The 99507-nt window shown below is 70.2% G+C and carries 100 protein-coding genes and 4 tRNA genes (1 of these 104 only partly in view); 93 read left to right on the top strand and 11 right to left on the bottom strand.

What is annotated here, in order from left to right; all coding sequences use genetic code 11:
• The 9 genes from VFR64_11595 to VFR64_11635 all read left to right on the top strand — a co-directional run.
• Window positions 1-719, top strand: the 3' portion of a protein-coding gene (locus VFR64_11595; GenBank protein HET9490386.1) for an XdhC/CoxI family protein. Its footprint begins 337 nt before the window's first position; only the last 719 of its 1056 coding nucleotides appear in the window; its start codon lies beyond the left edge, outside the window; its stop codon occupies window positions 717-719.
• Window positions 716-1756, top strand: a complete 1041-nt coding sequence (locus VFR64_11600) for a hypothetical protein (protein ID HET9490387.1) — start codon at window positions 716-718, stop codon at window positions 1754-1756. Before VFR64_11595 ends, VFR64_11600 begins: the two co-directional genes overlap by 4 nt.
• Before the next feature lie 107 nt (window positions 1757-1863).
• Complete coding sequence (locus VFR64_11605; protein ID HET9490388.1) at window positions 1864-2241, top strand: iron-sulfur cluster assembly scaffold protein; 378 nt, start codon at window positions 1864-1866, stop codon at window positions 2239-2241.
• Between the two features lie 5 nt (window positions 2242-2246).
• Window positions 2247-3182, top strand: coding sequence for an agmatinase (gene speB, locus VFR64_11610; GenBank protein HET9490389.1), 936 nt, complete (start codon window positions 2247-2249; stop codon window positions 3180-3182).
• Window positions 3179-4489 carry a nodulation protein NfeD gene (locus VFR64_11615; protein HET9490390.1) on the top strand — a complete coding sequence of 437 codons (1311 nt, stop codon included), beginning with the start codon at window positions 3179-3181 and terminating at the stop codon, window positions 4487-4489. Before speB ends, VFR64_11615 begins: the two co-directional genes overlap by 4 nt.
• Window positions 4486-5292, top strand: a complete 807-nt coding sequence (locus tag VFR64_11620; protein ID HET9490391.1) for a slipin family protein — start codon at window positions 4486-4488, stop codon at window positions 5290-5292. Before VFR64_11615 ends, VFR64_11620 begins: the two co-directional genes overlap by 4 nt.
• Before the next feature lie 49 nt (window positions 5293-5341).
• Window positions 5342-5417 (top strand) — tRNA-Ala (locus VFR64_11625).
• 25 nt (window positions 5418-5442) lie between these two features.
• Window positions 5443-6615: a cobalamin-independent methionine synthase II family protein gene (locus VFR64_11630; GenBank protein HET9490392.1), complete on the top strand. Its 1173-nt coding sequence runs from the start codon at window positions 5443-5445 to the stop codon at window positions 6613-6615.
• Between the two features lie 314 nt (window positions 6616-6929).
• Window positions 6930-7277: a histidine triad nucleotide-binding protein gene (locus VFR64_11635; protein ID HET9490393.1), complete on the top strand. Its 348-nt coding sequence runs from the start codon at window positions 6930-6932 to the stop codon at window positions 7275-7277.
• 66 nt (window positions 7278-7343) lie between these two features.
• Here the strand turns inward: VFR64_11635 and VFR64_11640 are convergent, their stop codons facing one another.
• Window positions 7344-7952 carry a hypothetical protein gene (locus VFR64_11640; GenBank protein ID HET9490394.1) on the bottom strand — a complete coding sequence of 203 codons (609 nt, stop codon included), beginning with the start codon at window positions 7950-7952 and terminating at the stop codon, window positions 7344-7346.
• Window positions 7953-8231: 279 nt separating this feature from the next.
• On the opposite strand from VFR64_11640, the gene VFR64_11645 reads away from it, so the two are divergent.
• From VFR64_11645 to VFR64_12025, 77 genes are all read left to right on the top strand, one after another.
• Window positions 8232-9560 (top strand): pitrilysin family protein, encoded by a 1329-nt coding sequence (locus tag VFR64_11645; GenBank protein ID HET9490395.1) that lies wholly within the window; start codon window positions 8232-8234, stop codon window positions 9558-9560.
• A 29-nt stretch (window positions 9561-9589) separates the two neighbouring features.
• Window positions 9590-10855: a pitrilysin family protein gene (locus tag VFR64_11650; GenBank protein ID HET9490396.1), complete on the top strand. Its 1266-nt coding sequence runs from the start codon at window positions 9590-9592 to the stop codon at window positions 10853-10855.
• Window positions 10855-11568, top strand: coding sequence for a rhomboid family intramembrane serine protease (locus VFR64_11655; GenBank protein ID HET9490397.1), 714 nt, complete (start codon window positions 10855-10857; stop codon window positions 11566-11568). The genes VFR64_11650 and VFR64_11655 overlap by 1 nt, the downstream gene beginning before the upstream one ends.
• Window positions 11569-11578: 10 nt before the next feature.
• Window positions 11579-12370, top strand: a complete 792-nt coding sequence (locus tag VFR64_11660; GenBank protein HET9490398.1) for a TlyA family RNA methyltransferase — start codon at window positions 11579-11581, stop codon at window positions 12368-12370.
• Window positions 12371-12481: 111 nt separating this feature from the next.
• Complete coding sequence (locus VFR64_11665) at window positions 12482-13339, top strand: NAD(+)/NADH kinase (GenBank protein HET9490399.1); 858 nt, start codon at window positions 12482-12484, stop codon at window positions 13337-13339.
• A gap of 52 nt (window positions 13340-13391) precedes the next feature.
• A complete protein-coding gene (recN, locus tag VFR64_11670; protein HET9490400.1) occupies window positions 13392-15065 on the top strand; it encodes a DNA repair protein RecN in 1674 nt (557 codons plus the stop codon).
• A 13-nt stretch (window positions 15066-15078) separates the two neighbouring features.
• Window positions 15079-17865, top strand: a complete 2787-nt coding sequence (gene secA / locus VFR64_11675) for a preprotein translocase subunit SecA (protein HET9490401.1) — start codon at window positions 15079-15081, stop codon at window positions 17863-17865.
• 72 nt (window positions 17866-17937) lie between these two features.
• On the top strand, window positions 17938-18333 hold the full coding sequence (locus tag VFR64_11680; GenBank protein ID HET9490402.1) for a hypothetical protein: 396 nt from the start codon (window positions 17938-17940) through the stop codon (window positions 18331-18333).
• 128 nt (window positions 18334-18461) lie between these two features.
• On the top strand, window positions 18462-22007 hold the full coding sequence (gene smc / locus VFR64_11685; protein HET9490403.1) for a chromosome segregation protein SMC: 3546 nt from the start codon (window positions 18462-18464) through the stop codon (window positions 22005-22007).
• A gap of 38 nt (window positions 22008-22045) precedes the next feature.
• Window positions 22046-22858, top strand: a complete 813-nt coding sequence (locus VFR64_11690; protein ID HET9490404.1) for a RodZ domain-containing protein — start codon at window positions 22046-22048, stop codon at window positions 22856-22858.
• Window positions 22855-23781 (top strand): signal recognition particle-docking protein FtsY, encoded by a 927-nt coding sequence (gene ftsY / locus VFR64_11695; protein ID HET9490405.1) that lies wholly within the window; start codon window positions 22855-22857, stop codon window positions 23779-23781. The genes VFR64_11690 and ftsY overlap by 4 nt, the downstream gene beginning before the upstream one ends.
• Entirely contained in the window at window positions 23778-24893 is a 1116-nt protein-coding gene (gene ribD / locus VFR64_11700) for a bifunctional diaminohydroxyphosphoribosylaminopyrimidine deaminase/5-amino-6-(5-phosphoribosylamino)uracil reductase RibD (GenBank protein HET9490406.1), read from the top strand. Before ftsY ends, ribD begins: the two co-directional genes overlap by 4 nt.
• Entirely contained in the window at window positions 24893-25495 is a 603-nt protein-coding gene (locus VFR64_11705) for a riboflavin synthase (GenBank protein HET9490407.1), read from the top strand. The genes ribD and VFR64_11705 overlap by 1 nt, the downstream gene beginning before the upstream one ends.
• Entirely contained in the window at window positions 25492-26706 is a 1215-nt protein-coding gene (locus tag VFR64_11710) for a bifunctional 3,4-dihydroxy-2-butanone-4-phosphate synthase/GTP cyclohydrolase II (GenBank protein ID HET9490408.1), read from the top strand. Before VFR64_11705 ends, VFR64_11710 begins: the two co-directional genes overlap by 4 nt.
• Before the next feature lies 1 nt (window position 26707).
• Window positions 26708-27223, top strand: a complete 516-nt coding sequence (ribH, locus tag VFR64_11715) for a 6,7-dimethyl-8-ribityllumazine synthase (protein HET9490409.1) — start codon at window positions 26708-26710, stop codon at window positions 27221-27223.
• Between the two features lie 27 nt (window positions 27224-27250).
• Window positions 27251-27667, top strand: coding sequence for a transcription antitermination factor NusB (gene nusB / locus VFR64_11720; GenBank protein HET9490410.1), 417 nt, complete (start codon window positions 27251-27253; stop codon window positions 27665-27667).
• Window positions 27668-27674: 7 nt separating this feature from the next.
• On the top strand, window positions 27675-28400 hold the full coding sequence (locus VFR64_11725; GenBank protein ID HET9490411.1) for a metallophosphoesterase family protein: 726 nt from the start codon (window positions 27675-27677) through the stop codon (window positions 28398-28400).
• Between the two features lie 26 nt (window positions 28401-28426).
• Window positions 28427-29905, top strand: a complete 1479-nt coding sequence (gene lnt / locus VFR64_11730; GenBank protein ID HET9490412.1) for an apolipoprotein N-acyltransferase — start codon at window positions 28427-28429, stop codon at window positions 29903-29905.
• A protein-coding gene (gene prfB / locus VFR64_11735; GenBank protein HET9490413.1) for a peptide chain release factor 2 occupies window positions 29902-31012 on the top strand; the annotation gives its coding sequence in 2 pieces (ribosomal slippage) (window positions 29902-29964 and window positions 29966-31012; 1110 coding nt in all). The genes lnt and prfB overlap by 4 nt, the downstream gene beginning before the upstream one ends.
• Entirely contained in the window at window positions 31009-32490 is a 1482-nt protein-coding gene (gene lysS / locus VFR64_11740; protein ID HET9490414.1) for a lysine--tRNA ligase, read from the top strand. The genes prfB and lysS overlap by 4 nt, the downstream gene beginning before the upstream one ends.
• Window positions 32487-33722 (top strand): ABC transporter permease, encoded by a 1236-nt coding sequence (locus tag VFR64_11745; protein ID HET9490415.1) that lies wholly within the window; start codon window positions 32487-32489, stop codon window positions 33720-33722. The genes lysS and VFR64_11745 overlap by 4 nt, the downstream gene beginning before the upstream one ends.
• Window positions 33723-33848: 126 nt before the next feature.
• Window positions 33849-34550, top strand: a complete 702-nt coding sequence (locus tag VFR64_11750) for an ABC transporter ATP-binding protein (protein ID HET9490416.1) — start codon at window positions 33849-33851, stop codon at window positions 34548-34550.
• Between the two features lie 168 nt (window positions 34551-34718).
• Window positions 34719-37166 (top strand): ATP-dependent Clp protease ATP-binding subunit, encoded by a 2448-nt coding sequence (locus VFR64_11755; protein ID HET9490417.1) that lies wholly within the window; start codon window positions 34719-34721, stop codon window positions 37164-37166.
• A gap of 126 nt (window positions 37167-37292) precedes the next feature.
• Window positions 37293-39452 carry an outer membrane protein assembly factor BamA gene (bamA, locus tag VFR64_11760; protein ID HET9490418.1) on the top strand — a complete coding sequence of 720 codons (2160 nt, stop codon included), beginning with the start codon at window positions 37293-37295 and terminating at the stop codon, window positions 39450-39452.
• Window positions 39453-39461: 9 nt separating this feature from the next.
• Window positions 39462-40010 carry an OmpH family outer membrane protein gene (locus VFR64_11765; protein ID HET9490419.1) on the top strand — a complete coding sequence of 183 codons (549 nt, stop codon included), beginning with the start codon at window positions 39462-39464 and terminating at the stop codon, window positions 40008-40010.
• A gap of 4 nt (window positions 40011-40014) precedes the next feature.
• Window positions 40015-41094, top strand: a complete 1080-nt coding sequence (lpxD, locus tag VFR64_11770) for a UDP-3-O-(3-hydroxymyristoyl)glucosamine N-acyltransferase (GenBank protein HET9490420.1) — start codon at window positions 40015-40017, stop codon at window positions 41092-41094.
• A complete protein-coding gene (gene lpxA, locus VFR64_11775; protein HET9490421.1) occupies window positions 41087-41944 on the top strand; it encodes an acyl-ACP--UDP-N-acetylglucosamine O-acyltransferase in 858 nt (285 codons plus the stop codon). Before lpxD ends, lpxA begins: the two co-directional genes overlap by 8 nt.
• Window positions 41941-42969, top strand: coding sequence for a Gfo/Idh/MocA family oxidoreductase (locus VFR64_11780; GenBank protein ID HET9490422.1), 1029 nt, complete (start codon window positions 41941-41943; stop codon window positions 42967-42969). The genes lpxA and VFR64_11780 overlap by 4 nt, the downstream gene beginning before the upstream one ends.
• On the top strand, window positions 42969-43757 hold the full coding sequence (locus VFR64_11785) for an LpxI family protein (GenBank protein ID HET9490423.1): 789 nt from the start codon (window positions 42969-42971) through the stop codon (window positions 43755-43757). Before VFR64_11780 ends, VFR64_11785 begins: the two co-directional genes overlap by 1 nt.
• Window positions 43744-44925 (top strand): lipid-A-disaccharide synthase, encoded by a 1182-nt coding sequence (lpxB, locus tag VFR64_11790; protein ID HET9490424.1) that lies wholly within the window; start codon window positions 43744-43746, stop codon window positions 44923-44925. The genes VFR64_11785 and lpxB overlap by 14 nt, the downstream gene beginning before the upstream one ends.
• Complete coding sequence (locus tag VFR64_11795) at window positions 44925-46202, top strand: 3-deoxy-D-manno-octulosonic acid transferase (protein HET9490425.1); 1278 nt, start codon at window positions 44925-44927, stop codon at window positions 46200-46202. Before lpxB ends, VFR64_11795 begins: the two co-directional genes overlap by 1 nt.
• The gene (gene lpxK / locus VFR64_11800) at window positions 46199-47296 is read left to right on the top strand and encodes a tetraacyldisaccharide 4'-kinase (GenBank protein ID HET9490426.1); all 1098 of its coding nucleotides are present in this window, start codon (window positions 46199-46201) and stop codon (window positions 47294-47296) included. Before VFR64_11795 ends, lpxK begins: the two co-directional genes overlap by 4 nt.
• A complete protein-coding gene (locus VFR64_11805; GenBank protein HET9490427.1) occupies window positions 47293-48279 on the top strand; it encodes a glycosyltransferase family 9 protein in 987 nt (328 codons plus the stop codon). Before lpxK ends, VFR64_11805 begins: the two co-directional genes overlap by 4 nt.
• A complete protein-coding gene (locus VFR64_11810; GenBank protein ID HET9490428.1) occupies window positions 48270-49385 on the top strand; it encodes a glycosyltransferase family 4 protein in 1116 nt (371 codons plus the stop codon). The genes VFR64_11805 and VFR64_11810 overlap by 10 nt, the downstream gene beginning before the upstream one ends.
• Window positions 49386-49389: 4 nt before the next feature.
• Window positions 49390-50496 (top strand): glycosyltransferase family 4 protein, encoded by a 1107-nt coding sequence (locus VFR64_11815; GenBank protein HET9490429.1) that lies wholly within the window; start codon window positions 49390-49392, stop codon window positions 50494-50496.
• On the top strand, window positions 50493-51641 hold the full coding sequence (locus tag VFR64_11820; GenBank protein HET9490430.1) for a glycosyltransferase: 1149 nt from the start codon (window positions 50493-50495) through the stop codon (window positions 51639-51641). The genes VFR64_11815 and VFR64_11820 overlap by 4 nt, the downstream gene beginning before the upstream one ends.
• 231 nt (window positions 51642-51872) lie before the next feature.
• Window positions 51873-52988 carry a glycosyltransferase family 4 protein gene (locus VFR64_11825; protein ID HET9490431.1) on the top strand — a complete coding sequence of 372 codons (1116 nt, stop codon included), beginning with the start codon at window positions 51873-51875 and terminating at the stop codon, window positions 52986-52988.
• Window positions 52989-53023: 35 nt separating this feature from the next.
• Window positions 53024-53602 carry an HAD family hydrolase gene (locus tag VFR64_11830; GenBank protein HET9490432.1) on the top strand — a complete coding sequence of 193 codons (579 nt, stop codon included), beginning with the start codon at window positions 53024-53026 and terminating at the stop codon, window positions 53600-53602.
• Complete coding sequence (locus tag VFR64_11835) at window positions 53602-54606, top strand: bifunctional ADP-heptose synthase (GenBank protein HET9490433.1); 1005 nt, start codon at window positions 53602-53604, stop codon at window positions 54604-54606. The genes VFR64_11830 and VFR64_11835 overlap by 1 nt, the downstream gene beginning before the upstream one ends.
• 4 nt (window positions 54607-54610) lie before the next feature.
• On the top strand, window positions 54611-55078 hold the full coding sequence (locus VFR64_11840; protein HET9490434.1) for an adenylyltransferase/cytidyltransferase family protein: 468 nt from the start codon (window positions 54611-54613) through the stop codon (window positions 55076-55078).
• A gap of 12 nt (window positions 55079-55090) precedes the next feature.
• Window positions 55091-56089, top strand: coding sequence for a lipopolysaccharide heptosyltransferase I (gene waaC / locus VFR64_11845; protein ID HET9490435.1), 999 nt, complete (start codon window positions 55091-55093; stop codon window positions 56087-56089).
• A gap of 130 nt (window positions 56090-56219) precedes the next feature.
• Window positions 56220-56975, top strand: a complete 756-nt coding sequence (locus VFR64_11850) for a glycosyltransferase family 2 protein (GenBank protein ID HET9490436.1) — start codon at window positions 56220-56222, stop codon at window positions 56973-56975.
• Window positions 56976-56977: 2 nt separating this feature from the next.
• Window positions 56978-57961 carry a tryptophan--tRNA ligase gene (trpS, locus tag VFR64_11855; protein ID HET9490437.1) on the top strand — a complete coding sequence of 328 codons (984 nt, stop codon included), beginning with the start codon at window positions 56978-56980 and terminating at the stop codon, window positions 57959-57961.
• Window positions 57962-57971: 10 nt separating this feature from the next.
• Complete coding sequence (locus VFR64_11860) at window positions 57972-58784, top strand: segregation/condensation protein A (GenBank protein ID HET9490438.1); 813 nt, start codon at window positions 57972-57974, stop codon at window positions 58782-58784.
• Window positions 58768-59373, top strand: a complete 606-nt coding sequence (gene scpB, locus VFR64_11865; GenBank protein HET9490439.1) for an SMC-Scp complex subunit ScpB — start codon at window positions 58768-58770, stop codon at window positions 59371-59373. Before VFR64_11860 ends, scpB begins: the two co-directional genes overlap by 17 nt.
• Window positions 59309-60037: a pseudouridine synthase gene (locus VFR64_11870; protein HET9490440.1), complete on the top strand. Its 729-nt coding sequence runs from the start codon at window positions 59309-59311 to the stop codon at window positions 60035-60037. Before scpB ends, VFR64_11870 begins: the two co-directional genes overlap by 65 nt.
• 84 nt (window positions 60038-60121) lie before the next feature.
• Window positions 60122-61183, top strand: coding sequence for a prephenate dehydratase (gene pheA / locus VFR64_11875; protein HET9490441.1), 1062 nt, complete (start codon window positions 60122-60124; stop codon window positions 61181-61183).
• A 10-nt stretch (window positions 61184-61193) separates the two neighbouring features.
• Complete coding sequence (gene hisC, locus VFR64_11880; GenBank protein HET9490442.1) at window positions 61194-62306, top strand: histidinol-phosphate transaminase; 1113 nt, start codon at window positions 61194-61196, stop codon at window positions 62304-62306.
• Window positions 62303-63154: a prephenate dehydrogenase/arogenate dehydrogenase family protein gene (locus tag VFR64_11885; protein HET9490443.1), complete on the top strand. Its 852-nt coding sequence runs from the start codon at window positions 62303-62305 to the stop codon at window positions 63152-63154. Before hisC ends, VFR64_11885 begins: the two co-directional genes overlap by 4 nt.
• Window positions 63151-64461 carry a 3-phosphoshikimate 1-carboxyvinyltransferase gene (aroA, locus tag VFR64_11890; GenBank protein HET9490444.1) on the top strand — a complete coding sequence of 437 codons (1311 nt, stop codon included), beginning with the start codon at window positions 63151-63153 and terminating at the stop codon, window positions 64459-64461. Before VFR64_11885 ends, aroA begins: the two co-directional genes overlap by 4 nt.
• The gene (gene cmk / locus VFR64_11895; GenBank protein HET9490445.1) at window positions 64458-65138 is read left to right on the top strand and encodes a (d)CMP kinase; all 681 of its coding nucleotides are present in this window, start codon (window positions 64458-64460) and stop codon (window positions 65136-65138) included. Before aroA ends, cmk begins: the two co-directional genes overlap by 4 nt.
• A complete protein-coding gene (locus VFR64_11900) occupies window positions 65120-65851 on the top strand; it encodes a lysophospholipid acyltransferase family protein (protein HET9490446.1) in 732 nt (243 codons plus the stop codon). Before cmk ends, VFR64_11900 begins: the two co-directional genes overlap by 19 nt.
• A complete protein-coding gene (locus VFR64_11905) occupies window positions 65838-67559 on the top strand; it encodes a 30S ribosomal protein S1 (protein ID HET9490447.1) in 1722 nt (573 codons plus the stop codon). Before VFR64_11900 ends, VFR64_11905 begins: the two co-directional genes overlap by 14 nt.
• A gap of 9 nt (window positions 67560-67568) precedes the next feature.
• Window positions 67569-68456, top strand: a complete 888-nt coding sequence (sppA, locus tag VFR64_11910) for a signal peptide peptidase SppA (GenBank protein ID HET9490448.1) — start codon at window positions 67569-67571, stop codon at window positions 68454-68456.
• Window positions 68457-68662: 206 nt separating this feature from the next.
• Window positions 68663-68938 carry an integration host factor subunit beta gene (locus tag VFR64_11915; GenBank protein HET9490449.1) on the top strand — a complete coding sequence of 92 codons (276 nt, stop codon included), beginning with the start codon at window positions 68663-68665 and terminating at the stop codon, window positions 68936-68938.
• Between the two features lie 9 nt (window positions 68939-68947).
• Entirely contained in the window at window positions 68948-69430 is a 483-nt protein-coding gene (locus VFR64_11920) for an HIT domain-containing protein (protein ID HET9490450.1), read from the top strand.
• Complete coding sequence (gene mutS / locus VFR64_11925) at window positions 69423-71984, top strand: DNA mismatch repair protein MutS (GenBank protein ID HET9490451.1); 2562 nt, start codon at window positions 69423-69425, stop codon at window positions 71982-71984. The genes VFR64_11920 and mutS overlap by 8 nt, the downstream gene beginning before the upstream one ends.
• 106 nt (window positions 71985-72090) lie before the next feature.
• Entirely contained in the window at window positions 72091-73764 is a 1674-nt protein-coding gene (mutL, locus tag VFR64_11930) for a DNA mismatch repair endonuclease MutL (GenBank protein ID HET9490452.1), read from the top strand.
• A gap of 15 nt (window positions 73765-73779) precedes the next feature.
• On the top strand, window positions 73780-74718 hold the full coding sequence (miaA, locus tag VFR64_11935; GenBank protein ID HET9490453.1) for a tRNA (adenosine(37)-N6)-dimethylallyltransferase MiaA: 939 nt from the start codon (window positions 73780-73782) through the stop codon (window positions 74716-74718).
• On the top strand, window positions 74715-76004 hold the full coding sequence (gene hflX / locus VFR64_11940) for a GTPase HflX (GenBank protein ID HET9490454.1): 1290 nt from the start codon (window positions 74715-74717) through the stop codon (window positions 76002-76004). The genes miaA and hflX overlap by 4 nt, the downstream gene beginning before the upstream one ends.
• Before the next feature lie 9 nt (window positions 76005-76013).
• Window positions 76014-76574, top strand: a complete 561-nt coding sequence (gene pgsA / locus VFR64_11945) for a CDP-diacylglycerol--glycerol-3-phosphate 3-phosphatidyltransferase (protein ID HET9490455.1) — start codon at window positions 76014-76016, stop codon at window positions 76572-76574.
• Window positions 76552-77874, top strand: coding sequence for a DUF512 domain-containing protein (locus VFR64_11950; GenBank protein ID HET9490456.1), 1323 nt, complete (start codon window positions 76552-76554; stop codon window positions 77872-77874). The genes pgsA and VFR64_11950 overlap by 23 nt, the downstream gene beginning before the upstream one ends.
• The gene (gene der / locus VFR64_11955; GenBank protein ID HET9490457.1) at window positions 77871-79289 is read left to right on the top strand and encodes a ribosome biogenesis GTPase Der; all 1419 of its coding nucleotides are present in this window, start codon (window positions 77871-77873) and stop codon (window positions 79287-79289) included. Before VFR64_11950 ends, der begins: the two co-directional genes overlap by 4 nt.
• A gap of 49 nt (window positions 79290-79338) precedes the next feature.
• Entirely contained in the window at window positions 79339-80229 is an 891-nt protein-coding gene (locus tag VFR64_11960; protein HET9490458.1) for an SPOR domain-containing protein, read from the top strand.
• A 25-nt stretch (window positions 80230-80254) separates the two neighbouring features.
• On the top strand, window positions 80255-80536 hold the full coding sequence (locus tag VFR64_11965) for an integration host factor subunit alpha (protein ID HET9490459.1): 282 nt from the start codon (window positions 80255-80257) through the stop codon (window positions 80534-80536).
• Window positions 80533-80886, top strand: coding sequence for a MerR family transcriptional regulator (locus VFR64_11970; GenBank protein ID HET9490460.1), 354 nt, complete (start codon window positions 80533-80535; stop codon window positions 80884-80886). The genes VFR64_11965 and VFR64_11970 overlap by 4 nt, the downstream gene beginning before the upstream one ends.
• Before the next feature lie 39 nt (window positions 80887-80925).
• Window positions 80926-81002 (top strand) — tRNA-Pro (locus tag VFR64_11975).
• 16 nt (window positions 81003-81018) lie between these two features.
• On the top strand, window positions 81019-81786 hold the full coding sequence (surE, locus tag VFR64_11980; protein ID HET9490461.1) for a 5'/3'-nucleotidase SurE: 768 nt from the start codon (window positions 81019-81021) through the stop codon (window positions 81784-81786).
• Window positions 81787-81793: 7 nt separating this feature from the next.
• Window positions 81794-82459: a protein-L-isoaspartate(D-aspartate) O-methyltransferase gene (locus VFR64_11985; GenBank protein ID HET9490462.1), complete on the top strand. Its 666-nt coding sequence runs from the start codon at window positions 81794-81796 to the stop codon at window positions 82457-82459.
• Window positions 82460-82484: 25 nt separating this feature from the next.
• Window positions 82485-82561: transfer RNA gene (locus tag VFR64_11990), tRNA-Pro, on the top strand.
• Window positions 82562-82633: 72 nt separating this feature from the next.
• Window positions 82634-82936, top strand: a complete 303-nt coding sequence (locus VFR64_11995; protein ID HET9490463.1) for an acylphosphatase — start codon at window positions 82634-82636, stop codon at window positions 82934-82936.
• Window positions 82933-83721: a LysM peptidoglycan-binding domain-containing M23 family metallopeptidase gene (locus VFR64_12000; GenBank protein HET9490464.1), complete on the top strand. Its 789-nt coding sequence runs from the start codon at window positions 82933-82935 to the stop codon at window positions 83719-83721. The genes VFR64_11995 and VFR64_12000 overlap by 4 nt, the downstream gene beginning before the upstream one ends.
• Entirely contained in the window at window positions 83718-84632 is a 915-nt protein-coding gene (locus tag VFR64_12005) for a sigma-70 family RNA polymerase sigma factor (GenBank protein HET9490465.1), read from the top strand. The genes VFR64_12000 and VFR64_12005 overlap by 4 nt, the downstream gene beginning before the upstream one ends.
• A gap of 44 nt (window positions 84633-84676) precedes the next feature.
• Entirely contained in the window at window positions 84677-85219 is a 543-nt protein-coding gene (locus tag VFR64_12010; protein HET9490466.1) for a class I SAM-dependent methyltransferase, read from the top strand.
• A 143-nt stretch (window positions 85220-85362) separates the two neighbouring features.
• Window positions 85363-85545 (top strand): hypothetical protein, encoded by a 183-nt coding sequence (locus VFR64_12015; GenBank protein ID HET9490467.1) that lies wholly within the window; start codon window positions 85363-85365, stop codon window positions 85543-85545.
• Between the two features lie 110 nt (window positions 85546-85655).
• Window positions 85656-85835, top strand: coding sequence for a helix-turn-helix transcriptional regulator (locus tag VFR64_12020; protein ID HET9490468.1), 180 nt, complete (start codon window positions 85656-85658; stop codon window positions 85833-85835).
• Between the two features lie 81 nt (window positions 85836-85916).
• Window positions 85917-85993: transfer RNA gene (locus VFR64_12025), tRNA-Arg, on the top strand.
• A 38-nt stretch (window positions 85994-86031) separates the two neighbouring features.
• On the opposite strand, the gene VFR64_12030 is transcribed toward VFR64_12025, so the two are convergent.
• Window positions 86032-87051 (bottom strand): TIGR03557 family F420-dependent LLM class oxidoreductase, encoded by a 1020-nt coding sequence (locus tag VFR64_12030; protein HET9490469.1) that lies wholly within the window; start codon window positions 87049-87051, stop codon window positions 86032-86034.
• A gap of 7 nt (window positions 87052-87058) precedes the next feature.
• Window positions 87059-87514, bottom strand: coding sequence for a hemerythrin domain-containing protein (locus VFR64_12035; protein ID HET9490470.1), 456 nt, complete (start codon window positions 87512-87514; stop codon window positions 87059-87061).
• 131 nt (window positions 87515-87645) lie between these two features.
• On the opposite strand from VFR64_12035, the gene VFR64_12040 reads away from it, so the two are divergent.
• Window positions 87646-88695 (top strand): LLM class flavin-dependent oxidoreductase, encoded by a 1050-nt coding sequence (locus VFR64_12040; protein ID HET9490471.1) that lies wholly within the window; start codon window positions 87646-87648, stop codon window positions 88693-88695.
• Window positions 88696-88704: 9 nt separating this feature from the next.
• Here VFR64_12040 and VFR64_12045 read toward each other — a convergent pair whose 3' ends face one another.
• Window positions 88705-89067, bottom strand: coding sequence for a hypothetical protein (locus tag VFR64_12045; protein ID HET9490472.1), 363 nt, complete (start codon window positions 89065-89067; stop codon window positions 88705-88707).
• 143 nt (window positions 89068-89210) lie between these two features.
• Here VFR64_12045 and VFR64_12050 point away from each other — a divergent pair, with 143 nt between their 5' ends.
• Window positions 89211-89564: an OsmC family protein gene (locus VFR64_12050; protein HET9490473.1), complete on the top strand. Its 354-nt coding sequence runs from the start codon at window positions 89211-89213 to the stop codon at window positions 89562-89564.
• A 254-nt stretch (window positions 89565-89818) separates the two neighbouring features.
• Window positions 89819-89953: a hypothetical protein gene (locus VFR64_12055; protein HET9490474.1), complete on the top strand. Its 135-nt coding sequence runs from the start codon at window positions 89819-89821 to the stop codon at window positions 89951-89953.
• Here the strand turns inward: VFR64_12055 and VFR64_12060 are convergent.
• The 3 genes from VFR64_12060 to VFR64_12070 form a co-directional block, all read right to left on the bottom strand.
• On the bottom strand, window positions 89931-91043 hold the full coding sequence (locus VFR64_12060; GenBank protein ID HET9490475.1) for a M48 family metallopeptidase: 1113 nt from the start codon (window positions 91041-91043) through the stop codon (window positions 89931-89933). The genes VFR64_12055 and VFR64_12060 overlap by 23 nt on opposite strands.
• 14 nt (window positions 91044-91057) lie before the next feature.
• On the bottom strand, window positions 91058-91903 hold the full coding sequence (locus tag VFR64_12065) for a DUF2071 domain-containing protein (GenBank protein ID HET9490476.1): 846 nt from the start codon (window positions 91901-91903) through the stop codon (window positions 91058-91060).
• Window positions 91904-92127: 224 nt separating this feature from the next.
• On the bottom strand, window positions 92128-93483 hold the full coding sequence (locus tag VFR64_12070; GenBank protein ID HET9490477.1) for an MFS transporter: 1356 nt from the start codon (window positions 93481-93483) through the stop codon (window positions 92128-92130).
• Window positions 93484-93776: 293 nt separating this feature from the next.
• Here VFR64_12070 and VFR64_12075 point away from each other — a divergent pair, with 293 nt between their 5' ends.
• Window positions 93777-94568, top strand: coding sequence for a DnaJ domain-containing protein (locus tag VFR64_12075; GenBank protein HET9490478.1), 792 nt, complete (start codon window positions 93777-93779; stop codon window positions 94566-94568).
• Here VFR64_12075 and VFR64_12080 read toward each other — a convergent pair.
• Complete coding sequence (locus tag VFR64_12080) at window positions 94558-95928, bottom strand: rhodanese-like domain-containing protein (GenBank protein ID HET9490479.1); 1371 nt, start codon at window positions 95926-95928, stop codon at window positions 94558-94560. The genes VFR64_12075 and VFR64_12080 overlap by 11 nt on opposite strands.
• A gap of 52 nt (window positions 95929-95980) precedes the next feature.
• Between VFR64_12080 and VFR64_12085 the strand changes: the two genes are divergently transcribed.
• From VFR64_12085 to VFR64_12095, 3 genes are read left to right on the top strand one after another with little or no spacing between them, the layout of a single operon-like run.
• Window positions 95981-96298 carry a Rieske 2Fe-2S domain-containing protein gene (locus VFR64_12085; protein HET9490480.1) on the top strand — a complete coding sequence of 106 codons (318 nt, stop codon included), beginning with the start codon at window positions 95981-95983 and terminating at the stop codon, window positions 96296-96298.
• A 52-nt stretch (window positions 96299-96350) separates the two neighbouring features.
• On the top strand, window positions 96351-96542 hold the full coding sequence (locus tag VFR64_12090) for a hypothetical protein (protein ID HET9490481.1): 192 nt from the start codon (window positions 96351-96353) through the stop codon (window positions 96540-96542).
• An 8-nt stretch (window positions 96543-96550) separates the two neighbouring features.
• Window positions 96551-97162 (top strand): tetratricopeptide repeat protein, encoded by a 612-nt coding sequence (locus VFR64_12095; protein ID HET9490482.1) that lies wholly within the window; start codon window positions 96551-96553, stop codon window positions 97160-97162.
• 81 nt (window positions 97163-97243) lie between these two features.
• Here the strand turns inward: VFR64_12095 and VFR64_12100 are convergent, their stop codons facing one another.
• From VFR64_12100 to VFR64_12110, 3 genes are all read right to left on the bottom strand, one after another.
• Window positions 97244-97717: a peroxiredoxin family protein gene (locus VFR64_12100; protein HET9490483.1), complete on the bottom strand. Its 474-nt coding sequence runs from the start codon at window positions 97715-97717 to the stop codon at window positions 97244-97246.
• Window positions 97718-97721: 4 nt separating this feature from the next.
• Window positions 97722-98543 carry a Phenylacetic acid catabolic protein gene (locus VFR64_12105; protein HET9490484.1) on the bottom strand — a complete coding sequence of 274 codons (822 nt, stop codon included), beginning with the start codon at window positions 98541-98543 and terminating at the stop codon, window positions 97722-97724.
• Window positions 98540-99507, bottom strand: a 968-nt coding sequence (locus tag VFR64_12110) for an AMP-binding protein (protein HET9490485.1), incomplete at its 5' end; no start/stop codon positions are given. The genes VFR64_12105 and VFR64_12110, both read right to left, overlap by 4 nt.

Genomic DNA, 99507 nt, shown 5'->3' on the forward strand with positions numbered 1-99507 from the left:
CTCATGCGGCGGGGGGCGGCCGCGGCGCCATCGTCACGCGGCTGGATCAGGACGGAGCCGGCAAGCTGCTGATCCTGGACGACGGGACGGTCGAGGGGAGTCTGGGCGATCGCTTTCTCGACGAACGGTTCACCGCCGAAGCTCGTGAGGCCATCGCGGGCGGGGCTCCGCGAACGGCGTTCCTGGAGGGCGTGCGGGCTTTCGTCGAGGTCGTGGCGCCGGCGGCGCTGCTGCTGGTGGTGGGCGCGAGCCACGTCGCCATGCCGCTCACCGAGCTGGCCAGGATCCTCGGCTATCGTACGGTCGTCCTGGACGGGCGGCCGCGCTTCGCGACCCGGGAGCGCTTCCCTCACGTCGACGAGCTCCGGATCGGCATTCCCTCGGAGCTGATTCGCGACTATCCGCTCAGCGCGTCGGCCGCTCTCGTCCTGGTCGCCCACGATTACAAGTACGACCTGCCCGTGCTTCGCCACGCGCTGGACACGCCGGTCGGCTACATCGGCATGCTGGGCTCGCGGCGCCGCGGGGCCACGATCCTCAAGTTCCTGGCCGAGGACGGGCTGAGCCAGGCCCAGCTCGACCGCATCCGCGTGCCCATCGGCCTCGACGTGGGCGCCCGCACCGCGCCCGAGATCGCGCTGGCGGTCCTCGCCGAGATCCAGCTCGCCCGCGCCGGCGGCACCGGCCAGCCGCTCAGCGCGGCGAAGTCTCGGAAATGAAGGTCATCGCCCAGCGGCGGGAGACAGCGACGCCGGAGGGCCTGCACGGCCTGGTCCTCTGTCACGACGTCCGGGACGCCGGTGGCAAGATTGTTGGCGCCAAAGGCGCCCGCATCGACGCCACCCTGGCCCGGGCCCTGCTCGGGGTGCCCTGGGACGAACTCCACGTCTTGGAGGTCGAGGCGGGCGACCTGCACGAAGAGGATGCCGGCGCCCGTCTGGCCCGGGCCGTGGTAGGCGAAGGCGTCGAGGTCAAGGGGTACACGGGAGGGCAGTGGACCTTGGGGGCCACCCGGCGTGGGCTGCTCGGCATCACCCGTTCCGCGCTGGCCGAGGCAAATGCCCACGAGGGGATCTCGGTGTTCACGCTCTTCGACGGTCAGCCCGTCGAGCCCGGAGAAGCCGTGGCCAAGGCCAAGGTCACACCGCTCGTGATCTGCGAGGCGATCCTGCAGGCCGTGGAGCGCATCGCCCGCCAGGCCGGCGGTCTGCTGGCCGTGAAGGCCTTCCGGGCGACGACGATTGGCGCGGTCGCCCGGGAAAATCTCGAGGCCAGGCAGCGGGCGCGCTTCGAGGCGGCGCTGAGGCAGAAGATCGACTGGTTCGGGAGCCGTTTGCTTGCCATCCGGTTCGCGGGGCCGTCGCCGCAGGCGGTGGCCGACGAGCTCAGCGCGCTGCGTCGTGAGGGAGCCGAACTGCTGATCGTCGCCGGCGCGAGCGCGCTGGATCCCCTCGATCCGGTCTTCGGCGGCCTGGAGCGCCTGGGCGCCCGCCTGATACGTCATGGCGCGCCGGCTCATCCGGGCAGCCTGCTGTGGCTCGCTCGCTGGGAGGGAATCGCCGTGCTGGGCATGCCGACCTGCGGGATGTTCTCGCAGGCGACCACCTTCGACCTCGTCCTGCCCCGTCTCCTCACCGGCGAGACGATCGGCAACCGGGAGATGGCCGAGCTCGGCCACGGTGGGCTGCTCTCTCGCGACATGGCGTACCGCTTTCCCCCCTACCGCGCCTCCGCCGCCCGCGGCGAGCTCGAATGACCGCCCTGCCCCGCTCGACGGGCGCCGATTCGAGCGCCGGCTCCGCCGGCGCAACCGATCCTGGGGGAGGTCCGGGAGGGGGCCGTCGCGCCCCTCAGGGCGCGCCTGTGAGTCGCCCCCTCCCGTACAGCGACGTCATCCGCCAGCGCTGGCGCCGACCCCTGCGGCGGGGCGAGCTGGCCGACGCCAATGCGGTGGCCGAGGACGTCAATCCCCTTTGCGGCGACCGTGTCCGCATGATGCTCCGGATCGACGATGGCACCATCCGGGCCGCGCGCTTCCTCGGCGACTCGTGCGCGATCTGCACGGCGTCGGCCGACGTGCTGGCGGAGCATATCGAAGGCCGGCCTCGGGCCGCGCCGGGGATGGAGACGGCCGACCTGCTCGAGGCGCTCGGGGCCGACATCCGGCCCAGCCGCATGCGCTGCGTGACGCTGCCGCTGTCCGTGCTGCACAAGGCGCTCGGCCTGCCGGCCCGGCTCTGAGCGTCATGGACAGTCGCCCCCGAGATCCGTTCGTCTCCCCGCGGTTCGGGCAGATCGCCACCTTCATGCTGCTGCCCGCCGCACAATCGGCGGCCGGGCTGGACGTCGCGCTGCTCGGCATTCCCTACGACGGCGGCGTCTCCTACCGTCCCGGCGCCCGCTTCGGCCCCCGCGCCATCCGGGAGCAGTCGTCGTTGATCCGTCCCTGGAACCCGGTCCTGAAGGTCCACCCCTTCCAGCGGCTGCGGGTCGCCGACTGCGGTGACGTCGACGTCATCCCGCCGTCGATCGAGCGCACGTTCGAGCGGGTTCAGCACGCCGTCGACGGCGTCCTCGCCGCGGGCGCCCTGCCGCTGGCGGTGGGGGGCGATCACTCGATCACGCTGCCCATCCTCCGCTCCCTGGCCCGCCGCCATGGCCGGCTGGGCCTCGTCCACTTCGACGCGCATCCGGACACCTGGGACGAATACTTCGGCAGCAAGTATTTCCATGGGACGTCCTTCCGGCGTGCCCTGGAAGAGGAGCTGATCGATCCACGCCGGATGATCCAGGTCGGCATCCGCGGGCCGCTCTACGGCCCGGAGGACTTCGCCCTGCACGACCAGCACGGCATGGAGGTGATCCGGATCGAGGCCGTCAAGGATCAGGGAACCGCCTGGGTCGCCGGCCGCCTCGGCCGACTGCGCGGCGGGCCCGTCTACTGCTCGTTCGACATCGACGCCGTGGATCCGGCCTATGCCCCGGCCACCGGCACGCCCGAGGTGGGGGGCCTGACCTCGTACGAGGCGGTGACGCTGGTGCGCGCCCTGGCCGGCCTGGGGCTGGTGGGAGCCGACGTCGTGGAGGTTTCACCGCCCTACGACGGTCCCGGGCAAGTGACCGCTCTGCTGGCGGCCAACCTGCTCTTCGAGCTCACCAGCGTCATGGCGCTGGACCGATGACGGCCGCGCTCACCGCGGTTCTGCTCGGCCTCGTGATCGGGCTCGGCGCGGCGCCGGCGGTGGCGGCGCCGACCGTCTCGCGGCTCGACCTCGAGGGCGTCATCAGCCCGGTGACGCTGCGGCTGGTGGAGACGGCGATCGACCGGGCCCAGGCCCAGGGCAGCCAGGCCCTCATCATCCAGCTCGACACTCCAGGGGGCCTCGAGCGCTCGATGCGGGCGATCGTTCAGCGGATGCTCCAGTCTCAGGTGCCGATCGTCGTCTACGTCGCTCCCACGGGAGCCCGAGCCGCGTCGGCCGGGGTCTTCATCACGATGGCAGCCCACGTGGCGGCCATGGCCCCGGCCACGAACATCGGGGCCGCCCACCCCGTGGCCCTGGGTGGGGGCGCCGACAAGGAGAGCTTGAAGAAGATCGAGAACGATGCAGCCGCGTTCATCCGCACCGTCGCCCTCGAGCGGGGGCGCAACGCAGACTGGGCCGAGAAGGCCGTGCGGCAGTCGGTCTCCATCACCGAGCGGGAAGCCGTGCGGCTCAAGGTCGTGGACTTCATCGCCGACTCCATCCCCGACCTGCTCCAGAAGATCGACGGGCGGACGGTGAAGACGGCGAAGGGGACGCTCACGCTGGACACGCGAACCGCTACGGTGAAGTCGATCGAGATCGGGTTCCGCGACCGGGTGCTCAACATCATCAGCGATCCGAACGTGGCGTACCTCCTCATGATGGTGGGCATGATCGGCGTGGTCGCCGAGCTCTACAATCCCGGCGCCATCTTCCCGGGGGTCATCGGCGGCATCTCGCTGATCCTGGCCTTCTTCGCCTTCCAGAGCCTGCCCATCAACTATGCCGGCCTGCTTCTGATCATTCTGGGGGTGGGCCTGATGCTGGCCGAGATCAAGATCGTGAGCCACGGCATCCTGGGTGTCGGAGGCGTGGCCGCGCTGCTGCTGGGCTCCCTCATGCTGTTCGAGGCGCCCGAGGTCGGCTTCAGGGTCTCCTGGTGGGTGCTGCTGCCCACCGTGAGCGCGACCGCCGGTACCTTCCTGGTCGTCGTGGCGGCCGGCGTGCGGGCGCTCGGGCGCCGGCCCATGCTGGGCGCCTCCGGCCTCGTCGGGCAGGTGGGTGTCGCCCGGACCCGGCTGGCGCCCGAAGGGCAGGTGAGCATCCAGGGTGAAATCTGGCGCGCCATCGCCGACGGCGCGCCGATCGAGGAAGGGGCTCCGGCGCGCATCGTGGGCGTGCAGGGGCTCACGCTGAAAGTCGTCAAGGCCGGCAATCCCGGCGACCCCGGAGGGGCACCATGATCACAGCGGACTCGTTGCTCCTGCTCGTTCTCGTGGCTGCCGTCGTCTTCCTGATCAGCTCCTGCGTGAGGATCTTGCGGGAGTACGAGCGGGCGGTGATCTTTCGACTGGGGCGAACCACTCGGGCCATTCTCAATCCCGGCGGCGACGGCCGGGGGCCGGGCCTGCTGCTCCTGCTGCCGTTCATCGACAAGATGGTGAAGGTGAGCCTGCGCACGATCGCCATGGACGTACCGCCCCAGGACGTCATCACCCGCGACAACGTCTCGATCAAAGTGAACGCGGTCATCTACTTCCGCGTGGTGGACCCGGAGCGCGCCGTGATCTCGGTCGAGGACTTCCTGTACGCGACGTCACAGATCGCCCAGACGACGCTCCGCAGCGTGCTGGGGCAGGTGGAGCTGGACGACCTGCTTTCGGCCCGCGACAAGATCAACCAGCAGCTGCAGCGGATCATCGACGAGCACACCGATCCCTGGGGCGTCAAGGTCACGACCGTCGAGGTCAAGCACATCGACCTGCCCCAGGACATGCAGCGGGCCATGGCCAAGCAGGCCGAGGCCGAGCGCGAGCGGCGGGCCAAGGTCATCAACGCCGACGGCGAGTTCCAGGCGGCGGCCAAGCTGGCCGAGGCGGCCCAGGTGCTGATGCAGTATCCCGTGTCGATCCAGCTGCGCTATCTGCAGACCATGCGGGAGATCTCCTCCGAGCGCAACACGACGACCTTCTTCCCGCTGCCCATCGACCTGCTCGGGCCCATGTTCGCCAACTTCGGCAAGGACGGCAGCGGCGAGGGCCGCTGAGTTGGCGGCGCCCGAGGCCGGCGTGTAGAATACGGGCGGTCGACCGCTCGGGGGGTTAGCTCAGTTGGGAGAGCGCGGCGTTCGCAACGCCGAGGTCGAGGGTTCGAATCCCTTACCCTCCACCATCACTTCCTTTTCCCCGCCGTCCCAATGAAGCGTAGCACCGAGCGTATCCTCACCACCCACGCCGGCAGCCTGCCGCGTCCCGACGACGTGCTGACCATGGTGCAGGCCAGGGCGGCCGGCGGCCGTTTCGACGAGTCCGCCTATCGGGCGCGCCTCCGGCAGGCCGTCGCCGACGTCGTGCGTCAGCAGGTGCGGCTCGGCATCGACGTCGTCGACGACGGTGAGATGAGCAAGCCCGGATTCATCCACTACGTCAACGAGCGGCTCGGCGGGTTCGCGCCGAGCCCGGACGCCCCGAGCCGCAGCACCTGGGCCGACTCGCGCGAGGTCCGGGCGTTCCCCGAGTTCTACGCGTGGTTCGCGCAGGCGCTGCCGAGCCCGGCCGCCCGGGCCCCGCACCTGGCATGCGTGGGCCCGGTCAGCTACAAAGGGCACGCGCTGCTGCAGGCCGACCTGGACAACCTCAAGGCGGCCCTGGCCGGCGTGAGCCCGGCCGAGGTCTTCGTGCCTGCCGTCTCGCCGTCGAACGTGGAGGAGTGGAACCCGAACCGGCACTACCGGAGCGACGAGGAATACCTGTTCGCGATCGCCGAGGCCATGCGCGAGGAGTACCGCGCCATCGTCGACGCCGGCTTTCTGCTGCAGATCGACGACCCGCGGCTGGTGACCTACTACATCCTGCACCCGGAGGCGAGCGTCGCCGATTGCCGCCGGTGGGGTCGCGCGCGCGTGGAGGTGCTCAACCACGCCCTGCGCGGCATTCCCGAGGACCGCGTCCGGTTCCACACCTGCTACGGCATCAACATGGGGCCGCGCGTGCACGACATGGAGCTCAAGGACGTCGTCGACCTGATCCTCGAGGTCCGGGCGGGCGCCTACTCGCTGGAAGCCGCCAACCCGCGGCACGAGCACGAGTGGCGGGTGTGGGAAGAGGTCAAGCTACCGGACGGCAAGGTGCTGATCCCGGGCGTGATCACCCAGTCCAGCGTCCTGGTCGAGCATCCCGAGGCGGTGGCCGAGCGCGTCGTGCGCTTCGCGTCCGTGGTCGGCCGCGAGAACGTCATCGCCGGCAGCGACTGCGGCTTCGCCACGTTCGCGGGCTCCCTCGAGATCCATTCCTCGATCGTGTGGGCCAAGCTGGCCGCCCTGGCCGAGGGCGCGCGCCGGGCATCCAGGCGCCTCTGGGGGCGTTCGTGAAGGCGCGTCCGGTCCGTCGGGCGTCATCCAGTGTGGGCCAGCAGGATGGCCAGAGCCAGGACGAGGATGAGCGCGAGGAGGAACAGCGTGACCAGCCGGGCCTTCACCGGTGGTCGGGCTGATCAGGGAGCAGGACGGGCGCTAGAACCGGGCCGCGGCTTGGCCGGGCGGGGCGGACAGGCCTTGTGGTACCAGGTCGTCCCCAGCTTGATGTGATTGCCGTTCCGGCGGATGCGCTGCCGGCACTTGGGGCACGTTCCCATTCTCCAAGTCTCCTCGTCGTCGACTGTGGACGGCGTATTATACAGGACCGGATGGGCCAGACCGACGAAGCCTGCCTGTTCTGTCGCATCGTGGCCCGGACCAGTCCCGCCGACATCGAGTACGAGGACGACTCGGTCCTGGCCTTCCGCGACATCTATCCCAAGGCTCCCGTTCACCTGCTCATCGTCCCCAAACGTCACGTAGCATCGATCATGGCGATGCAGCCTGGCGATGCGGAGATTCTCGGCCGCTGCCTGCTGGCCGCGCGCGAGATCGGTGAGCGCAGGGGATTGAGCGAGCGCGGATACCGGCTCACGATCAACTGCGGTCCGGAGGGTGGTCAGCAGGTGTACCACGTCCACGTCCACTTCCAGGCCGGCCGGCGGTCCAAAGCCTAGCGACGAACGCAAAAGGGCCCCGGAGGGCAATGCCCTGCCGGGGCCCGCACTACGACGACGACTCGCCTATCGAAGAATCGTGAGCGCGGACTGAGCCTTCGACTTGGCGGTCTTCATGTCACCAGCCTTGCACGCCGCCTCAGCCTCTTTGATCAGGGTCGAGGCCTTGGAGACGTCCGAGCCAGTGACCTTCGCACCTGCGAGCGACCGCGGAGCCTGAGCGTCCTGACCGCGCGGCGCCTGGGCATCCTGACCACGCGGAGCTTGGGCATCCTGACCACGCGGAGCCTGAGCGTCCTGACCACGCGGCGCCTGGGCATCCTGACCGCGCGGGGCCTGAGCGTCCTGACCACGCGGTGCCTGGGCATCCTGACCGCGCGGGGCCTGAGAGTCGAAGCCACGAGCGCCGGCGAGCGAGCGCGGAGCCTGGATGTCCTTAGCTTGCCCCCGTGGAGCCTGGGCATCTTGACCGCGCGGAGCTTGCGCGTCCTGACCGCGTGCGCCGGCCAGCGAGCGCGGGGCCTGGATGTCCTGTTGCGTCTTGGCCATCCCGGCCTTCTGCGACAACACTTGCTTGGCCTTCGCGACCTCCGGCGGGCAATTCTGCGCCTCGGACACCGCCGCGAGGCTCGCGAAGAACATGACACTCACGAATCCGGCCAGTACCTTCTTCATCGTCTCCCCATTTCCGTTGATGGCGTTCGCTGATCGGATGGTGTCTTGGTTGGCTCCCTCGCTCCCCCGACCTACCACCCCCCCAGTCGTTCGAGTTCCCATACCTGTCATCGGTCTCCCTATAACGCAAGCTCGGTGCCAGGCAAGCGCACCTGAGAAGCCTCATATTTTCAAGTGCTTACCATGACGACGGCGATCGGTGCCGGGCGTTGTGCCCGGTGGCGCCCGGCGGGGGTCGCCGGCATTCTGCCCGGCCGCTGTGGTAGTCTTGGAGCCCCGATGTCTCGGCTCGCGCGCTTCGCGCTCGCGCTGCTCGTGATCACCGGCGTGGTGGCGTGCGCGAGGGCTCCGGCGCCCACACCGCAGGCCGCAGCCGTACCCAGCCGTCATGTGCTTCCCAACGGCGTCCGCGTCGTGATCGAGGAACACCGGAGAAGCGACGTGGTGGCCCTGCAGCTATGGGTACAGGCGGGGGCTCGTGACGAGATACCCTCCGAGCTCGGGTTGGCGCATTACCTCGAGCATTTGCTGTTCAAGGGCACGCCTATCCGACCCCCTGGCTTCATCGACCGTGAGGTGGAGGGTGTCGGCGGCCGGATGAACGCGGCGACGTCATTCGATTACACCTATTACAGCATGCTCTTGCCGGCCAGCCGGGTCGTGTCCGGGATCGAGACTCTCGCCGACATCAGCGTCAACGCCAGCCTCGACCCGGACCTCCTCGAGCGCGAGAAGCATATCGTGCTCGAGGAATTGCGCCTTTCCCAGGACAATCCGAGGCGGTTTCTCGGGCGGCAGCTCTACCGGGTCGCCTTCGACGGGCATGCCTACGGGCGGCCGATCATCGGCACCACAGAGCTCATCCGGGGACTCACGCGCGATCAGCTCCTGCGCTTCTATCGGCGGCATTACGTCCCCGAGGCGTTCACGCTGGTGGTTGTCGGGGCCGTCGATCCGAAGCAGGTACTGGTTGCCGCCACCCGGACATTCGGATCGCTGACCCGGACCGGGGGCGGCCGCCTGCCGCCGCGGTCGACCGGGGAGCGCCGGCCGCGACACCTCGAGCTGAACCGTCCGGGCTCTCACGCCTACCTCGGTCTGTCCTGGCCGGCACCGAAGATCGATCACGCCGACACGCCCGCCGTGGACCTCCTGGTGGGCATCCTGGGCCAGGGCCGCAGCTCCCGGCTGACTCGCTCGCTGCGTGAGCGACTGGGGCTCGTCAACACGATCGGCATGGCGTACTCGGCGCTGGAGGGCGCCGGCATCGTCAGCCTCACCGCTCAGCTCGAGCCGGAGCATCTGGCCCGGGCGGAGGCTCAGATCTGGGACGAGATCCAACGGGTGCATGAGACGGGGGTCACCCCGGCGGAGCTCGAGCGCGCCCTGACCGCCGAGGAGGCCCGGCGCGAGTTCCAGAAGGAGACGGCGGAGGGCAGGGCCGCCGCGCTGGGGCACGCCATTACGATATGGAAGCTCGAGGAAGAGGAGGCCTATCTTCATCGGCTGCGGGCGGTGACTCGCGAGCACGTCCGCACCGCTGCCCGCCACTACCTGGACTCCGCTCGGTTCGCCCGCGTGGTGTTCCGGCCGCAGGAGCGACCCTGATCAGGCGCGCCGCGCTGGCGTCCGTATTGATGGCGGCGCTGGCCATACCGGCCAGCGCGTCCGCCCCGCCCGCGCCGGTGGCACGCTACGTCTCGCCGAACGGCATGCGCCTCCTGGTCCGCGAGGACCCTACCGTCGGCGTGGTCGCCGCCTCGCTCCAGGTGCGGGCCGGATCTCGCTTCGAAGGGCCGGAGACGGCCGGCGTCACGAACCTGCTGCATCGCGCCATGCTGAGGGGGGCGGCCGGCCGGACGGCCGAGCAGATCGTGGAGGCGGCGGAGCTCATCGGCGGTTCGATCGATGCCGGCGGTGAGGTGGAGTATGCGGAGGTGAGGGGAACGGCGTTGGCCCGCCACTGGAAGAGGCTCCTGGAGCTGATCGCCGACGTGGCCCTCACACCGACCCTGGATCCGAACGAGATCGCCAAGGAGCGCCGGCTCGTCCTGAGCCAGCTCCGAACGCGGGCCGACACGCCGTTCCCCTTCACCTACGATGCGCTGCTGGCCGATCTCTATGGCGGGCATCCCTACGCGCGCCCGGCTCTCGGCCGAAGCGAGGTCGTGGCGAGGATCGGCGCGGGCGAGCTGAGAGCGCACCATCGTGCGATCTATCGCCCGGACACGCTCGTGCTGGCCGTGAGTGGCCAGGTCCAGCGCGACGAGGTCCGTCAACTGGTCGAGCGTCTGTTCGCCAGCCTCGCCCCGGGTGCCCCGGCCGCGACGTCCGCGCCTCCGCCGCCGATGGCCCAGGGGGCGCGTCGGCTCGTCGAGCGGCCGGCGGAGCAGGCGCAGATCATGGTCGGCTTTCTGGCCCCCGGGCTGGGCGACCAGGATTATGCAGCGAGCAAGGTGCTCGCGGCGCTGCTGGGCGGCGGCATGTCCGGGCGCCTGTTCGTGGAGCTCCGGGAGGCGCAGGGCCTGGCCTACTCGGTGGGCGTGCTCGGACCGGCCCGGACCGGCGCGGCGCCTCTGGTGGCGTACCTGGGCACCGCGCGCGAGAATATCGCGGCCGCGGAGGCAGCTGTTCTGCGCGAGCTCGACCGTGTGCGGGCCGGCGGGTTCACCGCGGCCGAGGTCGAGCGCGCCAAGGCCTACGTGCTGGGAGCGCAGGCCATCGATCGCCGCACGAACGTCCGCCACGCCTGGTATCTGGCGTTCTTCGAGGTCGTCGGCTCCGGGTGGGACTTTCCCGAGCGCTACGCACGGGCGGTGGAGTCGGTCACCCCGGACGATGTCCGCGCCGTGTGCCGGCGCGTGCTGAGCCGGCCGACGGTCGTCGTGCTCCAGCCTCGCTGATGCTGCCCCTGCGGGACGACATCCCCAGCCGCACCGTTCCGCTCGTCACGATGGGCTTCATCGGGGCGAACGTCGTCGCCTTCCTCTATCAGGTCTCCCTGCAGCTCGGCTCCGATCCTGAAGCCCTGCGGGCGGCCCGGGAGTTCGTCTTCGAGTTCGGGGTGATCCCGTGCCGGCTGACCGGTGCCTGCGAGGCCCCCGCGGCGTTCCCGCATCCGGTGGTGACGATGTTCACCTCCATGTTCTTGCACGGCGGCCTGTTCCACATCGGCGGCAACATGCTCTACCTGTGGATCTTCGGCAACAACGTCGAGGACGTCCTGGGGCACGGGCGCTTCTTCTCCTTCTACTTGCTCTGTGGGCTGGCGGCGGCAGCCGCGCAAACTTTCGTGGTCCCCGACTCGGCCGTGCCCATGATCGGGGCCAGCGGCGCGGTCTCCGGAGTCCTCGGGGCCTATCTGCTGGCCTTCCCCCACGCGCGCGTGCTGACCCTCATCACGTTCGGATTTTTCATCCGCTTCATTTACATTCCCGCGGTGGTGGTTCTGGGATTCTGGGTCGTGGTGCAATTCCTCAACGGATTCCTCACGTGGAGCGCGGCGGCGGGCCGCGGCTCGGGTGGCGGCGTGGCCTGGTTCGCCCACCTCGGGGGCTTCGGTGCCGGGCTCGTCCTCCTGTTTGTTCTGCGGCGGCGGCGGCGGGCTCGCCTATAATAAGAGCCCGATGGCGGCGCGAATGCGGATCGATCGGCTGCTCGTGGAGCGGGGGCTCGCCGAGACTCGGGAGAAGGCCCTCAGGCTGGTCCTGGCCGGGGATGTGTTCGTCGACGGCGAGCGCGTGGACAAGGGCGGCGCCCTCGTGGCCGCCGACGCCGAGGTCGAGCTCCAGGACCGCTCACGGTTCGTCAGCCGCGGCGGCGAGAAGCTGGCCCACGCGCTGGACTACTTCAACGTGACCGTTACCGATCGGATCTGCATCGACGTGGGCGCCTCCACGGGGGGCTTCACGGACTGTCTGCTCCAGCGGGGGGCGGCACGGGTCTACGCCGTGGACGTCGGCATCGGGCAGCTGGACGCCCGGCTGCGGCGCGATCCGCGGGTCGTCCTCATGGAAAAAACGAACGCCCGGGCTCTGGACCCGCGGATCTTCCCCGAGCAGCCGTCGCTGGGAGTCATCGACGTGGCCTTCATCTCGCTGGAAAAGGTCCTGCCCGCCGTCTTCGGCGTGCTGGCCACCCGGGCCGACATCATCATGCTCATCAAGCCGCAGTTCGAGGTCGGCCGCCAGCAGGTGGGCAAGGGAGGGGTGGTGAGGGACCCCGTCTTGCACCGGGCGGTGGTGGCCCGACTGGCCCGGTATTCGGTGCTGAGGGGGTGGCACGTGCTGGGCGTGTCGGCGTCGCCCCTGCGCGGCCCCAAGGGCAATCGCGAGTTCTTCCTGCACATCTCCTCCCAGGGCCGGACGGCCGCCAACATCGAGACGCTGATCAATCGCACCGTCGAGGCGCTTGCGTGAACGCGGCAGTGACGGGGGCCGAGGCCCTCGCGTGTCAGGCAGCCTCATGAATGTGGCAGTGCGAGCCGCAAGACGGACCGGGGCTGGGGCCCCGGCGTCTGAGGCGAGCCGATGAAAAAGGTCGGAGTCGTCGTCAAGCCGGATGCCCGCGCCGCGCACGAGGTCGTTCGGCGTCTGGTCCAGTGGTCGAGCGGGCGCGGCCTCGCTGCCCTCCTCGACAAGGAGACTGCCGACCTCGTTCCCGACCTCGCGGTCGCCCAGACCAGCCGAGCCGAGCTTCCGGCGCAGGTCGACGTCATCGTGGTCCTCGGGGGCGATGGCACCCTCCTGTCGGTGGCCCGGGCCGTCGGCGACCTCGGCATCCCGATTCTGGGCGTCAACCTCGGTGGGCTCGGGTTCCTCACGGCCACGACGCTGGACGAGATGATCCCGGCTCTGGAAGCTTTCCTTGCCGGCCGTATGACGGTCGAGGACCGCATGATGCTGTCCGCCCGGCTGCACCGGGAGGGCGGCTCGGCCGGCAGCTTCCTTGCCCTCAACGACGTCGTCATCGTGAAGGGGGCCATGAGCCGGATCATCGACCTGAGCGTGTCCGTCGATGGCCAGTCGGCCATCGACTACCGGGCTGACGGCCTCATCATCGCCACGCCCACGGGGTCGACCGCCTACTCGCTATCGGCAGGCGGGCCGATCCTGTTTCCCACCATGGACGCCGTCGTCCTCACCCCGATCTGCTCGCACACGCTGACGAACCGCCCCATCGTCCTGCCGGGACGCCAGCGGATCGAGGTGGCCGTGCTCACGAGCCAGGAGGTGGTGCTCACCGTCGACGGGCAGGTGGGGACGCCGCTCCGCGAGCGCGATCGCGTCGAAGTGGCCCAGGCGGCGTCGCGGATCCGGCTGGTGCGCTTCCCGCACAAGCATTTCTTCTCGGTCTTGCGCACCAAGCTGAAGTGGGGCGAGCGCTGAGCACTTAACGATACCTCTTGAGCCCTCGCCGCGGCTCAACTAGCATCGACCAGTGCTGCGAGCCCTCCGCATCAAGAACTTCGCCGTCATCGAAACGGTGACGGTGGGTTTCCAGCCCGGCCTCAACGTCCTCACCGGCGAGACGGGCGCCGGCAAGTCGATCGTGGTGGACGCCATTTTGTTGATCTGCGGCGGCCGCGCCCAGAGCGACGTGATCCGCGCCGACGCCGATGTTGCGACCGTCGAGGCGGTGTTCGACACGGCGGGCGACCCCGGGCTGGGGGCGACGCTGGAGGCCGCCGGCCTGCGGCTGGACGACGAGCAGCTCGTCGTCCGGCGCGAGCTGAGCCGCAGCGGTCGGCACCGGGCCTTCGTCAACGATTCGCCGGTCACCGTGGGGCTGCTGGAGCGGCTCGGCCAAGAGCTGGTGCAGGTTCATGGGCAGCACGAGCACCAGCGACTGCTGGAACCGGCGGCCCAGCTGGACCTGCTCGATCGCTACGCCGGCGCCGAGCCGGCCAGGGCCGAGGTGGCCGGGCTCTTCGAAGCGTACCGCGCGGCCCTGGGCGAGGTTCAGGAGCTCAGCACCGCCGAGCGGGATCGGGCCCAGCGGCAGGATCTCTTGCGTTTCCAGCTCTCCGAGCTCGACGGCGCTCGCCTACGGGCGGGCGAGGAAGACGAGCTGCGGGCGGAGCGGCGTCGCCTCCAGCACGCCGAGCGATTGGTCAAGGGTCTTGCCGAGACGGTTGCCCTGATCGTCGAGGATCACGACGCGGCCACCGGGCGAGTGGTGCGGGCCGCCCGCCTGCTCCGAGACCTCGGCCGCGTCGATCCGGCGCTGAGCTCGCCGGCGGACCTGCTCGAGGCGGCCGTGGTGCAGCTGGAGGACGCCATGCTGGCCGTGCGGGCCCTGCGCCAGCGCGCGGAGGCCGAGCCGGGCCGCCTCGAGGCCATCGAGGATCGCCTCGACGCCCTGGCTCGGCTCAAGCGCAAGTACGGCGATACGGAAGAAGCGCTCCTGGCCGTTCGCGACGGGGTGGCCGGCGAGCTGGAGGGGCTGGAGCGGTACGAAGAGGTGCTGGCCGCGGCGGAGGGGCGGCTGGCCGAGGCGCGGGCGAGGCTCGTCGCCGCGGCCGGCACACTGTCGCAGGTCCGGACGTCCGCGGGTACCCGCCTGGGCGGCCTGGTTCAGCGCGAGCTGCGCGCCCTGGGCATGGACCGGGCGCGCTTCGCGATCGCGGTAGTGCGCGGCCGTGAGGATCAGGTGACGGCCCGGGGGCTGGACCGGGTCGAGTTCGAGTTCTCGGCGAACCCCGGCGAGGATCCCCGGCCGCTGGCCCGCATCGCCTCGGGCGGCGAGCTCTCGCGGACGATGCTCGCCCTGCACGCCGTGATCGCCGGGGCCGAGCGGGTCCCCACCATGATCTTCGACGAGATCGACGCGGGGATCGGCGGCCAGATGGCGGCGGTGGTCGCTGACAAGCTGGCTGTGGCGGCGAGGGGCCGACAGGTGCTGTGCGTGACTCACTTGCCCCAGATCGCCGCCCGGGCCGCCCACCACCTGGGGGTCGTCAAGGCCGTCCGGGCCGGCCGCAGCCGGGCCGCCGTCCACGTGCTGACCGGGTCCGACCGCGTCGAGGAGATCGCCCGCATGCTCGGGGGCACGGCCCCGTCGGGGACGGTGCGGCGCCACGCTCGCGAGTTGCTCGGGGCCCGGCCTGTATAATGGTTGTGGACTCATGCTGAACGCCGTCCTCCGCTCCATCTTCGGAACCAAGCACGATCGGGACATCAAACGGATGATGCCGATCGTGCAGGCCATCACCGCACGGGAGCCCGACCTGCAGGCGCTCGATGACGGCGCGCTCCGGGCCAAGACCGACGAGCTGCGGCGGCGCCTCCCGTCGGCGAGCCTCGACGAGCTGCTGCCCGAGGCGTTTGCGGTGTGCCGGGAGGCGGCCCGTCGCACGCTCGGGATGCGACACTTCGACGTCCAGCACATCGGCGGCATGGTGCTGCACAGCGGCAAGATCGCCGAGATGGCCACCGGCGAGGGCAAGACGCTGGTGGCCACGCTCCCCGCGTACCTCAACGCGCTCACCGGGCGGGGCGTGCACATCGTGACCGTCAACGATTACCTGGCCAAGCGCGACGCCCAGTGGATGGGCCCGGTCTACCACGCTCTCGGCCTCACCATCGGCGTGATCCAGCACGAGGCGTCCTTCCGCTACGACCCCGCCTACGTGACGCCGGACATCCGCCTGACCGCGTTGCGCCCCTGCAGCCGCCACGAGGCCTATCTGGCCGACGTGACCTACGGCACCAACAACGAGTTCGGCTTCGACTACCTCCGCGACAATATGCGCTTCACGCAGGAGGAACTGGTGCAGCGGGAGCTGCACTACGCCATCGTGGACGAAGTCGACTCCATCCTCATCGACGAGGCCCGGACGCCCCTGATCATCTCGGGGCCGTCCGACGAGTCCACCGAGCTCTACTACAAGCTGGACCGCATCATTCCCAAGCTGAAGCGGGCCGCCACCATCGTGGAGGGCAAGCTCTCCGAGATCGAAGAGCAGAAGAGCGGCGACTACATCGTCGACGAGAAGTCCAAGGCGGTGGCGCTGACCGAGCAGGGGATCGCCTCCTGCGAGCGCCTGCTCGGCATCGATAACCTCTACGATCCCAAGAACATCGACGTCCTCCACCACATCCATCAGGGGCTGCGGGCCCACGCCCTCTACCGACGCGACGTCGACTACGTGGTCAAAGACGGCCAGGTCATCATCGTGGACGAGTTCACTGGCCGGCTCATGCCCGGCCGCCGGTGGTCGGACGGCCTGCACCAGGCCGTGGAGGCCAAGGAAGGGGTGCGCATCGAGCGCGAGAACCAGACGCTGGCCACCATCACCTTCCAGAACTACTTCCGCATGTACGACAAGCTAGCCGGCATGACGGGCACCGCCGAGACGGAGGCCGAGGAGTTCGCCAAGATCTACAAGCTCGACGTGGTGGTCGTCCCCACCAATCGCCGCCTCATCCGGCACAACCACCCCGACGTGGTCTACAAGACGGAGCGGGAGAAATTCAACGCGGTGGTGGAGGATATCGTGCGCTGCCACGAGAATGGGCAGCCCGCGCTGGTGGGCACGGTGTCGATCGAGAAGTCCGAGCAGTTGTCGAAGCTCCTGAAGAAACGGGGCGTCAAGCACGAGGTGCTCAACGCCAAGTACCACGAGCGCGAGGCGGAGATCGTCGCCCAGGCCGGCCGCCTGGGCGCGGTGACCATCGCCACGAACATGGCCGGGCGCGGCACCGACATCCTCCTCGGCGGCAATCCCGACTTCCTGAGCAAGGAGACCTTGCGGCGCAAAGGGCTCGACCCGGCCACGGCGTCCCCCGAGGTCCGCGAGGCGGCCCTGGCCGAGGCCCGGCGTATCACCGAGCCGGAGCACGAGAAAGTAGTGACGCTGGGCGGATTACACATCGTGGGCACCGAGCGGCACGAGTCGCGCCGCATCGACAACCAGCTCCGGGGCCGCTCGGGCCGGCAAGGGGATCCGGGCTCCTCACGGTTCTACCTCTCGCTGGAAGACGACCTGCTGCGGATCTTCGGCTCCCAGCGCATCCAGCGCATCATGGATCGCCTGGGAATGGAGGAAGGCGAGCCCATCGAGCACAAGCTCGTCACCCGGGCCATCGCCACCGCCCAGAAGCGGGTCGAGAACCACAACTTCGAGATCCGCAAGCACCTGCTCGAGTACGACGACGTGATGAACAAGCAACGTGAGATCGTCTACGGCATGCGGCGCCAGATCCTGGACGGCGAGAGCCAGGCTGAGACGATCGCCGAGTGGATCGACGACCTGGTCGGCACGACGCTGGACGCCTACGCTCCCGGCAAGAGCCATCCCGAGGACTGGGACCTGGCCGGCCTCAACGAGGCGCTCTATCGCCAGTTCGACGTGCGCGTCGCGGCTCCGCGCTTCGCCGAGGTCGTGTCCCGGGACGGGCTCCAGGAGCTCGTGAGCAATGCGGTGCGAGAGCGCTACAGCGAGCGGGAGCAGGAGCTCTCCCGCGACTTGCTGCGAGCCCTCGAGCGCCACGAGATGCTGATCGTGATGGACCAGCAGTGGAAAGACCACTTGCTGTCCATCGACCATCTCAAGGAAGGGATCGGTCTGCGCGGGTACGGGCAGCGCGACCCCCTGACCGAGTACAAGCGCGAGGCGTTCGAGCTCTTCCAGGACATGGCGTCCCGGGTCAAGGCCACCGTCGTGGAGCGGCTGTTCAAGGTCCAGATCGTGCGCGACACCCCCGTGGAGCTGCCGACGATGACGGCGTGGGCCGATGTGCAAGAGTCTCGCGGCGCCCTGCCCGACGAGATGTCGCGCAACGCGGCCCCCACGGCGCCACGCTCGGCCCCCCGGACCGCCAGCGGCGAAAAGGTCGGACGCAACGACCCCTGCCCCTGCGGGTCGGGCAAGAAGTACAAGAAGTGCTGCTACCTGAAGCAGAGCACCTGATCTTCCGCGTTTTCGAGGTTCGCGAGGTCGTGGATCAAGGAGAAGGCCCCGGTCTGGAGCAGACGGGCTGAGATGGACGACCGACGGTATCGTCAGGCCGGCTACCGGAACAATCAGAACGAACGGCGGGAGGCGCCGCCGCCCTCCGCTCGGCCGTCAAGCATCCTCAAGAGCCGGGCCGTCTCGCGCTGCGCCGAATGCGGCACGGTGTTACCCATCACGGCCGACTCGCTCAGCCAATGTCCCAACTGCCGGGCGGACCTGCACGCCTGCCGGCAGTGCGCCCATTTCGATCCGGCCCGGCGATTCGAGTGCGTCCAGCCCGTTGTCGCGAGGGTGGCCGACAAACGGCGCCGCAACGAGTGCACCGCGTTCGCGCTGACGGTGACGGTCGAGCGCGACACCTCGGCGGGATCGATGCGCCCTGACGACGCCCGGCGGGCCTTCGGCAACCTCTTCAAGAAGTAGACGAGGCCGCCTGCCGGGACTCGGTCCACGGCCGGTTCCGCGACATCTGGGGCCGCTGGGGCCGCAACGGCCCAACCGCTGGTGCCTTTTTTCTTGGGACCACGCAACCCCTCGTGATAGAAGGGCGCATGCGTCTCGAGACCATCACGCTCAACGGCTTCAAGTCGTTCGGCGAGCGCACCGAGATCAAGGTGCTTCCGGGCATCACTGCCGTCGTGGGTCCAAACGGGTGCGGCAAATCCAATCTCTCCGACGCAGTGCGCTGGGCGCTGGGCGAGCAGAGCGCGAAATCGCTGCGGGGCCAGCGCATGGAGGACCTCATCTTCCACGGCTCGGCGTCCCGCCGCGCCGTGGGCATGGGGGAAGTGGAGCTCAGGTTCAGCAACGACGGCACCCTCAACGTACCGTGGAGCGAGGTCGCGGTCGCCCGCCGGCTCTACCGCACGGGTGAGAGCGAGTATCTGCTGAACAAGTCGGTGACCCGCCTGCGTGACATCCTCGATCTCTTCGCCGGGACGGGCGCCAATCCGCGCGCCTACTCCGTGATGGATCAGGACAAGCTCAACCATGTCCTCACCGCGAAGCCCCACGAGCGGCGCGTCTTCATCGAGGAAGCGGCCGGCATCGCCCGCTACAAGCACCAGCGCAACGAGACCGAGGGCAAGCTGGAGGGCGCGCGCCAGAACCTCCTGCGCGTCCGGGACGTCATGGAGGAGGTTCGTCGCCAGCTGGGCTCGCTGGAGCGTCAGGCCAAAAAGGCGCAACAGTACAAGGCGCTCGAGCAGGAACGCCAGGCCCTGCGCCTGATCCTCACGGCCGCCGATTATGCCGTACTCGTGGCCGAGGGCGAGCGCCTGGACGTCGAGGTGGCCGCGCGGCGCGACCGCGAGCAGACGCTGCGGGTTCGCCTGGCCCACCTGGCGGCGCGGGAGGCGACCGAGCGGGAGAGCCTGCTGGCCAGCGATCACCGGCTGGCCGACCTGCGCCAGTCGCTTCAGAAGGTGCAGGCCGAGCTGGAACGCCTGCTGGAGCGGCGCGAGCAGATGGGCGTGCAGCTGCACGAGACGACCGAGGAGGGCAGCCGGCTCGCCGAGGACATCCGATCCAGCACCGAGCGGCTGGCCAGCATCGTCGGCGAGCGCGAGACGATGCGGGTGGCCCTCGCCGAGGCCGAGCGACTGCGCGCCGAGCGGCAGCAGACGGCCGACGAGCTGGCCGGGCAGGTCGAGCGCCATCGCCTCCAGCTGAGCGACGAGCGTGGCCGCCTGGAGGCGATGCGACTGGAGCAGGTCCGCCTGGCCGCCGAGCGAGCCGATCTCACCCGCTCGGCCGGCGAGTTGCGCGAGCGCCAGAGTCAGCTCGGGCGCCGCGCCGAACGGCTGGCCGCCGAGCTCCAGGGCGTCGAGGCCGAGGCCCTGCAGCTTACGGCAAGCCGACACCAGCTGGAGACCGCGCGTGACCGTGCCCTGACCGAGGTGGCCTCCCTGACTGAGCAGCGAGACCGCCTGGCGACCGAGCTGGCCACCTTCGAGCGGCAGCTGGGCGAGGCGGAGGCCCGCCTGGGCGAGCTCCGAGTCTCCCTGGCCGCGCGGGGGTCCAGCCTCGATGCGCTGCGTGGGCTCGATCGCGCCCGCGAAGGCTACGGCTCGGGCGTGCGCGCGATCTTCGGCGAGGAAGGCAGCCCGCGCGTGGCCGGCGTCGTCGGCACCGTCGCCGAGCTCCTCGACGTCCCGCCGGAGCTCGAGCGGGCGGTGGAGGCGGTGCTCGGGGAGCGCCTGGAGTGGGTGGTGGTGGAGCGGTTCGAGCAGGCCCGCGAGGCGGTGGCATACCTGGATGCCAGCAACGCCGGGGCCGCCACCTTCCTGCCCCTGGAGCATCTGCCGGCACCGAACGGGCTGCCACCGGAGGACAACGGCATCCGCTGGGTCGAGCGCCAGGTAGGCGGGTTCGCGCCGAATCTCCTGCACTACCTGCTCCGGCGGGTGGCGGTCGTCGAGCATCTCGATCACGCCGAGGCGTTGTGGCGGCGCAACGGCATCGTGGCCACCTACGTCACGCGCGATGGACAGGTGCTCACACCCACCGGTCGCCTGCGGGGTGGCTCGGAGCGGGAAGGGAGCGAGCACTCGCTGCTCGCGCGCCGGCGCCAGCTCCGGGAGCTCGAGGACGAGACCGCGCGCCTCACCGAGGCCGTGCAGACGACGCAGGCGGCGGTCACCCGGCTGGCCGGGGAGGTCGCGGCCCTGCGGGAGCGCCTCAACGCCTGCGAAGGGGGACTGAGGGAGCGTCAGGCGGAATACCTGTCCGGTGAGAAGGATCTGGAGCAGGCCATCCGCGAGCACGACCGCGTGCAGCGTCACGTCCAGACGGTGCGCCTGGAGGACCGGCAGATCGCCGCGGAGGCGGACGAGACGGCGGCCATGCTGGGGCGGCTCGAGCAGCGAATCGCCGCTGCCGGCGAGGCCGAGGCCGCTCAGGAGAACGCGATGGGCGTCCTCCGGGAGACCATCGCCGCCGCCCAGGAGCGCGAGACGCGCCTGGGGGCCGATCTCACCGCCCTCCGCGTCGAGGTCGGCTCGGTGACGGAGCGCGTCGAGGCGCTCGGACGCGAGCTGGCCCGCATCGACGAGATCGAGGCCGACCTCAAGGAGCGCCTGGCCTCGGCTCAGTCCCGCCAGAGTCAGCTCGCCGAGCGCCAGGCGTGGCTCCGGGAAGAGCGCCAGCGCACGGACGACGCTGCCCGGGACGTCGCCGAGGAGCGCGACCGCGGGGAGGGCGAAGTCCAGGCGGCGGCCGAAGCCCATGAGGGCTTGCTCGGCGAGCTTCGAGGGCTGGAGCAGGAGGTTCGAGCGCTCGAGGGGGAGCTGGCTCGCCTGGTCGCCGGCATCCACGAGCTGGAGCTCCAGGCGACAGAGCGTCGCGTGCGGCGCGAGGAGCTGGCCCAGGAGGCCTATCGCGCCTGGAGCATCGACGAGGCCGCTCTGCGCGCCCGGCACGACCCCTCCCAGGATCCGGCGGAGGTCAAGCAGCGGGTCGGCGAGCTGGAGGAGCGGCTGGCGGGGATCGGGGCCGTCAACCTGGTGGCCGACGAGGAATACCGGGAGCTCGACGAACGCCTGAGCTTCCTCCGGACCCAGCACGATGACCTGGTCGCCTCCATCAAGGATCTCGAGAAAGCGTTGCGGGGGATGACCCGGACCGCCCAGGAGCGGTTCAACCAGGCGTTCGCGGAAATCAACCGTGAGTTCTCGCGCCTGTTCGAGCGCCTGTTCGAAGGCGGCCGCGCCGAGCTGCGCCTGGTCGAGGCCGAGGAGGGAGGCGATCCGCTGGACACCGGCGTGGAGCTCATGGCCCAGCCCCGCGGCAAGCGCCTGCAGTCAGTGACGCTGCTGTCGGGCGGCGAGCGTGCCCTAACCGGACTGGCCTTGCTTTTCGCGATCTTCTACTACCGGCCCAGTCCGTTCTGCGTGCTGGACGAGGTCGATGCGCCCCTCGACGACGCCAACATCCACCGCTTCCTCAGGGTGTTGCGCGAGCTGACGAGCCAAACCCAGTTCCTCGTGATCACCCACAACCGCCGGACGATGGAGGCGGCCGACCTCCTGTACGGCGTGACCATGGAAGAGCCGGGGCTGTCCAGGCTGGTGTCCGTGAAGCTCAACGCGGAGGTGTGAAAAGACGCCCCGGATAGGCTAGACTCGCAGTGTCGGACATGGCCTCGCTCGGTTCATACCTTCGTGAGCTTCGTGAGGGACGAGGCCTCTCGCTCGAAGAGCTCTCCCGCGCTACTCGTGTGGCCCCCCGGTACCTGGAGGCGCTGGAGGCGGACGACCTCGCCGCCCTGCCCGGACATGTCTTCGCCCGCGGCTTCCTGCGCGCGTACTGCCAGATCCTGGAGACACCTCCCGACGAGGCCATCGCCCTCTACCATCGCCAGACGGGGACGCCGCTCCCCGCGCCGGCGAGCGCGGGCCGGCGGGTGGAGTCGGGCGCCCGCAACCGAAGCACGGTGTTGATCAGCTTCGTCCTCCTGGTCGTCTTCGGGGTCGCTCTGCTGGCAGTCGCCAATGTTCTGCAGTCCGCGCGCGAGCGGGCCAGCGCGCGCGAAGGGGTAGCGGCGCCCGGCGATGTTGCCACTTCCGTGACGGCTCCCGTCCCCGCCGAGGACAGGCCGAAGGCGCCCGAGGCCCAGCCTCCGAAGGTCGCCGCGGCGCCCCAGCCGCCTCCCAGCCCGCCTCCGTCGCCGCAGCCCGCGGTGGCCACCCCTGGCTCCGGCGGTCAGTACCGGCTGGTGGCCCGGGTATCGGAGGCGACCTGGGTCCGCGTCCGGACGGACGATGGACGCTCCACCGAGGAGACGATCCCCGCAGGCGCCGTCCGGGAATGGGTCTCCAGCACCCCGTTCGTCCTCACCGTCGGCAATGCGGGCGGGATCGCGCTGGAGCTGAACGGCCAGCCTCTTCCGCCCCTGGGACCGCGAGGAGCGGTCATCTCCCGGCTCGTGATTCCTTCCACGCAGCAGTGAAGTTCATCCGTGGGCTGGGCGACCGCCTGAGCGCTGGGCTCAGGAGGTCGCGGGAGTACCTTGGCGAGCAGCTGGCGGCCGTCCTGGAGCCGGACAGGCCGATCGACGAGGCCCTGTACACCGAGCTGGAGGATCTGCTGGTTGCGGCCGACCTGGGGGCCAGTCTGGCGGCCGACTTCGTCAACCGCGCCCGCGAGGAAGTGATGTTCGGCACGGTGACCCGTGCCGAGCAGCTCCGACCGCTCTTCCGCCGCTTCCTGACGGAGATCCTCAGCCCGGCCGCCCAACCGCTGAACCTCGAGGCGCGACCAGCCGTCGTCCTCATGCTGGGCGTCAACGGCTCGGGCAAAACGACGACTTGCGCGAAGCTGGCGGCCGCCCTCAGCCGGGAGGGGCAGCAGGTGTTGTTGGCTGCGGCAGACACGTTCCGGGCGGCCGCCATCGAGCAGCTCGAGGCGTGGGGCCAGCGCATCGGCGTGGAGGTGATCCGCCAGGCGGCCGGGTCCGACCCTGCGGCCGTCGTGTTCGACGCTCTCAAGGCCGCCACCGCCCGTCAGATCGACGTGCTCATCGTCGACACCGCCGGTCGGCTCCACACCAAGTCGAACCTGATGCTCGAGCTCGCCAAGCTCAAGCGCGTGATCGAGCGGCAATTGCCGGGGGCGCCCCACGAGCGGTTGATCGTTATCGACGCGCCGACCGGCCAGAATGGCCTGGCCCAGGCGCGGATGTTCCACGAGGCCGTGGGGCTGACCGGCGCCGTCCTCACCAAGCTTGACGGAACGGCGAAGGGGGGCATCGTCGTCCGTATCGTTCGGGAGTTGGGCCTGCCCATCAAGCTGGTCGGTGTCGGTGAGAAGCTGGAGGACCTGGGCCCCTTCGACGTCGATCGCTTCGTGGAGGCGCTGGTCCCCACCTCATGAGCGCCACCAGCGCGGACGAGGAATTCATGAGCCGGGCCCTGGCGCTCGCCGAGCGGGCCCGGGGGTTGACCTCGCCCAACCCCATGGTCGGCGCGGTCGTGGTACTTGGGGATCGCGTGGTGGGTGAGGGCTTCCACGCAGCGGCGGGAAGTGCGCATGCCGAGATCCAGGCGCTGGCCGCGGCCGGCGATCGCGCCCGAGGCGCCACGCTTTACGTCACCCTGGAGCCCTGCACGCACTGGGGGCGGACTCCGCCCTGCGCCCCGGCCGTGGTGGCGGCGGGAGTGCGCCGCGTGGTCGCGGCGCTCCAGGACCCCAACCCGATGATCGCCGGCCGGGGCCTCGAGGTCCTGCGGCGGGCGGGGATCGAGGTGGCGGTGGGAGTCTTACAAGCGCGGGCGGCGGAGCAGAACCGGATCTTTCTCACGGTGATGCGGCAGGGACGGCCGCACGTCCTCCTGAAAGCCGCCATGACCCTCGATGGCAAGATCGCCGATCTCCACGGCGAATCGCGATGGATCACGGGGGAGGCGGCCCGCCGCGAGACCCATCGCCTGCGCAGCGAGGCCGACGCGATCGTCGCCGGGATTCGCACCGTGCTTCGCGACGATCCCCAGCTCACCGTCCGCCTGGAACCGCCCTGGCCGCGGGAGCCGCTGCGTGTCGTGCTCGATACCGGCGCGCGAACCCCGCCGGCCGCTCGGGTCATCACGTCGGGTACCGCCGCCCGCACCCTCATCGCCGTGGGTGAGACCGCGCCGGCCGAGCGGGTTCGCCGGTTGCTCGACGCGGGCGTGACGCTCGTGCGCCTGCCCGTGCGCGACGGCCGTGTCGGGCTGGCCGAGCTCCTCGCCGAGCTCCATGCGGGCGAGATCCGCGGGGTGCTGGTCGAAGGGGGTGCCGAGGTCCACGGGGCGTTTCTGGACACCGGGCTGGTGGACCGGGTCGCGGTCTTCGTGGCGCCGCGGCTGATGGGCGGGCGCGAGGCGACACCGATGATCGCCGGCAGCGGCCTGGCCCTGAAGCACGCCCTGAGACTCGGTGCGCTGTCGATCCGGCCCGTGGGCGAGGACGTCCTCATCGAAGCGGATGTCTGCCGCGAGCCCGCCTGATGTTCACGGGGATCGTGGAAGAGGTGGGCGTGGTCCGGGCGGCCGCGCCGGCGAGCGACACGGTGCGGCTCCAGGTGCAGGCCACCGTAACGCTCGAGGGCAGTGAGCGTGGCGCCAGCGTAGCCGTCAATGGCGTCTGCCTCACCGTCGTCGAGCGCCTGGCCGACGCTTTCGTCTTCGACGTCGGCCCCGAGACGCTGGCCCGCACGACCCTGGGCTCGCTGACCCCGGGACGTACGGTCAACCTGGAACGTCCCCTCCGTCTGGGCGCTCCCGTGGGAGGTCACCTGGTCCTGGGGCACGTCGATGGCGTGGCCACCATTGCGGACGTAACGCGTGTAGAATCGACGGCGCGGGTCCGCCTCGCCCTGCCCTGTGCGGATCTGGAGCGATACCTGGTCATCAAGGGGTCGGTGGCGGTGGAGGGGGTCAGCCTGACGGTGGCAGCGTTGGGAGCGGGGTGGTTCGAGGTGATGCTGATCCCGCACACGCTGGAGGCGACGACGCTGGGCGGGCTGCAGGTGAGCCAGGCGGTGAACGTGGAGACCGACGTGATCGGCAAGTACGTGGTGCGCGCGCTGTCGCTGCGGGGGGCCCGATGACAGTCTTTGCGCCGATCGAAGAGGCCATCGAGGAGATCCGGCAGGGCCGCATCCTCGTCGTCGTCGACGACGAGGACCGTGAGAATGAAGGCGATCTGCTGATGGCGGCCGACAAGGCCACGCCGGACGCGATCAATTTCATGGCACGGTACGGCCGCGGGCTCATCTGCGTGCCGATGACCGGGGAGCGGTTGGACGAGCTGAAGATCAGCATGATGGTCTCCGACAACACGGCGCCGCTCAGCACCGCCTTCACCATCACGGTGGACGCCCGCCGGGGGGTGACGACCGGGACCTCGGCCTACGACCGGGCCGTGACCATCCGCACCCTGGTCGACCCGAGCACGCGGCCGGAGGACCTCACGCGACCCGGCCACATCCTGCCGCTGCGAGCCATGCCCGGCGGGGTGCTGCGCCGGGCCGGCCACACCGAGGCCGCGGTGGACCTGGCCCGGATGGCCGACTGCTCGCCCGCGGGAGTCATCTGCGAGGTGCTCGACGAGACGGGGGCCATGGCCCGCGTGCCGCACCTCGTCGAGCTGGCCGCGCGGCACGGCCTCAAGATGGCCACCATCAAGGACCTGATCGCCTACCGGACCCGGACCGAGAAGCTCGTGCGCCGCGTCGCCCAGACCCGCCTGCCCACGGAGTTCGGGGAGTGGACGGCGATCGCCTACGAGACGTCCGTGGAGAGCCGAACGCCCATCGCCCTGATGATGGGCGAAGTGGCCGGCGACGAGCCTGTGATGGTTCGGATGCACTCCGAGTGCCTGTTCGGCGACGTCTTTCAATGCCGACGCTGCGACTGCGGCGTGCAGCTGCGCACGGCGCTGGCGATGATCGAGCGCGAGGGGCGGGGCGTCATCGTGTACCTGCGCCAGGAAGGGCGGGGCATCGGGCTGCTCAACAAGTTCAAGGCCTACGAGCTCCAGGATGCCGGCAAGGACACGGTCGAGGCCAACGAGGCTCTGGGGTTCAAGCCCGACCAGCGCGACTACGGCATCGGCGCCCAGGTGCTCGTCGACCTCGGCGTGAAGAACCTCCGCCTGCTCACCAACAACCCCCGGAAGCGTGTGGGGCTGGAGGCCTACGGGCTGCACTTCGTCGAACGGCTGCCGCTCGAGGTGCCCCCGACCCCCGAGAACCACCGCTACCTCAGCACGAAGCGGGACAAGCTCGGGCACCTCCTCTCGTCCGCCTTCGAGGATTGACGTGTCCGGCCGCGCCCCCCGCCCGCGCCGCGCGGGGCTCACCAGCAGCCTGACCCGGGCTGGCGGTGGCGCCCGGTTCGGCGTCGTGGCCGCGCGCTTCCACGAGCCCATCAGCAAGAAGCTGGTCGACAGCGCTTTGCACGCCTTCGCCGCCGCGCGCGTGGCCTCCGGCGACGTGGAGGTCCACTGGGTCCCCGGGTCGTTCGAGCTCCCTCAGGCCGCCGCGCACCTGGCCCGGACGGGACGCTATGCGGCGATCGTCTGCCTGGGGGTGATCATCCGTGGTGAGACGCCGCATTTCGAGCACATCGCCCGGGAAGCCGCCGCCGGGATCCGTGAGGTGGGTCTCAGCACCGGCGTGCCGACGACCTTCGGCGTGATCACGGCCTTGAGCGAGGAGCAAGCCTGGGCACGGGCGGGCGGTGCGGTGGGCAATCGCGGTCAGGAGGCCGCCGAGGCAGCCATCGAGATGGCGGCGTTCGTGCGCCGCCGGCAGCCCGGACCGAGCCGCAAATGAGCAAGGGCTAGGCACTCGGGGCCCGCCGTGGGACGACGCCGCAAAGCGCGCGAGGTGGCCCTGCAGTTCCTCTACCAGCTCGATCTGCGCGGGGATGACGATGCCCACCCGCACGCCGCGGAGTTCTGGTTCCATCACCCGGTGGACGACGACACCCGGGCCTTCGCCGAGGCCCTCGTCCACGGCGCCAAGCGGCATCAAGCGAAGAGCGACGAGCTGCTCCGCCAGTACGTCGAGCACTGGGATCTCGAGCGCATGGCCGTGGTGGACCGCAACATCCTGCGGCTGGCCATCTACGAGATGGTCTGGAGCGCGGAGGTGCCCTCCAAGGTCGCCATCAACGAGGCCATCGAGATCGCCAAGAAGTTCGGCACCGCCGAGTCGAGCCGGTTCATCAACGGGGTGCTGGATCGGATCCGCAAAGAGCTTCGGCCGGCCTCCTGAGTCTCCCGTGCGGTACGCGATCCTCTCCGACATCCACGCCAACCTGGAGGCCCTGCGCGCCGTCCTGGACGACGCCCGCGACCGCGCGGACGTCATTCTCTGTCTGGGCGACGTCGTCGGTTATGGCGCCGAGCCCGAAGGGTGCATCGAGCTCGTCGCCGAACGCTGTCAGGCCGTGGTGGCCGGCAACCATGAGCACGCCACCGCGGGCCTCATGGCCCTGGAGTGGTTCAATCCCTACGCCCGGGTCGCCGCCGAGTGGACACGGCAGCGGCTCGATGACGAGCATCGGGCCTGGCTCGGAGCGCTGCCGCTGGTCTGCGAATGGGAGGACGCCACCCTGGTGCACGCCAGCCCGCATCAGCCCGAGGACTGGGAATACGTGATCTCCGCGGAAGACGGCTATCGCGCCTTCGCGTCGTTCACGACGCGGCTGTGCTTCGTCGGCCACTCGCATCTGCCCGGGGTCTGGGTCCAGGGCTCCTGGGGCCGACGCCACGAGGCCCGGCCGATGGACGTGCTCCTGGAGCCTGGGTGCCGGTACCTGGTCAACGTCGGCAGCGTGGGGCAGCCGCGGGACCGGGACCCGAGGGCGGCGTGGGCGCTCTGGGACACCGAGGCCAGGCGCGTGAGCATCCGCCGCGTGCCCTACGACGTCATGGCCACGCGCAAGCGGATCGTGGCCGCCGGCTTGCCCGCCTTCCTGGCGGACCGCCTAGGCGAAGGACGCTGAGCCGCGAGACCCTGGGCGCGGCGCTCGTGGCGCTCGCCTCCGGTACGGCGCTGGCCCTGGCCTTTCCCCGTCCCGACTGGTCAGGGGCCGCCTGGGTGGCCCTGGCCCCGGTGCTGGTCCTGGCTCTCACTCGCAGCCCGGGGCCAGCGTTCGGATGGGGCTGGCTGGCCGGGTTCACCTTCTTCCTGTTGTTGCTTCGCTGGCTGAACTTCACCTTTCGCGTCTATAGCGAGATCCCGTGGCCCTTGACCTGGATGCCGACGGCCCTGCTGTCCGGGTACTGTGCGGTGTGGACCGGGCTCGTCGCGGGCGCCGTGTCCTGGCTGGCGCGCGGCCGCGGCTCGGCGGTGGCGCTGCTGGCGGCCCCCTGGCTGTGGGTGAGCGCGGAGTGGGCGCGGGGGTGGCTCATGGGCGGCTTTCCCTGGGGCAGCCTGGGCTATTCGCAGTATCGGCAGCTGCCGGTCATCCAGATCGCCGAGTTGGGTGGCGTCTGGGCCGTCTCGTTCGTCGTCTTCGCCGTGAACGCGGCGCTGGCCGGGGCCGTCGTGTTGTCACGCGGGCGAGCGGCGATCGGCCTGGCCCTCGGCGTGACCCTCGCGGCAGCCACCCTGGCCTTCGGCGCCTGGCGCCTGAAGGAGGCGCCGGCCCCCGGCGAGGTGACCGTTGCGGTGATGCAGCCGTCGATCGAGCAGCCGTTGAAGTGGAAGCCGGAGCACACCGAGTCGACGTTGGCCATCTACGGCGAGCTGACCCGCGCCGCGGCGAGCCAGCGGCCGGATCTGATCGTGTGGCCGGAGACCGCTTCGCCCACCATCCTGCGCCGGGACGCGACGCTCCTGGGCTCGCTCACGGAGCTCTCCGGCGCCTGGCAGGTCCCGCTGCTCGTCGGGTCGATCGACATCGTGGACAGCTCGGAGCAGGACCTGCGCAACACCGCATTTTTGTTGACCGAACGGGGGATCGTGAGCAGGTATGATAAGATCCACTTGGTTCCGTTCGGAGAGTATGTGCCGCTGTCCAGTGTGATCGGGTTCGTGAGGGGCTGGGCCGAGTTCATCTCCGAACTGACGCCCGGCGCCCATGCCGTCGTCTTCGCCGGTCCACCAGCCCCGTTCGGCGTCGTGATCTGTTACGAGGGGATCTTCCCGGCACTGGTCCGCCGTTTCGTCACGGGCGGAGCCCGCCTCTTGGTGAACATGACGAACGACGCGTGGTTCGGCCGTACCAGCGGGCCGCTGCAGCACCTGGCGATGTATCCGCTGCGAGCGGTCGAGCATCGGACGGCCGTGGTCCGGGCCGCCAATACCGGCGTGTCGGCGTTCATCGCGCCCAGCGGACGGATCGTGCAGGCCCTGGACCTCTACGTCCGGGGCAACCTGCTCGCGCGGGTGCCGCTACGCAGCGGGGAGACGTTGTACACGCGGTGGGGAGATTGGCTGCCGTACCTGTCTGTCGTGGTTTCTGCGGCCGCGCTCGTGGCGGCCGCCCTGAGGAGGGCACAGTGATCGCCGGGGAGGTCAAGCGGGAGGCGGCGGAGCTGGCTCGCCGCGTCGACGAGCTCAGGAGGCATCTTTGACCTGCCCGCCAAAGAGCAGCGGCTGGCCGGCCTCGACGCCGAGATGTCGGCTCCGGCGTTCTGGGAGGACAACCGGCGCGCTCAGGAGCTGATCCGGGAGCGCTCGCAGATTCAGCGGCTCGTCGCCCGGCTCGGCGACCTGGCCCGCCAGGCCGACGATCTCGGCGTCCTGCTGGAGCTGGCTGCCGAGGCCGACGACGGCAGCCTCGACACCGAGATCACCGCGAGCATCGGCCGCTTGCGGCGGGACCTGGACGAGTTCGAGCTCAAGATCATGCTCTCCGGTCCTCACGACGAAAAAGCCGCCATCGTCTACATCCACCCGGGCGCCGGCGGGACGGAGTCCCAGGATTGGGCCCAGATGCTCATGCGGATGTACCTGAGGTGGTGTGAGCGCAACGGCTTCAAGGCCGAAGTGGTGGATCTGCTGCCGGGGGAGGAAGCCGGGATCAAGTCGGCGACCATCGAAGTCACCGGCGAGTACGCCTACGGGTTGCTAAAGGGCGAGGCCGGCGTCCACCGGCTCGTGCGCATCTCGCCGTTCGACGCCTCCCGTCGCCGTCAGACCAGCTTCGCCTCGGTCGGGGTGGTCCCCGAAGTGGACGACGTCGAGGTGGTGGTACGCGACGACGAGCTGCGCATCGATGTCTTTCGCTCGTCGGGCCCCGGCGGGCAGGGCGTGAACACGGCCGACTCGGCGGTCCGGATCACCCACCTGCCCACCGGAATCGTGGTGCAGTGCCAGAACGAGCGGTCGCAGCTGCGGAACCGGGACACGGCTCTGCGCATCCTCAAGGCGCGGTTGTTCGAGCTGGCCGAGCGGAAGCAACGGGAAGAGCTGGCCGAGCTGACCGGGGAGAAGAAGGGCATCGCCTTCGGCAGCCAGATCCGCTCGTATACCTTCCATCCCTACCAGCTGGTAAAGGACCACCGGACCGGCGTGGAGATCGGCAACGTCGAGGCCGTCATGGACGGAGACCTCGAGCCCTTCATCAAGGCCTATCTGCTGGGCAGCGTGCGGGCCGCCCAGCTATGAGCCAGCGCCACGAGAAGCTCGAGAGCTTGCGCAAGCGAGGGATCGACCCCTTCGGGGAGCGGTTCGTCGTGACGCATCAGGCCCAGCAACTGCACGAGCAGTTCGCCTCGGCCAAGGACGAAGAGCTGAAAGCCGCCGGTTCGGTCAGCGTGGCCGGACGCGTCATGGCCCTGCGCCACCATGGCAAGACCTGCTTCGCGCATCTTCAAGACTCCAGCGGGCGCATCCAGCTCTACGCGCGGGCCGATCAGCTCGGCGAGGCCTACTCGCTGTTCACGGATCTCGACCTGGGCGACTTCATCGGCGTCACCGGCGAGCCCTTCCGCACCCGTACGGGCGAGCTCACGGTCGCCGTCGGACGCCTGCAGTTCCTGACCAAGGCCTTGCGCCCGCTGCCCGAGAAATGGCATGGCCTGCGCGACGTCGAGACACGCTACCGGCGTCGCTACGTCGACCTCATCGTCAACCGCGACGTCCGCCGGATCTTCGTGCTCCGCTCGCGCATCATCAAGGCGTTGCGCGACTTTTTCGACGCCCGGGGGTTCATCGAGGTCGAGACGCCGATGATGCAACCCATTCCGGGTGGTGCCATCGCGCGACCGTTCAAGACGCACCACAACGCCCTGGACATGGATCTCTACCTCCGCATCGCTCCCGAGCTCTACCTCAAGCGGCTCATCGTGGCCGGGTTCGAGCGCGTGTACGAGATCAACCGAAACTTTCGGAACGAGGGTGTCTCCACCCAGCACAACCCCGAGTTCACGATGCTGGAGTTCTATCAGGCCTATGCCGATTACCAGGATCTGATGCGGCTCACCGAGGAGATGTTCGTGGCTCTCACCCAGGCCGTAGGGGAAGGACCGACGCTCCGGTGGGGAGAGCACGAGATCGACCTCCGGCCGCCGTGGCGGCGCCTGGGGTTCTTCGCGGGGCTGTCCCAGGCGCTGGGAATGGACGTGAGCACCGAGACGGACCCGGCCCGGGTGGCCCAAGCGGCGGCGGCCCGCGGCATCACCGTCGACGCTGCGCCGGCGCCCTGGCGGCTGTGGAAAGAGGTCTTCGAGACGCTCGTGGAGCCTTCCCTCGTCCAGCCGACCTTCGTCATGGACTTTCCTGTCGAGCTCTCGCCCCTGGCCAAGAAAAAGCGGGACAACTCCCGCCTGGTGGATCGCTTCGAGCTTTTCATCGGCCAGCGGGAGATGGCCAACGCCTACAGCGAGTTGAACGATCCCATCGACCAGATGTCGCGGTTCCGCGAGCAGGCCTCGCTCCTGGCCCGCGGCGACGAGGAGGCCCACTGGCTGGACGAGGACTACGTTCGCGCCCTCGAGTACGGCATGCCGCCCACGGCCGGCGAGGGCATCGGTATCGACCGGCTGGTGATGCTCTTCGCCAACCAGCCCTCCATCCGCGAGGTGGTCCTGTTCCCGCATCTGCGCCCCGAGGCCGGGCGACCCGCCGATGAGGACGAGGCGTGAGCCGCGGCCTGCCCTTCGAGCTGTTCCTCGGCCTGCGTTATCTCCGCTCGGCCGGACAACGCGCCAACCTCTCACTGTTCGTGTGGATCGGGGTCGGTGGTGTCTTCCTGGGTGTCGCCGCCCTCATCCTGGTGCTGGCCGTGATGACCGGCTTCCAGGACTCGATTCGCGACAAGATCATCGAGGCCAATCCCCACCTGCTCATCTTTCAGGCCGGCACTCCGGGCCTGGAGGACGCCGCCGCCGTCGCCGAGCGGGTGCGCACCGTCCCGGGAGTACGCGCGGCGACGCCCTTCGTCCTGCAGCAAGCCCTCTTCACCACCAGCGGTGGGAGCGCCCATGGCGGCCTGATCCGCGGCGTGGACCTCACGAATCCCGTCGCCCTCGCCGACCTGCGCACCCACCTGCGCAGCGGGAGCGTCGAGCCGTTGCAGGCGGGGGAGGGCGCGCTGGTGCTGGGCGGTGAGATGGCCCGGGTGCTCGGGGTGATCACCGGCGATCCCGTCACCGTGATCTCCCCCAAGGGCGCGCTGACCGCGGTCGGCCTCGTGCCGAAGATGCGGCGCTATACGGTGGCCGGCATCGTGGAACTGGGGATGCACGAGTACGATGCGACGCTGGCCTTCATGAGCCTGCCCCGGGCCCAGGAGTTTGCCGGCCTGGGCACGGCGGTCAGCGGGATCGACGTGAAGCTCCACGATCCCTTCGACGCCAAGCGGGTGGGCGCGCTGATCGCCGCCCGGCTCGGGTTGCCCTACTGGATCCGCGACTGGATGGACATGAACCGCAACCTGTTCGCGGCCCTGCAGCTGGAGAAGCTCGCCCTGTTCGTCATCGTGACGATCATCGTCCTGGTGGCCGCCTTCGCCATCATCGGCCACCTCGTGCTGCTGGTCGCCGACAAGCGCAAGGAGATCGGCATCCTCAAGGCCATCGGGGCCTCGGGGTCCATGATCACGGCGGTGTTCCTGGCCGTGGGGATGAGCATCGGCCTGGTGGGAACGGTGGCCGGGGCCGCGGTGGGACTGGCGCTCATCTGGGTGCAGAACACGTACAAGATCATCCGGTTGGCCGGCGACGTGTACCAGATCGACTATCTGCTCATGAAGCTGACCTGGCCGGACTTCCTCCTGGTAGTGGGAGCCACGCTGATCCTCTCGTTCCTGGCCACCATCCTGCCGGCGCGGCGCGCCGGCGCCCTGGCCCCCGTCGATGTGCTGCGCTACGAGTAGGCGCGGGCCCCGGGACGCCGCACCACTTCGAGTTCAACAAATCCGGAATACGAACGCAACCACGCCGCACCTGAAGCAGGCCACCCTCGGCCTGAGCCGGCCACGCGGCCCCCGCCACAACAAATCATGAGTGACGCGGGCGCGGCTCTGCTGGTGGGTGAAGACCTGGAGAAGGATTACCGCACCGGCCCCGAGCTGGTGCGGGTGCTGCGCGGCGCCAGCCTGCAGGTCGCTCGGGGCGAAGTGGTGGCGCTGGTCGGCGCGTCGGGCGTGGGCAAATCGACGCTCCTGCACCTGCTGGGCGGCTTGGATCGGCCGTCGGCTGGCCGTGTCCTCTTCGACGGAGCGGACGTCTTCGCTCAGGGCGAAGTCGGCTTGGTCCGCTTCCGACGCCACCAGGTGGGCTTCGTCTTTCAGTTCTACAACCTGCTCGGCGACATGACGGCCCTGGAGAACGCCATGGTGCCGGCTCTGCTGGCCCGCCGCTCCTGGAGCGAGGCCCGGCAACGAGCCGCCGATGCCCTGGCCGAGGTCGGGCTCACCGACCGCCTGCGCCACCGGCCGGGCGAGCTCAGTGGCGGTGAGCAGCAGCGTGTGGCCATCGCGCGCGCGCTCGTGCCGGAGCCGAGGATCATCCTGGCCGACGAGCCGACCGGCAACCTGGATCCCAAGACGAGCGAGGTCATCTTCGACCTGTTCCTCAGGCTACAGGCCGAGCGTGGAATCGCCTTCCTGATCGCCACGCACAACCCCGAGCTCGCGCGCCGAGCCGACCGGGCTTATCGTCTGGTGGAGGGGCGCGCCCGCGAGGTGCGCCCGGGGGAGTGAGCCGGGACGCGGGTGCGCCGACTTTGACGCACACTTTCACAGGCTTAGACGGATTTTGGAGAAAAACCGTGGCGGCCCTTGCCAGCGTGAGCTATACTGAGGTCAACTAGGCGTCGACGCAGGCAAATTTGGGCGACCACCGGCCATAGAAAGGGGTAAAGGACTCCAGTGTTCGAACGATTCACCGAACGGGCGCGGCGGGTCATCATCTTGGCGCGGGAAGAGGCGGGTCGCTTCCGCCACGACTTTGTCGGGACCGAACACGTTCTGCTCGGGCTGATCCGCGACGGCGAAGGCATCGCCACCGCCGTCTTGCAGCGGCTCGGCCTGCGACTGGAAACCGTGAAGGCCGAGGTAGAACGGGCCCTGGCCGGCTTCCCGAAGACGCTGACGTTCGGTGAGGTGCCCTTCACACCGCAGGCCAAGCGCGTCCTCGAGCTCTCCATCGAGGAGGCGCGCCAGCTCGGGCACAACTACATCGGCACCGAGCACCTGCTGCTCGGGCTGATGAAGGAAGGGCAGTCCATCGCCGCCAAGATTCTCGAATCCCTGGGTGCTCGTCTCGACGAGGTGCGCCAGGAGACGCTGGCGCTGCTCGGTGATCAGTACTACCCGCGGCCGAAGAAGCGATCCCAGACGCCCGTGCTCGACGAGTTCGCCCGCGACCTCACGCAGCTCGCGCGCGAGAGCAAGCTCGACCCCGTCATCGGCCGGGAACAGGAGATCGAGCGCGTCATCCAGATCCTGGCCCGCCGCACCAAGAACAATCCCGTGCTCATCGGCGAGCCGGGGGTGGGGAAGACGGCCATCGTCGAGGGATTGGCCCAGAAGATCGTCAGCCACGACGTCCCGGATGTCCTGCTCAACAAGCGGCTGCTGCAGCTCGATCTGGGAGCGCTCGTCGCCGGCACCAAGTACCGCGGGCAGTTCGAGGAGCGGCTCAAGGCGGTGATGAAGGAGATCAAGCAGTCGGAGAACGTCATCCTGTTCCTCGACGAGCTCCACACCCTGATCGGGGCCGGCGCCGCCGAAGGCGCCATCGACGCCTCGAACATGCTCAAGCCGGCGTTGAGCCGCGGGGAGATCCAGACCATCGGCGCCACCACCCTGGACGAGTACCGAAAGTACATCGAAAAGGACGGTGCGCTGGAGCGCCGGTTCCAGCCGGTGCTGGTGAAAGCTCCCTCCGTGCCCGAGGCCATCGAGATCATCCGAGGGCTGCGCCACAAGTACGAGGCTCATCACCGCGTGAAGATCACCGAACAGGCGATCACCGCCGCGGTGAACCTCGCCGACCGGTACATCACCGATCGCCAGCTTCCCGACAAGGCCATCGACGTCATCGACGAAGCGTCCTCGCGGACCCGGCTCATGGCCCTGACTCCGCCCCCGGAAGTAAAGGAGATCGAGAAGGAGCTGGAGCGGGTCATCCGCGAGAAGGACATGTACCTGGAGGCCCAGGAGTTCGAGAAGGCTGCGGCCCTGCGCGAGAAGGAGAAGCTGCTCCGGCACCGCGAGGAAGAGCTCAAGCGGGAGTGGGAGAAGAACAAGGGCAAGGGCAAGCAGCTCGTCGAGGAAGAGGACATCGAGTACATCGTCTCCCGCTGGACTGGCATCCCCCTGGCCAAGCTCGAGGAGAAGGAGTCGGAGAAGCTGGCCCGGATGGAGGAGGCCCTGCACGATCGGATCATCGGGCAGAACGACGCCGTGGCCGCGGTCGCCCGGGCCATCCGCCGTTCGCGGGCGGGGCTCAAGGACGCCAAGCGGCCGGTAGGCTCGTTCGTGTTCCTCGGTCCCACCGGGGTGGGCAAGACGGAGCTGGCCCGAGCGCTGGCCGAGTACCTGTTCGGGGACGAGAACGCCCTGATCCGGGTCGACATGTCGGAGTACATGGAGAAATTCTCGGTGTCGCGCCTGCTGGGCGCGCCGCCCGGTTATGTCGGCTACGAGGAGGGCGGGTTTCTCACCGAGAAAGTGCGGCGGCGCCCGTACTCGGTGGTCCTCTTCGACGAAATCGAGAAGGCCCATCCCGACGTCTTCAACATGCTGCTCCAGGTGCTCGATGACGGGCGGCTCACCGATTCCCTCGGCCACGTGGTGGACTTCAAGAACACCATCCTGATCATGACGTCGAACCTGGGGACGAGCCTCATCGGCAAGCGCGTCTCTCCGGGCTTCCTGCAGGAGTCGGACGAGCAGTCCTACGAGAAGATGAAGGAGCGGGTGCTGGAGGAGTTGAAGCGCACGTTCCGACCCGAGTTCCTGAACCGCGTCGATGAGATCGTGGTCTTCCACTCGCTCACGGCCGGTCACATCAAGGCGATCATCCGCCTCATGGCGCGGCGCATCAACAAGCAGCTCAGCGAGCGGGGGATCGAGCTGGTGCTGACGCCGGCCGCGGAGGATCTGCTCGTCGAGAAAGGCTACGACTCCACCTACGGCGCGCGGCAACTCCGGCGGACGATTCAGAAGCATGTCGAGGATCCCCTGGCTGAGGCCATCATCCGGGGCCAGATCCCCGAGCACGCCCGCATCGAGGTGGACGTCGATGCCGGCACCTTCGTCTTCCGGGAGGCGGAGACGGTCGACGCGCCGCTCGCACTTGCCGAGCACTAGCCGAGCCTCGACGCGAGCCTGAGCGACCCGGTGAAGGTCAGGGGGAGAGTACGTCTCTCCGTCTGTTTTGTTGTGTGTCTCGTTGTGCTGGTCCGGAGCCCCGGGGCCGCCGGACAACAGCGACCGGTGCTGGTCAAAGAGCTACTGGTGGAAGGTAACCGCCGGGTCCAGGAGGCGGTCATCCTGAACCGTGTCCAGACCCGCATCGGCGCCCCGTTCAACCCCTCGACCCTCAGTGAAGACCTGCGGACGATCTTCGGCCTCGGCTTCTTCGACGACGTCCAGGCCAAAGTGGAGGATTTCGAGGGTGGCGTCAAAGTGACGCTGGTGGTGATCGAGCGCCCGTTCGTGCGGGACGTCGAGTTCATCGGCAACAAGAAGATCGAGACGAGCGCCCTGCAAGACCAGATCGACATCAAGCTGGGCAGCGTCTATAACCCGGTGGAGGTCCGAAAAGCCCAGGAAAAGCTCCAGGACTACTATGAGCAGTCCGGGTACTTCGAGGTCCAGGTGACGCCCGAGGTCGAGCGGCTGGCCGGTGGCGACGTCAAGGTGATGTTCAAGATCAACGAGGGCCGGCGCATCACGATCGAGCGCATCGTCATCGAGGGCAACCAGCAGCTCAGCGACCGTGAGATCAAGAAAGTGTTGGCCACGCAGGAGCGGGAGTATTTCATCCTGCGCGGCAAGCTCCAGCGCCAGAAGCTCGACGAGGACGTGGAGCGCATCCTGAGCTTCTACAACGATCACGGCCACATCCAGGCCCGGGTGGACGGGTACGACATCGCCGTCGACCGGGAGAAGGCCCGGGTGACGGTCACGTTCTCGGTGGTGGAGGGCCCTCAATACCGGGTGGATCAAGTCCTCATCCAGGGAGTGACGCTCTTCCCCGAAGAGGAAGTACGGCGGGTGATTCAGGTCAAGGCCGGAGACGTCTATTCCCGATCCAAGATCCGCCAGTCAGTGGGGGCCGTCGTCGACCTCTACAGCTCGATCGGGCGCGCGGCGGCCGATGTCGTCCCCCGCTCGGAGACCTTCCCGGGCACGGCTCGGGTCAACCTCACCTTCGCCATCGCCGAAGGGCCCGAGGTCTACGTGGAGCGGATCAACATCAGCGGCAACGTCCGCTCCCAGGACAAGATCCTGCGCCGCGAGATCCCCATGGCCGAAGGCGACCTGTTCACGCTGCAGAAGCTGCAACGGGCCCGCCGACGCCTGATCAACCTGGGCTACTTCGAAACGGTCGAAGTCAGCACGGCACCTGGCTCGGATCGCAATCGGATCATCGTCGACATCAGAGTCACGGAACGCCCCACCGGGATCTTCAGCATCGGCGGCGGCTTCTCCTCGGTCGACAATCTCATCGGGACCATCGACCTGGCCCAGCGCAACTTCCTGGGCCGCGGCTGGGAGGCCACGCTGCGCATCCGGGTGGGGGGCAGCACCCAACAGGGGATCCTCAGCTTCACGGAGCCCTGGCTGTTCGACCGCCCTCTGTCGGCCGGCTTCGACCTCTTCAATCTCCGACGGATCTTCGACGACTACGACTACGATTCTCTGGGCGGGAACCTGCGCATGAGCCATCCGTTCGCCGAGTACTGGCGCTGGCACACGGGATACCGCCTGACCCGCGACGAGATCAGCGACTTGGCCGAGGGTGTCAGCGCGACCCTGCAGGAGGAGGAGGGGGTGCGCGTGACGTCGCTGGTGTCGGGGGCGCTCACCCGCGATAGCCGGGACAACATCCTTGCTCCCACCCGGGGCGGCCACACCTCCCTGGGCCTGGAGTTCGCCGGGCTGGGCGGCGATTCCCAGTTCGTCAAGACGGTGGGCACCACCAGCTACTTCCAGCCGATCTGGCTCGGACACGTCCTGTCGGGCCGCCTGGAAGTGGGCGCGGGATGGGGCTGGGGCGACGAGGAGTTTCCGTTGTTCGAGCGCTTCTACCTGGGCGGGCCCAACAGCTTCCGAGGCGTCAAGTTCCGGGAAATCTCCCCGGTGGATGAGACCGGCACCCGTATCGGAGGCACGTCCGAGCTGCTCGGGACCGTCGAGTACATCATCCCGTTGCCCTTCGGCTTCCGGCTCGCCGCCTTCTTCGACATCGGCAACGTCTACGGCTTCGGCACCTCGTTCGACCCGACCGATACCCGGGAGGCGGCGGGAGGCGGAGTCCGGTGGATCTCCCCGTTCGGCCCCATCCGGATCGACTACGGCGTTCTGCTGGACCGGAAGAGTGGGGAGGACTTTGGCGCAGTACACTTCTCTGTCGGGTCACCCTTCTAGGAGGGGAGCATGAGAGCAAGCCTGGCCGCCACCTCGATCCTCGCGGCGCTGCTGACAGGCGGCGCCGCCCTGGCCCAGGCCCCGACGGCGCCGCCGCCCCGCATCGGCTACGTGGATCTTCAGCGGGTGCTGGTGCGATCGCAGCCCGGCGTCGCGGCCCGGGCGCAACTGGAACGTGAGAAGGCCCAGATGCAGCGGGAGATGGACAGCAAGAAGCAGGAGGTCGACAAGCTTCGCGAGGATCTGGAAAAGAAGGGCTCGCTGCTGACGGCCGACACCCGTCGCGAGCGCGAGGAGACGCTGGAGCGCAAGCGCCGGGACACCGCGCGACTCGCCGACGACTTCCAGCGCGACCTCGCCCGCAAGGAGCAGCAAGCGCTGTTCCGCCTGCAGCAGGATCTGGTGGGCGTGATCGAGCGGCTGGGCAAGCAGCGAGGCTACTACATGATCCTGGAACGCCGGGGGGCCGTGGTGCTCTACGCCGCGCCCGACGCCGATCTCACCGACGAGGTCATTCGCGCCTACGATCAAGAGGCGGCGACGAAGGGGAAGAAGTAGCGCGATGGCGGGGCCGGCCGGTCTGCCGCTGGGCCACATTGCCGCCAGGCTGGGCGCCACGCTCGAGGGCGACCCGGCCCGCGTCGTCCACGGGGTGGCGCCGCTCGACATGGCGGGCCCCGGCGACATCTCCTTCCTCATCGACGCCCGGTATCGCGCGGCGGCCCTCAGCTCCCGGGCCGGCGCCTTTCTGGCGCCGCCGGGCGTGACCGGGCTGCCGGCGCCCACGCTGGTGACGGCGGCACCCCGGCTCGCCCTCGTCGACCTCATCGCCCTGTTCCACCCGCCGGCGGTCGTGAGCCCCGGGATCCATCCCTCGGCCATCGTGGCGCCCGATGCCCGTGTCGCGGCCAGCGCCTGCATCGGCGCCCTCACCGTCGTGGAAACGGGCGCGGTGATCGGCGCGGGAACCCGTCTCTATCCACTCGTCTACGTGGGCGCCGGCGCCCGGATCGGCGACGAGTGCGTCCTGTACCCGCACGTGGTGGTACGTGAGGGCGTGCGGCTGGGCCGGCGCGTCATCCTCCACGCCGGTGCCGTCATCGGCGCCGACGGCTTCGGCTACGTGTTCGACGGCAGCCGTCACCGCAAAATCCCGCAGCTGGGAGGTGTCAGCATCGAGGACGACGTCGAGGTCGGCGCCAACACCACGGTGGACCGCGGGGGCTTCGGCGACACGGTCATCGGCCAGGGCACGAAAGTCGATAATCTGGTGCAGATCGGCCACAACGTGGAGGTTGGCGAGCACTCGGTGCTGGTCGCTCAGGTAGGCGTCGCCGGCTCGTGCCGGATCGGCCGCGGCGTGATGCTCGCCGGGCAGGTCGGGATCGCCGACCATGTGACCGTGGGTGACGGTGCCGTCGTGGCCGCTCAGTCCGGCGTCCATGCCGACATCCAGCCCGGGGAGAAAGTTCTGGGCAGCCCGGCGCGGCCGCTCACTCACAGCAAGCGTATCCTGCTGGCGGAGGGCCAGCTCCCCGAGATGGCCCGGCGCCTGCGCCGGCTCGAGCGGCGAGTCGAGGCTCTGGCCGCTCGCGTGGGCGACGTCAGCGCCTCGGACGAGGAGGCCAGTGCCGATGCCTGAGGCCATTCACCCCAGTACAGTGGTGGATCCCCGCGCCGTGATCGGCCGCGACGTTCGCATCGGCGCCTACTCCATCGTCGGGCCCGAGGTCACCCTGGGGGACGGCGTCGAGGTGGGCCATCATGTCATCCTGGAGGGACAGATCGACGTGGGGCCCGGGGTCCAGATCGGTCACGGCTCGGCCCTGGGAGGGCGGCCTCAGGATCTCAAGTTCAAGGAAGGCACTCCTTCGGGGATCCGGATCGGCGCGGAAACGGTCATCCGGGAGTACGTGGTCATTCACCGCGCTACCCGCCCGGAAAGCGTTACCGAGATCGGCCCCAGGTGTCTCATCATGTCGATGAGCCACGTCGCCCACGATTGCCGATTGGGCCAGGGGGTCATCGTGATCAACTATGCCGGCATCACCGGGCACTGCGACATCGGCGACTACGTCACCGTCGGCGGCCAGACCGGAATAGCTCCGTTCGTGCGGGTTGGTCCCTACGCCTACCTCGGGGGAGGCAGCAAGGTCATCGCCGATGTGCCGCCCTTCATGATGGCCGACGGCGTGCCGGCCACGGTGCGTGCCGTCAACGTGGTCGGCCTCCGGCGCGCCGGCATCCCCCCGGCGGACCGCCGCGCCGTGCAGGAAGCCCACCGCGTCCTCTACCGCAGCGGCCTGACTCCCGCCCATGCCCTCGAACGGCTGCGGCGCGAGCTGCCTCCGCATCCGATGGTCGACGCCATCGCCCGGTTCGTCGCCACCGCTTCGCGACGAGGCATGTGCGGGCCGCCCGGCGGCTGGGGCCACGCCCACGGCAACGCGGAGGAGCTCGAGGCCGGCGCCGACCACGAGAGCGTGCTGTGACATCGCCCCACAGCCGGATCCGGGCTGCCGTGGTGGGTGTCGGCCACATGGGGCAATACCATGCACGCGTTTACGCCGAGCTGTGGGATGTCGACTTCGTGGGCGTCGTCGACATCGATGCTGACCGCGCCGCCGAGGTGGCCCAGCACTACGACACCCGCAGCTTCAGCGACCACCGTGACCTCATCGGCAAGGTAGACGTCGTCTCGGTGGCCGTGCCCACCGAACAGCACTTCCACGTTGCCCGCGACCTGTTGGCGACCGGCATCGGCGTCCTCATCGAGAAGCCCATGACGCCTAGCCTGGAGGAGGCGCGAGAGCTGTTCGCCATCGCCCGCCGCTCGGGGGCGGCCCTGCAGGTCGGTCACGTGGAGCGCTTCAACGGAGCGGTCCAGGAGCTCCGCAAGATCGTGGAGCGGCCGATCCTCATCGAATCGCGCCGCCTGGGGCCCTTCGCCCCTCGCGTCCAGAAGGACACGGTGGTCATGGACCTCATGATCCACGACATCGACATCGTCCTGGCGCTGGTGCCGTCGGCGCCGCGGCGGCTCGCCGCCTTCGGGGCCAGTGTCCATTCGGACGTGACCGACGTGGCCAACGTCCAGATCTGGTTCGAGTCGGGGACGATCGCCACCATCACGGCCAGCCGGGCCACCGAAGAGAAGATCCGCACGCTGGCGATCACCCAACCCGACGCCTACATCGTCCTGGACTATCTCGTGCAGGACATCGAGATCCACCGCCGCGCCGCCCAGGAGGCTCGCTCCAACCGGGACGCCATCCGCTACCGGCAGGCCTCCTTCGTGGAGCACCTGTTCGTCCACAAGGACAATCCGCTCAAGCTGGAGATCGCCAACCTCATCCGCACGGTGCTGCGCCTGCGCAGCGGCGAGGTGATCGAGCCGGCCGAGCTCGACGACCTTCGCTCGCTCGCCATGGCGCTCGAGATCGAGCAGATGATCCGCGACGGGCGCCGGGAGACCGCCCTGCCGCCCGACTGGCCGTGGAGCGGACGCTCGGTCTGATGGCGGGCGCCGGCGTCCTGCCGGCCCTCATCGCCGAGCGGGCGCAGCGCCAGGGCTGGCAGATCGTGGGCTTCGCCTTTTCCGGCGCTGCCGAGCTGGGGAGCGCCGTCGCCCGCGTCATCCCCAGCCGCCTCACCGAGGCCGCCGCCGTGCTGGCCGCGCTGAGCGCCGAGCGGGTCACGGCTGCCGTGCTGTGCGGCCGCTTCTCCATGGGCGAGGTGCTCCGGGCCGAGCCCGGCGATCACATGGCCCACGACCTCGCCGCGCGGGCCGGCGGCCGGGTGGACGTGAAACTGGTGGAGGCCGTGATCGCTACGCTGGCCTCCGTCGGCGTCGAGGTGCTCGATCAACGGGAGTTCCTCGGCGATCTGCTTCTGGCTGGCGGCTGCTGGTCCCGCCGCTCACCCACCGAACCGGAGTGGAGTGAGATTCGCCGCGGCCTGGCCGTGGCCCGTCAGATGGCCGATCAGCGGATCGGCCAGACGGTCGTCCTGCGCCGCGGGGCGGTGACCGCGGTGGAGGCCGTCGAGGGCACGACGGAAGCCGTCCGACGGGGCACCGCCCTGGCCGGGCCCGGGGCTATCGTGGTGAAGGCGGTGGCCGGCGATCACGACTACCGCATCGACACGCCGGCGATCGGTCACGAGACCATCGCGGCGGCGGTGGCGGGGGGCGCCAGCGCGCTGGCCGTCGAGGCCGGACGCGTGCTCCTGCTGGATCGCGCTGCCGTTCTCGGCGCGGTCGACGAGGCCGGGATGGCCCTGGTGAGCGTGGATGGCGCGGCCTGAGCGGCGGCCACCGCCGCCGCGGATCATGCTGGCCGCGGGGGAGGTGTCGGGCGACATTCACGGTGCGGCGCTGTGTCGCGCCCTGCGCGCCGACGCGCCCGGCGCGCGTCTGTTCGGGATGGGAGGCGGACGGATGGCGGCGGCGGGACTCGACGTGATGGCCGACATCCAGGACACCGCCGTCGTGGGGTTCAGCGAGGTCGTGCGCCGCCTGCCCCTGTTGCGCCGCACGTACGGACACCTCGTAGCGGCCCTGGCCAGCGAGCAGCCTGACGTGCTGGTGCTCATCGACTATCCGGGCTTCAACCTGCGCCTGGCCCGCGCGGCGCGCGAGCGGGGCGTTCCCGTGGTCTATTTCATCCCGCCCCAGGTCTGGGCCTGGCGTCCGGGCCGGCTACAGACGATCCGGCAGCGAGTCTCCCTTGTGCTCGCGGTGTTCCCGTTCGAGCGTGCCCTCTACGCCAGCGCCGGCGTGCCCGTTCAGTTTGTGGGCCATCCCGTCCTGGACACCCTGCCGGCGGCGCCGACTCGCGTGGCGGCGCGGCGCCAGCTCGGTCTGCACGAGGCCAGCGTGGTGATCGGCCTCTTACCCGGCAGCCGTTCCCAGGAGATCGAGCGTCTGTTGCCGCTGATGGCCGACGCGGCCCGCCGCATCGTGGCCGTCCGGCCGGAGGTCCGCTTCGTGCTCGCGCTCGCCCCTTCGGTGTCCCGGACCCTCGTCGATCGATACCTCGCCGGCGGGCCGCCGGTGGGCGTGGTGGAGAACCAGACGTACGCCGTCATGCGCTCCAGCGACCTGCTGCTGGCGACGTCGGGGACCGCCACCCTGGAGGCTGCGCTGCTGGGAACGCCGATGGTGGTCTGCTACCGTCTCTCGGCGGTGAGCGAGCGCATCGCCTCCGTGCTCGTGCGGGTGCCCTGGGTGAGCCTCGTCAACCTGGTGCTCGGGCGCCAGGTAGTGCCCGAGCTCTGCCGCCGGCGCGACGCCACGGGGAAACGACTGGCCGGGGAAGCCGTGCGGCTGCTGGAGACGCCCGGCGCCCTGCAGGCCCAGCGTCAGGCGTTCTACGAGCTCGAGGCCGAGCTTGGCGCGGCCGGGGTCGGCGCTCGTGCGGCCCGGCTCGTCCTGGATGTCGCCGCCAACGGACTGCAGGTTCGAGCGTCCTGATGTACCGTTTCTATACCGCGATCCTGACCACGTTGCTCGCCGGCTACCTGCCTGCCCTGCTGTGGCGCCGTGTCGCCCGAGGCGTACCTCTGCGCCTGCGGGCCCGACTCGGCTACGATGCCGTGCCGACCGGCAACGGCCCCGTCGCCTGGGTGCACGCGGTGTCGGTGGGTGAGGCCATCGCCGCCGCCCCGCTCGTGGAGGGGCTGCGCCGCGCCTACCCGGAGCTTCCGGTCGTGGTCACGACCGTCACCGAGACGGGTGCCCGCGTCGTTCGCGAACGATTCGCCGACGCCGCCGTCCATCGCTTCTTTCCTCTCGACCTGCCGGGGGCCGCCCGGCGCGTGATCGGCGCCATCAACCCGGCCTTCCTGGTGTGCATGGAAACCGAGCTGTGGCCCAACACGCTCAGGATCCTGGCCCAGCGCGGTGTGCCCGTCATGGTGGCCAACGGCCGCCTGTCCGATCGGTCGTTCCACCGCTACGCGCTGGTGCGCCGCTTGCTTCGCACGGTCCTCGATGACGTCCGCGTCTTCGCCATGCAATCGCAGGAGGATGCCCGCCGGATCATCGCGCTCGGCGCGTCAGCCGAGCGGGTATTCGTCACCGGCAACCTGAAGAACGAGGCGATGCCCGATCCGGCCGGCTCGGTCGAGCTCTGGTCCCGCATGCTGGGCCTGGGGCCGGGGCAGCGGGTGTGGATCGCCGGCAGCACACACCGGGGCGAGGAAGAGGCGGTGCTCGCCGCCCATGCGCGGGCTCGTGAGAGCTGCCCGGATCTCGTCCTGGTGGTCGCCCCGCGCCACCCCGAGCGCGTGCCCGAGGTGCTCGGGCTCGTCGCCGCCCGCGGGTGGCCGGCCGTCCGCCGCAGCGAGCTGCCCCGCCAGCGCCCCGGGGATGCCGTCATCGTCGTCGACACGGTCGGGGAGCTGGCCCCGATCTACGCGGTCGCCGACGTCGTTTTCCTTGGAGGCAGCCTGGTGCCCGTCGGCGGCCACAACATGCTCGAGGCCGCGCTGCGGCGAAAGCCGGTGCTGTTCGGCCCTCACACGACCAATTTCAGGGACGCCGCGGCGACGCTGACCCGGGAGGGTGGCGGTCTCGTCGTCGCCGACGCCGAGGCCCTCGCCGACGAGCTGATTCGGCTGCTGAAGGACGACGACCTGCGCGCGCGCCTGGGGACCCGGGCCTACGAGGCGGTGGCCTCCCGCCAGGGCGCCGTGCAGGCGACCCTCGACCTGGTGGCGCAGTTCCTCCGGCCCCGAGAGACGCCGTGACCCGCTCCAGCGCCAGCGTGCGGCTCGCCCGGCGTTGGGACGAGGGGTTCTCTCCCGGCCCGGCCCTGGTGCTGGGCGCGCTAGCCGGCGGGTACCGCGGCCTGCTCGGGGCGCGCCAGTGGCTCTACGACCGGGGCGTCTTGCGCTCGCGCGCGCTGCCGTGCGCTGTGGTCTCGGTCGGCAACCTCACGGTCGGCGGCACCGGCAAGACGCCGGCGGTGGAGCTGGCCGTGAGGACGCTGGTCGACCTCGGGCATCGCCCGGCCGTGGTAAGTCGGGGCTACCGCCGGCAGAGCCGGGGAGTGCAGGTCGTCGCGGACACGGCGTCGATCCGGCTCGATCCCGAGGATGCCGGCGACGAGCCGTTCCTGCTGGCCCGGCGGCTGCCGCGGGTGCCGGTCATCGTCGGAGCCAACCGCTATGAAGCCGCCCGCCTGGCCGTGCAGCGGTTCCGTGCGACGGCGGTCGTTCTCGACGACGGGTTCCAGCACCGGACGCTCGCCAAAGATCTCGAAGTCGTGATGACTCGGGCCCGCAATCCCTGGGGTAACGGGCAGCTGCTCCCCGGCGGCCCTCTGCGCGAGCCGCTCGCCGCGCTCGCGCGCGCGCACCTGATCGTGGCTACCGAGGCACGCAGCGCCGTCGATCTGGAGGAAGTCCAGGCGGCCGCCCGCCGCTGGGCACCCGGTGTGCCGGTGCTCAGCGCCCGCTACGCGCCGGTGGAATGCTGGGAAGCCGAGCGGATGCAAACGCGCCCGCTGACCAGTCTGAACGGTGCCCGCCTCCTGGCCTTCGCCGGCATCGCCTCTCCGCGCGGCTTCGGCACGACCCTGAACGAGCTGGGCGTCGCCGTGCTGGATCAGGTGTCGTTTCCGGATCACCACTGGTACACCCTCGAGGACCTTCGCGAGCTCAACGTGCGCGCTCGGCAGCTCGGCGCCGAGGCGCTCATCACCACCGAGAAGGATTGGGTGCGGCTGCGCCGGCTGTCACGGCCGGAACGGGCACTCTACATCCTGAGCGTGCAGCTGGAGCTCCTCGCGGGCGACGATCTGTGGCGGGCCGCCTTCGCCCGCACATGCGCCCGGACGTGATTGTTCGCCTGCCCAACTGGCTCGGCGACACGGTTATGGCGGTCCCGGCCCTTCGCTCCCTCCGCGCCGGCCTGCCGGATGCTCGCATCGCGCTGGCCGGGCCATGGGCGCCGCTGCTGGCCGGGCAAGGTCTGGGCGACGTGCTGGTGACCTATCCGCGCTCGCTCTCGGGCCGCATGAAAGCCGCCGACACCGTGCGCGCGCTCGGGGCCGAGGTGGCGCTGCTGATGCCGAACTCGCTGGAATCCGTGCTGTCGGCCTGGTACTGGGGCGCTCGCCGACGGATCGGGTTCGTCCGGGGTGGACGGACGTGGCTGCTGACCGACCCGCTCACCCTGCCTTCCCCCCGACGCCATCAGGTCGAGGAATATCTGCTCCTGCTCGAGCCGCTTCGCCTTCAACCCGTGACGCGCGTGCCGATGCTCACACCTCCTCCGGAAGGCTCCGAGATACGGCAGACGGCCAGGGCGTTACTCAGCAGCGTCGCGGATCGCGCTCGCGGTCCGCGGATCGGTGTCCACCTCGGGGCGGAGTTCGGGCCATCGAAGCTTTGGCCGATCGAGCGACTCATCCAGTTCTGTCGCATCTTGCTGGCCCGCGGCGCCCGTCCCGTGTTGCTGGGCACGGCGGCGGACGTGCCGACGGCGGAAAGCGTGTGCGAGGTGATCGAGGTGCCGAACCTGGCCGGTCGGGATACTCCAGCCCTGCTTCCCGCCGTTCTGGTCGAGCTCGACGGCCTCGTGTGCGGCGACACCGGGGTCGGGCACCTGGCCGCCGCGCTCGGCACGCCTGTCGTGAGTCTCTTCGGGCCCACCGATCCGGAACTGACGTCACCCCGCGGCCCGGTCGTCGTGGTCAACCGTCCAACGCCCTGCGCCCCGTGCTTCTACCGCGCCTGTCCGATCGAGCATCCCTGCTTGCGAGGCATCACCGCGGACGAAGTGGAGGCACGGCTCAGGCCCTTGCTCCCGCGATGGGCCTGACCGTTCTGCACCTGGTCGCCAACCGCTGGTGGACCGGCAGCGCCGATCCGGTGATCCGCCTTAGCTCGAGCCTGCGGCAGCGCGGCCATCGGGTGCTGCTGGGGGTGATCCCCGGCGATCGCTTCGAGGCCAAGGCCCGCGAGGCCGGCCTCGATCCGCTCCCAGGCCTGCATCTCGAGTCACGAGGACTCCCCACGCGGACGCTCGGTGACGTTCGCCGTTTGCGGGCGATCGCCCGTGCCGAGGGCGTGGACATCATCCACAGCCATCACTCGCATGACCACTGGCTGGGATTGCTCATCCGCACGGCACGGGGCTCGGGACGCCCGATCCCGGTGGTCCGCACGTTTCACAACTTTCGCTCGGTCAAGCGGGATCGCGTCTCGGCGATGCTCTACCGGCGCACGGCCGCCGTCTTCGCCGTCTCGCGCCAGATCGAGGCGCGCTGCCAGGAGATGGGCATCCCGGCCGAGCGGACGCACTGGGTTCCCGGCATCGCCGACCTGCCGCGCTTCCAGGAGCCGCTGGATCCGGCGCCGGTGCGGGAGGAGTTCAAGCTCGGGCGAGCTCCCGTCATCGTCTCGGTGTCCCGGCTGGCTCCCAACCGCGGTCACGAGCTGCTCCTGGCCGCTTTCCAGGCGCTGCTGCGGACCCTGCCCGAGGCGCGGCTGCTCCTCGTTGGCAAGGGCGAGGCTCGGGCCCGCCTGGAGCATCACGTCGCGAGCATGAAGCTGACCGGGCACGTCATCTTCACCGGCTACCGCGATCGCGATCTTCCCGCCGTCGTCGCCGCCGCCGACTGCTTCGCCCTCATGGCCGCTGGCTCGGACGACTCTTGCCGGGCCGTCCTGGAGGCGATGGCCGCGGGCCGCCCGGTGGTGGCCCGTCGCGTCGGGGCGCTACCCGAGACGGTCGTCGACGGTGAGACGGGGCTACTGGTCGATGACGACCGTCCCGAAAGCGTTGCCGCCGCCCTGGCGGCGATCCTCACCGACCCCGGCCTCGCGCGAGCGATGGGCCAGGCGGGCCAACGCCGAGCGGCAATGGAGTTCAGTCCCGAGCGTTCCGTGGTCATCGTCGAAGCGGTGTACCAGACGCTGGTGTAGGGCGGTGCGCATCCTGCACCTGATGTCCTGCCGCGGGTGGTCGTCGGACGCCTACTGGGCCGCCCGCATGAGCCGCGAGCTGAGCCGCCGGGGCCACACCGTCACCCTGGGCTGCCGGGCCGGCACCGAGGCCAGGGTCATCGGGCCGGCCCGGGCTGAAGGCGTCGAGGACATCATCACGCTCGCCATGCCTGGTGGAGTGCGTCCCGCCGCCGACGCGGCCGATCTCCGGCAGCTCCGCGGCTGGCTGACTCGGGTGGACGTCGTACACGTGCATCGCAGCAAGGAGCACTGGCTGGCGGCGATGGCCAATCGGCTGAGCGAGGCTCCGCGGCCCATCGTCCGGACCCGGCACATCGTCCAGGCAGTGAGGGCGCACGCCGTGAACCGCTGGCTGTATCGTCGGGCCACAGCGCTCGTCGTCACCGTGACCGAGGCGATCCGCCGGCAGTATCTGGCCAGCGAGCTGCTCCCGCCGGACCGGGTGGTCGCCCTGCCGGGCGGCGCCGACGTCGAGCGTTTCCGGCCGCGCTCGGCCGATCCCGCCGTGCGTCGCCGCCTCGGCGCCGCCGACGGCGAGCTGCTGGTGGGGATGATCGGGGGCTTGCGAGGGATGAAGGGGCATCGCGTCGTCATAGAGGCGGCCGGACGGCTCGCCGGCGAGGGCCTGCACTTCGCGTTCGTGGGGCGGGGGAGCGCGGAGCCCGCGATCCGGGAGATGGTCCGGCGTTCGGGGCTCGCGCATCGCTTCACCTTCGCCGGCTTCGCCGACGACCTTGCTGGCGTGTTGGCCGCCGTCGACGTGGCCCTGTACGTGCCGGTGGAGTCGGAGGGGATGTCGCGCGTCGTATGGGAGTATCTCGCGGCCGGCCGCCCGCTCGTCGCCTCGCGGGTCGGCGTGGTCAGCGAAGCGCTCACCGATGGCGAGGACGCGATACTCATCCACGCCGGGGACGCCGATGCGCTGGCCAGCGCGCTCCGCCGCCTGAGCCATGACCCGGCGCTTCGGGCGCGAGTGGCCGAGGCCGGGCGCCGGCTGGTGGTCAGCCGCTACTCGGGGGCCTGCGTCGCCGCCGCGCTGGAGGAGCGGTACCGGCAGCTCGCATCGTGAAGATCACGGTCCTTACGTTCGACCTCTCGGATAACGCCACCGGCCGGGCCGACCTGTTGGCCCGCCTGCTGGCGTCGCGCTATCAGGTCACGGTGGTCGGGCCACAGTTCGGACCACGGGTGTGGAGCCCGGTGACGGGCGGCGCGATCGACTACGTGGCGGTGCCCGCGCGTCGGTATCCTGGCTTCCTCGCCGACGTCGGCGCCCTTTGCGATCGGATCGACGGCGATGTCCTCTACGCCTCCAAGCCGCGGCCCACCAGCTACGGCGTGGCATTGCTGGCCCGACGACGGCGGCGGCGGCCGTTGCTGCTGGACATCGACGACTGGGAGCTCGGCTTCTACTACCGTTCGGGCGTCTGGGGTCGGCTCGGCCGCGCGCTCAACCTGGCCAACCCCAATGGCCTGGCCTGGACCTGGCTCTGCGAGCGGCTCATCCCGGCCGCCGACGCGGTCACCGTCGCCTCCCGGTTCCTGGAGCGGCGCTTCGGGGGGATCCTGCTTCCCCACGTGCGTGACACCGATGCCTGGACTCCCGAGCGCTACGATGCCGCTACCGTCCGTGCGGCCCTGGGCATCGGGCGATCGCCGCTGGTCATGTTCCTGGGCACGCCGCGCGGCTACAAGGGGGTGGACGATCTGGTGGAGGCCGTGGCGCGCCTGGGCGGCGACGCCGCGCTGGCGATCGTCGGCGCCAGGCCGGACAGCGAAGCGGCGCGCCGGTGGGCGGCCCGGCCGTTCGTGAAGGTCGTCGGCGAAATCCCCTTCGACGACGTCCCACGTTACCTGGCGGCGGCCACTGTCGTGGCCGTGCCGCAGCGCGCGACCTCCGACACCGTGGGACAGGTTCCGGCGAAGCTCTTCGACGCGATGGCGCTGGGACGTCCCATCGTCGCCACGGCCGTGTCGATGATCCCGGAGATCCTGGACGGCTGCGGCCTGGTCGTCCCGCCGGGCGATATCGGCCAGCTGGCCGACGCCATCCGCCGTCTCGTCGGCGACCCGGACACCGCGGCCGCGCTCGGCCGGCGAGCGCGGGCCCGGTGTGTCGCCGAATACAGCTTCAGGGCCGCGCGCGCCCGCCTCTTCCCGCTGATCGATCGGCTCGCCAGCGGCCGTGTGCTGGACAGGGCCGCTCGTGCGTAGACGCCGCCGCCACCTCGCGCTCGGGTCAGCCCACCCCCGGCCCGAGCCGGGCACACCGTCGACCACAGCCAATCGGGGAAGCGCACGCCGCCACCTCGTGCCGAGAGCAGCCCACCTGCAGTGCGAGCCGAGCTCGCGGTCGACTACATCAAATCGGGGAGGCGCACGCCGCCACGTCGTGCCGAGGCCAGCCCACCCCCGGCCCGAGCCGGGCACACGGCTTTCGGTACAATGAAGCTCCTGATCGTCGCGCGTCCGTTCGTGTTCCACGGCGGCGTGGAGCGGGCGACGGCCGGTCTGATCCGGGCGCTGGTCGAGCACGGCTACGAGGTTCACCTGGCCAGCCCTCCGGGGCAGAAACCGGTCGACGGCGTCGTCCTGCACCGCCTGCCGGTGCCGCCCCTGACCGCGACCGCCCGGGCGTTGACGCTGGCCCTGGCAACGCGCCTCATCGCGGCGCGAGGTTGGGACGTCGTGCAGAGTCACGAGCGGACGCTCGGTCAGGACATCTACCGCGCCGGTGAAGGCTGCCATCGCGGCTATCTCTTGACGCGAGGCCGAGCGCCGGGGCGGCGACTCTATCATCGGGTGGTCCTCGCGCTGGAAGGCCGCGTCTTCGCGCGGACGCCACGCATCGTGGCGATCTCCTGTGCCGGCAAGCGCGAGATCGAAACCCTGTATGGCGTGAGCCCGGACCGGGTCACCGTCATCTACAACGGCGTCGATCTCGAGCGTTTTCACCCGAACAATCGCCGCACCCTGCGCGCGGCCGCACGCCGGGAAGCCGCTCTCGACGCGGAGGCCTGGACGGCGCTCTTCGTCGGCAGCGGCTTCGAACGCAAGGGGCTGGCGACCGCGATCGAGGCGCTGGCGCTCCTGGACGATCGGCAGAGCCGCCTCATCGTCGTCGGCAAGGGCGATACCCGCCCTTACGAAGCGCTGGCCAGTCGTCACGATGTCACCGGGCAGGTGATCTGGCTCGGCCCCCGCGCCGACATCGAGCGGTGGTACGCGGCCGCCGACGTCGCGGTCCTGCCCAGCCGGTACGAGCCCTTCGGCAACGTGCACCTGGAGGCGCTGGCCTCCGGCCTGCCCGTCGTGGCCAGCGTGACGGCCGGCGGCAGCGAGCTGATTCGCCCCGGTCTCAACGGGGCCGTCGTCGATGCGCGGGATCCTGGCGCCATCGCCGCCGCGCTGGCCGAGTTGCGCCAGCGCGCCATCGCCGGCGGCGCAGAGACCTGCGCGGCCGCCCGGGCATCCGCCGAGCCCTACACCTACGTCGCGCAGGTCGCGGCGTTCGGACGGCTGTACGCCGAATGCGCGGCCGGAAAGGCCAAATTGTATTGAGAATCGAGGGGTAAGGCCGTAGACTGACGCCAGTTGTGTCACGGCCCGCTGCCTTCATCGACCGCGACGGCACACTGACGGAAGAGGTGGGGTACGTCAACCACCCCGGGCGGTTACGACTGCTGCCCCGCACGGCCGAGGCGATCCGACGTCTGAATGCGGCGGGCGTCGCCGCCGTCGTGGTCACCAACCAGGCGGGCATCGCCCGCGGCTACTTCTCCGAGGACGTGCTGCAGGCCACCAACGCCGAGCTCCTGAAGCAGCTCAAGCGCGCCGGGGCCTCTCTCGACGGTCTCTACGTCTGCCCCCACCACCCCACGGAAGGACAGCCGCCGTTCCGCGGGCACTGCGAGTGCCGCAAGCCCAAGCCGGGGCTCGTCCTGCGCGCGGCGAGCGAGCTGGGGCTCGACCTCGCGGCCTCCACGGTCATCGGCGATCGGCCGTCCGACCTGACGATGGCCCACGCCGTCGGGGCCCGCGGCGTGCTGGTGCTCACCGGGTACGGTCGGGGCGAGTGGGAGTACCGCCGCGCGACTTTCCCGGTCACGCCCGACCACGTCGCCGGTGATCTCCTGGACGCCGTGGAGTGGATGTTGCGGCAGCGGAGCGAGTGATGGCCGAACCCGCGCGCCTGCGCGCCCTCGTCGACCGCTTCAGCGAGCTGACCGTCGTCGTCGTCGGCGACCTCATCGAAGATGAGTACCTGATCGGCAAGCCGGGGCGGATCTCGAGGGAAGCCCCGGTGATCATCCTGAAGTTCACCGAGCGCGATGTCCGCCTGGGGGGCGCCGCCAATGCGGCGAACAACATCCGGGCCCTGGGCGCCCGCGTGGTGCCGGTCGGCGTGATCGGCCGGGACCGCGCCGGCGAGGAGCTCGTCGCGCTCTTCCACGCGGCGGGCGTGCCGACCGACGGGCTCGTCATCGAGGCGGGACGCCCCACCCCGGTGAAGACGCGGATCATGGCCGGCGGCTATCAGGCGACCCGTCAGCAAGTGGTCCGGTTGGATCGTGAGCCCACCGAGGAGCTGAACCCGACGACGGAGGACGACCTGCTCGGCCGGCTCACCTCGCTGGCCGGCCGCGCCGACGCCATCGTGCTCTCCGACTACGGCTATGGCACCTTGAGCCCGCGGCTGTACGAGCGCATCCGCGCGCTCGCCCGCCGCGGGAACATCATCACCACGGCCGACAGCCGGTACGACCTGCCGAGCTTCGCCGGGGTGACGGCGGCGACGCCCAACGAGGCCGAGCTGGCCGAGCTGACCGCTACGGCGGTGGACGACGAGCGCAGCCTGGAGAAGGCGGGCCGGCAGCTGCTGGAGCGGCTGGACGCCCGGATGCTGCTGGTGACGCGAGGCAGCCAGGGGCTCGCGCTACTCGAACGGGACGGCGCGACGACGTGCATCCCCATCTTCGGTAGCGACGAGATCGCCGACGTCACCGGGGCCGGGGACACGGTGATCAGCGCCTTCACCGTGGCCCTCGCCGCCGGCGGCTCGCCGGTGGAGGCGGCGACCCTGGCCAACATGGCCGGGGGCCTGGTCGTCATGAAGCGCGGTACGGCGACGGTGGCGCGCGCCGAGCTGGTGCAGGCGCTCGGCTCCGGCGCCGCGTGAGCCCTTGCTGACGGTCGACGAGGCCGCCGCGCTGGCCGACCGGCTGCGCGCCGCCGGCAAGCGGATCGTCCTCACCAACGGCTGCTTCGATCTGCTCCACGTGGGGCACGTTCGGTATCTGCGCGAAGCCCGGGCCCTCGGCGACGTGCTCTTCGTCGGGCTCAACTCCGACGCCGCTGTCCGGCGGCTCAAGGGGCCGGGGCGTCCGCTCCTGCCCAGCGCCGAGCGGGCCGAGATCTTGACCGCCCTGCGCGCCGTCGACCACGTGGTGCTCTTCGACGACGACACCGCCGACCGGCTGGTGACCCGCCTGCGCCCGCACGTGCACGCCAAAGGCACGGACTACACGCCGGAGTCCGTGCCCGAGGAGGCCAGCGTGCGGGCCGTCGGAGGACGTGTGGTCATCGCCGGCGATCCGAAGACTCACTCGACGCGCGACGTCATCGCGCTCATCCGCGAGCGCTTCGCCTGAGAGCCGCTTCCCGTGAACGTGGCCCTCGTCAAGCTTTCCTCGCTGGGCGACGTCGTGCACGCGCTGCCGGTGGCGGCGACGCTGCGCGCCCGTCTGCCCGACGCGCGGCTGACCTGGATCGCCGAGCGGCGGGAGGCCGAGGTCCTCGCCGGGCACCCCGCGCTGGACGAAGTCGTGACCGTCGACACGCGCGGCTGGCGACGGTCGCGCTCGCCCGCGGCCCTGGCCGGGACGGCCCGGGCCCTGCGGGCTCTGGCGCGGCGGCTGGCCCAGGCCCGCTTCGACGCGGCGCTGGATCTGCAGGGGCTGATCAAGAGCGGGATCCTGGTCGGGCTCACCCGCGCGCCACTGCGGATCGGCTTCGATGCCCGGAGCTGCCGCGAGCCCCTCGGCGCGCTGTTCACGAACCGGCGGGTGGAGCGGCCACGCGGCGTCCACGTGGTGGAGCAGTACCTGGCCCTGACCGGCCCGCTGGGGATCGCCGAGCCGGTCCGTGACTTCCGGCTTCCCTCTGACCCCGCCGCCGAGTCCAGTATCGACGAGCTCTTCGGAGCCACCGGCATGAAGCCCCGCGACCGCGTGGTAGTGGTCAACCCCGGGGCGGGTCGGCCAACCAAGCGGTGGCCGGTCGAACGCTTCCGCGCTCTCGCCGCGCACCTGGCCGGTCAGGCGGGTGCGCACGTGCTCGTGGTGTGGGGCCCGGGCGAGGAATCGCTGGCGTCGGCGATCGCGCGACCGCCGGCCGGCCGCGTCGTGCTGGGTCCGCCCACGAGTCTGGTCCAGCTGATCGCGGTTCTGCGGCGGGCGAGCCTGCTCGTGGCGGCGGACACCGGCCCGCTTCATCTGGCTGCCGCGCTGGGCACGCCGTGCCTGGGTCTCTACGGGCCGACCGACCCCACACGCAACGGCCCCTACGGCTCCGGCCACCGGACCCTGCGCGCACCGGACGGCCAGATGACGTCGATCGACGTGGCGCCCGTCTTTCAGGCCGCGTTGGAGCTGCTCGCCTGATGGATCGCGGTGGCTCGAGCGCCGGCCCCGAAACCGGTGTGGCACGCGGCGCGAGCGGGGAGGTTTGGAGGGGGCGGCCTCTGCCCCCTCCAACTTCTTGGTGGGGCCGGCGCGCCTCAAAGGCGCGCGCGTGAATCGCCCCCTCCGAATATCGGTCACCGTCATCACGCTCGACGAGGCCGAGCGCCTGCGCTCGTGTCTGGAGAGCGCGGCCTGGGCGGACGAGATCGTCGTGGTCGACGCCGAGTCCCGCGACAAGACCCCGCAGATCGCCCGGGAGTTCACCGAGCGGGTCATCATCCGGCCCTGGCCCGGGTTCGCCGCGCAGAAGAACTTCGCCCTCGACCAGGCCACCGGCGACTGGGTGCTGTCGCTCGACGCCGACGAGGAGGTCTCGTCCGAGCTCCGGGACGAGATCCAGCGGGTGCTGGCCCGGCCCTGCACGGTCGACGCGTACGCGATCCCTCGGAAGAACATCTTCTGGGGCCGGTGGGTCCGCCACGGTGGCCTCTATCCCGACTGGCAAGTCCGCCTGGTCCGCCGGGGCCGGGCCCGCTTCGTGCCCCGGGCCGTGCACGAGTCGGTGCAGGTGGACGGCCGGGTCGCCCGCTTGACAAGCCCCTTGCTGCACCGCAGCTATCGCGACGTGTCCGACTTCCTGGTCCGGGCCGATCGCTACTCCACCCTGGCCGCTGAGGACTGGCTGCGCAGCGGACGCCGGGTCCGTCCGATCGACCTCGTGCTCCGCCCGCTCGGACGGTTCGTCGGGATGTACATCCTCCGCCTCGGGGCGCTGGACGGGTGGAGAGGACTTCTGCTGGCGACGCTCTACGCGTACTATGTGGGCATGCGATCGGCCAAGGCACTGGAGCAGGCGAGGCGGTGACCATCAAGGAACGCGTGCTGTCGGGCATGCGTCCAACCGGCAAGCTCCACCTCGGCAATTATCTGGGGGCCCTCGACAACTGGGTCCGGCTTCAAGAGGATCACGAGGGCTTCTTCTTCGTGGCCAACTGGCACGCGCTGACGACCGACGCCGAGGACGTCCGCGACATTCCCGCCAACACCGTGGAGATGGTGGCCGACTGGCTGGGGGCGGGCCTGGATCCCGCGCGCTGCACGATGTTCGTGCAGTCGCTGGTTCCCGAGCACGCCGAGCTGCACCTGCTGTTCTCCATGATCACGCCACTGGGCTGGCTCGAGCGGGTGCCGACGTACAAGGAAATGGTGGAGCAGCTGGGGATCGAGTCCCCCTCCTACGGGTTGCTCGGCTATCCGCTGCTACAGGCCGCCGACATTCTCATGTACAAGCCGCGCTGGGTGCCGGTCGGGATCGACCAGGTGCCCCACGTCGAGCTCACCCGCGAGGTCGCCCGGCGGTTCAACCACACCTTCGGTGAAGTGTTCCCCGAGCCCCAGGCCAAGCTCACGGAGATTCCCAAGGTGCCCGGCACCGACGGGCGGAAGATGTCCAAGTCCTACGGCAACGCCATCTACCTGTCCGACCCCGCAGAGGTGGTCCGAGCCAAGATCCGGCCGATGGTGACGGACCCCGCCCGCAAGCGGCGCTCGGATCCCGGCAATCCCGACGTGTGCCCGGTCTTCGACCTGCACCGTATCTTCACGCCACCGACCGATCGCGAGTGGGCGGCCACCGGCTGCCGCACCGCCGGGATCGGCTGCCTGGACTGCAAGGCCAAGTTGCTCGAGCATCTGGAGCCGGCCCTGGCCCCCATCCGGGAGCGGCGACAGGCGTTCGCCGAGAAGCCCGGCATGATCGTGGACATCTTGCGCGACGGCTCGGCCCGGGCGCGTCGGGTGGCCCAGGCGACCATGGAGCAGGTGCACCAGGTGGTGACCATCACGCCATGAGAGGCGCGCCATGACCGAGGCGGCTCCCGCGACGCTCACGTTGCGGGTGGGACAGTTCGAAGGACCGCTCGATCTCCTGCTGCACCTGTGTCGCACCAACGAGATCGACCTGGCCAACCTGCCGGTGCGAACGATCACCGACCAGTATCTCGCCCACCTGGAAGCCATGGAGTTCCAGGACCTGGAAGCGGCCGGCGCCTTCCTGGTGATGGCGGCCACGCTCGTTTACTTGAAGTCGAAGCTGCTGGTGCCCGCGGACGAGACCGACGAGCAGCTCGACGACGAGGCCCTGGCCCTCCGCCAGGAGCTGGAAGCCCGGTTGCGCGAGTACTCCCGGATCAAGGCCCTGGGCGCCTGGCTGGGCGAGCGCGAGGCCGAGCAGGCGCTGATCTGGGGGCGTCCGGTGAGCGAGCTTCCCCCGGCCGACGAGGTGCCGCTGGAAGACCTCAGCGTCCACCTGATCGAACGCGCCTTCAAGCGGCTCGTCGAGGAGCAGGCGCGGCGCAAGCCGCGCGAGGTCCAGGCCGAGCCGATGTCGGTCCTGGACCGCATGGGCGAGATCCTGGCCGTGCTGCGGGACACCTGGTCGCTGCTGTTCTCTTCGCTGCTCGGCGCCCAGCGGCCGCCGACGGAAGTGGTGGTGACCCTGCTGGCCATCCTGGAGCTCGTGCGTCTCGGGAACATCCGCGTGCAACAGACCGAGCTGTTCGGCGACATCGTCATCGAACGACGGTCGGCCGATCCGCTGGCCCCGAGCGCCGGCTTGGCCGGCGCAATCCATACGGGGGAGGATCCGGAGGACAAGCTTGCCTACACCGATTGACGTCGTCGAGGCCCTGCTCTTCGCGTCGGACACGCCGCTGGAGGCCGAGCGGATCCGTGAGGTCCTCGATCTGGCCGACGCCGGCGAGGCCCGCGCCCTGGTCGAGGAGCTGCGCACGCGATATGCGGCGGCCGACCGGGCTCTCACGATCGTGGAGGTCGGCGGCGGGTACCGGATGGTGACGCGCCCGGAGATCGCGCCCTGGCTGGTGCGCCTGGCTCGCTCGCGCACGCGGGCGCGCCTCAGCCGTCCCGCGCTCGAGACCCTCGCCATCGTGGCCTATCGTCAGCCCGTGTCCCGACCTGAAGTCGACGCCATCCGCGGGGTGAACTCCGACGGCGTGCTCGACAACCTCCTCGAGCGCCGGCTCATCCGCATCGGCGGCCGCAAGGAAGCACCGGGCCGGCCCTTCCTCTACGAGACCACGCGGGAGTTCCTGGTGGCCTTCGGCCTCCGGGACCTCGGCGATCTGCCCAAGGTCGAGGGCGAGTTGCTGGTGCCCGAGTTGGCGGGAGTCGCCGGCGATGGCCAAGCTCAGGCTGAACAAGATCCTGGCCCAGGCGGGGCTGGCGTCCCGACGAGCAGCTGATCGCCTGATCGCCGAGGGGCGCGTCGCCGTCAACGGCGTCGCCGCCCGCGAGGTCGGCGCACTGGCCGACCCCGAGGTCGACGCGATCACCGTCGATGGCCGCCCCGTCCCCAGGGCGGAGGCCAAGCGCTACCTCCTGCTGAACAAGCCGCGGGGCTACGTGACGTCGCGGGCGGATCCGCAGGGACGTCCCGTCGTCACCGATCTCGTCCCGGGCTCCGCTCGCCTGTACCCGGTCGGCCGTCTCGACGTCGACGTCGAAGGCGCCTTGCTCTTGACCAACGATGGCGCGCTGACGCATCGCCTGTTACATCCCCGCTACGGCGTCCCCCGCGTCTACGAGGCCGACGTCGCCGGCGCGGTTGCCCGGGCCGAGCTCGATCGGTGGCGACGGGGCGTCCCGCTAGAGGATGGACCGGCCGTGCCTGCCACGGTGGTCTTGCTCCGGGGCGGGCCGGCCGGCAGCCGGCTGCGCCTGACCTTCACCGAGGGGCGGAAGCACGAGGTGAAACGCTATTGCCAGGCGCTCGGGCACCCGGTAGGGCGTCTGCGCCGCATCGCGTTCGGGCCGGTCGCGCTCGGTAACCTGGGCGTCGGTCACTGGCGTCCCCTCACACCGCGCGAGCTGACCGCCCTTCGCCGGGCGGTGGCCGACGCGCGGTGAGTTGGCCGCCGGGCCCGGGCGCTTGCGTGGCTCGGAGACGTTAGCCTATAATGCGCGGTATTCAGTAGACGGGCAGGGATCGCTATGAACCTGGACGATTGGCGTTCCAGGATCAACCAACTCGACGACCAAATCCTCCACCTCCTCAACCAGCGCGCCGAGGCCGTCCTCCGGATCGGAGACCTCAAACGTCGGCAGGATGGACCGTCTTACGTCCCCGAACGCGAGGCGGAGATTCTCGCGCGCCTCGCCGCCGCCAACTCCGGACCCTGGCCGGTCGCAGCGGTGCGGGCGGTGTGGGTCGAGATCCTCTCCGCGTGCCGGGCCCTGGAAGGACCGCTCACGGTGGGCTTCCTCGGCCCCCAGGCCACGTTCACGCACCAGGCCGCGCTCCAGCATTTCGGCACCGCGGCCGCCTACGTGCCCCTGCGCACGGTGGCCGACGTCTTCGAGGACGTCGAGCATGGACGCCTCGAGTACGGGCTGGTCCCCGTGGAGAACAGCACCGAGGGCGCGGTCAACATCACCCTCGATCGGCTCATCGAGTCCAGCGCCCTCATCTGCGGCGAGCGCTACCTGCCGATCACCCAACATTTGCTCTCGTCGGCGCCGGGCCTGGAGCAGGTCAAGACCGTCGTGTCCCATCCCCAGGCGCTCGCCCAGTGCCGGGGCTGGCTGGCCGCCCACCTGTCGGACGTGCCGACCCAGGAGGTCACCTCTACGGCAACGGCCGCCGAGCTGGCGGCCGGGGACGTCACCGTCGCGGCCATCGCCTCCGAGCTGGCGGCCCGGCTGTACAACGTCCCCGTGCTGCGCGCGCGGATCGAGGACAACCCCTACAACTCGACCCGCTTCCTGGTGATCGGCCGGCGCCCGGCGGGCCCCAGCGGACGGGACAAGACCTCCATCCTGTTCGCCATGCGCAATGAGCCTGGTGCGCTCCACCGGGCGCTGGAGCCGTTCGCCGAGCGGAGCGTCAACCTGACCAAGATCGAGTCACGTCCGGCGAAGCTGCGGACGTGGGAGTACGTCATGTTCGTGGATTTCGAAGGGCACCGCGACACTCCCGTGGTGGCTGCCGCGCTCGAGGAGATTCGGGCCCGCACGGTGTTCATGAAGATCCTGGGCTCGTACCCAACCGGATAAGGAGACTGCATTGACCACGCAGTGGGAGTCGCTGGCCAACGAGCACATCCTGGGGATCGCCCCCTACGAGCCCGGCAAGCCGATCGAGGAGCTGGAACGAGAGCTGGGGATCTCGGACGCCATCAAGCTGGCCTCCAACGAGAACCCCCTGGCCCCCTCTCCCCGAGTCCAGAAGGCGCTCGTCGCCGCGCTCACCACGCTGAACCGCTACCCGGACGGCAGCGGGTTCTATCTGCGGACGGCCCTGGCCAAGAAGCACGGCGTCACACCGGAGCAGATCATCCTGGGGAACGGCTCCAACGAGCTCATCGAGCTGCTCGTCCGGACGTTCCTCAAACCGGGGGACGAGGCCATCGTCCCCCATCCTTCCTTTGTCGTCTATCCGATGATCGTGCAGGCCGCGGGCGGGATCCGCGTGATGGTCATGCTCAAGGACTATCGCCTCGACCTGGAGGCCATGGCCCGGGCCACCACCGCCCTCACCAAGCTCGTGTTCATCGCCAACCCCAACAACCCCACGGCGACGATCGTCACCGCCGACGAGGTCGAGCACTTCATGGGCCGGATCTCGGAACGGACGATCGTGGTCTTCGACGAGGCCTACATCGAGTTCGCGCTCGGCCCCGATTTCCCGGACACCCTCAACTACATCCGGCAGGGGCGGAGAGTCATCGTCCTGCGAACGTTCTCCAAGGCCAACAGCCTGGCCGGCCTCCGGGTGGGCTACGGCATCGCCGATGCCGACGCCACGGCGCTGATGAACCGCATCCGCCAGCCGTTCAACGTGAACTCGCTGGCCCAGGCGGCCGCGCTGGCGGCCCTGGACGACGACGCGCACGTGCAGGAATGCGTGCGCATGATCGAGGCGGGCCGGCGCGAGCTGGGCGCGGAGTTCACGGCCCTCGGGCTCAAGTACGTGCCCTCGCGGGCGAACTTCATTCTCGTCGACGTCGGGCGGAGCGCCGCCGAGATCTATCAAAAGCTGCTGCACCAGGGCGTCATCGTCCGGCCGCTCACGTCCTTCGGCATGGAGAGCACCCTGCGCATCACGGTCGGCACACCCGAAGAGAACCGCCGCCTCGTCAAGGCGCTCCGCGCGGTGCTCCGGAAGACTCCCGCGTGATCCAGCGGCTGACGGTGATCGGGGTCGGCCTGCTCGGCGGCTCCATCGCCAAGGCGGCCCGCGCCCGCGGGCTCGCCCGGGAGATCGTCGGGGTCGGCCGCCACGCCGGGCGCCTGGAGCCCGCGCTGCGCGACGGCACGCTGGATCGCATCGCCACCGACCCGCTCGACGGTGTGCGAGGCGCGGATTTCGTGGTCCTGGCCGTCCCCGTGCAGACGATCGAGCGGCTCCTGGAGAGTATCTGGCCCGCTCTCGGGGCCGACACGCTGCTGACCGACGTGGGCTCCACCAAGGCGGCCATCGCGCGCGCGGCCGAGCGCCTGGCCGCCCGTCGGCCGGTGGCGTTCGTGGGCAGTCACCCCATGGCCGGCTCCGAGAAGAGCGGGTACGGCGTGGCCCGGGCCGATCTGCTGGGCGGCGCCACCGTCATCGTCACGCCGACCGAGACCAGCGCACCGGCCGCCGTGAAGGCGGTCTCCGGCTTCTGGGAATCCCTGGGCGCCGGCCGCATCCTCCTCATGGATCCGGCCGCCCACGACCGGGCCGTCGCGGCGGTCAGCCACTTGCCGCATCTCGTCGCGTGCGCCCTCGTGGATGCAGTCGAGCGCCTGGATCCCGGGGCGTTCGATGTGGCGGCCCGGGGCTTTCGGGACACGACCCGCATCGCCGCGGCCGATCCCGAGGTGTGGGAGGCGATTTTCCTGGCCAACCGCGAGGCCACGGCTGCGAGCACTCGCGAGTTCCTCCGATCCCTCGCCGACCTCAGCCGGCTGCTCGACACCGGCGACGGCGCCGGCTTGCGCGCCGCCCTGGCCCGCATCAAGGCCCGGCGCGAGGCCCTGTCGTGAGACTGCGCGTTCGTCCCGTGCGCAGGCTCTGCGGTCGTGTCGACGTGCCGGGCGACAAGTCCATCTCACACCGCGCCGTCCTGCTCGGCGCGCTGGCCGAGGGCGTCACCGACATTCGCGGCTTCCTGGAGGCGGAGGACTGCCTGCGAACCCTGGCCGCGGTGGAGGCCCTGGGCGTCGAGGTGACGCGCAAGGGCCCGGGCGAGTACCGCCTCGCCGGGGGCGGGCGCGCGGGGATGACCGAGCCGAGCGACGTGGTCGACTGCGGTAACTCGGGCACGACGGTGCGCCTGCTCATGGGGGTGCTGACCGGGCAGCCCTTCTGGACTGTGCTCAGCGGGGATGCGTCGCTGCGGCGACGGCCGATGGGCCGGGTGGCCGAGCCCCTGCGGCAGATGGGGGCGACCGTCGTCGGTCGGGCCGAGGGTGGCCGACTGCCGCTGGCCATCCGGGGCACCGAGCAGGTGCGGGCCGACCGCTTTACCTTGCCGGTCGCCTCGGCCCAGGTGAAGTCGGCCATCCTGCTCGCGGGACTCTTCGCCGACAGCGACGTCACGGTCACGGAGCCGGCGCAGTCGCGCGACCACTCCGAGCGCATGCTGCGGCTGTTCGGCGCACGCGTGGAGACCCGAGGCCTGACCACGACCCTGAGCCCCGGACGGCTGACCGGCGCTTCGGTGAGCGTGCCCGGCGATATCTCGTCGGCCGCGTTTCTCCTGGTGGCCGGTCTCCTGGTGCCGGACGCGCGCGTCACGGTGGCCGCAGTGGGGCTCAACCCCACGCGCATCGGGTTGCTCGAGACGCTGTCGGCGATGGGAGCGGGCCTGGAGATCGTGGCCGACCCTCACGCCGCCGGTGAGCCGAGCGGCACCGTCACGGCGGTGAGCTCCCAGCTTCGCGGTGGCACCGTCGCCGGCGCCCTCGTGCCGCGCCTGATCGATGAGGTGCCCGCCCTGGCCGTCGCCGCCGCCCTGGCCCGCGGTCGCACGGAGATCCGAGACGCCGCCGAGCTCAGGGTGAAGGAATCGGACCGCGTTGCGGCGCTGGCCCGGGGGTTGGGCGCCATGGGCGCATCCATCACCGAGCGGTCCGACGGCCTCGTGATCGAGGGTGGGGCGACGCTCCAGGGAGCCGCAGTGGCCAGCGGCGGAGACCACCGGATCGCCATGGCGCTCGCCGTGGCGGGGCTGGTGGCGGAAGGGGAGACGGTGGTGGACGACACGGCGTGCGTCGCCACCTCGTTCCCCCAGTTCGTCGACGCTCTCAATGCCCTGGCCGGCGGGCCCGCCGTCACGGTCGAGACATGAGGTCCGGCGACCGCGAGCCCGTGATCACAATCGATGGCCCGGCGGGGGCGGGCAAGACGACCGTGGCCCGGGCGCTGGCCCGTCGGCTCGGCTACCGGCTCATCGACACCGGCGCGATGTACCGGGCGCTGGCGTGGAGCGTACTCGACAAGGGGCTCGAGGCCAGCGATACTCCCGAACTGCGACGGCACCTCGAGGCGGTGGAGGTCGACCTGCGTGGTCAGCGTGTGTTCGTGGACGGGCGCGACGTGACCGACGAGATCCGGACCCCGCCGATCGACGCGCTGACGTCGACCCTCACCGTTCTGGAGCCGGTGCGAGCCAGGATGACGCCGGTGCAGCGACGCCTGGCGGCGTCCGGCCGGGCGATTCTGGAGGGGCGCGACACGGGCACCGTCGTGTGGCCGGAGGCCGAGGTCAAGTTCTACCTGGACGCCTCGCTCGAGGAGCGGGCCCGCCGGCGGCAAGCCGAGTTCCAGGCGCGCGGCATCGACAGCGACTTCGTGACCGTGTACGGCGAGCTGGGCGCCCGCGACACTCAGGACAAGAGTCGGTCCCTGGCGCCCTTGCGCCCCGCGGCCGACGCCATCACGATCGACACGACGAACCGGAGCGTCGACGAGGTCGTCGACACGATGATCCGGTACATCGAGCAGCGATGCTGTACGCGATCCTGAAACCCCTCGTCGTGGCGGTGATGCGCCTGTACTGGCGCCTGCAGGGGCACGGCTACCAGCACGTGCCCCGCTCCGGGCCCGTGCTTCTGGTGGCCAACCATTCGAGCGTGCTGGACCCTCCGCTCGTCGGCGGCATGGCGCCCCGGCGGGTCTCGTTCCTGGCCAAGGCCGAGCTGTTCGACATTCCCCTGTTCGGCCGCTTGATCCGTGGCCTGAACGCCCATCCTGTGCGCCGGGAGGGCGCCGACCCCGCGGCGCTGCGCACGGCCCTGCGGCTGCTTGAACGCGGAGAGATACTGTTGGTGTTCCCCGAAGGGACCCGTGGCGAGGAAGGAGTCCTCCGAGCCGGTAAGCCAGGGGCGGGGATGCTGGCGGTCCTCAGCGGCGCACCCGTGGTACCCGTCTACATCCGGGGGTCGGGACAGGCCTGGCCGCGAGGGCGGTGGATCCCCCGGCCGACGAAGATCACGGTCGCGTTCGGTCCGTCCCTTCGCTTCGAGCGCGAGGACGATGCCCGAACGAAGAAAGAGTCATACGAGGCCGCCAGTCGAGCGATGATGGCGGCCATTGCGCGCCTCAAAGACGCCGCGGACCGGACCGAGCCGTGCGCAGCGTCACCGCGTGAAGTAGCATTCGGCGGGGTGGGTGCGGGAGGAGCCTCGACCCCGTCCAAATCTATGCATGGGAGGAACGGGCAGCATGGAGAAGGATGAACCGCGCCGAAACCTCGGCGGCCAGCGAAAGGAGGAGAAATCCAGCGCCCCCGAGGAGCACATGGAGGACTGGTACCGGACGACCGCCATCACCGAGTTCGAGGAAGGCGAGGTGGTTCGGGGCCGGGTCGTCCACGTCGGGCCCTCCGAGGTCCTGGTCGATGTCGGCTACAAGAGCGAGGGGGCCATCCCCATCGAGGAATTCCACCGGGCCGGGAAGCTGCCCGAGGTGGGAGAAGAGCTCGACGTCTACCTGGAGGCCAAGGAGGACGCCGAAGGGCTGATTGTCCTCTCCAAGGACAAAGCCGACAAAATCAAGGTCTGGGACGTCATCACCCAGGCGTTCGACAAGGGCAGTCCCGTCGAAGGGAAGGTCGTCGAGGTCGTCAAGGGCGGGCTGGCGGTGGACGTCGGCGTCAAGGCGTTCTTGCCCGGCTCCCAGGTGGACCTGCGGCCCGTCAAGAACCTGAACGCGCTGCTCGGCCACACGATCCGGGCCAAGGTCATCAAGCTCAACCGACGCCGCGGAAACGTGGTGCTCTCACGGCGGGCCGTGCTGGAAGAAGAGCGGGAGGAAAAGAAGAAGCACACCCTCGAAGTCCTCCACGAGGGCATGGTCCTCACCGGCACGGTGAAGAACATCACCGACTACGGCGCCTTCATCGACCTGGGGGGCATCGACGGCCTGCTGCACGTCACCGACATGAGCTGGGGGCGGGTCGGGCACCCGTCGGAGATCTTCCAGGTGGGCGATCAGGTCGAGGTAGTCGTGCTGCATTTCGACCGCGAGACCGGCCGGGTGTCCCTCGGCTACAAGCAGAAGTCCGTGGACCCCTGGGAGCAGGTGGAGCAGAAGTACGCGGCCGGCACGAAGGCCAGCGGCAAAGTGGTGAGCCTCACCAACTACGGCGCCTTCGTGGAGCTGGAGCCGGGGGTGGAAGGCCTGGTCCACGTGTCCGAGATGTCGTGGACCCGTCGCGTGCGCCACCCCTCGAAGATCGTCAACGTCGGCGACGAGGTCGAGGTGGCGGTGCTCGACGTCAATCGGGCGGCCAAGCGGATCTCCCTGGGCATGAAGCAGGTCGAGCCCGATCCCTGGGAGACCATCGACGAGCGCTACCAGGTGGGCCAGCGGGTCACCGGCCGCGTGCGCAACCTCACTGATTTCGGCGCCTTCATCGAGCTGGAGCCGGGCGTCGACGGCCTGCTCCACATCTCCGACATGTCGTGGACCCGCTCGGTGGGCCATCCCTCCGAAGTCATCAAGAAGGGCCAGGATCTGGAGACGCAGATCCTCAACATCGACAGCGAGAACAAGCGCATCTCGCTGGGACTCAAGCAGGTCCAGCCCGATCCCTGGGCCACCGTCGCCCAGCGCTATCCCATGGGCTCGCGGATCACGGGTAAGGTCGTCCGGCTCACCGATTTCGGCGCCTTCGTCGAGCTGGAGCCGGGCGTCGACGGCCTGCTGCACATCTCCCAGATGGCCAATCGTCCGATCAGTCGTCCCGACGAGATCGTCAACGTGGGCGACGAGCTCACCCTGCTCGTGATCCGAGTCGATTCGAACGAGCGGCGTATCGGGCTCAGCCTGAAGGAGCTGGCCCACGCGGTGGACCTCGGCCGCGAGACGGAGGACGTGCGGGGTCAGGGGCGACGCGGCAAGCGCAAGCAGCGCGACGACTACGACGACGACACCGAGGAGTAGCCGCCCGCGGTGGCGCGCCCCATCACCGTCCTCGGTGTCACCCTCGCGTTATGGACGACCGTGGTGCTGCTGTTCGTCATCGTGGTGTCGGGCGGCCTGCGCGGGCCCGAGGGCGGCGTGGGCTTCGGGCCCCGGGTGGCGGTCGTCGAGCTGGACGGCCTCATCCTCGACGTCGAGGACCTCCTCAGCGATCTCAAGGGGCATCGCGAGAACCCGCTCGTGCGGGCCGTGGTGATCCGCATCAACAGTCCCGGTGGCGTGGTCGGGCCCACTCAGGAAGTGCACGACGCGTTACAGCGGCTGCGTCGCGCGGGCAAGCCCGTGGTGGCCTCACTGGGCGCCGTGGCTGCCTCCGGCGGCTACTACATCGCCGTGGCCGCCGACCGGATCTACGCCAATCCCGGCACGATCACCGGCTCCATCGGCGTCATCATGCAGATGGCCAACCTCGAGAGCCTCATGAAGAAGGTCGGCGTGGACTACGTCGTGGTGAAGGCGGGGCAGTTCAAGGATATCGGGAACTTCTCACGCCCCATGAGCCCCGAGGAGCGCCGGGTTCTCCAGTCGCTCCTGGACGACGTCCATGCCCAGTTCGTGGGCGCCGTCGCCGCCGGACGCGGCCTGGACCAGAACGTCGTCCTCCGGTTCGCCGACGGGCGCGTGTTCTCGGGAGCTCAGGCCAAAACCCTGAGGATGATCGACGAGCTCGGCGGGCTCGAGGAGGCGATCAACGCCGCGGCCACGCTGGCCGGGCTCGACGTTCCCCCGCGGGTGATCCCACCGCGGCGCCGCCTGTCCATCTTCGACCTGCTTGGCGGCCAGCTCGGTCTCGCGACGGGGCGGCTGATAGCGCCGACGCTACCGGTCTTCAAGACTCCGTTGTATCTGATGGACTGACAGGGTTCCATCGGTCCTGACCTCGAGTGGATTGGTCAGAACATGGTCGTAAGGCCTCATAACATAAGGGCTCATGCTATGCATCGAGCTCTAACACCCTGGGGCCGTGGTCTCTAACCCCTTAGACTGTTTGACATTCTCGCCGGCCGCGTGCTACGTTCGCGATGACTTCTGACGATGGGGCCTGACGCCGGGTGGGGTGGACGATGACGAAAGCGGAGCTGATTGACGAGGTCTCCAAGATCGCGAACCTGACGAAGAAAGAGACCGAGACGATCGTCAACACGGTCTTCGACAACATCACAGAGGCCCTGGTCAAGGGCGACAAGGTGGAGTTGCGGGGCTTCGGAAGCTTCCGGATCCGCCAGCGGCATTCCCGGAAGGGCCGGAACCCCAAGACCGGTAGCAGCGTCGACGTCCCCGACAAGCGCGTCCCCTTCTTCAAGGTCGGCAAGCGCCTGCGCGAGCTCGTCAACACCTGAGCCTGGGGCGTGAAGCGCCTCTGGGCGCCGTGGCGCATGGCCTACGTCGGAGGGTCCACGCCTACGACCGGCTGCATCTTCTGTAACGCCCTCACCGCCGACGACGACCCGCGCCACCTCGTCCTCGTCCGCCGGCCGGCCGCCTTCTTGATCCTGAACGCGTACCCCTATACGCCCGGGCACCTCATGGCCGCTCTCAACCGGCACGTCGGCACGGTGGGGGAGGCGACGGCCGAAGAGCTGGCTCAGGCGATGCAACTGGTCGCCGTGGCCACGTCGGCCCTCGTGACGGAGTACCGTGCCGAGGGTTTCAACATCGGCCTCAACCAGGGCCGGGTGGCCGGGGCCGGCATCACCGACCATCTGCACGTGCACGTCGTCCCTCGCTGGCAGGGCGACTCCAACTTCATGCCGGTGCTGGGGGACGTGCGCGTGCTGCCCGAGGCGCTGGACGCGACCTGGCAGCGTCTGCGGAGCCGGCTTCGTGACTGAGCCGCCGGCGGGGCTCACGCCGATGATGCGGCAGTATCGGGAGCTCAAGCGGCGGTTCCCGGACTATCTGCTGCTCTTCCGGCTCGGCGACTTCTACGAGCTGTTCTTCGAGGATGCCGAGCGGGGAGCGCGGTTGCTCGGGATCACGTTGACGGCCCGCCAGGGAGCGCCCATGGCGGGCATTCCCCATCATGCCGCGGAGACCTACATCGCCAGGCTCGTCCAGGCCGGGTGCAAGATCGCCATCTCCGAGCAACTGGAGGCGCCGGGCCAGGGGCGCAAGCTGTTGCGACGCGACGTCGTGCGGCTCATCACCCCGGGCACCATCACCGACACGGCGTATCTGTCCAGCGCGGCCAACAATTTCCTGCTCGCCGTGACCCATGGTCGCGAGGGCACGGGCGTCGCCCTGCTCGACGTCTCCACCGGCGACTTCTGGGTCGGTGAGGACCCGGGGAGCCAATCGGCCGCGCTGGAGGCGGCGCTCCTGCGCCGGCCCGCCGAGATCGTCGCCCCGGAAACCCTTCGCGAGACTCGCGACCTGATGGCCCGTGTGCAGTCCAGCGGAGCCGTGCTCACGTTCTGGGAGCCGGCTGCCTTCACCGGGCGCCGCGCCTCGGCAGACCTCACGGCCCATCTCGGCGTCCCCTCCCTGGCCGTCTTCGGCGTGGCCGACATGACCGTGGGCCTGGCCGCCGCAGCGGGGGCACTGGCCTACGTCCGGGCCACCCAGGGCGATCGGCTCGGCCACTTGACCCGGCTGCAGCGCCTGAGCACCGCCGACGCCATGGTGCTCGATCAGACCGCCGTAGAGACGCTGGAGGTCGTCGAGTCGCGCGACGGCACGCCGCGCGCTTGTCTCTTCGGCGTCATCAACGAGACGGTCACGCCGATGGGCGCCCGGCTCCTGCGGCAGTGGCTGCTCCGGCCCCTGCTCGACCCGGACGTCATCGGTCGCCGCCAGGCCGCGGTGGCGGCGCTGGTGGAAGCGCCGGCCGTGCGGAACCGGCTGCGGACGCTCCTGGCCCGGATCGGCGACGTGGAGCGCCTGGCCAGTCGAACCACGCTGGGTGTCGCTCACGCCCGTGACCTGGCCGGCCTGCGGGCCAGCCTGGAGCCGCTCGACGAGATCCGCGCCGCGATAGCCGAGGCCGGCGCCACGGTCATCGTGACCGCGCGGGAGCAGCTCGCCCCGCTCGAGGACCTCAGAGCCCTGCTGCGAGAGGCCCTGGTCGACGAGCCGCCGCTGACGCTCCACGAGGGCGGCCTCATCCGCGAGGAATGGAGCGAGGCGCTGACCGCGATCGCGAGCGGCGCGCGCCAGGCGCGCCAGTGGATCGCGGGCCTCGAGGAGCGCGAGCGGGAGCGCACCGCCATCCCGAGCCTGCGCGTGCGCTTCAACCGCGTCTTCGGCTACGGCATCGAGGTCACCCACGCCCAGGCCGCGCGCGTCCCGGCCGACTACATCCGGCGCCAGACCCTCAGCGGGGCCGAGCGCTACGTCACTCCCGAGCTCAAGGAGTACGAGGCCAAGGTCTTGGGGGCCGAGGAGCGGCGGCGCCGGCTGGAGTACGAGCTGTTCGACGACCTGCGCCAGCGGGTGGCTGCCCGGGCTCCCGAGTTGCTGGCGACGGCGCGCGCCCTGGCCCGCCTGGATGTGCTGGCGGCGCTCGCCGAGGTGGCCGAGACGCGGGGTCATGTGCGGCCCATCGTCGATCGGAGCGACGTCCTGACGATCGTCGAGGGCCGCCATCCGGTGCTGGAGGCGCGGGCGGGGGAACCGGTGACGCCGAACGACGTGAGGCTCGATCCCGCCGCCCGCATCGTCATCCTCACCGGCCCCAACATGTCCGGCAAGTCCGTCTACCTTCGCCAGGTCGGCCACATCGTCATCCTGGCCCAGATCGGGGCGTTCGTCCCGGCCCGCGAGGCCCGGATCGGCATCGTCGATCGGATGTTCACCCGCGTCGGCGCCCAGGACAACCTCGCCCGCGGGCAGAGCACGTTCCTGGTGGAGATGGTGGAGACAGCGAACATCCTCAACAACGTGACCCCGTGCAGTCTGGTCCTGCTCGACGAGGTCGGCCGAGGAACGTCCACGTTCGACGGGCTGGCCATCGCCTGGGCCGTCGTGGAGTCTCTGCACGCGCAGCCCGGCACGAAGGTGCTGTTCGCCACCCACTTCCACGAGCTCACGCAGCTCGCCGACCGCCTGCCCGCCGTACAGAACTTCCACGTGGCCGTGCGCGAGTGGAACGACGAGATCATCTTCCTGCACAAGGTTCGGCCCGGCGGCACCGATCGCAGCTACGGCATCCAGGTCGCGCGGGTGGCCGGGCTGCCGGGGCCGGTCATCGCGCGGGCCCGCGCGCTGCTCGCCGAACTCGAAGCCGCCGGGCAGCGCACGGCCGACGCCCGCGACGCGGCCCAGCTGGGTCTGTTTCCCCCACCGCGCGACCCTATCCTCCAGGACCTGGCGCGCCTGGATCTGGCCCATCTCACGCCGATCGAGGCCCTCAACCTCCTGGTGAAGTGGCAGGGGCAGGTGCGGTGAGGACGCGCCGGATTATTGAGATTGGGGGGGGCGAGACGCCCCCCCCGATTCCCCCCCGGTCCACGCGAGAGCAACCACCGCCTCCGACGGCGCGAGGCGATTCACGATGAGCCGGATCCGGAGGCTGCCCGACCATCTGGTCAACAAGATCGCGGCCGGCGAGGTCGTGGAGCGGCCGGCGTCAGTCGTCAAGGAGCTGGTCGAGAACGCCCTCGACGCCGGCGCCCGCTCGATCACCGTCGACCTGCGCGACGGCGGGGCCGCGCTGGTGCGGGTCACCGACGACGGGGCCGGGATGACGGCCGACGAGGTGCTGCTGGCGCTGGAACGGCACGCCACCTCCAAGCTCGTCGCCGACGAGGATCTCGACACGATCGCCACGCTGGGGTTTCGAGGCGAGGCTCTGCCGGCCCTCTGTGCGGTCTCACGTTTCGTCATCGTCAGCCGGGCCCGAGAGGCGCCGGAGGGGTTTCGCGTCACCGGGGCGGGGGGGGAGATCATCCAGCGGCTGTCGGTCCCGGCCGAGGTCGGCACCACCGTCGAGGTCAGCGATCTGTTCTTCAATACGCCGGCCCGGCTCAAGTTCCTCAAGGCGCCGGCCACCGAGCTGGCCGCCTGCTTGCGCGTGCTGGGACATCTCGCCCTGGCCCATACCGATGTGCACCTCCGGGTCAGGCACGGTCCGCGAGCGGTCCTCACGGCGCCGCCCGCCCCTGATCTGCGCACGCGCGTGGCCGCGCTGTGGGGCTGGGACGTCGGCGCTCGCCTGCTCGGCATCGAGCGGGCGGATCAGGCGGTCAGCGTCCGCGGGGTGGCGGCGCCACCCGATCTCACACGAGGCAGCCGCGACGACGTCGTGATCGTCGTCAATGGCCGTCCGGTGCGCGACCCGGCCCTCTTCCAGGCCGTCCTCGAAGGCTATCGGCCGCTGCTGCCGCGCGATCGCTTTCCGCTGGTGGCGCTGGCCATCGCGCTCCCCCTGGCCGACGTCGACGTCAACGTGCACCCCACGAAAGCCTGGGTGCGCTTTCGCCATCCGCGGCTCGTGCACGAGACCGTCGCGGCGGCCGTCGGCGAGGCGTTGCGCCGGCGCGCCGCCGCGCCGGCGATCGAGCTGCCCGCGGCATCCGGCCCGGCCGGGGCGATCGCCGAGCCGGCCGGCCAGCAGGCGCCACTCTTCGCCGAGACGATCCGGACGTATGAGACCGCCGGGCTCGGGCGCGTGCTCGGTCAGGCTCAGGACACGTTCATCGTGGCCGTCTCGGACACCGAGGTGTTCTTCGTCGACCAGCACGCGGCCCACGAGCGCGTGATCTTCGAACGGCTGCAGGCTGACCTGACCGCGGGCCGCCCACCCGCGCAAGCGCTGCTCTTCCCCGACCCGTTGCCTTTGACGCCGGCGGCGCTCGCACTCCTGGAGCGCTCACGGCAAGCGCTGGAACAGCTGGGCTTCGCCTTCGAGGGCTTCGGGGGCGACACCGTCGTGCTGCGCGCCGTGCCCGGCCTGCTCGAGGGCGATGAGCCGCGCCGGCTCCTCGAGGCGATGCTCGACGAACTGGCCACCGTGAAGGCCGGCGAGCCGGTCCAGGATCGCGCCCTGGCCCTCGTGGCCTGCCGCGCCGCCATCAAGGCCGATACGCCGCTGGAGCGGCCGGAGATGGACCGGTTGCTGGCGGAGCTGGCGGGCACGGCCACGCCCTATTTCTGTCCCCACGGCCGCCCGACCATGAGCCGCATCTCGCTGGCGGACATCCGGCGCGAGGTCCGCCGGGTCTGGTAGCATGAAGACGTACGGATGAAGCGTCCCCTCCTCGTCATCGCGGGGCCGACCGGAGTCGGCAAGACAGCCACCGCGGTCGCCCTGGCGGTGCGGCTGCCGCTCGAAGTGATCAGCGCGGATTCCCGACAGGTGTATCGCGGCATGGATCTGGCCACCGGCAAACCGACGCCGGAGGAGCGGCGCGCCGTGCCCCACCACCTGATCGACGTCGCCGATCCGGACGACCGCTACCACGCCGAGCGGTTCCGCGCCCAGGCCCAGCGCCTGGTGGGCGCCATCCACGAGCGTGGCCGGCTGCCGGCAATCGTCGGCGGTACGGGGTTGTACATCCGGGCGCTGCTGCGCGGGCTCGATCCGGCTCCGCCGGCCGACCCCGAGTTCCGCCGAGAGCTGACCGCGCTGGCGGCTCGGGAGGGCCGGCAGGCGCTGCACGCCCGCCTGAGGCGCGCGGCGCCCGTGTTGGCCCAGCGCCTGCATCCCAACGACGCGGTCCGGGTCATTCGCGCCCTCGAGCGTCTGCGGACGGCTGGGGCCGCGGCGACCGAGCAGGTGCGCTGGGCCCAGCCGGCGCCGTTCTGCGACGTTGCCTATATTGGGCTGACCATGGAGCGCTCGGCCCTGCGCGCACGTCTGGCCGCTCGCGCCGCGGCGATGGTCGCCGCCGGTCTGGGCGAGGAGGTGCACGGGCTCCTGGCGTGTGGCTATGATCCGACGTTGCCGGCCATGCAGGGGATCGGCTACCGTGAGTTCGCGCGCGTCGTGCAGGGCACGCTGCCCGCCGCCGAAGCGCTCCGGCTGATGCAGCGGGATACGATGCGCTACGCCAAGCGGCAGTGGACGTGGTTCGCTCGCGAGCCCGGCGTGCAGTGGCTGGACGTGGGGCTGGCCGGCGGACCCGCAGGCGCCGCCCTGATCATCGAGCGGCGACTACGCGAGCGAGGCCTGATCGGGTGAGGACCGACCGCCGCAACGGCGGACGGGGCGCCGACGGCCGGGAGCGCGCCGTGATCGCGGCCTTGCGGCTGCCGAATCAGCGACGCTGGGAGGTCGAGGAGTCGCTCGACGAGCTGGCGGCCCTGGCCCTGGCGGCGGGCGCCACCGTCGTCCACCGCGTCGTCCAGGAGCGGACGGCGCCCATGCCGGCCCTCTACTTCGGGCGAGGCAAGGTCGACGAGATCGCCCAGGCCGCGCGAGCCACGCGGGCGGAGCTGCTGATCTGCGACGACGCGCTCACGCCCGTGCAGGAGCGCAACCTCTCGCAGGCGCTCGGGCGCAAGGTGATCGACCGCACCGCCCTGATCCTCGACATCTTCGCCCAGCGGGCCCGCACGAGCGAGGGCAAGCTCCAGGTGGAGTTGGCCCAGCTCACCTACCTGCTCCCGAGGCTGGTCGGCCAGTGGACCCACCTCGAGCGCCTGGGCGGCGGCATCGGCACGCGGGGACCGGGCGAGACCCAGCTCGAGTCCGACCGCCGCGTCATCCGCCGCCGCGTGATGCAGATCCGTCGCGAGCTCGAGCACGTGCGGGTGCATCGGCGCGTGCAGCGCGAGGGCCGCCGCCGCGCCGGCCTGCCCGTGGTGGCCCTGGTCGGCTACACGAACGCCGGCAAGACCACGGTGATGAACCGGCTGACGGGGGCGCGCCTGGTGGCGGCCGACCGGCTCTTCGTGACTCTGGATCCCGCCGCGCGCCTGGTCAGCGGCAACGGCCAGCCGCCCTTCATCCTCACCGACACCGTGGGCTTCATCCGCAAGCTGCCGCCCGAGCTGGTCGCCGCCTTTCGCGCCACGCTCGAGGAGCTGACCGAGGCCGACGTCCTCGTGCACGTGGTGGACGCCAGCCATCCGTCCTTCGAGGAGCACCTGGCCGCGGTCGAAACCCTGCTCGACGAGCTGGAGGTGGGCGATCGGCCCGTCGTCCTCGTCCTCAACAAGGTGGACCGGATCGACAACCGGCACACCGTCGATCGGCTGCTGGACGCGCGAGGCGGCGTGGCCATCTCGGCGGTGACCGGGGAGGGGCTCGACTCGCTGCGCGCCGCCATCGCGGCCAGCCTGCCGCCCGCTGACACCATCCGGGTGCGCATCCCCCACGGCAATCCCGGCGCCCTGGCCCTGTGCTACAACCGTGGGCGCGTGGTGGAGCGGAGCGAGGACGGCGAGCACGTGACGCTGGAGGTCGCCCTGCCGCCCGCGCTGCAGGCGACGCTCGCGCCGTACAAGGTGGCCCGAGTACACTGAGCGGCAGTCATGGGCCTGGCCAACTGGTTGACCGTCCTCCGGATCGTCCTGATCCCCGTCTTCGTGACCCTGCTGGTGTATCGCCGCCCCGGCTGGGCGCTCATCGTCTTCACGGTGGCTGCCTTCACGGATCTGCTCGACGGCTGGGTGGCCCGGAGGCGACAGATGGCCAGCCGCCTGGGCGCGTTCCTCGATCCCCTTGCCGACAAGCTGCTGCTCACCGCCTCGTTCGTGACGCTGACCTATCTGCGGGCGCTGCCCTTCTGGATCGCAGCGGTCGTGATCAGCCGAGAGGTGATCCTCGTCGTGGGGGCCCTGGTGGTGCACATCGCCGGGATCCGGATCGATCCCCGCCCGACCCGCGCCGGCAAGGCCGCCACCTTTTTGCAGATCGTGACGGTCCTGCTCGGGCTCGTCTCCCGATACGCGGCGGTCGAGCCCGCCCTGGTGGCGGCCATGTGGCTGGCCGCCCTGTTCACCATCTACTCGGGCTGCCAGTACCTGGTCCAGGGCATGCGCTTCCTCAACACGGCCGACCGCGACGAGCATGAGGCCTCGCTGCACCGCTGACGCCGACGGCGCTGGCGTGCTGGTGGCGTCGGTGCGGCGGCGCTCCGCCGCCGCCGCGGCGGGACTGCAGCCGGGCGATCGCATCCTCGCCATCAACGGCCACCCGCTCCGGGACGCCATCGACTTCCAGTTCTACGGCTCCGAAGACGAGCTCCGGCTCACGGTGGAGCGCGCGGAGACCAGCCGGCCCCTCACCCTGGTCCGCCACGGCGACCTGGGCGTGGAGCTGGTGCCGCCGCGGCCCCGGGACATCGCCACCTGCGCCAACGCCTGCGTGTTCTGCTTCATCCACCAGAACCCCAGGGGGCTGCGCAAGAGCCTCTACGTCAAGGACGACGACTTCCGTCTGTCGTTCCTGCACGGCAACTACATCACCCTCAGCGACCTCGACGAGGCCGCCCTGGAGCGCATCGAGGGCCAGCGGCTGTCCCCGCTCTACATCTCCGTGCACGCCACCGAATCCGAGCTGCGTCACCGCCTGCTGGGCCGCCCCCGCCATTCCGCCGAGATCCTGCCGCGGCTCGCGCGGCTGGCCGCGGCCGGCATCCGGATGCACGCCCAGATCGTGCTGTGCCCGGGGCTCAACGACGGCACGCACCTGGAGCGGACGATCGCCGACCTGAGCGGCCTGCACCCCCAGGTCGCCACCGCGGCCATCGTGCCGGTCGGGCTCACCAGGCACCGCGAGCGTCTGCCCGTCCTGCGGCTGCTCACCCCCGAGGAGGCCCGGGGGCTCGTGGACACCGTGGCCGCCTGGCAAGCGGGCTTCCGGCCCGGGCTCGGCAGTCGCTTCGTATTCCTCGCCGATGAGATCTACCTGCTGGCCGACCGGCCGCTGCCGCCGGCTGCCGCCTACGAAGGATTCCCGATCGCCGAGGACGGCATCGGTCTGATCCGCCGCTTCGAGGACGATCTCGCCCGCACCAGCCGGCTCGTGGCTCACGCGCGGCGGCGGGCCGTCACCGTGGTCAGCGGAGCGCTCTACGGGCCGCGGCTCGCCGGCTTGCTCGCGTCGCACCCAGCCGCCCGGGACGCGCGCGTGGCCGTGGTCCCCAACGACCTGTTCGGCCGAACCATCGGCGTTGCCGGCCTGCTGGCCGGGCGGGACATCCAGCGCCATCTGGGAGAGCTGGCTGATCTCGGCGAGGAAGTGTTGATCCCGTCGGTGGCGGTGCGCGACGGCGATGGCGTCTTCCTCGACGATCTCGCGCCGGCCGACCTGGCGCGCACCCTGGGGGTCGCCGTGCGCGTCGTCGAGCCCACCGGGCGGGCGCTGCTGCGGGCGCTGCGCGGACCGTGAGCCAGACGGCCCGAGCGTCGGGCCCCGGCCTCGTGCGACCGCTCGTCGCGATCGTCGGTCGACCCAACGTCGGCAAGTCGTCGTTGTTCAACCGTCTGGTCGGGCGCCGGCAGGCCCTGGTCCGCGACGTGCCCGGTGTGACGCGCGACCGCCTCTACGGGCAGATGGAGCTCGGGCGCTGGCGCGCCACCGCGGTGGACACCGGGGGCTTCGACCCTTCTTCCCAGGAGCCCCTGGTCGAAGGCGTGGGCCGCCATATCCTGACCGCGGTCAGGGAAGCGGACGTCGTCCTGATGATCGTCGATGCCCGCGAGGGGTTGACGGCGCTGGACGAGGAGATCGCCAGGATCCTGCGCCGTTCCGGAAAGCCGGTGATGCTGGTGGCGAACAAGGTCGACACCGCCGCTCAGGAGCCCGCGCTGGGCGAGCTCTACCGGGTAGGTTTCGGCCCTCCCATTCCCGTATCGGCGGAGCACGGCCGGGGTGTCGCCGAGATGCTCGAAGCCGTCCGGGCACGGGCTCCTGGACCGGAGCCGGCCGAGCCCGCCCAAGGTCCCGCCGCTCGCGCGACGGAGGCCGGCGCGCCTCGGATGGGCGCGGCCCCGACGACCATCACGATCATCGGGCGGCCCAACGCGGGCAAGTCGTCGCTGGTCAATGCCATCGTCGGGGCCGAACGCGTCCTCGTGCATTCAGCCCCCGGCACGACACGAGACGCCGTGGACACCGAGCTGCTGTACCGCGGTCGTCCTTACGTTCTCATCGACACTGCCGGGATCAGGCGCAAGGGGCGGGTGAGCGAGCCGCTGGAGAAGCTGGCCGTGGTCATGGCGCTCAAAGGGCTGGAACGGGGCCAGGTGTCGGTCCTCGTCCTCGACGCCTCCGAAGGGCTTACCGCGCAGGACGCCCACATCGGGGGCTACGCCGACGCGGCCGGACGGGCGTCCGTGATCGCGGTGAACAAATGGGATCTGGTGCCGCCCGGCATGGTTCGCAAGGCCGAGGTCGTCGAGCAGATTCGCGAGCGGCTGCCCTTCCTCGATTACGCGCCCATCTGCTTCACGTCGGCGACGCGGACCGAAGGCATCGCCGACCTCTTCGACGCCATCGACGTCGTCGCCGAAGAGGCGCGGCGCCGGGTGTCGGCGGGCGAGGCCACCGAGGTGTTGCGCGAGGCGCTGGTGCGCCGCCCCGTCTCCATCGGCGGGGTGCCGCTGACGATCCAGTCCGTCGCCCAGGTGGCGACCGGGCCCCCGACGTTCGCCGTGAGGGTGAATCGACCCCGGGAGGTCCACTTCTCCTACACCCGTTACCTCGTCAACGCCCTGCGCCAGGCATTCGGATTCACCGGCTCGCCCATCCGGCTGGCGTTTCGGCAGGCGGCCGGCCCGCGGCGCCGCCGGCGGCGCCGCTGACGCTTCAGAGAAGGCAGAAAACCGCTGCGCCTATGCTAAGATGTCGCGCATGACGCCAACCGATGATCGCGACGACCTCGAGCAGCCTCGCTCAATTCTGTCCGCGATGTGGTTCCGCGTCGTGCTGGTGATGGTGGTTCTGGGAGTCATCGCCGTGCTCGCCGTGCCCCACGTGCTCGACATGGTGAACGCCCCGTCGGCGCGGCAATCGGCGTCGGTGCAGCTGGCTCCCAGCCTGACGCCGTCGACGCCAGCGCCTCCCTCGGCCTCGAGCCCGCCGGCGGCCGAGCCGGCCGCAGCGCCGCCGGCCGTAGCCTCCGCCGAGCCAACGCCTTCCCCACCCACCGAGAAGCCCAAAGCCACCGAAGAGGCCGCGGCTCCGAGTCCACCCGCAGTTGCCGTGGCCAAGGTGCCCGAAGCCAGGGGCGTGGGCAAGGCGAGCCGAGGCGCGTACTGGGTACAGGTCGGATCGTTCCGTGACGCCGCCACCGCGCAGCGTCTCGCCGCGCGCTTGCGGGCCGAGAATTACTCCGTGGCGGAGTCGGTCAAGCGCACGCGCTCGGGGTCACGCTCGGCGTCGGCCAGCGAGGGGGGAGACCGCTACAACGTGTTCGTGTCGGGAATGGCCCCGAACGAGCTCAGTGCCAAGCTAGGCGCCAAGGGGCTCACCGTCGACGTGGTCGCCGGCGGTGTCATGGTCAAGCCCAGCCTGTCGCTGCGGGAGGCGGTGGCGTTGTCCCGCGATCTGTCCACCGACGGCTTGCAAGTGCAGGTTCGCCGGGCGGGCCGCGGCGAGCCCACGGCGACGGCGCCAGCCGGCGGCGAAGCCTACCACCGGGTGCGCATCGGCAGCTTCCCTGATCGCGCGGCGGCCCTGGCCGTGGCCAAGGAGCTGGAGAGCAAGGGGTACAAGCCCTACGTCGCCAGAGGCAATCGGTGAGCGCGGGAGGAGGTGAGCCGTCGCTGTGACGAAGAATGATCTCGTCAATTCGGTCTCGGCCCATGGGTTGTCCAAGCGGCATGCGGCCTCGGTCGTGGAATCGCTCTTCGACATCATCTTCCGGTGCTTCGAAAAGGGCGAGGACGTAAAGATCGTCGGATTCGGCCACTTTCGGATCCGGCACAAGGCGTCGCGGCGGGGGCGCAATCCCCAGACCGGCGACAGCATCGAGATCACGGCCCGGAAGGTCCTGACCTTCAAGCCGTCTAAGGGGCTCAAGCAACGGATCAACGCTCAATCGGCGTGACGGTCGAGCCGGCGGAGAAGCTGTACTACCGGATCGGCGAGGTGGAGGGGATGACCGGCATCCCCGCCTACGTCCTCCGCTACTGGGAGCTGGAGTTCAAGCTCCTCCGCCCCAAGAAGAACCCCGCGGGGCAGCGCATCTACCGGCGGCGTGACGTCGACCTCATCATGCGCATCAAGACCCTGCTCTACGACGAACGCCTCACCCTGGAGGGCGCCAAGAAGCGGCTGCTCGCCGAGGCTCGGCGGGTCGAGCAACTGCAGCTCGGCCTGCGCGAGGCGGCCTACGCCGCAGTGCTCCGCCGCACCCGAGACCGCCTGACGGCGTTGCGGGCGCGGCTGACACCTTGAAGCGCCGGCGAGTTTCTGGGAACATCCAGGGTTGGCGGTCGGGGCGTGGCGCAGCCCGGTAGCGCACAGGACTGGGGGTCCTGGGGTCGCTGGTTCGAATCCAGTCGCCCCGACCACTTCTCCACCACTTGAATGGCGGTTCTTCTCGTCACCAACGACGACGGGGCCCATGCGGAGGGTCTCGCCGCGCTCGCGGCGGCGCTCGAAGACCTCGGCGAGGTCTATGTCGTCGCGCCCGAGCGCGAGCAGAGCGCGTGCGGCCACGCGCTGACGCTGCACCGTCCGCTCCGCGTCACTCGCCTGCGTGACCGTTGGTTCGCGGTCAACGGCACGCCCTCCGACTGCGTGAATCTGGGTGTCCTCGGCTTCCTGCCCGAGCGCCCGGTGCTCATCGCCTCCGGGATCAACCACGGCTCCAACCTCGGCGACGACGTGACCTACTCGGGCACGGTGTCGGCGGCCATGGAGGGGACCTTGCTCGGCGTGCCGTCGCTGGCCGTCTCGTTGCTCGATGGCGGCGACTTCGCACGGGCCGGCGACGTGGCCCGCCTGGTGGCGGCCCGCGTCCTGGTGGAAGGCTTGCCCGCCAAGACGCTGCTGAACGTCAATGTTCCGGCCCAGCCGACGCGTGAGGTGCGCGTCACGCGACTCGGCCATCGGGTGTACACGGAGAAGGTCGTGGAGCAGCGCGATCCGCGCGGCCGCACCCACTACTGGATCGGCGGCAGCGAGCCTCGCTGGGAGGCCCTGGAAGGCACCGACATGGCGGCCATCCACGACGGCGTCGTCGCCGTGACCCCCGTGCATCTGGACCTCACCAATCACCGCGCGCTCGCACACATGGCTGAGTGGTCGGGCGCGCTCAGCGCCCAGCTCAAGCGCGGTCGCGACCGGACCTAGGATCCCGGTGGAGCCGGCGACCTGGACGGGCGATCGCTACGAGCGAGAGCGCGCCCGGATGGTCGACGAGCAGCTGGCGCGCCGGGGCATCACCGATGCCCGCGTGCTGGACGCCATGGGGCGAATTCCCCGGCACCTCTTCGTCGAGGAGGCGCTGCGCGACCGCGCCTACGGCGATCATCCGCTGCCGATCGGCGAACAGCAGACGATCTCCCAGCCCTACATCGTCGCCCTCATGACGTCGCTGCTGGGCCTGCGCGGGCCGGAAAAGGTTCTGGAGATCGGCACCGGCTCGGGGTATCAGACGGCGATCCTGGCCCTGCTGGCGCGACGGGTCTGCTCCATCGAGCGGCTGGCCTCCCTGGCCAACCGGAGCCGCGCCCTCCTCGAATCGCTGGGCTTCACCAACGTCTGGATCCGGGTAGGGGATGGATCGCTCGGGTGGCCGGACGAGGCGCCCTTCGACCGGATCCTGGCTGCGGCGGCGTCGCCCGCCATTCCCGCGCCGCTCGTCGACCAGCTTGCCGACGGCGGCCGGATGGTCGTGCCGGTCGGCGAGGCCACGAACCAGACGCTGACCCTCGTGGAGAAGGTCGACGGCGCCGTGCGCACCAGCCAGCACGGGGATTGCGCGTTCGTGAAATTCGTGGGCCGATATGCCTGGGAGCCGTGAGCCTGTACAATAGGCCCCGTCACCACGGGGCGTAGCGCAGCCTGGTAGCGCGCACGGTTCGGGACCGTGAAGTCGGAGGTTCAAATCCTCTCGCCCCGACCAGGTTCGTGACCGTCAGCCGGCCGCTCGGCGTCAGCCGGCTGGCGGTCGCCATCGACAGTGCTCAGGTTATCCGTGAACGTAGAGATCGCTGCAGCCGAAATCGTCGTCGAAGGCTACGTGCAGGGCGTCGGGTTCCGCGCCTTCGTACAGCGCCGGGCTGCGTCGCTCGGCCTGTCCGGCTACGCCACGAACCTCGGCGACGGCCGCCGTGTGCGCGTCCATGCCGAGGGGCCCCGCGCGCTGATCGAGGCGCTGGTCCAGCACCTGGAGCAGGGGCCGCGGCTGGCCCGCGTGGAGCGTGTCAGCGTGCGCTGGCTGGAGCCCACTCGCCGCTTCGGCACCTTCGACGTTCACTACGCGGACTTCGAGCCATGACACCGCCCCGGGCTCGCCGCCGGGGTGCGCTGCAGCGGGCGGTCGTCGTCACCCTGCTGCTGGCCCACGCCATCCCGGCTGCCGGCGCCGCCGAGAAGGCGTCGCCCCGGCCAGCGGCGCGGTTCCATGAGGTGCAGCGAGGCGACAACCTCACCAGGATCGCTCTCCGTTACGGCGTCAGCGTACCGGCCCTCGTCGCCGCGAACCGCCTGCCCGACGACCGCGCCATCATCCGAGTCGGCCAGAGGCTGGCGCTCCCGTCCCGGCACGCCAGCCGGCCGCTGCCCACGCCGTCAGGCCGCCTGCGCCACCGGGCGCCGCCCAATCTGGTCCTCGCCGTGCCCGATTTCGGCGACCGACTCCCGCTGTTCGCCTGGCCGGCGCACGGCCATGTCACTTCCCCCTTCGGCCGGCGGGGAAGCGGCTGGCACCAGGGTGTCGACATCGGCGGCAAGCCGCGCCGCCCCGTCCTGGCTTCGGCCGGTGGTATCGTCGTGGCCAGCGCCTTCGAGCACCTCTACGGACGTGTGGTGAAGATCGAGCACGCCAACGGCTTCCTGACCGTCTATGCCCACAATGACCGGAATCTCGTGTCGGTGGGCGAACGCGTGCTGCCGGGCCAGACCATCGCCCTCATCGGGCGCACGGGACGAGCGACCGCGCATCACCTGCACTTCGAGATCCGCCAGCGCGGCCTCGCCTACAACCCCCTCTATTTCCTGCCGCTGCCGCCCCGTATCACCGTCGTGAACGGCGCCCACGGCCCGGACGAGGAGCCCCGATGAACGACGAGGAGGCGGTCGTTCCGGACGACCCCCTCGAGACCCTCATCGATGCCGTCGACGAGGACACGCGAGAGGAGACGCGGGAGACCAGCCGGGCCAACCTGGCCGTCTACCTGGCCGAGATCGCTCGGATCCCACTGCTCTCGCGCGAAGAGGAGCAGGAGCTGGCCCGGCGGCTGCGGGCTGGTGACCAGTCGGCCAAGCGCCGGCTCATCGAGGCTAATTTACGATTGGTCGTTCAGGTGGCGCGGCGCTACTTCAATCGCGGCTTGCCGCTGCCCGACCTCATCGAAGAGGGTAACCTCGGCCTGATCCGCGCGGTGGAGAAGTTCGACCCCGACCGCGGGGTGCGCTTCTCGACGTATGCGACCTGGTGGATCCGGCATGCCATCGCCCGCGCGCTGGCCAACCAGGCCCGGGTCATCCGCCTGCCCGTCCACGTGGAGGTGCTCTTGGGGCGCTACGCGAAAGAGCAACAGCGGCTCACCCAGACGCTGGGCCGGCCGCCGTCCACGGCCGAGCTGGCCCAGGCGCTGGGTACGACCGAGGAGCAGGTCGAGGAGCTCGAAGAGCTGCGCCAGCAGCCGCTCTCCCTCGATGCGCCAGTCGCGGAGCAAGGCAAGCTCGCCGAGCTGGTGGCCGACCCGACGGCCGATCCCAGCGTCGCGCTCACCCGGCTCTTCCGTGAACGCGCCGACCTGGTCTCCGTCCTGGACGACCTCGCCGAGAACGAGCGGACCGTCCTCCGCCACCGATTCGGCCTGGAAGGCCAGGAGCCCGAGACGCTGGAAGCGATCGGGAAGCGACGCGGCCTCACGAGGGAGCGGGTCCGTCAGATCGAGGCCTCGGCGCTCCGCAAGCTCCGGGCGCTGCTGCGCGCCCGGGGCGTCACTCCGGAGGATTACTACTGAACGGCCCGCGGAGCCCAGCCCGCCTCGCCATGGCCGGGATAGTCGTGGCTCTGACGCTCGGGGCGTGCGCGCCTGGTCCGCCGGAGAGCGCCATCCAGCCCCCGGCGCCGCGCCTGGACGTGATCTGGGTCCCCAGCGACATGGCCATCGTCGACCAGATGCTGGCGCTCGCCGCGATCGGCCCCGACGACGTCCTTTACGATCTGGGCTGCGGCGACGGCCGGATCGTGATCGAGGCCGCCCGACGATTCGGCATTCGCGCCGTCGGGGTCGATCTGGATCCGAAGCTCCTGGCCGAAGCCCGGCGCAACGCGCTCCGCGCCGGGGTCACGGACCGCGTGACGTTCCTGGAGCAAGACCTGTTCGCGACCGACCTCACAGACGCCACGGTCGTCACCCTCTACCTCTCGGCCGACGTCAACATGCGACTGCGGCCGAAGCTGCTTCGCGAGCTGCGCCCAGGGGCCCGCATCGTCTCGCACGACCACGATCTGGGCGACTGGCAGCACGACAAGAGCGCCGAGGTCTCGCTTCCGGAACGTAACCACCGCGTCTTCCTGTGGCGGGTGCCCCCGCCCGGGCGCTGACCGACCCCGCCGGCTGTAAAATAGCCTGACGCGGTAAGAGTGGAGAAAGCTTTTCACACCTTGTCGGATACCGACTGCCTCCGTAGAGTTACGGAGTTCCAGAACGTACATTTGTTGAGTCCGAAGTCGGAGGTAGGCTTGACGTGGCGACGCCGGGTCAGCGGCCCAACGAGCGGACGGACGAAGAATGGACCTATCTCACCTCCGACCTCAGCGACACGGCCTGTGCGATCTGTGGCGACGAGCTTCGCGCGGGTCAAGCGATCGGTCGTGTCCGCGATCAGGTCGCCCACGCCCGCTGCTTCGACCGACCCACGCAGGCCTGACCTCGCTCGCCGCCAGCCCTCAGCTGACTGAGGCGTCGTCGCCGCTGGCCGTCGTGAAGCACCCACCACGATCGCGGACCCGCTCGAACCCGACGCCGGGCCGGATCGGGATGCGCCTGAGACGCCAGCGGAAAGCCCGGCGCCTGAGCCAGGAGGCGCTGGCAAAGAAGGCTCGAATCTCCCGCGAGTATCTCAGCAAACTGGAAGCCGGCAAGTACAACGCCACCGTGGCCACGCTCCAGCGCCTGGCCCGAGCTCTCGGTATGCCACTCGCCGAGCTGCTGAGGTGAGCCACGCGCGCTCATGGAGGCGCGAGATGGCAGCGCCGGCCGAGTGGTAGAATGAGGCGTTCGCGTCTCGTCAGTCCGCGTGCCCCCGTAGCTCAGGTGGATAGAGCAGCAGTTTCCTAAACTGCGTGCCGGGTGTTCGAGTCACCCCGGGGGCACCAATCTCGATGGCACTACCGGAACGCACCGCGTCGGGATCTCAGGCGGCCCGGCGGGTGCGCGGACGGGATCCGGCCTTGGCCGGGCGCTTCGGCTTCAGCGACCCGAGCGCGGGCGCGAGCTCTCGCTTGTAGAAGGCGAAGAACCCCTCCTGCTCGGGACCCACCTGGTGGATCACGACGTGGTCGAACCCGGCGTCGACGTACTTCCGGATCGCCGTCACGTAGGGCTCGGGGTCAGGACCGCACACGACCACCTCGGCTACCGCGTCTTCGGTAACGTGCTTGGCCGCCTGTTCGAAATGCTGGGGCAGGGGCAGCTCCCACGACAGCGAGCTCTCCATGGCGGCGGTGGGCCAGATTCGGTGCGCCGTCTTGCGAGCCGATTGCGCGTCGCGCGCCCAGCAGACGGTCACGCTTCCGTAACGTGGCTTGTCTCGCCCACCGGCCGCGTCGAAAGCGCTGACGAGCTCGGCGTCCGCGTCGGTGGCGATCAGACCGTCGGCGAGTCCGCCGGCCAGCTCGGCGCTCTTCGGGCCGCCCACGGCGACCAGGAGGGGCGGCGGCCGCTCGGGCAGGGTGTAGAGTCGGGCGTTCTCCACCGTGTAGAAGCGGCCGTGGTGGCTCTGGAAGCCACCCTGCCAGAGCAGGCGGATCACCGCGATGGCTTCTTCCAGGCGAGCCTGTCGGATATCGGTTTCGGGCCAGCCCTGGCCCACGATGTGTTCATTGAGGTTCTCCCCGGTGCCCAGCCCAAGGAAGAAACGTCCCGGCATCATGGCCGCCGACGTGGCCGCCGCATGGGCCACCACGGCGGGATGCATACGGGTCGTGGGGCAGGTGACCCAGGTCCCCACGCCCAGTCGGTCGGTGGCCTGGGCGATGCTCCCGATCACGCTCCACACGAACGGGCTTTGCCCCTGAGCATCGATCCACGGGTGGAAATGGTCCGATATCGCGGCAAACGCGAAGCCGTGCGCCTCGGCCAGCCGGGCATAGCGGACGAGGTCGCTCGGCCGATGCTCCTCGGACGACAGCTGGTAGCCGATCTGAAGGGGCATGCCGGCCCTAGGCGGCCCGGCGGCTTCCGCCCTGGCCTCGCTCGGCCTGCGCGGCCATCTGCTCGCCGAGCGACTCGAGCTCTTCCTTACCGAGTTTTTTCGCCAGCTTGAACATTTCTTTCTCTTCCTCTTCCACGTGGTGCTCGACCAGCTCCTTCAGGACCGTCATCTTGGCGTGGAAGCGCTCGTCCTCGGGATCCACTCTGGGAAGCTCGGCCAGGACCAGCTTGACGACGTGGTGCTCCTCGTAGGCCTCGAAGATCATCTCTTCGGCCTTCTTGGTCTCCAGGCCCTGGATGGCCGGGTAGAAGATTTCCTCCTCGATCCTGGTGTGAAGCTCGAGCTGTTGCTTGATCTGGCCCAAGAGCTCTTTGGCCTCGCCGGGATCGTCGCTCCTCTCGACCTTTTTGAACAATCCCTCGACCTCGCGGTGCTGCTTCGTCAGGAGCTTGATCGGATCCATTGCTTCCTCCTCGTGTTGTGGGGGGACGCTCTGCGCACGCTCCGGCGAAGAACCAAGCACGCGGCATGCCAACAAGTCGAATCCGGTTGCGCCGTGGCCAGGCCGGTCGTACGTTGTCGCCGGGAGGATCTATGAAGAGCCCGCGCTTCGGCCTGAACCGATTCGACGCCCGTTCCATCGACGGCTTCGCTGCCGATGTGCGACGGGCGGAAACGCTCGGCTGGGATGCGGCATTTCAGCCGGACTCGCAGCTCCGGCGTCGCGACACCTACGTGCTGTTGGCCGGCGCAGCCCGGGCCACCGAGCGGATCACGCTGGGGCCGCTGCTGGCGAATCCCGTGAACCGCCATCCCACGGTGACCGCCTCCTCCATCGCCACCATCGACGAGCTCGCCCCCGGGCGGGTCCTGCTCGGCTGGGGGGTCGGGGACACTGCGGTCCGCCTGGCCGGGCTGCGCCCGGCCCGCGTCAAGGAGCTGGAAGCGAGCACCCGGCTGATGCGTGCGCTGCTGGACGGCGAAGCGGTCGACGTCGGGGCAGCACAGCCGGCGCGCCTACCCCACCACCGGCCAGTGCCGATCTGGATCGCTGCGGGCGGGCCCCGGACGCTTCGCATGGCGGGCGGCGTCGCCGACGGAGTCTTCATCCGCGTGGGCACCCACCCGGCCAATCTCGCCGCGGCCATCGCGGCGATTCGGGCCGGCGCCACGGAAGCTGGACGTGAGCCCTCGGCCGTCCGCCTGGGCGTGGTCCTGCACACCGTGCTCGTCGATGAACCCCAACGGGCGCTGACCATGGCCAAGTCGATCGCGGCCGGCTACTACGAGTACTCGCCGGCGCTCTTCGAGCCTCCGAAGCTGGCCTGGACGGGCCCGGACCCGGAGACCTTGAAGCGCCAGCACCGCGTCTGGCCCGACTTCCACCACGCACCCGACCTGGAGGTCAGCGGCCGCGTCGTGGACTTCCTCCCGGTGAGCGCCGCCGAGGCCTTTAGCCTGCGCGGGGGGCCGGCGGCGGTAGCCGACCAGCTGGTCGCCCTGCTGCGCTCGGCGCCGGCCGAGCTGGACTACGTCGTCCTGCATCCGATCCCTAACCCGACGATGCCGGACGATCCGGAGCGCGGCTACACGGCGCGCGTGGCCCGCGAGGTGCTGCCGCGGGTACGGCGGGCGCTGGGCTGACGGGCGAGTCTAGCCCGGGGCCTCGGTCGGCACCGAGAGCCGGTAGTGCAGGCGCGCGCGCTCGAGGACCGAGTCGGCCACGTTCGACGAGACCTGGCGTAGCGCCATGAGCGCACCTTGCGCCGGCGGCATCCGCGCCGACGCCGGGTAGTCGGCCACCAGGAGTCGGCGCAAGGTGGCGCCGTCACCCGAAGCGCCGAACACGTCGGCATAGGCACGCTCCACCGCCCGGTCGAAGCGCGCGTAATCCTCGACCGGGATCAGATGCGAGTGGCAATGGCAGAGGCGCTGCAGGATGGCCCGATGGGCGTTGCGATCGAAGTTGTCGATGCGATACGTGCACAGCAGCGAGATGCCCTGGTCGACGATCACTTCGCTCCAGAGTCATCCGTCTCCTCCCGACGCCCAGCCTAGCATCGCAGCGCCAGGACGACTACCCGATGCGCGGAGATGGGAAAACACTTTCACACCCGACACGGCGGGCGGAGGCGCCGCCAGTCGGGTATGCTACCGCCATGAGTGACATGAAGATCGAGACGGTGCGGTCGTCGAGCAGCGGAGTCATCGGGCGAGCCACCAGCGTGGCGCGGGGCCACGAGCTCGTGCTCGATTCGTCGTCACGACCCCGGCCCGACGCGCTGACGAACAGTGAGGCGTTCCTGGCCGGCATCTCGTCGTGCGGCGTCACCTTGATCGAGATGCACGCTCAGGAAGTGGGCATCCCGGTGACGCACCTGGAGGTCGCCATCGAAGGGGCCCGCAGCGCGGCCGACCCCGCCCGGTTCGCCCGAGTCAGCATGACGTTCACGATCACCGGGGTGAGCCAGCCCCAGGCCGAGGCGCTGGTGGAGACGTACCGCAGCCGGTGACCCCTCTACCGCACGGTCGCGGCCGCGACCGCGGTGGACGTCAAGGCGGTCGCCGTCGCGTGACTGACGCTTTAGACGGTTCCGACGACCCCGCCGCGCCGCGGGGCGAATAAAGCAAACGCCTCATTGCACGGGTCCCCCCCGGACTGTTAGGACTCGTGACTCGGGTACTCAGCCAAGACGGGGAGGGGACCCTTATGAGGCTATTGCTGATTCCTGTGCTTGTGGTGTTGCTCGCGGCGTGCAGCTCTCCGATGCGCTGGTGGCGCGTCGGCAATTGTGTTGTCCTCTACGATGATCGTGAGGTCAGCCGGCAATTCGTCGTCGCCGGCGAGCAGTGCGACGTGAAGCGGGTCGAGATGCCCGTCAGCTACGGCTCGGCACGCTGAGCCGGGCTGCCATCGCCCGCGCGATGCGGCGGTCGATGGACGGATGCGAATGTAGCAGCAGCTCCTTCACCGGGTGCGGGCGGCGCTCGGCCAGGTTGAGCGCCGCCAGCCGCTCCATAGCGGCGACGAACGCCCGCGCGTCGCCCGTCACGGCCAGGGCGAAGTCGTCGGCCTGACGCTCGATCCACCGTGAAAACCCGTTGGCCAGGGGCGTGGTCAGCAGACCGAGCGCGAGCACGACCAGCGCGAGCCACGGGACGCCGGCGGGATCGGCCTGACCCGCCAGTCCCCAGGCCGTCCCGCCCACCTCCAGGAGGCGGTCCACCGCCCAGAGCGCCACAATCGCGAGGACGGCCTGCACCCCGAGCGCTCGCCAGGTGTCGCGGTGGACGTGGTGCGCCAGCTCGTGGGCGAGCACGGATGTCACCTCGTCTGGCGGAAACTCGTTCACCAGCGTGTCGAAGAGGATGATGCGGCGCGTCCGGCCGAGGCCGGCCACCGCGGCATTGGCCGTGCGGCTCTTGCGAGACTGATCGGCGACCCAGACGCCAATTGCCCGGACTCCCGCGCTCTCGGCCAGCGCCAGGAGCCGCTCCCGCAGCTGCGCGTCGGCGAGAGGGGTCAGGCGGTAGAAGAGCGGAAGCAGCCAGACGGGGAAGATCACGGCAAGCGCGATCTGGACCACGACGAAAAAGCCCGCCGCGAGCAGCCACCAGAGCGGAGTGGCCTCTATCAGGCCATAGATGACTTCGACCGCCCCCAGCGCCAGCGCTCCGCCCAGCACGGCGGCCTTGAGGCGGTCGGCCAGCCAGCCCCGGAGCGTCTGATGCAGGAGCCCGTACCGTCGTGGCAGCCAGTACCCGCGCACCCAGGTCAGGGCGAAGGTCAGCAGGCCCTGGCCGACGCCGAGAGTGACCGCGACCACGCCGACCAGCCACCAGCGGGCTCCCGAGATTGGACCGGCGAGGTCCACGAGCGCCGGTCCCGCGCCGGACAGCAGCCACCCCACCAGGTAGAGCACGCTCAAGACGAGCCCGACCATGCCCAATACGAGCTGGATCCTGTGGTAGCGGGTCGCCTCTTCGCCCACCGGTGATCTGCCGGCTAGGCCGCGCGCGAGTCCGACCGGCACGGCCATGGCGCCCAGACCCATACGTCGAGCCGCGCCGCGAAGTGCGCCAGCAGGGGCGTGTCGGGCAGATGCAGGCCGAGCGGGCGGGCCATCGTGTTCTCGCGGATCGCCACCACCGCCGGCTGCAGGGGCCAGGGCTGATGGTGCACTTCGGCGCGATACAGGGCGCCGTGGGCGTCGAAGGCGTAGAGACAGTAGCGCTCGGTCAGCCACCACTCCAGGCTGTCGGCCGGCGCCCGGGTCACACCGCCGCTGGGCCCATACTCCACCACGATCTCGGCCGGTGGCGACACCGGCGGCGGGCGCCGGCTCTCGAAGCGAACGCGCCCGCGCTCGCGAACGGCCGAGGACTGCGCCCGAAAATAGGGCAGGAGGTACAGGAGGCGCGCGGTCGCGACCGCGAGGGCGCTGTCCGCGTCCAGGCTGAAGAACACCACGCCGGGGCGGCCCTCCACCGTCGCGTACGTCCGCACGTTGATCTCGGGAAACGTCGACACCCCGGGTATCGCCGGGAGCCCGCGCGGCCGCAGGCCGGTCAACCGGAACGGCGTGATGCCCAGCCACGCCGACCCGTGGAACGTGTCGACGGCGACAGTGGCGGGGAGCAGGGCCTGCAGCGTTGCCCGCGGTACCGGCCAGTGCAGGAATACCAGGTCCTCCCAGGTTTGCGCCATGATCCACGGCTGATCGGGAATCGGCCAGGGCCGGTGGTCGGCCGGCGGCAACCGGTCGGGCTCGAGCGCACGGCCGGCGGTCAGCGCGAAGAGCTCAGCGGCCCCGTTGATGGCGGTCCGGACCAGGCGAGAGACGGCTGGCATGGAAGGATTGTCCTCATGCTATCAGCGCCCTCGGCTCGACGCACCCCGGCGCCCGCCGCACGCCTGGCCAGGGCGACGTCGTGGACCGTATGCGGAGCCTGGCTGACGACGATGCCCAGAAACAGCAGGGCGGCGAGCGACGCGAGCGATCGACCGAGGACGGCGAAACGGCCAGCGGCGTGCACGGCGGCGCCAGAATACCGGCGCCCCGATGGGCCATCAACTCAACTGACGGCCAACACGGTCCTCAACAGATCGCGGACACCACGGGCGTTGCGCTCCTCGATTCTGAGTGCGGCGACGGCCGCCACCAGGCGGGCCACGGCAGAGAGCAGAAAAAGAACGTGGAGGTTGGTCCACGTCCATCCGAGCATGGCGAAGCGCGCCGGGAGCTGGGAGGCCAGCACGCCGGAGACGACCGAGGCGGCCGCGAATCCCAGGCCGCCCGCTGCCGCGAACACGGCCACGTAGAAGGCCCGCTCGCGCCGGGGCGAGAGGTGAATGGTGAGATCCATGGCCGCGATCCCGTGACCGCCCCACAGAATGCCGGCGAGCACCGCTTCCAGCGCCAGCGGCCACAGGAAGCTCGGCGTGGCGAACAACCAGATGGCCGGCACCGCGGCGATGCCGAAGGAGCACAGGATGAGCACGGGCCGGGCCCCGAGCCGATCCACCGCCCGGCCCCAGGCCGGGGCGGCGGCGATGCGCGTCACCGCCACCGCCACGCCGTGGAGCGCGGCGAGCACGAAGCCCGTCTGGAGATTGACCAGCATGTGGAAGGAGAAGAAGCTGGCCGACAGGCCGACCGCGGCGTTCCAGCCGAGCAGATAGCGGAGGAACCGTCCGGCACCGTTGTCGCGCGCGACACGGCCCAGCACACGCCAGTCCGGACACTCGGCCGCGGCTGAGCTGCCGGGATCGTGCTGCCGGAACAGCAGCCAGACGCTGCAGCCGCCGGCCAACCCGGCCACCGCCGCCAGCCCGGCGAGAGTCTCGCCTCGCCAGCCGTTGGTTCCCAGGTAATCGAGGGCCACCCCGGCCGCGAGCGTGGCCGCCGTGCCGGCCAGCGTGATGTAAACCGTCCGCCGGCTGAAGAACCGCCCCCGAAGCGAATCGGGAACGAGATCGCCCATCCAGGCGATCCAGGCGTTGTTGCCGACGACGGCGAAGACGGCGCCCATGGCCACCACGCCGACGAAGAGCGGCAGCGCGTAGGACGGGGGGAGATCCACAAACGGCAGGAGGGCGACGGGCAGCCACACGAAGCGGGAGGCGCCGATCGCCGCGATGGCGACCCGTCGCGCGCCGTACGTCTGGGTCAGCCAGGCCCCGGGGATCTGCAAGATCTGGGCGGCCATGGGCAGCGCGCCCAGCATGCCGATGATGAACGGTGAGGCGCCGAGGTAGATCGCCCAGGCCGTGAGCACGGCGCCGCCGGCGCAGGCGGTGAACAGCTCGGACGCCGCGCCTTCCGCGTACGAGGCGCGGACCGAGGCGCGCAGGGTGGACTCGGCGACGGACCGGCGGTGCCCGGAACGGGGCAGGGGGGCCGCGGCCAGGGCCGGGGCGCTGGCGGGCACGGAGGCGCCTGGTCGGGGGACCGGCGGAGCGGTGGCGACACGGCCGAGGCCCTCGAGGTTCCGATCCGAAGTCTGAAGCAGGGGTCCAGCGTAGCGTGAGGGCAGAGGGCGCCCGAAGCTTTTTCCCGACCGCCCGGGCGAGCGCGTGCGCGGGAGCGTGTTCGGGGTGGCCGGCCCGTCCGACCCCTGACGCCGCTCCGCTTCGGGGCGTCAGCAAAGGGAGAGGAAGCGGCAGAAACTCCCCCAACCGGACCGGCCACGCTTGATTCCTGAGATAATTATGCCTGAAGGAAATGGCTCGCACCCGCGCCGACAAGGACTACTACCGCATCCTCGGGGTCGATCCGCAGGCGCCTGAGGACGAGGTCCGCCGCGCCTATCGCCGGCTCGCCCTGCAGTGGCATCCCGATCGCAACCCGAATCGCCCCCAGGCCGGCGAGCGGTTCAAGGAAATCAGCGAGGCCTACGCCGTCTTGATCGATGCCGGCAAGCGGCGCGAGTACGACCGCCTCCGCCAGATGGGCGCGTCCGGGCACTTCGGGCCGAGTCGGGAGGATCTCTTCCGCGATCTGTTCGCCGATCCGCGGGCCAGCGCCATCTTCGAGGAGCTGGCTCAGGAGTTCGAGCGTCTGGGCTTGCGGGTCGATCGCCAGGCCTTCCGCCACACGCTGTTTCAAGGTCGGGGGGTCATCGCCGGCGGCGTGTTCGTCATCACGCCGTTCACCCCGGCGCTGGCGCTTCTGCGCCTGATGCGCGGCGCCCTTCGTCGCCCCGCCGCGCCGACGGTCCGCGAAGGCCTGCTGGCGCGAGCGGTGCGCGTCGGCCGGCAACTGCTCGGCTGGCCGTCCACGCCGCTACCCGCCGGCGCCGACGTGACGTATCCGCTCCGGCTGAGCCGATCCGAAGCCGTGCGCGGCGGAGCCAAGCGCCTCACCCTGAGTCGCGAGCACGGGCACGACGAGGTGGTGGTGAAGATTCCCGCCGGCGTGCGGTCGGGCACGCGGCTGAGGCTGCGGGGCAAGGGTCGCCCCGTCGCCGAGGGCCGATCCGGCGATGCCTACCTTGTCGTCGAAGTCACCGATTGACGGGATGGCCGGCCTTGAGCCAGGCGGTCATCCCTCCGGTGACGTTGTGCCAGTCCGAGATGCCGTGGCGCTTGAGGGCGCTGATCACAGAGCTCGACCTGAGGCCGCCGGCACACACAACGGCCTTGGGACGGTCGCGGGGAACCTCGTCCAGGCGGCCAACGGCTTCCAGCATGGGCAGGTGCAGGGCCCCCTCGATGTGCCCCTCGCGCCACTCGAAGGGCTCCCGGACGTCGATGACCACCACGTCCCGGTGCTCTTCCAGCCACTCGGCCAGCGTGTAGACGGTGATCTGGGGCACGCTCTCCAGCGGCAGCCCCTCGCTCTTCCACTCCACCATGCCGCGCGGCAGGAAGCCGACCACGGCGTCGACGCCGACCCGCGTGAGGCCGCCGAGGGCGCGCTCCAGGTCCGAGGGCCCCTGAGCGAGCAGGATCAACGGCGCTCCTGCCGGGGCGAACCAGCTGGCGCGATCAGCGAACTGCGGGCTCTCGATCCACACGTTGAGCGCGCCCGGCACGTGCCCCTCGCCATACGTCCCCGGATCGCGTAGATCGAGCACACACGCGCCCTGCTGCACCGCCTCCCAGGCTTCCCGCGCGGTGAAGGGACGGGGCTTGACGCTGATCAGCGGCAGCATGCCCTGATTCTTGCCCACGATGGTCGTGAACGACGGGGGCTTGGGCGGCAGCCCCTGCATGACCAGATCGACGAACTCCTGCCTGCTCCGGGCCCCCAGGGCGGCGTTGAAGCGGCGCTCGAAGCCGATGGTGGACGCCGACTTGGAGGACATGGCCCGCCCGCAGAGCGAGCCGGCGCCGTGAGCCGGGTAGATCTCCACGCTGTCGGACAGCGGCAGGAGCGCGCGCTGCAGGCTCTCCCACAGATCGCCGGCGGCCGATGCCCCACCGAGGTCCGGACGACCGACGTCGCCGATGAACAACGTGTCCCCCGTGAGCACGAACCAGGGCTCGCCGCTCCGCTCCCGGTCGGTCACGAGCAGACAGACGCTGTCCGGCGTATGTCCCGGCGTGTGCAGGACGGTGAGCTGCACCTGGCCGATGGCGATCTGATCACCGTCTTTCAGGGTCTCGTGGTCGAAGACGGCGCGGCTGGCCTGATGGAGCAGGATGGGGGCATGGGTGAGGGCGGCCAGGTCGCGGTTGCCGGAGATGTGGTCGGCGTGGGTGTGGGTCTCGATGATCCTGGTGATGCGCACGCCCTTGCGGCGGGCCAGCCGAAGGTAGTCCTCCACGCGGTCACGCCCGGGGTCCACCACGACGGCTTCGCCGGCCCGTCCACAGCCGATCAGGTACGACAGGCAGCCCGACTCCTCGTTCGGCAACTGCTGGAAGATCATGACCCCGCCCTCCGCGTTTATTATAGGGGCACTTCAGTCAAGGGGGTGACGCGTGACGGTGGCGCGGATGAAGGTGGCCGACGTGGCCGACGTTCCGGCCGGCCAGGGCCGCGTCGTGGAGGCCGGCAACCGCACCGTGGCCCTGTTCAACGTCGACGGACGTTTTTACGCCATCGACAACGCCTGCTTGCATCGCGGCGGCCCCCTGGGCGAAGGCAATCTCGACGGGCGCGTGGTGCTGTGCCCCTGGCATGCCTGGGGCTGGGACGTCACCACCGGGCGCAACGTCAACAACCCGGCCGTCCAGGCCGCGTGCTTCCCCGTCACCGTCGCCGGCGGTGAGGTCTTCGTCGAGGTGCCGGCCGCGTGAGGTGACGAACTCAGTGGCGGCACGGTCCAGGCCGCTGCTAGCATGGGGTCCCGTGGAAGCAGTCCTGTCGTCCCCGCCGGTCGTCCTCGTCGCCGTCGTTCTCGCCCTCGGCCTCGGCGCCTACGGCGTGCAGAAATACCAGCGGTGCCCGCACTGTGGCCGCCTGGTGCGCCGGGCCTTCCGTGGCTGGCTGCGCTGCACCGGCTGCGGGCGGCAATGGCGGCGCGGGTTGCGCGTGCGATGACGCCGCGCGTGCCTCGATGGCTGCTCGCCGGGGGCGTCGGCGTGCTGCTGCTGGCCGTTCTGGGGCTTGGCGCCTGGCTCTGGGCCGAGGCCCGCGAACGGCGCGCCGTCGGCGCCTACCTCGAGCCGTTGGCCCGGCTGGCCATGACGCGCGGCGGGGAGCTCAGCGCCGAGGCGCGCGTCGCCATCTCCCGCGAGCTCGAGAGCGCGCTGGGCCAGTATCCCTCGGCCTCGCTGGCCCCCGAAGCCGCCTACGAGCTGGGCAACCTCCGCTACGCCGAGCGCGACTGGGCCGGGGCGCGGGGCGCCTGGGAGATTGTCAGCGCCCAGGCTCAATCGCCGACCCTGAAGACGCTGGCCCGGGCCGGCATCGGCTACGCCTGGGAAGCCGAAGGCAACCTGGCCAAGGCCCGTGAGGCCTACAGCCAGGCCCTGGCCGGGCTCCGGCCCGGGGAGTTCCATTTCGAGGAACTTCTCATGGCGCTGGCCCGAGTGCAGGAACAGAGCGGGGATAAGACTGCGGCGGTCGAGACGTACCGGCGGCTGCTGCGCGAGCGGCCGGGCAGCCTGCGCGCCGACGAGGCCCGCAGCCGGCTGGCCAGCCTGGGGGCGTCGCCTTAGGGACAGGTTAGCCTATTCGCCGATAAGGCGGATTATGTCAACTTGAGCCGGGTCCCGCCGGCGGCCGAAACGCACCGAGGGCTACTTGCTGCGCAGCTTGTTGATCAGGCCCAGGACCCGCTGGACCTCTGTTCCATCGCGTACCATCAGCCGGTCCCCCGCCTGTCCCCAGCGCAGCAGGCCGTCCCGGTCCACGACGAAGGTCGAGCGGTAGGCCACGTTGCGGTCTTCGTCGTGGACGCCGTAGGCCCGGATGACGGTCCGGTGCACGTCGCTCAGCAGCGGGAACGGAAAGTTGTGGGCCTTGGTGAACGCGGCGTGACAGAACGGGCTGTCGCCGCTCACCCCCAGGATGACCACGCCTTGCTCCTGCAGCCGTTTGGCGACCTGAGCCAGGTCGCTGAGCTCGGGGGTTCAGATCGAGCCGAAGTCGTAGCAGTAGAAGGCGAGCACGACGTCGGCCTGGCCTTTGAAGCTCGACAGGCGGACCTCGCCCCCCTGGGTCGAGGGCAGCGTGAAGTCGGGCGCGGGCGCACCGTAGCGCGGGCTGGTCATGGGTCTACCCCGGGATGTGGGCTTCGTCGGGCAGTTCACTCCACCTGGGCGTCCAGGCGGGCACCACCAGGCCGACCTCGTCGCAGAGGGCCTTGACCTCGGTGGCGAACGCCTGACGGACCTCGTCGTTGTCGCGGGCCTTGAGCCGGAACTCGCGATAGCGCTGGTTCTTGGCCGAACCGGGCCGCCCGAAGATGTTCATCGTGCGGATGTACCACTTGGCGAAGGTCGTCTGGGCCTCGGCGCGAGTGGCCGGATCCTCGGTCAGCTTCTTCACCCAGTACTCGCCGTGACGGATGTGGAACTTCTCCTCCTTGAAGATGCCCTCGATGGCGCGGACCCAGGGGCCATACGAGCACCGGCGGACGTCCTCGAGCTGGTGTCCGGCGCCCCGGTCCATGCAGAAATTGAAGAAGACGAAATCGGCCCACGTCTCGATCGGATAGTAGAAGATGTTGACCCGCTTGTCGCTGGTGATGCGCGCGGTGCCGATGTCGGCGTCGGCCGCGACGCGCATGGTGAACGTCTCGTCGTGAGCGCGCACGTGGCGGTCGACGTCGACGCCGAGGTCGGCCAGGAGGCCGTACATGACGGTGGCGTGGCGGATCTCGTCCTTCACGATCTGGGCCACGACGTGCTTTTCCTCCACGGTGGGCGCCCGGGTGATCCACGGCACGTAGCCGTAGGCGCCGGCCAGCTCGGAGTCGGCCTGCATCGTCATCAGGTGCACGAGGTGCTCCCGGTACTCCGGCGTCATCTCGTCGGCGGACTCCAGCCGGATGTCGCTGCGGATCTTGGCCATCATCGCCGTCTCGAGCTCGCTCATCGCTGCCCGCCCTCCATTCGTTCCACCACCCGCACGGCCTTGCCTTCCGAACGGGGGATCGTGCGCGGCGACACCAGCGTCACCTCCACCCCCAGGCCCAGGGCCGCCCGCAAGCGCCCCGTCACCCGCTCACGGAGGAGGACGGCGGCCGGGTGGCTGACCGCCGTCTCGCCGCAGCGTTGCCAGAAGACCGGCGCCGGCTCCACCTGGACCTCCACCCGGGCCAGCGTCTGCCGGCGGTCCACCACGAGCTGGTAGTGCGGCACCAGGTCCTCGACGTCCAGCAGCGCTGCCTCCACCTCCGAGGGATAGACGTTCACGCCCTTGATCACCAGCATATCGTCGGCGCGGCCCAGAATCCGGGCCATCCGCGCCGACGTCCGCCCGCACCGGCAGGGCTCGGGGGTCAGCGCCGTGATGTCCCCTGTGCGGTAACGGATCAGCGGGATGCCCCGCTTGGTGAGGGTCGTGAGCACCAGCTCGCCCTGGCGTCCCGGCTCGAGCCGCTCCCCGCTCGCCGGATCCACGATCTCGGGCAGGAAGTGGTCGTCGGCCAGGTGCAGCCCCTCACGAGCCTGGCACTCGCCGGAGACTCCCGGCCCCACGATCTCGCTGAGCCCGTAGATGTCGTACGCGGGACAGCCCAGCGCCGCCTCCAGCGCCCGCCGCACCCCTTCGCTCCACGGCTCGGCGCCGAACATGCCGTAGCGCAAGCCGAGCGTGACGGGCTCGACCCCTTGCTCCATCAGGGTCTCGGCGATGTGCAGCACGAACGACGGGGTGCCGCAGATCCCGGCCGGGCCCAGGTCGCGCAGCAACAGGCCGTGGCGAGCGGTTTGGCCCGACGAGGCGGGGATGACCGTCATCCCGATCCGCTCGGCGCCCTGATGGAAGCCCAGCCCGCCGGTGAACAGGCCGTAGCCGAAGGCCACGTGCAGCAGGTCGCCGGGCCGGGCCCCGGCCG

It is taken from the genome of Candidatus Methylomirabilota bacterium (genome assembly GCA_035709005.1).
Lineage (GTDB): Bacteria > Methylomirabilota > Methylomirabilia > Rokubacteriales > CSP1-6 > 40CM-4-69-5.

Coding starts and splice junctions, on each gene's coding strand:
- mutL (HET9490452.1), top strand. CDS start 72,091: ATGAGCCGGATCCGGAGGCTGCCCGACCATCTGGTCAACAAGATCGCG.
- lpxB (HET9490424.1), top strand. CDS start 43,744: ATGGCGCGGCCTGAGCGGCGGCCACCGCCGCCGCGGATCATGCTGGCC.
- VFR64_11785 (HET9490423.1), top strand. CDS start 42,969: ATGGCGGGCGCCGGCGTCCTGCCGGCCCTCATCGCCGAGCGGGCGCAG.
- VFR64_11635 (HET9490393.1), top strand. CDS start 6,930: ATGGGCCAGACCGACGAAGCCTGCCTGTTCTGTCGCATCGTGGCCCGG.
- miaA (HET9490453.1), top strand. CDS start 73,780: ATGAAGCGTCCCCTCCTCGTCATCGCGGGGCCGACCGGAGTCGGCAAG.
- VFR64_11860 (HET9490438.1), top strand. CDS start 57,972: ATGACCGAGGCGGCTCCCGCGACGCTCACGTTGCGGGTGGGACAGTTC.
- VFR64_11615 (HET9490390.1), top strand. CDS start 3,179: ATGACGGCCGCGCTCACCGCGGTTCTGCTCGGCCTCGTGATCGGGCTC.
- VFR64_12080 (HET9490479.1), bottom strand. CDS start 95,928: ATGATCTTCCAGCAGTTGCCGAACGAGGAGTCGGGCTGCCTGTCGTAC.
- VFR64_11795 (HET9490425.1), top strand. CDS start 44,925: ATGTACCGTTTCTATACCGCGATCCTGACCACGTTGCTCGCCGGCTAC.
- lysS (HET9490414.1), top strand. CDS start 31,009: ATGAGCCAGCGCCACGAGAAGCTCGAGAGCTTGCGCAAGCGAGGGATC.
- VFR64_11825 (HET9490431.1), top strand. CDS start 51,873: ATGAAGCTCCTGATCGTCGCGCGTCCGTTCGTGTTCCACGGCGGCGTG.
- VFR64_12030 (HET9490469.1), bottom strand. CDS start 87,051: ATGCCCCTTCAGATCGGCTACCAGCTGTCGTCCGAGGAGCATCGGCCG.
- VFR64_12040 (HET9490471.1), top strand. CDS start 87,646: ATGAAGAGCCCGCGCTTCGGCCTGAACCGATTCGACGCCCGTTCCATC.
- VFR64_11680 (HET9490402.1), top strand. CDS start 17,938: ATGGACGACCGACGGTATCGTCAGGCCGGCTACCGGAACAATCAGAAC.
- VFR64_11835 (HET9490433.1), top strand. CDS start 53,602: ATGGCCGAACCCGCGCGCCTGCGCGCCCTCGTCGACCGCTTCAGCGAG.
- VFR64_12105 (HET9490484.1), bottom strand. CDS start 98,543: ATGAGCGAGCTCGAGACGGCGATGATGGCCAAGATCCGCAGCGACATC.
- cmk (HET9490445.1), top strand. CDS start 64,458: ATGAGGTCCGGCGACCGCGAGCCCGTGATCACAATCGATGGCCCGGCG.
- VFR64_11630 (HET9490392.1), top strand. CDS start 5,443: ATGAAGCGTAGCACCGAGCGTATCCTCACCACCCACGCCGGCAGCCTG.
- VFR64_12050 (HET9490473.1), top strand. CDS start 89,211: ATGAGTGACATGAAGATCGAGACGGTGCGGTCGTCGAGCAGCGGAGTC.
- VFR64_11950 (HET9490456.1), top strand. CDS start 76,552: ATGAGGCCTCGCTGCACCGCTGACGCCGACGGCGCTGGCGTGCTGGTG.
- VFR64_11905 (HET9490447.1), top strand. CDS start 65,838: ATGGAGAAGGATGAACCGCGCCGAAACCTCGGCGGCCAGCGAAAGGAG.
- VFR64_11710 (HET9490408.1), top strand. CDS start 25,492: ATGACAGTCTTTGCGCCGATCGAAGAGGCCATCGAGGAGATCCGGCAG.
- VFR64_11705 (HET9490407.1), top strand. CDS start 24,893: ATGTTCACGGGGATCGTGGAAGAGGTGGGCGTGGTCCGGGCGGCCGCG.
- VFR64_12075 (HET9490478.1), top strand. CDS start 93,777: ATGGCTCGCACCCGCGCCGACAAGGACTACTACCGCATCCTCGGGGTC.
- VFR64_12035 (HET9490470.1), bottom strand. CDS start 87,514: ATGGATCCGATCAAGCTCCTGACGAAGCAGCACCGCGAGGTCGAGGGA.
- VFR64_11810 (HET9490428.1), top strand. CDS start 48,270: ATGGGCCTGACCGTTCTGCACCTGGTCGCCAACCGCTGGTGGACCGGC.
- smc (HET9490403.1), top strand. CDS start 18,462: ATGCGTCTCGAGACCATCACGCTCAACGGCTTCAAGTCGTTCGGCGAG.
- VFR64_11655 (HET9490397.1), top strand. CDS start 10,855: ATGCTGCCCCTGCGGGACGACATCCCCAGCCGCACCGTTCCGCTCGTC.
- VFR64_11690 (HET9490404.1), top strand. CDS start 22,046: ATGGCCTCGCTCGGTTCATACCTTCGTGAGCTTCGTGAGGGACGAGGC.
- VFR64_11600 (HET9490387.1), top strand. CDS start 716: ATGAAGGTCATCGCCCAGCGGCGGGAGACAGCGACGCCGGAGGGCCTG.
- surE (HET9490461.1), top strand. CDS start 81,019: ATGGCGGTTCTTCTCGTCACCAACGACGACGGGGCCCATGCGGAGGGT.
- VFR64_11900 (HET9490446.1), top strand. CDS start 65,120: ATGCTGTACGCGATCCTGAAACCCCTCGTCGTGGCGGTGATGCGCCTG.
- VFR64_11620 (HET9490391.1), top strand. CDS start 4,486: ATGATCACAGCGGACTCGTTGCTCCTGCTCGTTCTCGTGGCTGCCGTC.
- VFR64_11870 (HET9490440.1), top strand. CDS start 59,309: ATGGCCAAGCTCAGGCTGAACAAGATCCTGGCCCAGGCGGGGCTGGCG.
- VFR64_12020 (HET9490468.1), top strand. CDS start 85,656: ATGCGCCTGAGACGCCAGCGGAAAGCCCGGCGCCTGAGCCAGGAGGCG.
- VFR64_11665 (HET9490399.1), top strand. CDS start 12,482: ATGAAAAAGGTCGGAGTCGTCGTCAAGCCGGATGCCCGCGCCGCGCAC.
- VFR64_11915 (HET9490449.1), top strand. CDS start 68,663: ATGACGAAAGCGGAGCTGATTGACGAGGTCTCCAAGATCGCGAACCTG.
- speB (HET9490389.1), top strand. CDS start 2,247: ATGGACAGTCGCCCCCGAGATCCGTTCGTCTCCCCGCGGTTCGGGCAG.
- VFR64_11960 (HET9490458.1), top strand. CDS start 79,339: ATGACGCCAACCGATGATCGCGACGACCTCGAGCAGCCTCGCTCAATT.
- secA (HET9490401.1), top strand. CDS start 15,079: ATGCTGAACGCCGTCCTCCGCTCCATCTTCGGAACCAAGCACGATCGG.
- VFR64_11650 (HET9490396.1), top strand. CDS start 9,590: ATGGCGGCGCTGGCCATACCGGCCAGCGCGTCCGCCCCGCCCGCGCCG.
- VFR64_11645 (HET9490395.1), top strand. CDS start 8,232: ATGTCTCGGCTCGCGCGCTTCGCGCTCGCGCTGCTCGTGATCACCGGC.
- VFR64_12005 (HET9490465.1), top strand. CDS start 83,718: ATGAACGACGAGGAGGCGGTCGTTCCGGACGACCCCCTCGAGACCCTC.
- VFR64_11765 (HET9490419.1), top strand. CDS start 39,462: ATGAGAGCAAGCCTGGCCGCCACCTCGATCCTCGCGGCGCTGCTGACA.
- VFR64_11660 (HET9490398.1), top strand. CDS start 11,579: ATGGCGGCGCGAATGCGGATCGATCGGCTGCTCGTGGAGCGGGGGCTC.
- pheA (HET9490441.1), top strand. CDS start 60,122: ATGAACCTGGACGATTGGCGTTCCAGGATCAACCAACTCGACGACCAA.
- ribD (HET9490406.1), top strand. CDS start 23,778: ATGAGCGCCACCAGCGCGGACGAGGAATTCATGAGCCGGGCCCTGGCG.
- lpxD (HET9490420.1), top strand. CDS start 40,015: ATGGCGGGGCCGGCCGGTCTGCCGCTGGGCCACATTGCCGCCAGGCTG.
- VFR64_12065 (HET9490476.1), bottom strand. CDS start 91,903: ATGCCAGCCGTCTCTCGCCTGGTCCGGACCGCCATCAACGGGGCCGCT.
- lpxA (HET9490421.1), top strand. CDS start 41,087: ATGCCTGAGGCCATTCACCCCAGTACAGTGGTGGATCCCCGCGCCGTG.
- VFR64_12055 (HET9490474.1), top strand. CDS start 89,819: ATGCGCTGGTGGCGCGTCGGCAATTGTGTTGTCCTCTACGATGATCGT.
- VFR64_11750 (HET9490416.1), top strand. CDS start 33,849: ATGAGTGACGCGGGCGCGGCTCTGCTGGTGGGTGAAGACCTGGAGAAG.
- pgsA (HET9490455.1), top strand. CDS start 76,014: ATGGGCCTGGCCAACTGGTTGACCGTCCTCCGGATCGTCCTGATCCCC.
- VFR64_12000 (HET9490464.1), top strand. CDS start 82,933: ATGACACCGCCCCGGGCTCGCCGCCGGGGTGCGCTGCAGCGGGCGGTC.
- VFR64_11640 (HET9490394.1), bottom strand. CDS start 7,952: ATGAAGAAGGTACTGGCCGGATTCGTGAGTGTCATGTTCTTCGCGAGC.